The 115343-nt window shown below is 35.3% G+C and carries 125 protein-coding genes, 3 pseudogenes, 4 riboswitches and 3 other annotated features (2 of these 135 running past the window's edge); of the genes and pseudogenes, 93 read left to right on the top strand and 35 right to left on the bottom strand.

Translation table 11 applies throughout. The features are described from left to right. The 3 genes in view from dltB to ACYFX0_RS07305 are tightly spaced (at most 12 nt apart) and all read right to left on the bottom strand, a layout consistent with a single transcriptional unit that may run on beyond the window. A protein-coding gene (gene dltB / locus ACYFX0_RS07315; protein WP_000127954.1) for a D-alanyl-lipoteichoic acid biosynthesis protein DltB crosses the window boundary here: on the bottom strand, positions 1-219 show its start. 957 nt of this gene lie to the left of the window's left edge; only the first 219 of its 1176 coding nucleotides appear in the window; the start codon lies at positions 217-219; its stop codon lies off the left edge, out of view. Continuing rightward, positions 216-1730, bottom strand: a complete 1515-nt coding sequence (gene dltA, locus ACYFX0_RS07310) for a D-alanine--poly(phosphoribitol) ligase subunit DltA (RefSeq protein ID WP_000770497.1) — start codon at positions 1728-1730, stop codon at positions 216-218. Before dltA ends, dltB begins: the two co-directional genes overlap by 4 nt. A 12-nt stretch (positions 1731-1742) precedes the next feature. Continuing rightward, on the bottom strand, positions 1743-1889 hold the full coding sequence (locus ACYFX0_RS07305; protein WP_000440293.1) for a teichoic acid D-Ala incorporation-associated protein DltX: 147 nt from the start codon (positions 1887-1889) through the stop codon (positions 1743-1745). A gap of 329 nt (positions 1890-2218) precedes the next feature. On the opposite strand from ACYFX0_RS07305, the gene ACYFX0_RS07300 reads away from it, so the two are divergent. The 5 genes from ACYFX0_RS07300 (at position 2219) to ACYFX0_RS07280 (ending at position 5439) form a co-directional block, all read left to right on the top strand. After that, a complete protein-coding gene (locus ACYFX0_RS07300) occupies positions 2219-3388 on the top strand; it encodes an amidohydrolase (RefSeq protein WP_106081443.1) in 1170 nt (389 codons plus the stop codon). Positions 3389-3612: 224 nt separating this feature from the next. Continuing rightward, a complete protein-coding gene (locus ACYFX0_RS07295) occupies positions 3613-3789 on the top strand; it encodes a hypothetical protein (RefSeq protein ID WP_000929009.1) in 177 nt (58 codons plus the stop codon). Then, positions 3782-4228 carry a flavodoxin gene (locus ACYFX0_RS07290; RefSeq protein ID WP_000041154.1) on the top strand — a complete coding sequence of 149 codons (447 nt, stop codon included), beginning with the start codon at positions 3782-3784 and terminating at the stop codon, positions 4226-4228. The genes ACYFX0_RS07295 and ACYFX0_RS07290 overlap by 8 nt, the downstream gene beginning before the upstream one ends. A gap of 24 nt (positions 4229-4252) precedes the next feature. Continuing rightward, positions 4253-5026 carry a hypothetical protein gene (locus tag ACYFX0_RS07285; RefSeq protein ID WP_000544580.1) on the top strand — a complete coding sequence of 258 codons (774 nt, stop codon included), beginning with the start codon at positions 4253-4255 and terminating at the stop codon, positions 5024-5026. A gap of 251 nt (positions 5027-5277) precedes the next feature. Further along, on the top strand, positions 5278-5439 hold the full coding sequence (locus ACYFX0_RS07280) for a hypothetical protein (protein ID WP_000651086.1): 162 nt from the start codon (positions 5278-5280) through the stop codon (positions 5437-5439). A gap of 2 nt (positions 5440-5441) precedes the next feature. Here the strand turns inward: ACYFX0_RS07280 and ACYFX0_RS07275 are convergent, their stop codons facing one another. Next, complete coding sequence (locus ACYFX0_RS07275) at positions 5442-6344, bottom strand: aminoglycoside phosphotransferase family protein (RefSeq protein WP_106081442.1); 903 nt, start codon at positions 6342-6344, stop codon at positions 5442-5444. Between the two features lie 83 nt (positions 6345-6427). Between ACYFX0_RS07275 and ACYFX0_RS07270 the strand changes: the two genes are divergently transcribed. Then, complete coding sequence (locus tag ACYFX0_RS07270; protein ID WP_016097984.1) at positions 6428-6946, top strand: hypothetical protein; 519 nt, start codon at positions 6428-6430, stop codon at positions 6944-6946. Between the two features lie 81 nt (positions 6947-7027). Here ACYFX0_RS07270 and ACYFX0_RS07265 read toward each other — a convergent pair whose 3' ends face one another. From ACYFX0_RS07265 to ACYFX0_RS07255, 3 genes are all read right to left on the bottom strand, one after another. Continuing rightward, positions 7028-7177: a hypothetical protein gene (locus ACYFX0_RS07265; protein ID WP_000744623.1), complete on the bottom strand. Its 150-nt coding sequence runs from the start codon at positions 7175-7177 to the stop codon at positions 7028-7030. Between the two features lie 17 nt (positions 7178-7194). Then, complete coding sequence (locus ACYFX0_RS07260; protein ID WP_000341062.1) at positions 7195-7368, bottom strand: hypothetical protein; 174 nt, start codon at positions 7366-7368, stop codon at positions 7195-7197. Positions 7369-7444: 76 nt separating this feature from the next. Beyond that, positions 7445-8803, bottom strand: coding sequence for an MATE family efflux transporter (locus tag ACYFX0_RS07255; RefSeq protein WP_000665558.1), 1359 nt, complete (start codon positions 8801-8803; stop codon positions 7445-7447). Positions 8804-8989: 186 nt separating this feature from the next. Between ACYFX0_RS07255 and uppP the strand changes: the two genes are divergently transcribed. Then, complete coding sequence (gene uppP / locus ACYFX0_RS07250; protein ID WP_000796263.1) at positions 8990-9781, top strand: bacitracin resistance undecaprenyl-diphosphatase; 792 nt, start codon at positions 8990-8992, stop codon at positions 9779-9781. A gap of 31 nt (positions 9782-9812) precedes the next feature. Here uppP and ACYFX0_RS07245 read toward each other — a convergent pair whose 3' ends face one another. Beyond that, the gene (locus ACYFX0_RS07245; RefSeq protein WP_106081441.1) at positions 9813-10400 is read right to left on the bottom strand and encodes a thioredoxin family protein; all 588 of its coding nucleotides are present in this window, start codon (positions 10398-10400) and stop codon (positions 9813-9815) included. A gap of 33 nt (positions 10401-10433) precedes the next feature. After that, positions 10434-10864 (bottom strand): annotated as a pseudogene (locus ACYFX0_RS07240) (regulatory YrvL family protein). A 161-nt stretch (positions 10865-11025) separates the two neighbouring features. On the opposite strand from ACYFX0_RS07240, the gene ACYFX0_RS07235 reads away from it, so the two are divergent. Continuing rightward, positions 11026-11445 carry a MarR family winged helix-turn-helix transcriptional regulator gene (locus ACYFX0_RS07235; protein ID WP_000081433.1) on the top strand — a complete coding sequence of 140 codons (420 nt, stop codon included), beginning with the start codon at positions 11026-11028 and terminating at the stop codon, positions 11443-11445. A 155-nt stretch (positions 11446-11600) separates the two neighbouring features. Next, entirely contained in the window at positions 11601-11756 is a 156-nt protein-coding gene (locus ACYFX0_RS07230; RefSeq protein ID WP_000184928.1) for a hypothetical protein, read from the top strand. A 22-nt stretch (positions 11757-11778) separates the two neighbouring features. Here the strand turns inward: ACYFX0_RS07230 and ACYFX0_RS07225 are convergent, their stop codons facing one another. Next, on the bottom strand, positions 11779-13014 hold the full coding sequence (locus ACYFX0_RS07225; RefSeq protein ID WP_016097994.1) for a dicarboxylate/amino acid:cation symporter: 1236 nt from the start codon (positions 13012-13014) through the stop codon (positions 11779-11781). 974 nt (positions 13015-13988) lie between these two features. Here ACYFX0_RS07225 and ACYFX0_RS07220 point away from each other — a divergent pair. Beyond that, on the top strand, positions 13989-15332 hold the full coding sequence (locus ACYFX0_RS07220; protein ID WP_000454114.1) for a TrkH family potassium uptake protein: 1344 nt from the start codon (positions 13989-13991) through the stop codon (positions 15330-15332). Positions 15333-15367: 35 nt separating this feature from the next. Here the strand turns inward: ACYFX0_RS07220 and ACYFX0_RS07215 are convergent, their stop codons facing one another. Next, positions 15368-15733, bottom strand: a complete 366-nt coding sequence (locus tag ACYFX0_RS07215; protein ID WP_072939640.1) for an imidazole glycerol phosphate synthase — start codon at positions 15731-15733, stop codon at positions 15368-15370. A 188-nt stretch (positions 15734-15921) separates the two neighbouring features. On the opposite strand from ACYFX0_RS07215, the gene ytfJ reads away from it, so the two are divergent. Both ytfJ and ACYFX0_RS07205 read left to right on the top strand, forming a co-directional pair. Then, positions 15922-16389: a GerW family sporulation protein gene (gene ytfJ / locus ACYFX0_RS07210; protein WP_000204241.1), complete on the top strand. Its 468-nt coding sequence runs from the start codon at positions 15922-15924 to the stop codon at positions 16387-16389. Between the two features lie 108 nt (positions 16390-16497). Next, on the top strand, positions 16498-16587 hold the full coding sequence (locus ACYFX0_RS07205) for a hypothetical protein (RefSeq protein ID WP_000608225.1): 90 nt from the start codon (positions 16498-16500) through the stop codon (positions 16585-16587). Between the two features lie 352 nt (positions 16588-16939). Here the strand turns inward: ACYFX0_RS07205 and ACYFX0_RS07200 are convergent, their stop codons facing one another. Next, on the bottom strand, positions 16940-17179 hold the full coding sequence (locus ACYFX0_RS07200; RefSeq protein ID WP_000101020.1) for a YkuS family protein: 240 nt from the start codon (positions 17177-17179) through the stop codon (positions 16940-16942). Positions 17180-17265: 86 nt separating this feature from the next. After that, complete coding sequence (locus ACYFX0_RS07195) at positions 17266-17505, bottom strand: DUF3911 family protein (RefSeq protein WP_000752514.1); 240 nt, start codon at positions 17503-17505, stop codon at positions 17266-17268. A 414-nt stretch (positions 17506-17919) separates the two neighbouring features. Here ACYFX0_RS07195 and ilvE point away from each other — a divergent pair, with 414 nt between their 5' ends. From ilvE to ACYFX0_RS07095, 20 genes are all read left to right on the top strand, one after another. Then, positions 17920-18816: a branched-chain-amino-acid transaminase gene (gene ilvE, locus ACYFX0_RS07190; RefSeq protein WP_001005485.1), complete on the top strand. Its 897-nt coding sequence runs from the start codon at positions 17920-17922 to the stop codon at positions 18814-18816. A 16-nt stretch (positions 18817-18832) separates the two neighbouring features. Then, positions 18833-19060 (top strand) — a binding site (T-box leader). A gap of 73 nt (positions 19061-19133) precedes the next feature. Further along, on the top strand, positions 19134-20834 hold the full coding sequence (gene ilvB, locus ACYFX0_RS07185) for an acetolactate synthase large subunit (protein WP_106081440.1): 1701 nt from the start codon (positions 19134-19136) through the stop codon (positions 20832-20834). Beyond that, a complete protein-coding gene (gene ilvN / locus ACYFX0_RS07180) occupies positions 20831-21340 on the top strand; it encodes an acetolactate synthase small subunit (RefSeq protein WP_000822952.1) in 510 nt (169 codons plus the stop codon). Before ilvB ends, ilvN begins: the two co-directional genes overlap by 4 nt. A gap of 26 nt (positions 21341-21366) precedes the next feature. Then, positions 21367-22377, top strand: a complete 1011-nt coding sequence (ilvC, locus tag ACYFX0_RS07175; RefSeq protein ID WP_001151745.1) for a ketol-acid reductoisomerase — start codon at positions 21367-21369, stop codon at positions 22375-22377. Position 22378: 1 nt separating this feature from the next. Continuing rightward, on the top strand, positions 22379-23899 hold the full coding sequence (leuA, locus tag ACYFX0_RS07170) for a 2-isopropylmalate synthase (RefSeq protein ID WP_000809594.1): 1521 nt from the start codon (positions 22379-22381) through the stop codon (positions 23897-23899). A 77-nt stretch (positions 23900-23976) separates the two neighbouring features. Further along, positions 23977-25041: a 3-isopropylmalate dehydrogenase gene (leuB, locus tag ACYFX0_RS07165; RefSeq protein WP_106081439.1), complete on the top strand. Its 1065-nt coding sequence runs from the start codon at positions 23977-23979 to the stop codon at positions 25039-25041. After that, positions 25041-26435, top strand: a complete 1395-nt coding sequence (leuC, locus tag ACYFX0_RS07160) for a 3-isopropylmalate dehydratase large subunit (RefSeq protein ID WP_000518094.1) — start codon at positions 25041-25043, stop codon at positions 26433-26435. The genes leuB and leuC overlap by 1 nt, the downstream gene beginning before the upstream one ends. After that, a complete protein-coding gene (leuD, locus tag ACYFX0_RS07155; protein ID WP_000433191.1) occupies positions 26413-26994 on the top strand; it encodes a 3-isopropylmalate dehydratase small subunit in 582 nt (193 codons plus the stop codon). The genes leuC and leuD overlap by 23 nt, the downstream gene beginning before the upstream one ends. Before the next feature lie 309 nt (positions 26995-27303). After that, a complete protein-coding gene (locus ACYFX0_RS07150; protein ID WP_460270158.1) occupies positions 27304-28566 on the top strand; it encodes an ATP phosphoribosyltransferase regulatory subunit in 1263 nt (420 codons plus the stop codon). Beyond that, on the top strand, positions 28542-29177 hold the full coding sequence (gene hisG, locus ACYFX0_RS07145; RefSeq protein ID WP_001244492.1) for an ATP phosphoribosyltransferase: 636 nt from the start codon (positions 28542-28544) through the stop codon (positions 29175-29177). The genes ACYFX0_RS07150 and hisG overlap by 25 nt, the downstream gene beginning before the upstream one ends. Before the next feature lie 11 nt (positions 29178-29188). After that, positions 29189-30478 carry a histidinol dehydrogenase gene (gene hisD, locus ACYFX0_RS07140; RefSeq protein WP_106081438.1) on the top strand — a complete coding sequence of 430 codons (1290 nt, stop codon included), beginning with the start codon at positions 29189-29191 and terminating at the stop codon, positions 30476-30478. After that, positions 30478-31062, top strand: a complete 585-nt coding sequence (hisB, locus tag ACYFX0_RS07135; RefSeq protein ID WP_106081437.1) for an imidazoleglycerol-phosphate dehydratase HisB — start codon at positions 30478-30480, stop codon at positions 31060-31062. The genes hisD and hisB overlap by 1 nt, the downstream gene beginning before the upstream one ends. After that, complete coding sequence (hisH, locus tag ACYFX0_RS07130; RefSeq protein ID WP_000560346.1) at positions 31063-31692, top strand: imidazole glycerol phosphate synthase subunit HisH; 630 nt, start codon at positions 31063-31065, stop codon at positions 31690-31692. Next, positions 31665-32384 (top strand): 1-(5-phosphoribosyl)-5-[(5-phosphoribosylamino)methylideneamino]imidazole-4-carboxamide isomerase, encoded by a 720-nt coding sequence (gene hisA, locus ACYFX0_RS07125; RefSeq protein WP_042597451.1) that lies wholly within the window; start codon positions 31665-31667, stop codon positions 32382-32384. The genes hisH and hisA overlap by 28 nt, the downstream gene beginning before the upstream one ends. Further along, on the top strand, positions 32378-33136 hold the full coding sequence (hisF, locus tag ACYFX0_RS07120) for an imidazoleglycerol phosphate synthase cyclase subunit (protein WP_000880105.1): 759 nt from the start codon (positions 32378-32380) through the stop codon (positions 33134-33136). The genes hisA and hisF overlap by 7 nt, the downstream gene beginning before the upstream one ends. After that, the gene (hisI, locus tag ACYFX0_RS07115; protein ID WP_000803959.1) at positions 33133-33438 is read left to right on the top strand and encodes a phosphoribosyl-AMP cyclohydrolase; all 306 of its coding nucleotides are present in this window, start codon (positions 33133-33135) and stop codon (positions 33436-33438) included. The genes hisF and hisI overlap by 4 nt, the downstream gene beginning before the upstream one ends. A gap of 11 nt (positions 33439-33449) precedes the next feature. Beyond that, positions 33450-33773, top strand: coding sequence for a phosphoribosyl-ATP diphosphatase (gene hisE / locus ACYFX0_RS07110; protein ID WP_000426355.1), 324 nt, complete (start codon positions 33450-33452; stop codon positions 33771-33773). Between the two features lie 12 nt (positions 33774-33785). Beyond that, positions 33786-34802 carry a histidinol phosphate phosphatase domain-containing protein gene (locus ACYFX0_RS07105; RefSeq protein WP_106081436.1) on the top strand — a complete coding sequence of 339 codons (1017 nt, stop codon included), beginning with the start codon at positions 33786-33788 and terminating at the stop codon, positions 34800-34802. A gap of 68 nt (positions 34803-34870) precedes the next feature. Continuing rightward, the gene (locus ACYFX0_RS07100; RefSeq protein WP_106081435.1) at positions 34871-35038 is read left to right on the top strand and encodes a DUF4025 domain-containing protein; all 168 of its coding nucleotides are present in this window, start codon (positions 34871-34873) and stop codon (positions 35036-35038) included. A 144-nt stretch (positions 35039-35182) separates the two neighbouring features. Beyond that, complete coding sequence (locus tag ACYFX0_RS07095) at positions 35183-36154, top strand: NAD(P)-dependent oxidoreductase (protein ID WP_106081434.1); 972 nt, start codon at positions 35183-35185, stop codon at positions 36152-36154. Between the two features lie 29 nt (positions 36155-36183). Here the strand turns inward: ACYFX0_RS07095 and pssA are convergent, their stop codons facing one another. Further along, the gene (gene pssA, locus ACYFX0_RS07090) at positions 36184-36885 is read right to left on the bottom strand and encodes a CDP-diacylglycerol--serine O-phosphatidyltransferase (RefSeq protein ID WP_000285417.1); all 702 of its coding nucleotides are present in this window, start codon (positions 36883-36885) and stop codon (positions 36184-36186) included. A 188-nt stretch (positions 36886-37073) separates the two neighbouring features. After that, positions 37074-38960: an LTA synthase family protein gene (locus ACYFX0_RS07085; protein ID WP_106103191.1), complete on the bottom strand. Its 1887-nt coding sequence runs from the start codon at positions 38958-38960 to the stop codon at positions 37074-37076. A gap of 253 nt (positions 38961-39213) precedes the next feature. Here ACYFX0_RS07085 and ACYFX0_RS07080 point away from each other — a divergent pair, with 253 nt between their 5' ends. From ACYFX0_RS07080 to ACYFX0_RS07025, 12 genes are all read left to right on the top strand, one after another. Then, a complete protein-coding gene (locus ACYFX0_RS07080; RefSeq protein ID WP_001228823.1) occupies positions 39214-39609 on the top strand; it encodes a DUF3888 domain-containing protein in 396 nt (131 codons plus the stop codon). Between the two features lie 89 nt (positions 39610-39698). Then, a riboswitch (Lysine riboswitch) is annotated at positions 39699-39880 on the top strand. Between the two features lie 180 nt (positions 39881-40060). Continuing rightward, positions 40061-41377, top strand: a complete 1317-nt coding sequence (gene lysA, locus ACYFX0_RS07075; protein WP_000280643.1) for a diaminopimelate decarboxylase — start codon at positions 40061-40063, stop codon at positions 41375-41377. Positions 41378-41492: 115 nt separating this feature from the next. After that, positions 41493-41601, top strand: a riboswitch (SAM riboswitch). A gap of 72 nt (positions 41602-41673) precedes the next feature. Continuing rightward, entirely contained in the window at positions 41674-41817 is a 144-nt protein-coding gene (locus ACYFX0_RS07070; protein WP_000116158.1) for a YezD family protein, read from the top strand. An 87-nt stretch (positions 41818-41904) separates the two neighbouring features. Beyond that, entirely contained in the window at positions 41905-42609 is a 705-nt protein-coding gene (locus ACYFX0_RS07065) for a phosphoadenylyl-sulfate reductase (protein WP_000959017.1), read from the top strand. A 38-nt stretch (positions 42610-42647) separates the two neighbouring features. Beyond that, entirely contained in the window at positions 42648-43784 is a 1137-nt protein-coding gene (sat, locus tag ACYFX0_RS07060; protein ID WP_086398463.1) for a sulfate adenylyltransferase, read from the top strand. Between the two features lie 12 nt (positions 43785-43796). Beyond that, positions 43797-44408, top strand: a complete 612-nt coding sequence (gene cysC, locus ACYFX0_RS07055) for an adenylyl-sulfate kinase (RefSeq protein WP_042597452.1) — start codon at positions 43797-43799, stop codon at positions 44406-44408. A gap of 148 nt (positions 44409-44556) precedes the next feature. After that, a complete protein-coding gene (locus ACYFX0_RS07050) occupies positions 44557-46179 on the top strand; it encodes a nitrite/sulfite reductase (protein ID WP_042597453.1) in 1623 nt (540 codons plus the stop codon). A 10-nt stretch (positions 46180-46189) separates the two neighbouring features. Then, positions 46190-46390: a DUF3906 family protein gene (locus tag ACYFX0_RS07045; protein ID WP_000366918.1), complete on the top strand. Its 201-nt coding sequence runs from the start codon at positions 46190-46192 to the stop codon at positions 46388-46390. An 84-nt stretch (positions 46391-46474) separates the two neighbouring features. After that, on the top strand, positions 46475-47251 hold the full coding sequence (gene cobA / locus ACYFX0_RS07040) for a uroporphyrinogen-III C-methyltransferase (protein ID WP_086397268.1): 777 nt from the start codon (positions 46475-46477) through the stop codon (positions 47249-47251). A gap of 1 nt (position 47252) precedes the next feature. After that, entirely contained in the window at positions 47253-48008 is a 756-nt protein-coding gene (locus tag ACYFX0_RS07035) for a sirohydrochlorin chelatase (RefSeq protein ID WP_042597455.1), read from the top strand. After that, on the top strand, positions 47983-48597 hold the full coding sequence (locus tag ACYFX0_RS07030; RefSeq protein WP_000283361.1) for an NAD(P)-binding protein: 615 nt from the start codon (positions 47983-47985) through the stop codon (positions 48595-48597). The genes ACYFX0_RS07035 and ACYFX0_RS07030 overlap by 26 nt, the downstream gene beginning before the upstream one ends. Before the next feature lie 64 nt (positions 48598-48661). Further along, positions 48662-48910 (top strand) — a binding site (T-box leader). Positions 48911-49021: 111 nt separating this feature from the next. Continuing rightward, positions 49022-50377 (top strand): sodium-dependent transporter, encoded by a 1356-nt coding sequence (locus ACYFX0_RS07025; RefSeq protein WP_460270147.1) that lies wholly within the window; start codon positions 49022-49024, stop codon positions 50375-50377. 25 nt (positions 50378-50402) lie between these two features. On the opposite strand, the gene ACYFX0_RS07020 is transcribed toward ACYFX0_RS07025, so the two are convergent. Both ACYFX0_RS07020 and ACYFX0_RS07015 read right to left on the bottom strand, forming a co-directional pair. After that, entirely contained in the window at positions 50403-50561 is a 159-nt protein-coding gene (locus ACYFX0_RS07020) for a hypothetical protein (protein WP_001096007.1), read from the bottom strand. A gap of 101 nt (positions 50562-50662) precedes the next feature. After that, complete coding sequence (locus tag ACYFX0_RS07015) at positions 50663-51937, bottom strand: murein hydrolase activator EnvC family protein (RefSeq protein WP_106081431.1); 1275 nt, start codon at positions 51935-51937, stop codon at positions 50663-50665. A gap of 494 nt (positions 51938-52431) precedes the next feature. Between ACYFX0_RS07015 and gltP the strand changes: the two genes are divergently transcribed. The 9 genes from gltP (at position 52432) to ACYFX0_RS06970 (ending at position 60105) form a co-directional block, all read left to right on the top strand. Continuing rightward, entirely contained in the window at positions 52432-53706 is a 1275-nt protein-coding gene (gene gltP / locus ACYFX0_RS07010; RefSeq protein WP_000821134.1) for a glutamate/aspartate:proton symporter GltP, read from the top strand. A gap of 68 nt (positions 53707-53774) precedes the next feature. Further along, on the top strand, positions 53775-54293 hold the full coding sequence (locus tag ACYFX0_RS07005; protein WP_000824630.1) for a ribonuclease FAU-1 family protein: 519 nt from the start codon (positions 53775-53777) through the stop codon (positions 54291-54293). Between the two features lie 120 nt (positions 54294-54413). Then, a riboswitch (SAM riboswitch) is annotated at positions 54414-54519 on the top strand. A 94-nt stretch (positions 54520-54613) separates the two neighbouring features. Beyond that, positions 54614-55930, top strand: a complete 1317-nt coding sequence (locus ACYFX0_RS07000; protein ID WP_000665498.1) for a Na+/H+ antiporter NhaC family protein — start codon at positions 54614-54616, stop codon at positions 55928-55930. A 181-nt stretch (positions 55931-56111) separates the two neighbouring features. After that, positions 56112-56468 (top strand): lmo0954 family membrane protein, encoded by a 357-nt coding sequence (locus ACYFX0_RS06995; protein WP_000808640.1) that lies wholly within the window; start codon positions 56112-56114, stop codon positions 56466-56468. Positions 56469-56515: 47 nt separating this feature from the next. Beyond that, entirely contained in the window at positions 56516-57178 is a 663-nt protein-coding gene (locus ACYFX0_RS06990) for a PspA/IM30 family protein (RefSeq protein ID WP_000814131.1), read from the top strand. Positions 57179-57284: 106 nt separating this feature from the next. Continuing rightward, positions 57285-58025, top strand: coding sequence for a cell wall-active antibiotics response protein LiaF (gene liaF, locus ACYFX0_RS06985; RefSeq protein WP_000716094.1), 741 nt, complete (start codon positions 57285-57287; stop codon positions 58023-58025). Further along, a complete protein-coding gene (locus ACYFX0_RS06980; RefSeq protein WP_000744327.1) occupies positions 58025-59080 on the top strand; it encodes a sensor histidine kinase in 1056 nt (351 codons plus the stop codon). Before liaF ends, ACYFX0_RS06980 begins: the two co-directional genes overlap by 1 nt. Next, the gene (locus ACYFX0_RS06975) at positions 59077-59709 is read left to right on the top strand and encodes a response regulator (protein WP_000598702.1); all 633 of its coding nucleotides are present in this window, start codon (positions 59077-59079) and stop codon (positions 59707-59709) included. Before ACYFX0_RS06980 ends, ACYFX0_RS06975 begins: the two co-directional genes overlap by 4 nt. A 57-nt stretch (positions 59710-59766) precedes the next feature. Then, positions 59767-60105 (top strand): DUF3922 domain-containing protein, encoded by a 339-nt coding sequence (locus tag ACYFX0_RS06970; protein ID WP_118961699.1) that lies wholly within the window; start codon positions 59767-59769, stop codon positions 60103-60105. Between the two features lie 23 nt (positions 60106-60128). On the opposite strand, the gene brnQ3 is transcribed toward ACYFX0_RS06970, so the two are convergent. Continuing rightward, positions 60129-61475, bottom strand: a complete 1347-nt coding sequence (brnQ3, locus tag ACYFX0_RS06965; RefSeq protein ID WP_001099171.1) for a branched-chain amino acid transport system II carrier protein BrnQ3 — start codon at positions 61473-61475, stop codon at positions 60129-60131. 56 nt (positions 61476-61531) lie between these two features. Then, positions 61532-61790, bottom strand: a binding site (T-box leader). Positions 61791-62062: 272 nt separating this feature from the next. On the opposite strand from brnQ3, the gene ACYFX0_RS06960 reads away from it, so the two are divergent. Further along, positions 62063-62272, top strand: a complete 210-nt coding sequence (locus ACYFX0_RS06960) for a hypothetical protein (RefSeq protein ID WP_000880630.1) — start codon at positions 62063-62065, stop codon at positions 62270-62272. Between the two features lie 40 nt (positions 62273-62312). On the opposite strand, the pseudogene ACYFX0_RS06955 reads toward ACYFX0_RS06960, so the two are convergent. Beyond that, positions 62313-63088 (bottom strand): annotated as a pseudogene (locus ACYFX0_RS06955) (class I SAM-dependent methyltransferase). Between the two features lie 108 nt (positions 63089-63196). On the opposite strand from ACYFX0_RS06955, the gene ACYFX0_RS06950 reads away from it, so the two are divergent. Continuing rightward, positions 63197-64048, top strand: coding sequence for a hypothetical protein (locus tag ACYFX0_RS06950; RefSeq protein ID WP_000677055.1), 852 nt, complete (start codon positions 63197-63199; stop codon positions 64046-64048). A 198-nt stretch (positions 64049-64246) separates the two neighbouring features. On the opposite strand, the gene ACYFX0_RS06945 is transcribed toward ACYFX0_RS06950, so the two are convergent. Next, complete coding sequence (locus tag ACYFX0_RS06945) at positions 64247-64444, bottom strand: hypothetical protein (protein WP_001053359.1); 198 nt, start codon at positions 64442-64444, stop codon at positions 64247-64249. Between the two features lie 148 nt (positions 64445-64592). Between ACYFX0_RS06945 and ACYFX0_RS06940 the strand changes: the two genes are divergently transcribed. The 3 genes from ACYFX0_RS06940 (at position 64593) to hmpA (ending at position 67691) form a co-directional block, all read left to right on the top strand. Then, positions 64593-65690 (top strand): site-2 protease family protein, encoded by a 1098-nt coding sequence (locus ACYFX0_RS06940; RefSeq protein WP_000794496.1) that lies wholly within the window; start codon positions 64593-64595, stop codon positions 65688-65690. A gap of 114 nt (positions 65691-65804) precedes the next feature. Then, the gene (locus ACYFX0_RS06935) at positions 65805-66323 is read left to right on the top strand and encodes a hypothetical protein (RefSeq protein WP_000735433.1); all 519 of its coding nucleotides are present in this window, start codon (positions 65805-65807) and stop codon (positions 66321-66323) included. A 159-nt stretch (positions 66324-66482) separates the two neighbouring features. After that, the gene (gene hmpA, locus ACYFX0_RS06930; protein WP_000947319.1) at positions 66483-67691 is read left to right on the top strand and encodes an NO-inducible flavohemoprotein; all 1209 of its coding nucleotides are present in this window, start codon (positions 66483-66485) and stop codon (positions 67689-67691) included. Positions 67692-67723: 32 nt separating this feature from the next. Here the strand turns inward: hmpA and ACYFX0_RS06925 are convergent, their stop codons facing one another. Then, positions 67724-68236, bottom strand: coding sequence for a Crp/Fnr family transcriptional regulator (locus ACYFX0_RS06925; RefSeq protein WP_000600585.1), 513 nt, complete (start codon positions 68234-68236; stop codon positions 67724-67726). Positions 68237-68406: 170 nt separating this feature from the next. Between ACYFX0_RS06925 and ACYFX0_RS06920 the strand changes: the two genes are divergently transcribed. After that, positions 68407-68634, top strand: coding sequence for a hypothetical protein (locus ACYFX0_RS06920; protein WP_000882911.1), 228 nt, complete (start codon positions 68407-68409; stop codon positions 68632-68634). Between the two features lie 293 nt (positions 68635-68927). On the opposite strand, the gene ACYFX0_RS06915 is transcribed toward ACYFX0_RS06920, so the two are convergent. The 3 genes from ACYFX0_RS06915 to ACYFX0_RS06905 form a co-directional block, all read right to left on the bottom strand. Next, entirely contained in the window at positions 68928-69728 is an 801-nt protein-coding gene (locus ACYFX0_RS06915) for a sulfite exporter TauE/SafE family protein (protein WP_000455760.1), read from the bottom strand. A gap of 117 nt (positions 69729-69845) precedes the next feature. Next, positions 69846-70844 carry an inorganic phosphate transporter gene (locus ACYFX0_RS06910; RefSeq protein WP_000380276.1) on the bottom strand — a complete coding sequence of 333 codons (999 nt, stop codon included), beginning with the start codon at positions 70842-70844 and terminating at the stop codon, positions 69846-69848. Positions 70845-70855: 11 nt separating this feature from the next. After that, complete coding sequence (locus tag ACYFX0_RS06905) at positions 70856-71476, bottom strand: DUF47 domain-containing protein (protein ID WP_000231445.1); 621 nt, start codon at positions 71474-71476, stop codon at positions 70856-70858. A 311-nt stretch (positions 71477-71787) separates the two neighbouring features. Here ACYFX0_RS06905 and ACYFX0_RS06900 point away from each other — a divergent pair, with 311 nt between their 5' ends. Continuing rightward, positions 71788-73830, top strand: a complete 2043-nt coding sequence (locus ACYFX0_RS06900) for a transglycosylase domain-containing protein (protein WP_000769249.1) — start codon at positions 71788-71790, stop codon at positions 73828-73830. A gap of 80 nt (positions 73831-73910) precedes the next feature. Here the strand turns inward: ACYFX0_RS06900 and ACYFX0_RS06895 are convergent, their stop codons facing one another. The 3 genes and pseudogenes from ACYFX0_RS06895 to ACYFX0_RS06885 form a co-directional block, all read right to left on the bottom strand. Then, on the bottom strand, positions 73911-74339 hold the full coding sequence (locus ACYFX0_RS06895) for a hypothetical protein (RefSeq protein ID WP_001265587.1): 429 nt from the start codon (positions 74337-74339) through the stop codon (positions 73911-73913). 217 nt (positions 74340-74556) lie between these two features. Beyond that, positions 74557-75163: pseudogene (locus ACYFX0_RS06890) on the bottom strand (Gly-Xaa-Xaa repeat protein). A 206-nt stretch (positions 75164-75369) separates the two neighbouring features. Then, positions 75370-76635: an ATP-binding protein gene (locus ACYFX0_RS06885; RefSeq protein WP_000937232.1), complete on the bottom strand. Its 1266-nt coding sequence runs from the start codon at positions 76633-76635 to the stop codon at positions 75370-75372. A gap of 151 nt (positions 76636-76786) precedes the next feature. Between ACYFX0_RS06885 and ACYFX0_RS06880 the strand changes: the two genes are divergently transcribed. Continuing rightward, entirely contained in the window at positions 76787-77632 is an 846-nt protein-coding gene (locus ACYFX0_RS06880; protein WP_000897362.1) for a DUF72 domain-containing protein, read from the top strand. 214 nt (positions 77633-77846) lie between these two features. Here ACYFX0_RS06880 and ACYFX0_RS06875 read toward each other — a convergent pair whose 3' ends face one another. The 4 genes from ACYFX0_RS06875 to deoD all read right to left on the bottom strand — a co-directional run bounded on the left by ACYFX0_RS06875 (position 77847) and on the right by deoD (position 81626). Then, a complete protein-coding gene (locus tag ACYFX0_RS06875) occupies positions 77847-78041 on the bottom strand; it encodes a DUF3924 domain-containing protein (protein WP_001094856.1) in 195 nt (64 codons plus the stop codon). Between the two features lie 121 nt (positions 78042-78162). Continuing rightward, positions 78163-78693 carry a tyrosine-type recombinase/integrase gene (locus tag ACYFX0_RS06870; RefSeq protein WP_000806236.1) on the bottom strand — a complete coding sequence of 177 codons (531 nt, stop codon included), beginning with the start codon at positions 78691-78693 and terminating at the stop codon, positions 78163-78165. Between the two features lie 107 nt (positions 78694-78800). Beyond that, positions 78801-80615 carry a sensor histidine kinase gene (locus ACYFX0_RS06865; RefSeq protein ID WP_106081429.1) on the bottom strand — a complete coding sequence of 605 codons (1815 nt, stop codon included), beginning with the start codon at positions 80613-80615 and terminating at the stop codon, positions 78801-78803. Between the two features lie 303 nt (positions 80616-80918). Beyond that, positions 80919-81626 (bottom strand): purine-nucleoside phosphorylase, encoded by a 708-nt coding sequence (gene deoD / locus ACYFX0_RS06860; protein WP_000110707.1) that lies wholly within the window; start codon positions 81624-81626, stop codon positions 80919-80921. Between the two features lie 176 nt (positions 81627-81802). On the opposite strand from deoD, the gene ACYFX0_RS06855 reads away from it, so the two are divergent. After that, positions 81803-82591 (top strand): hypothetical protein, encoded by a 789-nt coding sequence (locus ACYFX0_RS06855; protein WP_000232602.1) that lies wholly within the window; start codon positions 81803-81805, stop codon positions 82589-82591. Between the two features lie 4 nt (positions 82592-82595). Here the strand turns inward: ACYFX0_RS06855 and mprF are convergent, their stop codons facing one another. Continuing rightward, a complete protein-coding gene (gene mprF / locus ACYFX0_RS06850) occupies positions 82596-85175 on the bottom strand; it encodes a bifunctional lysylphosphatidylglycerol flippase/synthetase MprF (protein WP_460270132.1) in 2580 nt (859 codons plus the stop codon). Between the two features lie 182 nt (positions 85176-85357). Between mprF and ACYFX0_RS06845 the strand changes: the two genes are divergently transcribed. From ACYFX0_RS06845 to ACYFX0_RS06780, 14 genes are all read left to right on the top strand, one after another. Next, positions 85358-85747: a hypothetical protein gene (locus ACYFX0_RS06845; protein WP_000584359.1), complete on the top strand. Its 390-nt coding sequence runs from the start codon at positions 85358-85360 to the stop codon at positions 85745-85747. A 22-nt stretch (positions 85748-85769) separates the two neighbouring features. After that, positions 85770-86261, top strand: a complete 492-nt coding sequence (locus ACYFX0_RS06840; RefSeq protein WP_000067555.1) for a YpuI family protein — start codon at positions 85770-85772, stop codon at positions 86259-86261. A 105-nt stretch (positions 86262-86366) separates the two neighbouring features. Then, positions 86367-87281 carry a superoxide dismutase gene (locus ACYFX0_RS06835; RefSeq protein ID WP_001075736.1) on the top strand — a complete coding sequence of 305 codons (915 nt, stop codon included), beginning with the start codon at positions 86367-86369 and terminating at the stop codon, positions 87279-87281. Between the two features lie 112 nt (positions 87282-87393). Beyond that, positions 87394-88518 (top strand): D-alanyl-D-alanine carboxypeptidase family protein, encoded by a 1125-nt coding sequence (locus ACYFX0_RS06830; protein ID WP_001252627.1) that lies wholly within the window; start codon positions 87394-87396, stop codon positions 88516-88518. Beyond that, positions 88511-89107 carry a spore maturation protein SpmA gene (spmA, locus tag ACYFX0_RS06825; RefSeq protein WP_000247810.1) on the top strand — a complete coding sequence of 199 codons (597 nt, stop codon included), beginning with the start codon at positions 88511-88513 and terminating at the stop codon, positions 89105-89107. Before ACYFX0_RS06830 ends, spmA begins: the two co-directional genes overlap by 8 nt. Continuing rightward, the gene (gene spmB / locus ACYFX0_RS06820) at positions 89104-89634 is read left to right on the top strand and encodes a spore maturation protein SpmB (RefSeq protein WP_000029514.1); all 531 of its coding nucleotides are present in this window, start codon (positions 89104-89106) and stop codon (positions 89632-89634) included. The genes spmA and spmB overlap by 4 nt, the downstream gene beginning before the upstream one ends. A gap of 289 nt (positions 89635-89923) precedes the next feature. Further along, entirely contained in the window at positions 89924-90652 is a 729-nt protein-coding gene (gene rluB, locus ACYFX0_RS06815; RefSeq protein WP_000440553.1) for a 23S rRNA pseudouridine(2605) synthase RluB, read from the top strand. Positions 90653-90758: 106 nt separating this feature from the next. Continuing rightward, positions 90759-91280, top strand: coding sequence for a thiol-disulfide oxidoreductase ResA (resA, locus tag ACYFX0_RS06810; RefSeq protein ID WP_000742196.1), 522 nt, complete (start codon positions 90759-90761; stop codon positions 91278-91280). A 121-nt stretch (positions 91281-91401) separates the two neighbouring features. Continuing rightward, on the top strand, positions 91402-93027 hold the full coding sequence (gene resB, locus ACYFX0_RS06805; protein WP_000910521.1) for a cytochrome c biogenesis protein ResB: 1626 nt from the start codon (positions 91402-91404) through the stop codon (positions 93025-93027). Between the two features lie 14 nt (positions 93028-93041). Continuing rightward, positions 93042-94199 carry a cytochrome c biogenesis protein ResC gene (resC, locus tag ACYFX0_RS06800; protein WP_063675150.1) on the top strand — a complete coding sequence of 386 codons (1158 nt, stop codon included), beginning with the start codon at positions 93042-93044 and terminating at the stop codon, positions 94197-94199. 302 nt (positions 94200-94501) lie between these two features. Next, positions 94502-95218, top strand: a complete 717-nt coding sequence (resD, locus tag ACYFX0_RS06795) for a DNA-binding response regulator ResD (RefSeq protein ID WP_000426861.1) — start codon at positions 94502-94504, stop codon at positions 95216-95218. Continuing rightward, complete coding sequence (resE, locus tag ACYFX0_RS06790; RefSeq protein WP_000964694.1) at positions 95218-96993, top strand: sensor histidine kinase ResE; 1776 nt, start codon at positions 95218-95220, stop codon at positions 96991-96993. The genes resD and resE overlap by 1 nt, the downstream gene beginning before the upstream one ends. Positions 96994-97129: 136 nt before the next feature. Continuing rightward, positions 97130-97711 carry a cob(I)yrinic acid a,c-diamide adenosyltransferase gene (locus tag ACYFX0_RS06785; protein WP_000781274.1) on the top strand — a complete coding sequence of 194 codons (582 nt, stop codon included), beginning with the start codon at positions 97130-97132 and terminating at the stop codon, positions 97709-97711. Positions 97712-97797: 86 nt separating this feature from the next. After that, on the top strand, positions 97798-98412 hold the full coding sequence (locus ACYFX0_RS06780; RefSeq protein ID WP_000866113.1) for a peptidoglycan DD-metalloendopeptidase family protein: 615 nt from the start codon (positions 97798-97800) through the stop codon (positions 98410-98412). A gap of 153 nt (positions 98413-98565) precedes the next feature. On the opposite strand, the gene ACYFX0_RS06775 is transcribed toward ACYFX0_RS06780, so the two are convergent. Further along, positions 98566-99252: a hypothetical protein gene (locus ACYFX0_RS06775; RefSeq protein ID WP_000711799.1), complete on the bottom strand. Its 687-nt coding sequence runs from the start codon at positions 99250-99252 to the stop codon at positions 98566-98568. A gap of 248 nt (positions 99253-99500) precedes the next feature. Beyond that, positions 99501-99640: riboswitch (FMN riboswitch) on the top strand. Between the two features lie 162 nt (positions 99641-99802). Here ACYFX0_RS06775 and ACYFX0_RS06770 point away from each other — a divergent pair. Continuing rightward, complete coding sequence (locus ACYFX0_RS06770; RefSeq protein WP_000810856.1) at positions 99803-100381, top strand: ECF transporter S component; 579 nt, start codon at positions 99803-99805, stop codon at positions 100379-100381. 119 nt (positions 100382-100500) lie between these two features. Here the strand turns inward: ACYFX0_RS06770 and ACYFX0_RS06765 are convergent, their stop codons facing one another. Further along, the gene (locus ACYFX0_RS06765) at positions 100501-100749 is read right to left on the bottom strand and encodes a ferredoxin (protein WP_001151993.1); all 249 of its coding nucleotides are present in this window, start codon (positions 100747-100749) and stop codon (positions 100501-100503) included. A gap of 299 nt (positions 100750-101048) precedes the next feature. Here ACYFX0_RS06765 and ACYFX0_RS06760 point away from each other — a divergent pair, with 299 nt between their 5' ends. The 12 genes from ACYFX0_RS06760 to ACYFX0_RS06705 all read left to right on the top strand — a co-directional run bounded on the left by ACYFX0_RS06760 (position 101049) and on the right by ACYFX0_RS06705 (position 111017). After that, entirely contained in the window at positions 101049-102110 is a 1062-nt protein-coding gene (locus ACYFX0_RS06760) for a YpbB family protein (protein WP_063675152.1), read from the top strand. Then, entirely contained in the window at positions 102100-103629 is a 1530-nt protein-coding gene (gene recQ / locus ACYFX0_RS06755; protein ID WP_000762978.1) for an ATP-dependent DNA helicase RecQ, read from the top strand. Before ACYFX0_RS06760 ends, recQ begins: the two co-directional genes overlap by 11 nt. Beyond that, positions 103629-104192, top strand: coding sequence for a CPBP family intramembrane glutamic endopeptidase (locus ACYFX0_RS06750; protein ID WP_001025781.1), 564 nt, complete (start codon positions 103629-103631; stop codon positions 104190-104192). Before recQ ends, ACYFX0_RS06750 begins: the two co-directional genes overlap by 1 nt. A gap of 22 nt (positions 104193-104214) precedes the next feature. After that, complete coding sequence (locus tag ACYFX0_RS06745; protein ID WP_001231548.1) at positions 104215-104694, top strand: LysM peptidoglycan-binding domain-containing protein; 480 nt, start codon at positions 104215-104217, stop codon at positions 104692-104694. 67 nt (positions 104695-104761) lie between these two features. After that, positions 104762-105538 carry a metallophosphoesterase gene (locus ACYFX0_RS06740; RefSeq protein WP_000637788.1) on the top strand — a complete coding sequence of 259 codons (777 nt, stop codon included), beginning with the start codon at positions 104762-104764 and terminating at the stop codon, positions 105536-105538. After that, positions 105538-106413: a MerR family transcriptional regulator gene (locus tag ACYFX0_RS06735; RefSeq protein WP_001142722.1), complete on the top strand. Its 876-nt coding sequence runs from the start codon at positions 105538-105540 to the stop codon at positions 106411-106413. The genes ACYFX0_RS06740 and ACYFX0_RS06735 overlap by 1 nt, the downstream gene beginning before the upstream one ends. 77 nt (positions 106414-106490) lie before the next feature. Continuing rightward, a complete protein-coding gene (locus ACYFX0_RS06730; RefSeq protein ID WP_001235399.1) occupies positions 106491-107099 on the top strand; it encodes a genetic competence negative regulator in 609 nt (202 codons plus the stop codon). Positions 107100-107410: 311 nt separating this feature from the next. Then, the gene (gene gudB / locus ACYFX0_RS06725) at positions 107411-108697 is read left to right on the top strand and encodes an NAD-specific glutamate dehydrogenase (RefSeq protein ID WP_000225173.1); all 1287 of its coding nucleotides are present in this window, start codon (positions 107411-107413) and stop codon (positions 108695-108697) included. Between the two features lie 80 nt (positions 108698-108777). Next, on the top strand, positions 108778-108987 hold the full coding sequence (locus ACYFX0_RS06720; protein WP_000426765.1) for a hypothetical protein: 210 nt from the start codon (positions 108778-108780) through the stop codon (positions 108985-108987). 94 nt (positions 108988-109081) lie between these two features. Then, positions 109082-109318: a DUF3961 domain-containing protein gene (locus ACYFX0_RS06715; RefSeq protein WP_002083150.1), complete on the top strand. Its 237-nt coding sequence runs from the start codon at positions 109082-109084 to the stop codon at positions 109316-109318. Between the two features lie 79 nt (positions 109319-109397). After that, on the top strand, positions 109398-109928 hold the full coding sequence (locus ACYFX0_RS06710) for a peptidoglycan recognition protein family protein (RefSeq protein WP_001240655.1): 531 nt from the start codon (positions 109398-109400) through the stop codon (positions 109926-109928). 108 nt (positions 109929-110036) lie between these two features. Then, entirely contained in the window at positions 110037-111017 is a 981-nt protein-coding gene (locus tag ACYFX0_RS06705; RefSeq protein ID WP_001168517.1) for a YpdA family putative bacillithiol disulfide reductase, read from the top strand. Positions 111018-111052: 35 nt separating this feature from the next. Here the strand turns inward: ACYFX0_RS06705 and ansA are convergent, their stop codons facing one another. Further along, positions 111053-112027 carry an asparaginase gene (gene ansA, locus ACYFX0_RS06700; RefSeq protein ID WP_000822011.1) on the bottom strand — a complete coding sequence of 325 codons (975 nt, stop codon included), beginning with the start codon at positions 112025-112027 and terminating at the stop codon, positions 111053-111055. Between the two features lie 179 nt (positions 112028-112206). Between ansA and ACYFX0_RS06695 the strand changes: the two genes are divergently transcribed. From ACYFX0_RS06695 to ACYFX0_RS06680, 4 genes are all read left to right on the top strand, one after another. Continuing rightward, positions 112207-112380, top strand: a complete 174-nt coding sequence (locus ACYFX0_RS06695; protein WP_000413849.1) for a YpfB family protein — start codon at positions 112207-112209, stop codon at positions 112378-112380. Between the two features lie 129 nt (positions 112381-112509). Continuing rightward, positions 112510-113187, top strand: coding sequence for a (d)CMP kinase (gene cmk, locus ACYFX0_RS06690; RefSeq protein WP_000361254.1), 678 nt, complete (start codon positions 112510-112512; stop codon positions 113185-113187). A gap of 332 nt (positions 113188-113519) precedes the next feature. Next, a complete protein-coding gene (gene rpsA / locus ACYFX0_RS06685) occupies positions 113520-114668 on the top strand; it encodes a 30S ribosomal protein S1 (protein WP_000229557.1) in 1149 nt (382 codons plus the stop codon). A 12-nt stretch (positions 114669-114680) separates the two neighbouring features. After that, positions 114681-115343: the 5' portion of a type 2 isopentenyl-diphosphate Delta-isomerase gene (locus tag ACYFX0_RS06680; RefSeq protein WP_000251041.1), read on the top strand. 387 nt of this gene lie beyond the right edge of the window; the window shows 663 of its 1050 coding nt (coding positions 1-663); its start codon is at positions 114681-114683; its stop codon lies beyond the right edge, outside the window.

Genomic DNA, 115343 nt, shown 5'->3' with positions numbered 1-115343 from the left:
TAAAATTAAATAGCCTTTAATAAGGGCATATTGCCAAATAATAAATGCAGCTAACATCATTGCTTGCTTTGGTTTATCTGAGAAGATAATAGCAAGCATGACTAATGTTAAAACGGCATTATATTTACGCAACATTTTACCTTTTAATCCAGCTATGATAGTAGGTATTAATAAAATGCCCACTATAGCGAAAAAATAAAATGATCCATATGCGGTCATGCTGTAACCTCACTCAATAATTTTTTGCGATCTACCTTTCCATTTGGTGTCATTGGAATAGAAGATTGATACATGAATTTACGTGGAATCATGTAGTTTGGTAATCGCTCATTGAGTTCTTTTTTGATTGCAGATGTTAATTTGAATTCTTTTTCAAACGAATGCTCTCCAGGAACAACAACCGCTAATAAATAATCGTATTTCTCACCTTTTTTAATTGGAACGATAACTGCTCCCTCAACGTAAGAACACGCACGAAGGTGATGCTCAATTTCTTCTAATTCCATTCGATAACCATGCAGCTTAATTTGGAAATCAAGACGACCATTATAGAATAGAAGACCATTTTCTACATAGCCAGCATCGCCTGTTTTATAGGCGCGCTCACCGTCAATCATAGTAAATGCTTTTTCTGTTAATTCAGGGCTTCCTAAGTATCCAACGCTTACGCTTGGACCGACAATTACGATTTCACCTTTTTCACCATCAGGTGCAATCGTGCCATCTTCTTTCATAATAAGAAGGCGACAGTCTGATTTACAATAGCCAACTGGAAGTGATTTGTATTGATCAAGTACTTCTTCTGTAACGTGAATACCTGTTACAGCGACAGTAGCTTCTGTTGGACCGTACGTATTCATAATTGTTGCATTTGGGAAACGCTCAATTAATTTTCTAGCTACTTCATTTGGTAATACTTCACCACAGAATAAGAATGTTTTCATGTTCGGTAGCATACTCTCAGAGAAGGATGCTTCCATTAAACACATTTCAGCGAAAGAAGGTGTGGAAGTCCATACTTGTATATCCGATTGCTCTAAAGAAGCAAACAAGTCTTTTGGACGCGCAATCATATCTTTATCGATTGCCCAAAGTGTACCACCTGTTACTAATGATGGGTAAATATCCATGACAGATAAATCGAATGAGAAAGGTGCTTGGTTTAAGAATACTTGCCCTGTTTGTAAGTTAAAATCTTCTACAGCCCATTTTGTAAAGCTAACAAGGCAGTTATAAGTAATCTGAACCCCTTTCGGATTACCTGTGCTTCCTGATGTGTAAATAATGTAGAAGTTCTCATCACCTTTTACCGCATGTTCAGGATTTGGAGTGTTCCCTTTATGAGTAAAGAAAATATCTTTTAAGTTGTCTTCACTTACGATGCGAACTGGTAAATCAGTTACAGTTACTGCTGCTGCCGATAAAAGTAATTTCGCACCAGAATTTTCAGCGATACGTTGTACACGATCAGCTGGGATAGATAAATCTACAGGAATATAAGCATGTCCAGCTTTTACACATCCTAAAAAGTTAATAATCATTTCAGGTTGCATATGGCCATACACCATAATTGGTGAACGATCATCTGGATACGCAGAAGAAATCCAATGTGCTAACGCATCAGAATCTTCCTTTAATTGTTTGTACGTAATTTTCGCATCTCGCCAAACAAAAGCAGTTTGATCAGGCGTTTCAATAGCCCACTTTTCAATTAGTTCTAATAACTTCATAACGTTCCCACCCTAGAATTCATTGTAAATAAATGTACTTGTGTTTGTATCATGGAATCCATACAACCAAAGTAATGCAAATAAAATTGCAAGATAATAAACCGTCTTTGCAACCCATTGTGTGAGTGGTCGAGACCATATCTCTTTTAATCTTTCCATGTCTTTCCCTCTCTTAATGAAATAATAGCTCTTTGTAGGTATCATGTCCTACATTATTGTGAAAAAAACAAAATCCCACATTTTAGGTAAAAATAAGTCAAAAGGCTCTTTTCTGATATTAGCACTAAATACTAAAAAAGAAAATCCCTAACTTAGCAATTATATTACATTCAGCATGAATTTGTAATGGGTTTGATATGTAAATAGGAAGTGGATTGTGTGAATGTATAAAATTGCCCTGAGAGAATGTATAGAAATGCAATATTTGTTTGCATTTTTTCATAGTTAATGTATGAATTCCTAAAGTTTCTTAAAAGGAGGAATCTCTAATGACGAGGGTTTGGAAGGATCTTATTTCAGAAGAAAACATTATAAAATGGAGACGACATTTCCACAAGTATCCGGAATTATCATTTCATGAAAAAGAAACTTCGCAATTTATATATGATACATTATGCTCGTTTTCTTCTTTTGAAGTAACGAGACCGACGAAGTATAGTGTACTAGCAATTAAAAGAGGCGTGAAGCAAGGGAAAGTGATTGCGATTCGAGCTGATATAGATGCTTTACCAATCCAAGAGGAGACAAGGAAATCTTATACGTCTGTAAATAAAGGAGTGATGCATGCATGTGGGCACGATGCTCATGCAGCTATTTTATTAAGTACAGCAGAGATGTTATCAAATATGAAGGAAGAGTTTGTAGGGGAAATTCGTCTATTCTTTCAGCATGCAGAAGAAGCATACCCTGGTGGTGGACAAGAAATGGTCGAGGCGGGCGTTATGGACGGTGTTGATTATGTAATAGGTTTACATGTTATGTCTGGATTGGAGAGCGGAAAGATAGGTATTGCGTATGGGCCAATGATGGCAGCTCCAGACGTATTTACAGTTGAGATCCAAGGCAAAGGAGGACATGCAGCACGTCCAGAAGAAACGATTGACCCTATTGCTATCGGAGCACAGATTATTACAAATTTACAACATATCGTATCAAGAAATACAAGTGCTTTCATGCAAAGAGTCGTTTCAGTTACGCAGTTCCATGGGGGAATGGCTGATAATATTATTCCAAGTACAGCAACTTTAATGGGAACTGTACGTTCTTTTAATCAAACATTAAGAATAGAAGCAGAAGGGAAAATCGAAAAAATTGTGAAAGGAATTACAGAAGCACATGGAGGAGATTATACATATACGTATCGATATGGATATGATCCGGTTATTAATGATGAATATATTACGAAAATAGTAGAAGAAAGTGCACTACATTTGTTTGGGAATGAGCGTGTTGTTAAGCTTGAACCTTCTATGGGTGGGGAAGATTTTTCAGCATATTTAAGAAAAGCACCCGGTTGTTTCATTAAATTAGGAACAGGTAATGAAAATATATATACTTGTTATCCACATCATCATCCGAAATTTGACGTGGATGAATCAGCATTAATTTGTGGAGTGGAGCTATTCTTAGAGACTACTATAAGATTACTAAAATCATAGAAAAACAAAAAAAGGCAACTGCGCTCTATCGCAGTTGCTTTTATTTCTTTCCGTCAGAGAGGGCTGAGAAAGAACTATGCTCATTTATAGTATATGAATAGCTAACGGACAAGCTTGTACATTTTAATCATCTTTTTAAAAATAGTTGTTGACATTGATAATCAATGTCAATTAATCTAAATATAGTTGAAATTGATAATTATTATCAATAGGATGGATGCGACATGTTAATGAGAAAAAAATTTCACCTTCTACGGAGGGGATTAAAAGATAAAAATAAAGATGTTGATCAGCATATGGAATGGCAACGAAATGTAATTCGGTCTGAATATGTAGATGAGAAGAAGAGCATTCAAACAGAAAAAGAGATACAAAGTAAAGGGAGAGGTTCAGTTGAGTAAGTTAGTAATGATTTTTGCAAGTATGAGTGGAAATACAGAGGAAATGGCTGACCATATTGCCGGCGTAATTCGTGAAACAGAAAATGAAATTGAAGTTATTGATATTATGGATTCACCAGAAGCTTCTATATTGGAACAGTATGATGGAATTATTTTAGGTGCATACACATGGGGAGATGGTGATCTTCCTGATGATTTCTTAGATTTTTATGATGCAATGGATTCTATTGATTTAACTGGGAAAAAAGCGGCCGTATTCGGATCATGTGATTCGGCTTATCCGAAATACGGAGTGGCGGTTGACATTTTAATAGAAAAGCTACAAGAGCGCGGAGCAGCAGTTGTGTTAGAAGGACTAAAAGTAGAATTAACGCCAGAAGATGAAGATGTAGAAAAATGTTTACAGTTTGGAGCTAAATTTGTAAAACACCTTTCTTAATGGCAGAAGGGAGCTGAAGAGCAAGTGCATGAGAAAATCTCAATCAAAACGATGACAGATTATCATTTGTATGATTTTATGCGGTGTCCGCATAAATTTTATTTTCGTCATATAAAAAGAAGAGAACCTTCTTCATTTGAATGGCAACAAATAGCGCAAATGATTGTGAATCAAATTATTAACGAGTATTACACGCTACCTGCGGGTCAACAAACGAAAATTGTACTTTTAATATTAATAGAAAAGTATTGGAAAAAAGTAAGGATTAATATGTTTGCTTCGAAGACGGAGTACTATATTGTATTAGCGAAGCTAACGGATCACTTATTACAGTTTGTTGAAAGGGATGATAGTCAGACACCACCATTGTTTTTATACGAGAAGTTTCAAACATATATGGAAGAGTTAGGTGTCCACATGTCATTGACATTTGAAGTTGGTGAGTGGAATGCTGAGTCGTTTGTAATTAAAAAGTATGTTGTCGATGCGGATGAGGAAATGCTTGCTCTTTGTCAGAAGCTAATGACAGTATTCAGTTATAAAGCTTTCGGCGTTCTTCCAGGAAAAATTGAAGTTATTAATTTAATAGAAGGAACTAAGTATGAGTACATTCCGAAACAGGAAGATATTATAACTGGAATGGCTGATTTATCTAGAATGAAAGAAATGTTACAGCAACCTGAGCATTATACTGAGCGTCATTTTCGTTCTGAGTGTATAAGTTGTGCGTTTCGTAGTGAATGCCAAAGGGAAGAAGTAAAGAAAGAAGCGAAACAGAAGAAAAATATAGTTCATTAAAGGATGCAACTTTGCATCCTTTTTTGTTATTGACATGAAAAGCTTTTCATCATTTACGGTATATTTGTAGCAGATTTTAATAAAGTGAAACTTTAATCAGTGGGGTTTTGTTCATCACCCACTGATTATTAGCCTTAACCAATCGGGCTTTAACGGGCAGCCCGACCCCCACCTAACTTCTTTGCTTCCGCTGAATTTTGAGGTGGGGGTCTTACTGCCCGCAAATAGCGGGATAAAGGGAGGAATAATCAATGAAAGATGAAACGAAAGTATTTCAATGGTTAAAAGAACAAAATGCTCCTTTTGAAATTCAACTGCAAATCTTACAGGCATTTCAATTGTATAAAGTTATTGTTGAAATGGATAAAAAGTTAATGATGTATGAGGAAAGAGTATACAGGGAGAGAATGTAATCTCATCCCTGTAATATCGTTTTTAGCTGTTCTGTACTTGTAATGAATTCGAGTTCATTCTCTGACTCAAAGTTATAAATAATATTATGTAGTAAAGGACTGTATTGATAAAAGGTAGTAATGCGGTGAATGAGTAATGGATCATGATGAGAAATAAGTGTACTGTACTGTTCATATACAGATGTAGTAAACTCATGTCCGAAATCATAATATAGTCCTGCAAAATCAAAAGCAGGATCGCCAATTTGCGCATCACCAAAATCGATAACACCTGAAATGCTTTTGTTCTGCTTGTTAAATAAAATGTGATGATGTGTAAAATCAGCGTGAATGATTGTGTTTTGAAAAGTGGATGTAGCTAAACATGCAAAGAAATTTTCAAATAAGCGATTTAAGGCTAGTTTCTGTAATGAAGTAAGGTTAGTAGTGAGATATTGGTTTAATTTTGTTTGTAGCTCTTTCCAGTAGGTACATGTTTTTCTAATAGGGAAACATAGCGTTGTAACTTGGTTTAAAGGAATACTATGTAGTACCGCAAGGAAAGTAGCTAATTTTGTAATAATTGCTTTCAGCTCTGTATCCTCCAGCGTGGCAATTGTTTCTGTTTTTAATGGTTCACCATGAATGAGAGTATAGTAACTACAAAGAGGAACCTCATCAGATTCATTTTTATAAATTAGGTGATATTGTGGAACTTCGATTTCTTGTAGTGATTGAGTGAGAATTGTGCATAGTTCTTTTTCTAACGGAATTCGCATTGCATATTCCTGTTTTCGCGGGAAACGAAACAGTAGCTCATCATTTACTATAACTGCTACATTATCCCATCCTCCTTCATTTTGTTTATATGAACGTATAGAAAGATTAGGCAAAGCTTCTTTTATATAATGTTTGTAAGAGTCCATAATTGTTCCTCGTTTCTGAGTTAAGTTATTCTACTTTATGATATCAGAATTTTCTTTCTATATGTTAAAATATAGCTATCATTATGAAGAAGGGCGGGAGTATTACGAAAAAAAGATTGTTAATCATTTCTCTATGTATCACTTTTGTATTGTTTTGGTCATATAAAGAGAAGGTTTTTGCTACCTTTAAACCGATTGATCAGTACGAGTTAAATAAGGAATTAAAGAACAAAAGTATAGAAAATTTAACTCATAATGAAATGAAAAAGGTAGGAGAGCATTTTGTGACCGAGCAACTATCAGTGTTTGAGTTTACTAATAAAGAAGATGTGAAACGAAAAGGTGAAGAACTATTTTTAAATAGAGGGTATGAACAATTAATGGGAAATTATTATCCAAATCGTTTTCAAGATTTAGAGTATAAATTTACAAACGAGGAGATACGTGAAGAGACCGATGAGAGTTTTCTTTATCAAGCTGTAGCGTACGTTGCGGGTACTGAAAATGGTAAGAGAAGCAAAATGAAATTGAATTATGAAGTGAAAATTGTAAAGGTTAATAATATATTTATGGTGCTAGAACAAAAGCAGCGCGTACAATAAAGGAAATTCATTGCTCAATAGAACATTTGGGGGGGTACTACTTAATGCGGAATAAAAAGGCCCTCAAGGAATCAAGGGCCTTTAAAGATTTTCATTTTGTTGACCAAGTTCTTTTTGAGCAATATATAAATTTCCTTGCTCGACTTGTTTAAGTGTATGAACAGAATCTCCTGCATATCCTTTTTGTGTTTTAACAGTTCTTTTTGAACGATTGGAATTTTGTTTCTTCATATAATAGGCACCTTTCATCAAAAATAAACGAAAATGATAAGTATGAGTAATACAGCAGCGAAAATGGTAATGCCCATTAAAAACGAAGTGTTTTTATATTTAGGTGGCTTATGTACATCTTGCCGATATCCAGGTGAAATTTCAGGGGCAAATTCTTCATCGAATGATTGCTTTTTTTCTTTGTCGTCCATATGTACCCACCTTTCTTTTTCATTATATTACACGTTACAAGAAAAAATATGCATAAAGAAAACAGCCGCTTTATTATTAGCGGCTGTTTTGTGTTGCATATTTTCGTTGTACTTGAAAGAGACGGATAAGTAGGAAGGCAGCGCCAAATGCTAGACCGATAATAAGACCGATCCAATAGCCTTTTGCGGCCCATTCTGTATACGTTGCTAGTATGTAACCTAGTGGTAGACCTATTATCCAATAAGCAATTAAAGTCATAATTAGAGCAACATTTACATCTTTATAACCACGCAGAGCTCCTTGTACAGGGGTTGCAATTGCATCTGAAATTTGAAATAAAATCGCAAAGATAAGAAATTCTTTTGCTAAATGATGAACTTTTGCATCTGTCGTATAAATAGAAGCAATTTGATTATCAAAGAAGTAGAGAAGAATCGAATATAATAAAGCAAAGGCAAGGGCTAATCCAATTCCAATCAGTCCGTATTGTTTTGCATTATCGTAACGTTTTGCTCCAACTTCGAATCCGACTGCAATAGTCATTGCCATTGCTAAACTTAGCGGAGTCATATATAACAAGGAAGCAAAGTTCATAGCTGCTTGGTGAGCTGCAATAGTTGTCGTACTAAAATTACTCATCATAAGCGTTACCGCAGCGAAAATACTTGTTTCAAAAAAGATAGCAAATCCGATAGGGACGCCAAGCTTTAAGAATGCTGTCCAACTCGAAAGAGAAGGACGATATAATTGTTTGAAAATGTTAAAAGAGGCAAAAGGCTCTTTCGTCTGAATAATAATGACTGTAATAATTAAAATGCACCAATATGTTGCAGTGGAAGCAATTGCTGCTCCGACACCACCAAGCTTTGGGAAACCGAAGTTACCAAAAATTAATAGGTAATTTAATATTACGTTAATTGGTAATGATAGTAATGTAATAATCATCGTTGTTCGAGTTTTTCCTAATGCATCAATAAATCCACGTAAAACAGTGTACGTGAATAAAGGTATAATTCCTATTGCGATAATACTTAAAAATTGAGCTGCAATTCGTTCCACAGGTTCTTCTAAGCGCATGCCGTTTAAAATAGGTGAAACGACGAAGAAACCGATGAGGATAACAACGAAGCTAGCACAAATTGCTAAATAAACTGCTTGTATGACAACGTGGGGAACGTCCTCTTTTTTCTTGGATCCAACGAGCTGTGCAACAATGGGAGTAGTAGCCATTAAAATTCCTGTTAATCCCGTACTAACTGGAAGCCATATACTTGTTCCAATTGCAACACCTGCTAAATCAGTTGGACTTGCATGTCCTGACATTGTTGTATCAAAAAAACTCATCGCAAATAATGACATTTGCGTTACGAAAATCGGAAAAAATAGTAATACAAATTGCTTTAACTTTTGTGAGAATGAAGTAGTTTCTTTCATAAAATCCCCTTTCCGTATAAAAAAACAAACTCTTACTATCATACAATTTAATCAAAGATTAGAAAAGAAATACGCGCCTACAACATATGAAACCAATAAAAAAAGGATGCACTTTGAAAAGGGATAAGGTATTATGATAAGGTGTGAAAAAATTACATATTATTTGTTATTAAGGAGGCACTACTTGTGGCTGATTGGTTAATTGGTTTAATCATGGGTGCTGTTGAAGGGTTAACAGAGTTTCTACCAGTATCATCAACAGGACATATGATTTTAACAGGACATTTAATTGGATTTGAAGATGAGAGAGCGAAAGTTTTCGAAGTTGTTATCCAATTGGGATCGATTTTAGCAGTTGTTGTTATATTCTGGAAGCGTCTATGGTCGTTAGTTGGAATAGGAAAAGTAACAGACGGACCATCGTTAAATTTATTACATATTATTATCGGGATGATTCCTGCCGGGGTACTTGGCGTATTATTCCATAGCACTATTAAAGAGGTTTTATTTGGTCCAGGACCAGTTGTTATTAGCTTAGTAGCCGGTGGTATTTTAATGATTGTTGCTGAGAAGTTTTCAAAACCAAGTACAGCAAGAACGTTAGATGAAATCACATATAAACAGGCATTTACAATTGGAATGTTCCAATGTTTAGCTCTTTGGCCAGGGTTTTCTCGTTCTGGTTCTACAATCAGTGGTGGTTTATTAGCTCGCGTGTCGCATACAGCGGCAGCTGAATATACGTTCATTTTAGCGGTACCGATGATGGTAGCTGCAAGTGGGTTAGATTTAATTAAAAGCTGGGATGTATTAAGCTCAGCAGATATAACGCTATTTGTAACAGGATTTGTAACTGCATTCGTTGTTGCGATGCTTGCAATTGTTTCATTCTTGAAATTATTATCTCGTGTAAAACTAACACCGTTCGCTTACTATCGTTTCATTTTAGCTGCGGTATTCTATTTCTTCATTATGTAATAAAAAAACCTGCCGAGCTCGGCAGGTTTTTTTATTTTACTATTTTTTCCACCATATTTTCCATTACATGCTCCCAAAGAGAAGTATCATCAGCTAATGTAGCACGGAAATTAGCATACATTTCTTTTTGTTTTTCTTCGAATGTTGGATCTTCTTTTTCAGGTAATGTAGCGCGCATTGAAGTTACTAATTCTTGTACTTTTGGAGCGCGTGGTCCAAAGACGGCTTGTTCCTTTCCATCTTTATCAATGAAAATAAAGATTGGAATCGCACGTGCTGTTCCATTTGTTAAATATTGATCCATTAATTCTAAGTTTTCATCACGAATTAATAAACTCATATCAATATTTGCAACTTCAGAAATTCGTTTCATAACAGGTACGCATAAAAGAGCATCGCCACACCAATCAGCAGTTAATACGATAACACGCCAGCCGTCATTTTGACGTTCTTCTAATACAGGAAGTAATTCATTTGGAATTAAAAAGTTATTGTAAATGTGTAGTAGCTCGTATTGGTTTACTTGCATTTCATTCACATATGTATCAAAGGACATACCTTTATCAGCCCATTGTTGTAAGTTCATAATTAACACCTCTTTAGTAAGATTTGCTTTCATTGTACCAATTTTTATATAGAAAAGCTTGTATTCTTACTCTTTCTCGTCACTTAATAATTTATTTAAGAGGAAAAAGAATAGTACGACACATAATTCAGCTGTGTTGGACATTTGTACGCTTTCTATCCAATTATCAGCAGTATGAATGACGAACCAATCTAGTGTAATTTCAATGAATGAGAAAAGAGTAATAGAAATCCAATTTGGCATGTTTTGTGTCAGTGGATATAGCAGCGCTTTGAAGAAACTGAAGATGAAAAATGTAATACTGTCTAAGAAAGTGATTAATAAAAAAAGAGAAGTAACGCAGTACGTGAACTATACTCTATACCTGTAATTTGAAAGATTCCTACATATACAAAAAATATAAATGCAAAAACGATAATGAGAAAAAGAGCAATAATACTAGTGATAATCGTTTTATCTTTTAGGCTGAGATTTGAGAATTTCTCCTCCTCATGCATTAAAATACCCCCTTTTTCTGGAAGTTAACTTCATTTTATCATGAAATACCTATTAAAAAACTACGAATTATGGGAAAATAAGGTGACAAAAAGTAAGATTTCATGTAAAATTATTAATAAGGTTTTTATTTAACTAAATGAAATAAAAGGAGCTGTCAAAGTTGTCTCAAAATCGAGAGCAATTAATGGAAGAACTATCGACAAATGTGTTTGCTATGTTTCGCACATTGCGTAATGATATCGGAAAAATATTCGGTGGTTACATACCGTGGAATGAATTCATCGTCCTGAGAATATTAAATCGTACGAATAAAGAAATGGTATCGCGTGTAGCAAATGAATTAAATGTGTCGAATAGTCATATTACAGCTGTTACAGAAAAATTAATTAATAAAGGTTTTGTAACTCGTTCACGTTCTACATCGGATCGCCGAGTTGTGTATTTAGAGATTACAGAACAAGGGAAAGATTTAGTTGCGAAAATGGAAGATGCGAAAAAACAATATTTACAAGAAAGATTCTCTGCACTTTCAGAAGATGAAATGAGTGTAATGATTTCGATTTCCAAAAAACTTATTTAAGTGATTATAAACAAGAAAACGCTTACGTGATGAAAAAGAAGATCTTCCTTATATATGGAAGGTCTTCTTTCGTGTGTAGTAGATGTTAAAAAATAAAATGTGTATGAAAAAAGATAGAGCGCCATACTACTAATACAAGGAAGGGAGGGAGAAATATGACGAATCGTAACGGTAGTAAAGGGAGCGGTAATCAAGGATCACCAAAGTCCGGCCAGTTTAATCAGGAATTTAGCACTGAATTTGAAACTGGTAATGATAATAAAGGGAAAGAATATCGTTCGAAAAAAGGAAGTAAATCAAAAAAGGAGTGAATATATTCACTCCTTTTTTGATTTAAGATGCTGCCGATTGATCAGTATTATATTTTTCTTCTGATTTTGCGACAATCATTGCACAAATTGCATCACCAGAAATGTTTACAGCTGTTCTTGACATATCTAGAATACGGTCAATACCAATAATTAAAGCGATACCTTCTACTGGTAGATTTACTTGATTTAAAACCATTGTAAGCATTACAAGTCCAACACCTGGTACACCAGCAGTACCAATACTAGCTAGTACAGCAGTTAATACGACCATAGCTAATTGCGGTAATGTAAGTTCAACTCCGTATACTTGAGCGATAAATACAGTTGCTACCCCTTGCATAATAGCGGTACCATCCATATTAATCGTTGCACCGAGTGGTTGTACAAATGAGCTGATTGCTTTTGGAACTCCAAGCTTCTCTTGTGCGGTTTTCATTGCAAATGGAAGAGATGCATTAGAGCTAGATGTACTAAAGCCAATTGCCATTACCGGTCCGAAATGCTTAAAGAACCGGACGATACTTTCTTTTGCTAATACCTTTAATAGGCCGCCATATACAAAGACCCCGTGAATAATGAGTACTAACATAACGACAATCATATACTTGAACATCGCAGCGACGCCTGCAAGACCCATTTTACCAACGGATGAAGCGAGCAAACCGAATGTTCCAATTGGGGCTAATTTCATAACGAGATTAACAAGATACATCATTAATTCGTTGCCCTGTTCAAGTAATGAATGGATACCTTGAACTCGTTTTCCTAAAATAGCTATACCGAGTCCAATCAATACGGCAAAGGCAATGATTTGTAACATGTTTCCGTCAGCCATTGCTTTTGCTGGGTTATCTGGTACGATATTTAGCAATGTTTCGACGAAAGATGTTTCAGTTTTTGTACCTTCATACTTAAGACCTTCTGTTTTAAAATTACCGCCAGCTCCTGGTTTTATAATAAGTGCAAATGTAACCGCTATAGAGATGGCAACCGCAGTTGTTACGAGAAAGAATGAAATTGATTTTAAACCGATTCTTCCAAGTTGTTTCGGATCTCCAAGGCCGGCAGCGCCAAGTACGATAGAAATGAATACAACAGGAACAACTAGCATTTTAATAAGGCGAATAAACAATTGACCAATTGGGTTGAACACATATTGATTTAGTGGCTCAAAGATAGATGGAGCGGCTAAATTTAGAGTGAGTCCAACAACTAGACCTAGAAATAATGCGATTAAGATTGCTTTTGTTTGTTTCAATAAAATCCCCCCTTTTGTTTTTGCGAAAGTTCTTTCTAAAGTAATTATACCGAAAAAATACCTAATTTAACAATATTTTCTGAATTTTTTGTTTTTATTTAAGTGTAGATAGACTGATTTTGTGTTTGGAAAATAAAATAGACCATCACATAGGATGGTCTAGGGAAGGGGACAATTTATGTCAATTTAATTAGGGATGGAAGCTGTTCAAAGACACTGGGGAATGTCTTAAAAATTAGGGAGGAACAACTTCGATATATATACTATAAAAGGTAGGTGTGACTCTCATGTGAACATAGGGTGAAAGAGAGAGGGAGTTTTAAAGAAAAGATAGAAAGACAAAAAAATAAGACCATCATTTATAAGATGGTCAAGGAAGGGGACAATTTATGTCAATTTAATTAGGGATGGAAGTTGTTCAAAGACACTGGGGAATGTCTTAAAAATTAGGGAGGAACAACTTCGATATATATACTATAAAAGGTAGATGTGACCTCTGTGTGAACATAGAGTGAAAGAGAGAGGAAGTTTTAAAGAAAAGATAGAAAGACAAAAAAATAAGACCATCATTTATAAGATGGTCAAGGAAGGGGACAATTTATGTCAATTTAATTAGGGATGGAAGCTATTCAAAGACACTGGGGAATGTCTTAAAAATTAGGGAGGAACAGCTTCGATACATATACTATAAAAGGTGGATGTGACCTCTATGTGAACATAGAGTGAAAGATATGGGGATTTGAAAAATAGTACATATGAAATTGTTATTGCTAGCAATATTGAGCTAGGATATATAGTTTTCCAGCATAAAACAAAAAGGAATCTGAATATAAATAAAAGTTGTAATCTATGAAAAAAAGGATTATGCTCAACTATATTATAAGAATATAAGGTTTGTCCCAATTGTTTAAGGGCTTTTTAAAAGCTTTTTATTTATGAGGGGAAAGCTTCACTTTAATAAGGGAGTTAGTGATATGGAAGTAACAAAAAAACAAGGGCTGTATAATCGTCTTATACGATTAAACCCACCACAAATATTAGCATTAGGTTTTTTCTGCTTAATTGTGGTGGGCGGTTTGTTATTAAAGTTACCATTCGCAACGAAAGCACATATTAGTTGGGTAGATGCTTTCTTTACAGCAACGTCAGCAGCGACCGTAACTGGTTTGGGAGTAGTGGATACAGCAAGTACATTTACGATGTTTGGCGAAATTGTTATTATGTTTTTAATTCAAACAGGTGGTCTAGGTCTTATGACAATTGCCATTTTAATTGTTTGGGTATTAGGCAAAAAAATCGGATTACGCCATCGTTTATTAATTGGAGAAGCATTTAATCAAACAAATATAGGTGGTCTTGTAAAATTAGTAAAGCGTGTCTTTATATTTTCGATTTGTATTGAGCTTATTGGGGTCATCTTTTTATCGTTTCGCTTTATTCCAGAGTTTGGTTTTGGAAAAGGTTTATACTATAGTATTTTTCATGTAATTGCATCTTATAATAATGCAGGATTTGCTTTATGGCCAGATAATTTAACAAGATATGTAGGGGATCCCATTATTAATATTGGGATTTGCTCTTTAATTGTAATAGGTGGACTCGGTTTTACCGTATTAATTGATATATGGTATAGTCGCAGTTTTCGAAAATTATCACTTCACTCAAAAATAATGATTATTGGAACAGTAGTGTTAAATGTTATAGCAATGATTGTAATTTTTGTATTGGAATATAATAATGTGAAGACGTTAGGGAATTTATCTTTAAATGAAAAACTATGGGCTTCCTTCTTTCAAGGTATTACCCCGCGGACAGCTGGATTTAATACGATTGACTATGGAGGTATGGAAGAATCATCTATATTATTTACGATGATTTTAATGTTTATTGGTGCAGGAAGTGTATCAACAGGTGGAGGAATTAAATTAACAACGTTTGTTATCTTAATTACATCTGTCCTTTCTTTCTTTAGAAAAAAGGAAGAAATTGTTTTATTTCAGCGTACAATTAAAATGTCGACAGTAACGAGGGCCTTAGCGATTGCTGTTGCCAGTCAAATACTTATTTTTACAGCGGTATTTATATTAATGCTTACAGAAAACTTCAGCTTTATTCAATTATTATTTGAGACAATATCAGCGTTTGGCACAGTCGGATTAACGATGGGAATTACTGCAAAGCTATCGGCATTCGGAAAATGTATTATTATGTTTGTTATGTTTTGCGGATTAATTGGACCGTTAACACTTGTGTTTTCTTTAGCGCGACCAGCAAAACAAAAAATAAAATATCCATCGGAAGATGTGTTTACAGGATAAGGTATCCCGCGTTAAGCGAGATACCTTTTTCTTTTTTAGAACAGGGAGAACAATAAACCAATAAGTGCTACTCGGAATAAAATTGCGATAAGTGCAGCAATCCCACCGACAACTGCAGCGATACCGCCAGTTACAGTAGCTCCGCGATTATAAGCGTAAATACCGAGTAAAACAGAAACAAGACCAAATAGTGTTGGGAATGTAAATAGCGATAAGATAGATAGCGCAAGAGCGATAAAACCAGCAGTTGATCCAGCGGCGGATGATTTTACAACATCTTTATCGTCTTTATCATCGTAATCATAATCAATGCGTTGTGGTGCAACCTCAGCGGCGTACTCTTCTTTATAGTCACTATCTATTCTATCTCTTCTTTTATAATCATCAAATTTCTCAGTCAAAGTCATGACTCCTTTCATAACAAGGTTCAATAGTAGTATGTATCTCTTTTTCTTTTTTATCCTGCTATTTGTGGGAGTCGAGCTACGTACACATCCTACTGATTAAAGTTTCACTATACCGGAGCATGTACAGGGAGTAGTATCTTTTAAAAGGAGGAAAATGTTTTCTTGAAATAGGAAAAGTTAGTATGACTTCCTCTATTTTGGAAAGTATAAAAAGGAATAATGAGGAAAGGGTGCAATACATAATGGAACATCCAATTGAAAATTTAATGAAAACGGCAATGACAAATTTAAAAGAGATGGTAGATGTAAATACAATTGTTGGGAGCCCGGTCTCAACAGCTGACGGAAATGTAGTATTAACAGTATCTCAGGTGGCTTTTGGTTTTGGAGCTGGTGGAAGTGATTTTAAAGGGGATTTCATTACTGAAAAACATAACGGTGGGCAAAATCAGCATAAAGAGAACAAGCAAGGGCATCCATTTGGAGGAGGAAGCGGGGCTGGGGTTTCTATTAGCCCAGTTGCTTTTTTAGTAGTCGGTTCTAACGGTGTGCAAGTATTACACCTCAATAGTAGTACACATTTAATTGAAAAGGCTTTAAATACGGTACCAAGCACTGTAGATAAATTTGTAAATGGTCGCCAAAAGTGAACTTGCATTTTTTAGGAATTATGATATATTAGAAAAAGTGCGCTTTAGGATGATCGGAATAATTGAACTGTAAATATATATGATGTGTGGAATAAGGGAGAGGAATTTATGATTAATATCAAAAACTTAGTAGTTGGTTTATGTATGTTAGTAAGCGGTTTTGTTGTATATGTAATAAAAGAAAAAGCTCCATTCTAAAACAGACAAACCGTTACTGTCTGTTTTTAATTTGCAAAAAATGTTGACAAGTTATTTTATTGATGTTAAAATTTTAATTCGTGTCTCGGTTACAGCTAGTATAAAGTAAATAAATCTTATAAATGTAATACGAAAAGTTTGCGAAAGATCGGGTAGTCTTACCAACAACTTTTGTGAACAAACCCTATAAATTATAAGTGTAAGCTTTATAGGTATACTAGTGAATCAAGGAGCGGTCAGTGGAACCGTAATGATGAGAGAGAGGTAGGGCTTTCATCCAGTATATGTTACTTTCCCGTTAGGTGAATATAAAAAAGAGGACTCCTTTTCAAAAGGAGTCCTCTTTCTTTTTTTAAGTGCGAATTTCAACTTGTTGACAAATTTCATCTGTTGTTAAACCGTGAGCTGTAATGACTGATCCTTTAATTGATGCATCTGCAATGCCCATCACATTAGAATCTTGCCCAGTTACAACGCAACAATCACACCCTTGTGCATCCTGTTCTGAGTTAAGTGTAACAACTTCATGACCTTGTTGCTGAAGAGCTTGTTGAACGTCTGTTAATGAGTTTTCAACGCCAATTCTAGCCATAATTCTCACCTCCTACCATCTAATTGCTAGTATGCTCAAGTTCACTGCATATATTTATGAAAAGACGGTAGGAAGTAAATCTTTGTTTAGTCGTTATATACGCCAGTAAGCATTTGACTAACGAATTGATCGTTTAATGTATCTTGTGCAGAAGAAGTATTTGAATGGATGTCGATTGAAGCAATAAAATGATTATGTTCTTGCGTGTTTGGTTCTACCTCTACGTAATTATCGAATTTACAAAAACCTTTCGTGTCCATTAGATCAAATAATTGCAACATTTCTACTACCTCTTGTCTCGTTCCTTTAATTTGTACACATGCCATATTTATTTCCTCCTTCATTTTGACAAATTGTTTTTTAAAAATAGGATTATGATTACGAAATGAAAAATATGAATGTTATTTTTAGACAGCGCTATTTTTGTTATTTTCCCCCTTTTTCAGCAAAAGTCGTTATATATTCTCGGATTTATAAAATCGGACGTCCGTTTATTGAATACAATAGATTCGTATTAATTGATGAAAATCCTTCTTTTAAACAAATATTTTTTTAGTGAAAATTGGCGAAAAAATTTTTCGGACTTTTTGTAAACGTTAACAATGTTGTTAAATCAATATAATTAAAGATGTACGTACGATTAAAAATTATAAATTTTCTAAAAATTTACTTGATTTATTTAAAAAGGAGAGTAAACTAGGAAACAATAAAAAATTCATAGAACATAGGAGGCACTTCCAGTGAATGAGCAATGGATTTTCTTAAATGGAGAATTTGTTCCGAAAGATGAAGCAAAAGTTTCGGTATATGATCATGGCTATTTATATGGCGATGGAGTATTTGAAGGAATTAGAGTTTATAGCGGTAATGTTTTCCGTTTGAGAGAGCATCTTGTCCGGTTGTATGAATCAGCAAAATCAATCCTTTTAGAAATTCCATATTCATTAGATGAAGTAACGAATATTGTTGTTGAGACGATTCGACAAAATAAATTATCTAATGGATACATTCGCCTTGTTGTATCAAGAGGAGCAGGAAATCTTGGATTGGATCCCGATTCATGTAAGAAGCCGAATGTAGTAGTAATTGCAGAACAATTATCTTTATTCCCACAAGAATATTATGAGAAAGGGATTCCAGTTGTAACAGTTGCAACGCGCCGAAATCGTCCCGATGTTTTATCCCCTCAAGTAAAATCTTTAAATTACTTAAACAATATTTTAGTTCGTATTGAAGCGAAATTAGCTGGAGTACAAGAAGCACTTATGTTAAATGATCAAGGATATGTAGCTGAAGGATCAGGAGATAACGTGTTTATTGTTAAAGGAAATAAATTAATTACACCACCAAGTTCTGCTGGAGCGTTAGAAGGTATTACACGAAACGCCATTTTAGAAATCGGCGAAAAACTTGGATATGACGTAAGAGAAGAGTTATTTACAAGACATGATGTATATGTAGCTGATGAAGTGTTTTTAACAGGAACAGCTGCTGAAGTTATTGCTGTTACGACAGTAGATGGTAGAACGATTGGTTTAGGGCAAACGGGTCCACATACGAATCGTTTATTGGAAGAATTCCGAAAGTTAGTTATAGAAGATGGAGAGAAAATTTACGAAGAAAATAAAGTTGGATAACAACTTTTTATAACATAAGAAAGCGTTGAGAGGGAGGAGTAGTTGATTGTGAAGCCTCACAGAGAGTCGGTGGTTGCTGAAAACCGATGGTTCACGTCGACGAACATCGCCCTTGAGTGCTAAGCTGAAGCATTTGTCTAGGCTTAGACGGTAGCTCCGTTATTAGCTAGATCCATTTATGGGTCACTGAGGCAAGAGTATTCTTGCAAAGAAGGGTGGTACCGCGAAATCTTTCGTCCCTTCAGCACATAGCTGGAGTGTGGACGTAGGATTTTTTTTATTGATAAAGGTTTTCAAAAAGGGGGCTTATAAGAACAATGTCTTCAAAAACGGAAGAGAAACTGGCAACTGGTGCACAGCTATTGTTAGAAGCGCTAGAAAAGGAAGGAGTAGAAGTGATTTTCGGTTATCCTGGTGGTGCTGTTTTACCTCTCTATGATGCACTGTATGATTGTGAAATTCCTCATATTTTAACAAGGCATGAGCAAGGAGCAATTCACGCTGCTGAAGGGTATGCCAGAATTACTGGTAATCCAGGGGTTGTCATTGCAACGAGTGGTCCAGGTGCTACAAATGTGATTACTGGTCTAGCAGATGCGATGATTGATTCATTACCACTTGTTGTATTTACAGGGCAAGTAGCAACAACGTTAATTGGAAGTGATGCTTTCCAAGAAGCGGATATTATGGGGCTTACAATGCCGGTGACAAAACATAACTATCAAGTGCGAAAGGCTTCAGATTTACCTCGAATTATTAAAGAAGCATTTCATATTGCTAAAACAGGAAGACCAGGCCCAGTCGTGATCGATCTTCCGAAAGATATGGTAGTAGAGCAAGGAGAACGATGTAATGATGTGCAAATGGATTTACCAGGATACAACCCAAATTATGAACCGAATTTACTCCAAATAAACAAATTATTACAAGCAATTAGTGCTGCAAACAAGCCGTTAATTTTAGCTGGAGCAGGTGTATTGCATGCGAAAGCATCAAAAGAGTTAACAAGTTTTGCGCGTAAATATGAAATTCCTGTTGTGCATACATTACTTGGTCTTGGTGGCTTTCCGCCAGATGATGAACTTTTTCTAGGGATGGGGGGAATGCATGGTTCTTACACAGCCAATATGGCGTTATATGAATGCGACTTACTCATTAATGTAGGCGCGAGATTTGATGATCGGCTTACTGGAAATTTAACTTATTTTGCTAAAGGAGCGACTGTCGCACATATCGATATCGATCCAGCAGAAATCGGAAAAAATGTGCCGACTGAAATTCCTATTGTTGCAAGTGCTAAGCGGGCATTGGAAGTATTACTTCAACCAGAAGGAAGGAAAGAAAATCATCATGAATGGATCTCTTTATTAAAGAGTAGAAAAGAACAGTATCCATTCTCTTATAAACGAAACTCTGAAAGTATTAAACCTCAATACGCGATTGATATGCTATATGAAATCACGAAAGGAGAAGCGATTGTAACAACAGACGTTGGGCAACATCAAATGTGGGCAGCGCAATATTATCCGCTGAAAAATCCAGATAAATGGGTAACTTCTGGCGGATTGGGAACGATGGGATTCGGATTTCCAGCAGCAATTGGTGCGCAAATCGCAAAGCCTGAAGAACTAGTCATTGCAATTGTTGGTGACGCTGGGTTTCAAATGACTCTACAAGAATTAAGTGTATTAAAAGAACATTCTTTACCTGTTAAAGTATTTATTTTAAATAATGAAGCTTTAGGAATGGTAAGGCAATGGCAAGACGAATTTTATAATCAAAGATATTCACATTCCTTATTGTCGTGTCAACCAGATTTCGTCGCTCTTGCGAATGCGTATGGTATAAAAGGTGTTCGTATTGATGATCCACTTCTTGCAAAGAAGCAGTTGAAGCATGCGATTGAATTAAAAGAACCAGTCTTAATTGATTGCCGTGTACTTCAATCTGAGAAAGTTATGCCGATGGTTGCGCCCGGGAAAGGCGTTCACCAAATGGAAGGAGTGGAAAAAAGGTGAAGAGAATTGTTACAGCGACAGTTCGAAATCAAAGTGGTGTGTTAAACCGAATTACAGGGGTTATGACACGAAGACATTTTAATATTGAAAGTATTTCAGTAGGTCATACGGAATCATCAGATATATCGCGAATGACGATAGTTGTGCATGTGGAAAGTGAACAGCAAGTTGAGCAGTTAATTAAACAACTTCATAAGCAAATCGATGTTCTGAAAGTATCAGATATTACAGAAGAAGCAATGATTGCTAGAGAGCTTGCTCTTATTAAAGTAGCAACTTCTGTAGCAAGGGCGGAATTATATAGTTTAATTGAACCGTTTCGAGCCGCTGTAATAGATGTTGGGAAGGATTCCATAGTTGTGCAAGTAACAGGTACGCAAGATAAAGTGGAAGCGTTAATTGAATTACTTAGACCATACGGTTTGAAAGAAATTGCGAGAACAGGTGTAACAGCATTTACACGTAGTATGAAAAAACAAGATAAGCAAGTTATGTTAATTCAATAATCATTTAAATATAGGGGGAAATGAAAATGGCAAAAGTTTATTATGAGAAAGATGTAACAGTAAATGTATTAAAGGAAAAGAAAGTAGCAATCATCGGATATGGCTCGCAAGGTCATGCGCATGCGCAAAATTTACGTGATAACGGATTTGATGTAGTAGTAGGTTTAAGAAAAGGTAAGTCTTGGGATAAAGCGAATGAAGATGGATTTTCTGTATATACAGTAGCAGAAGCAGCGGAAAAAGCTGATGTAGTAATGATTCTACTGCCTGATGAATTACAACCAGAAGTATATAAAGCTGAAATTGAACCAAATTTACAAGCCGGAAATTCTCTCGTGTTCGCACATGGATTTAATGTTCACTTTGATCAAGTAAAACCACCAGCTAATGTAGATGTATTTCTAGTAGCGCCAAAAGGACCGGGGCATCTCGTACGCCGTACGTTCGCCGAGGGCGGGGCTGTTCCTGCACTATTTGCCGTATATCAAGATGCAACAGGAGTTGCGACTGAAAAAGCACTTTCTTATGCTGACGGAATTGGAGCAACGAGAGCTGGTGTATTAGAAACGACGTTTAAAGAAGAAACAGAAACAGATTTATTTGGAGAGCAAGCTGTACTCTGCGGCGGAGTGACTGCACTTGTAAAAGCAGGGTTTGAAACGTTAGTTGATGCGGGATACCAGCCTGAACTTGCATATTTTGAATGTTTACATGAACTGAAGCTAATCGTTGACCTTATGTATGAAGGTGGACTTGAAAATATGAGATATTCAGTTTCAGATACAGCGCAGTGGGGAGACTTCGTATCAGGACCACGCGTTGTTACTGAAGATACGAAGAAAGCGATGGGGGCAGTATTAGCAGAAATTCAAGATGGTACATTTGCAAGAGGCTGGATTGCAGAGCATAAAGCAGGAAGACCAAATTTCCACGCGACAAATGAGAAAGAGAATGAACATGAAATTGAAGTAGTTGGACGTAAATTACGTGAAATGATGCCTTTCGTACAGCCGCGAGTAAAGGTAGGGATTAAATAATATGAAGCAGATTTTGTTCATGGATACAACGCTTCGTGATGGCGAACAATCACCAGGAGTAAATTTAAATGAACAAGAGAAATTACAAATTGCTAGGCAATTAGAGAGGCTTGGTATTCATGTAATGGAAGCTGGATTCGCGGCAGCTTCCGAAGGTGACTTCCAATCAGTAAAACGCATCGCGAATACAATTCAAAATGCTACGGTTATGAGTTTAGCTAGAGCGAAAGAAAGTGACATTCGAAGAGCATATGAAGCAGTGAAAGGTGCTGTATCTCCTCGTCTACACGTATTTCTAGCTACGAGTGATATTCATATGAAATATAAACTTTGTATGTCAAAAGAAGACGTGTTAAATAGTATTCATCGTTCGGTTACGCTTGGAAAATCATTATTTCCGACAGTACAATTTTCTGCAGAAGATGCGACAAGAACATCGAGAGCATTTTTAGCTGAAGCAGTAGAAACTGCGATTCGCGCAGGAGCGAATGTAATTAATATTCCGGATACAGTTGGATATACGAATCCAGAAGAATATTATTCTCTTTTCAAATACTTACAAGAATCCGTTCCATCATATGAAAAAGCGATTTTTTCTTGTCATTGTCACGATGATCTTGGTATGGCAGTAGCAAATTCGTTAGCTGCGGTTGAAGGGGGAGCATTGCAAGTAGAAGGAACGATTAATGGCATTGGAGAAAGAGCAGGGAATGCAGCGTTAGAAGAAGTTGCGGTTGCTCTTCATATTAGAAAAGATTTTTATAAAGCAGAACCTTCTATGACTTTAAAAGAGATTAAGGCGACGAGTACATTAGTAAGCAGGTTAACGGGTATGGTTGTACCGAAAAATAAAGCAATCGTTGGAGCGAATGCATTTGCTCATGAATCAGGCATCCACCAAGATGGGGTTCTAAAAGAAGTAACAACTTATGAAATTATCGAACCAGCGCTTATAGGAGAATCTCAAAATCTCTTTGTACTTGGGAAACATTCTGGCCGTCATGCGTTTACGGAAAAAATGAAAGAGCTTGGTTATGAATTTACAAATGAAGAGCGAGATGCGGTATTCGAAGCGTTTAAAAAATTGGCTGATCGTAAAAAGGAAATTACTGAGGAAGATTTACGCGCACTTATGCTTGGTGAAGCAGCATTTGCAGCCCAGCAATATAACATTACGCAATTACAAGTGCATTTCGTATCAAATAGTACACAATGCGCAACAGTTGTGCTGAAGGATGAGGAAGGAAATGTATATGAAGATGCAGCCACTGGTTCTGGTAGTATTGAAGCGATATACAATGCGATTCAAAGAATTTTAGGACTAGAGTGTGAATTGGCAGATTATCGCATACAATCTATTACACAAGGTCAAGATGCACTTGCTCACGTTCATGTTGAATTAAAAGAAGGTAGTCACCAAATATCAGGTTTCGGAGTTGCGCAAGACGTATTGGAAGCGTCGGCGAGAGCTTATGTCCATGCAGCAGGGAAATTAAAATCTCTTATAGCGCTTGTGAAATAAATATTTGATAGGTGAGAGAAGTTTTCCTCACCTATCAAATTAAAGTTCTGAAAATTCAGTTAAAAGGAGTGTTAAAAATGGAAAAACGTATCGTTTGTTTAGCTGGTGATGGTGTCGGTCCAGAAGTTATGGAAAGTGCGAAGGAAGTATTGCATATGGTAGAAAGGCTATATGGACATCATTTTCATTTGCAAGATGAGTACTTTGGTGGTGTTGCTATCGATTTAACTGGGCAACCATTACCACAGCGAACACTTGCCGCCTGTTTAGCGAGTGATGCGGTTTTACTTGGAGCAGTAGGTGGACCAAGGTGGGATAGTGCGAAAGAAAGGCCTGAGAAAGGATTATTAGCATTAAGAAAAGGACTCGGTGTATTTGCGAATGTTCGCCCTATAACGGTAGAAAGTGCAACTGCACATTTATCACCATTAAAAAATGCGGATGAAATTGATTTCGTTGTCGTTCGTGAATTAACAGGCGGAATTTATTTTTCTTATCCGAAAGAGCGAACGGAAGAAGTGGCGACAGATACACTTACGTATCATCGCCATGAAATTGAACGTATCGTTTCGTATGCTTTTCAATTAGCGAATAAGCGGAAGAAAAAAGTAACATCTATTGATAAAGCGAATGTTTTAGAGTCTAGTAAACTATGGAGAACTGTGACAGAAGAAGTAGCACTTCGCTACCCAAATGTGGAAGTAGAACACATTTTAGTAGATGCAGCGGCTATGGAATTAATTCGAAATCCAGGAAGATTTGACGTTATTGTAACGGAAAATTTATTTGGTGATATTTTAAGTGATGAGGCTTCAGTATTAGCTGGATCATTAGGAATGCTTCCATCAGCAAGTCACGCTGAAAAGGGGCCTTCATTATACGAGCCTATTCACGGATCAGCGCCGGATATTGCGGGGAAAAATAAGGCGAATCCAATTGCGATGATGCGTTCTGTTGCAATGATGCTTGGGCAATCGTTCGGATTAACGAGAGAAGGATATGCAATTGAAGAAGCAGTTTCTGCAGTCCTTAAATCAGGAAAATGTACAGCAGATATCGGGGGGACTGAAACGACAATTTCATTTACAAAGGCAGTTATTCAAGAAATGGAAGAGCAAGCGTTAGTAGGGAGAGGAAAATAATGGGGAAAAGGTTACTAGATAAGCTTTGGGAAAGACATGTAGTTGCGACTAATGAAAATGGATTGGATTTATTATATATCGATCTACATCTTGTTCATGAAGTAACGTCACCGCAAGCCTTTGAAGGCTTGCGGCTTACAAATCGAAGAGTCCGCAGACCAGATTTAACATTTGCGACGATGGATCATAATATTCCAACGAAAGATGTTTGGAATATTACCGATCGTATTGCGAAGCAGCAACTAGATACACTTCGGGAAAATTGTAAACAATTTCAGGTGCCATTAGCGGATATCGGAGATGAAGAGCAAGGGATCGTTCATGTTATAGGACCAGAACTTGGACTCACACAGCCAGGAAAAACGATTGTTTGTGGTGATAGTCATACAGCAACACACGGTGCTTTTGGTGCACTAGCGTTTGGTATTGGTACGAGTGAAGTGGAACATGTATTGGCAACGCAAACGTTATGGCAACGAAAGCCGAAAGCGATGGGCATTGAGTTAAAAGGAAAGTTACCGCAAGGTGTTTATGCGAAAGATATTATTTTACATCTCCTTTCAAAGTACGGAGTAGCAGTTGGAACAGGTTACGTAATGGAGTTTTACGGAGAGACCATTCATGCTATGGATATGGAAGAGAGGATGACGCTTTGCAATATGGCAATTGAAGGGGGAGCAAAGGCTGGTATTATTGCACCAGATGAAAAAACGGTTGCTTACGTAAAAGGGCGTAAATATGCGCCGAAAGACTATGAATCTATTAAGAAAAAATGGTCAGAACTTTATACAGATTTAGATGCAGTTTATGATTTACATATTTCAGTAGATGTTACGGATTTAGCGCCGTACGTTACGTGGGGAACAAATCCTAGTATGGGTGTTCGGATTGATGAGAAATTGCCAGAAAAGTATGATGCAAATGACGAAAGAGCGTTTTCTTATATGGGATTGAGTCCCGGACAAAGTACGTATGACATTCCAGTTCAACATGTTTTCATTGGATCTTGTACAAATTCTAGGCTTTCTGACTTAGAAATTGCTGCATCTGTCGTGAAAGGTAAGAAAGTAAAAGAAGGTGTGCGAGCACTTGTTGTACCCGGATCTCAAAGGGTAAGAGAAGCAGCGATGCATAAAGGATTACATCGCATATTTGAAGAAGCTGGATTTGAATGGAGAGAGCCCGGATGCTCAATGTGTCTAGGTATGAATCCAGATCAAGTGCCTGAAGGAGAACATTGTGCCTCTACGTCAAATCGCAATTTTGAAGGAAGACAAGGAAAGGGAGCACGAACTCATTTAGTTAGCCCGGCAATGGCGGCTGCGGCTGCGTTATATGGTCATTTTGTTGATATTAGAAAGGAGAGTTATGATGGAGCCATTTCGTATTCATAAAGGTACTGCCGCAGTACTGATGAATGATAACATTGATACAGATCAAATTATTCCGAAGCAATATTTAAAGAGAATTGAAAGAACTGGGTTTGGGAAGTTTTTATTTGATGAGTGGCGATATGATAATAATCGCCAAGAAAACCCTAATTTTCCTCTTAATGCACAAGAAAGAAAAGGAGCCAGCATATTAATTACAGGTGATAATTTTGGATGTGGCTCGTCAAGAGAACATGCTCCATGGGCGCTTGCTGATTATGGTTTCCGCGTTATTATCGCTGGAGGATTTGCCGATATCTTTTATATGAATTGTATGAAGAATGGCATGTTACCGATTGTAATGGATAAAGATATGCGTGAACAACTTGCTAAAACAGATGCGAGGGAACAAATCACAGTTGATTTAGAAAATGAAGTAATTACAACGAATACGCATAGATTCCATTTTACAATCGAGAAAATGTGGAAAGAGAAGTTATTAAATGGTTTAGATGAAATTAGTATTACAATGCAATATGAACAAGAAATAAAAGAGTATGAAAGAAAAGTGGCTTTATATTAAAAAAGTGACGGAATATTAAAAATGTATTTACATTCAAAATTAACTGTTATATACTATGTGAAAATCAGAGGAGAAAGGGAGTAAGTATTATGAATATCGTGCGATCTATTACAATGCTTACACAACTACATCATCATACATGAAACCCTTGAACCTAGCGTGAAAACGTGTAGGTACAAGGGGTATTCCCGTTGTACCTACACTCTATTGAAGAGCCTTGTAGGTATTTTGTCTACAAGGCTCTTTTTATTTTCGGCTTAGGTGAATGAAATCGGCATACATTAGAAGGGGAAAGGTGTGAAAATTTAGATGACAAAATGGAAGCGGGCAAACCCGAATGGAACGAGAGATTATTTATTCGAAGAATGTACATTAATTGAAGAAGTGGAGCAAAAATTAAGGCTTACTTTTTTAGAGAGAGGTTATGAGGAAATAAGAACACCTACAATTGAATTTTATGATGTTTTTGCATTTCAAAATAGACCGATAGATGAAGAGAAGATGTATAAATTTTTTGATGAAAAGGGAAGGATTATCGTTTTACGTCCAGATATGACAATTCCTTTAGCGAGAGTTATTGGAACACAGAGATGGGATACGCCACTTAAAGTGACGTATAGCGGGAATGTATTTCGAGCAAATGAATCCCATTCTGGAAAATATAATGAAATCGTACAAAGTGGTATTGAAGTTATCGGGATTGATAATGTAAGAGCTGAAATTGAATGCGTAATAAGTGTCATTCAAGCACTTCAAAAGTTGAATGTGCAATCTTTTACAATTGAGATTGGGCAAGTACAGTTATATAAATGTATTGTAAAAAAGCTCTCCATCCATGATGAAGAAGAAAGGGTACTTAGAACGTATATAGAAAGTAAAAATTATGCTGCCCTCTCAAATTTCATCGGAGAAAAGAAATTAGATCGATGCGATGAGACAGTAAGATTACTTGAGAAATTACCGAGGCTATTTGGAAATTTAGAAGTTATTGAGGAAGCAGAAAAGCTTGCTTCAAGTAATGAAATGAAAATGGCAATTGCAAGAGTAAAAGAAATGTATGAAACAATGGAAACGTTAGGATATGGTTCTTACATATCAATTGATTTAGGCATGATTCAACACTTAGATTACTATACGGGTGTTATTTTCAAAGGATATATATATGAAATTGGAGAAGAAATCGTTAGTGGCGGAAGATATGATGAGCTAATTGGGAATTTTGGAGAAACGCTGCCGGCTGTTGGACTCGCGGTGCAAGTAAATCAAATTGTGAAGGCGCTACAAGAGCAGCAAGAACCATATGAACGAAATCAAATTGATATTGTGATTCATTATGAGTTAAATAGATTAGCAGAAGCAGAAAGGTTACGAAATTTACTTCGAAAGGACGGGAAAAATGCCTGGTTATCTCTATTCTCTAATTTAAGCGATACCTTTCAATTTGCAAGAAAAAATAAAATAGGAACGGTCGTTGAGGCAAAGAATGAATACTTAGTGGAATATGTGTGGAATGAGAAATGGGTAGTCCAGAAAGAAGGAGAGACTTCATGCGTAACATTCAAATTGCATTAACGAAAGGAAGATTAGAAAAACATGTAATTCCACTCTTTGAGCAGATTGGAATTGATTGTTCGGAACTCAAAAATAAAGGTCGGAAGCTTGTATTTCAAAGTAAAAATACAAATGTTTCATTTATTTTAGTAAAAGCGGTTGATGTTGCTACTTATGTAGAACATGGGGTAGCTGATATTGGGATCGTTGGAAAAGATATTTTAATGGAAAACGAGAAAGATATTTATGAAATGCTGGATTTAGGAGTAGGGATTTGTAAGTTTTGTGTTGCTTCTATTCCTACGTATAATCCGAAAAGTTACCGGAAGAAAAGAATTGCTACGAAATACCCACATATTACTTCTACTTATTTTCATGATAAGGGAGAGGACGTAGAAATTATTAAAATAGAAGGTTCTGTAGAAATCGCTCCTCTTCTTGGATTGGCAGATGCAATTGTAGATATTGTTGAAACAGGAAAAACATTACAAGAGAATGGACTTATTGTATTTGAGGAAATGCACTCTATATCGGCTCGGATGATTGTAAATAAGGCGGCCTTAAAAACTAAAAAAGACGAAATATTCAGTATTGTAAATATGATGGAGCAAGAAATCTTATCAGGGAAATAGGAGGACTTAAAATGGAAATCATGTATGAAGACTTTAAGGAGGCATTATCTAAAATAAAAGTGCTAAGAGAAAACGCTAATATAATAGAAGAAACTGTTCAAAGAAGTGTAAGAGAAATCATTAGAAATGTAAGGGAAGGGAAAGATGAGGCTTTATCTTTCTATACAAAAAAGTTTGATGGTGTAGAGATGAAAGATTTTTGTGTAAGTGAAGAAGAAATACAGCAAGCGAGTATGCTTGTAGAGAATTCATTTTTAGAAGCTTTAAAAGAGGCGAAGAAAAACATTGTTTCGTATCACGAAAAGCAAAAGAAGTACTCAATATTCGATTGTGAAAGTAAAGGCATAATTAGAGGGCAGCTCATTCGGCCATTAGAAAATATAGGTGTATATGTACCGGGTGGGACAGCCTCATATCCTTCTTCAGTATTAATGAATGTATTGCCGGCGAAACTCGCAGGTGTGAAAAAGATTGTAATGGTAACACCGCCGAGGAAAGAAGGAATTGATCCTCATATATTAGCTGCTGCAAATCTTGCGGGGGTAGATGAAATTTATACGATAGGTGGCGCGCAAGCAATTGCTGCTTTAGCATACGGGACGGAATCGATTCCGAAAGTGGATAAAATAGTTGGACCGGGAAATTTGTACGTCGCTCTAGCGAAACGAGAAGTATACGGAATAGTAAATATCGATATGATTGCTGGTCCATCAGAAATTGTAGTTGTCGCGGATGAAACAGGTAATGCAAAATATATCGCAGCGGATTTATTATCGCAAGCAGAGCATGATGAGAGAGCAACGGCAATTTGTATTACAACGAATATGGAACTAGCTAAAGAAGTAGAAAAAGAGGTAGAAAGACAGTTAGGAATGTTACCAAGAAGTGAAATTGCACGTGAATCAATAAATAGAAATGGAGCCATCTTTATCGTTCCTTCTTTAGAGGAGGCACTAAAGTTATCAAATGAAATTGCTCCAGAACATTTAGAGTTACATATAAAAGAACCGATGAATGCTCTAGATTATGTGAAACATGCAGGCTCTATTTTCCTTGGGCCATATGCACCTGAACCGCTCGGGGATTATTTGGCGGGACCGAATCATGTATTACCAACGAGCGGAACGGCAAGATTTTTTTCTCCGTTATCAGTCGATGATTTCGTGAAAAAATCAAGTTTTATTTCTTATACGGAGGAAGCATTAAAAAATGTACAGCATCATATTGTAGAGCTTGCAAATAAAGAAGGGTTACATGCACATGCGAGAGCAATCCAAATAAGGTTTGAGGAGGAAAAATAATGCGTCAGTCCAGTCAAGTACGTCAGACGACAGAAACAAAAATTAAATTAAGTTTGCAGCTTGATGAAAGTACGAATGTATCTATTCAAACGGGGATTGGTTTTTTCGATCATATGATTACTTTATTTGCTAGACATGGAAGATTTGGGTTGCAAGTTGAGGCAGAAGGTGATGTATTTGTCGATGCACATCACACCGTTGAAGATGTTGGAATTGTACTCGGAAATTGCTTGAAAGAAGCATTGCAAAATAAAGAGAGAATTAATCGTTACGGTTCAGCGTATGTACCGATGGATGAATCTTTAGGATTTGTCGCAATTGATATAAGTGGACGCTCATATTGTGTATTTCAAGGGGAATTAAAAAATCCGAAGCTCGGGGATTTTGATACAGAATTGACGGAAGAATTTTTTAGAGCAGTTGCACATGCTGCCAATATTACATTACATGCGCGCGTTCTATATGGAAGTAATACACATCACAAAATTGAAGCATTATTTAAAGCTTTTGGTAGAGCGCTTAGAGAAGCGGTCGAAAAAAATGCCAACATTACTGGTGTAAATTCAACGAAAGGGATGTTGTAATTGATTGCCATTATAGATTATGGAATGGGGAATATTCGTAGTGTAGAGCAAGCATTAAAATATATTGGGGCAGAGCACATTGTAACGAGTGATAAAGAAGAGATATTGAGAAGCGATGGCGTGATTTTACCGGGAGTAGGTGCATTTCCGAAAGCGATGGAAGTATTAGAAGAAAGAGATTTAGTGTGTGTACTAAAAGAAGTTTGTGATATAGGAAAACCACTCCTCGGTATATGTTTGGGCATGCAGCTTTTATTTGAACGAAGTGAGGAACTAAAAGGTTGTAGTGGGTTAGGTTTACTACCAGGGGAAATTCGTAAGTTAAAAGTTTCGTATAAAATTCCTCATATGGGATGGAATGAATTAAGGAAGGAAAGAGAATTTCCCCTTTGGAATGGATTAGTAGATGGTTCTTTCGTGTATTATGTTCATTCATATTACGCGGATTGTCCAGATGAAATTGTATGCGGAGTAAGTGATTATGGAATGCAAGTACCAGGGTTTGTAGCGAAAGGAAATGTATTTGGTGCACAGTTTCATCCAGAAAAAAGTGGTGAAATTGGCATGCAAATATTAAAAAATTTTCAAGGGGTGGTAGAAGCATGGAAATCTTCCCGGCTATCGATTTAAAGGAAGGGCGATGCGTTAGACTTTATCAAGGAGAGTTTAGTAAAGAAACGGTGATGAATGAAGATCCGGTAGCACAGGCGATCATATTTGAAAAGCTTGGAGCGGAAATACTACACATTGTTGATTTAGACGGTGCAATTGCTGGCGAGTCGCTAAATTTTCTCGTCATTGAAAAAATCTGCAAGGCGGTACGTATTCCTGTGCAAGTGGGAGGAGGAATTCGTTCACTTAAAGCGGTGGAGAAGTTATTGTCAGTAGGTGTAGAAAAAGTGATTTTAGGAACAGCGGCTCTTTATGATAAGTCATTTTTAGAGGAAGCAGTTCATCTATATAAAGAGAAAATCATTGTTGGAATTGATGCGAAAAATGGTTTCGTAGCAACGAGAGGTTGGCTTGATTTGTCTGAAATTTCTTATATTATTTTAGCGAAACAAATGGAAAGTTTAGGTGTTCAAACGATTGTGTTTACAGACATTTCGAAAGACGGGACGCTTGCAGGGCCAAATTTTGAACAATTGACGTTACTTCAAAAAAGTGTGGGCATTCGTCTCATTGCCTCTGGAGGAGTGGCATCTATTCAAGATGTGAAAAAGTTAAATGATATGAATATATATGGTGTCATAATTGGAAAGGCGCTTTACGAGAAAAAGATTGATTTAGAAGAAGTATTACAGGTAACGAAGTTATGTTAGCGAAACGAATTATTCCATGTCTAGATGTGAAAGAAGGGCGAGTCGTAAAGGGTGTAAATTTTATAGGATTACAAGATGTCGGTGATCCGGTTGAAATAGCTGAAGCATATAACGAGGCAGGGGCAGATGAAATCGTATTTTTAGATATTACGGCGACCCATGAAGGAAGAAAAACGATTATAGATGTTGTAGAAAAAACAGCAGCAAAAGTATTTATTCCTCTTACGGTTGGCGGGGGGATTTCAAGTGTGAAAGATATGTACAATTTACTAAGAGCTGGAGCAGACAAAGTTTCAATAAACTCAGCGGCAGTGCGAAACCCGAAGCTAATCGAAGAAGGGGCAGAACACTTTGGATCACAATGTATTGTCGTCGCAATTGACGCTAGAAAAGTAGCGGAAGATAAATGGAACGTATACGTCAACGGTGGAAGAGTTGACACAGAAATGGATGCTATAGAATGGGCGAAGCGTGTTGTTAAGCTCGGGGCGGGTGAAATTTTGTTAACGAGTATGGATGCAGATGGAACGAAAAGTGGATATGATCTTCGTTTAACAGAAGAAATTTCAAAAAGTGTTTCCATTCCAGTCATCGCATCAGGGGGCTGTGGTCATACGGATCACATTATAGAAGTTTTTCAAAAGACAACGGTTGATGCAGCGTTAGCGGCATCCATATTTCATTATGGTGAGGCGACAGTGCAGAGTGTAAAGCGAAAATTAAGAGATGCAAATGTTGAGGTGCGGTTATGAAACCTAATTTTTCAAAAGGATTAATACCAGCAATTGTCATCGAAGAAGGTACGAAAGAAGTTTTAATGCTAGCTTATATGAATGAAGACGCATATGAAAAAACGTTAGAGACGAAAAGAACATGGTTTTATTCTCGTTCGAGGCAGTCGTTATGGAATAAGGGAGAAACATCAGGGAATGTTCAATATGTGCAATCTCTATACTTAGATTGTGATCAAGATTCAATTGTTGTGAATGTGAAACAAGTAGGGCCTGCTTGTCATACGGGGGAGAAGACATGCTTTCACTATCAAATTATATAGGGGGGATACATATGGAAAATGCCTTTAAGTTGCTGTATAAAACAATTGAAGAACGAAAGGAAAGCCCACTTCCTGAATCGTATACAAATTATTTATTTTCAAAAGGAGAAGATAAAATTTTAAAGAAAATTGGTGAAGAGTGCGCTGAAGTAATTATCGCATGTAAAAATAATGATAAAGAAGAAGTAGTGAAAGAAATGGTTGATGTATTTTATCACTGTTTCGTTTTATTGGCTGAAAAAAATATTGCATTGGAAGATGTCATGCGAGAGGTGAAAGAACGAAATGGAAAGCTTTCGAGAGTTGGGGATAGAAGGGAAATAGATACATTATAAGGGGGAATGTATATGAAAGTAGATTATCATCTTCACTTAGAAGAAGGACCGTATTCAATAAGATGGCTTGCTAAAATAAATGAAGCGTTGGAATGTTATGAACCGCTTCAAGAAAGGCATTCTATTGATTGGCTTATGAAAGCACAAGAGCGTTTGCAAAAGCGTGTGAAGGAAGGGCCATTTACAAAAGAATGGATGGATCTCTATTTAGAAGAAGCTGTGCGAAAAGGAATAAAAGAAGTGGGAATTGTTGATCATCTATATCGTTTTCATGAAGCGAAAGGATATTATGAAAAATATGTAGATATTAGTGATTCTAAGCTTGGTCGTATACAGAAGGAATGGTTAGATCAAGTAAGGGTAGTTTCACTGTATGATTTTACAAAGGCAATTGAAGAAGCGAAAGAACGATGGAGTAAAAGAGGTGTCACACTTAAACTTGGAATTGAAGCGGATTATTTTCTTGATTGTGAAGGAGAGTTAAAAGAATTATTAGCGCTAGGAGACTTTGATTATGTAATTGGTTCCGTTCATTTTCTAAATGGCTGGGGATTTGATAATCCGGATACGAAAGAATATTTTGAGGTGCATGACCTACGCACATTATACGATACGTTTTTTAAAACAGTTGAGAGTGCGATTCATACAGAGTTATTTGATATTATCGCTCATCTTGATAATATAAAAGTATTTAATTATCGATTGGATGAGAATGAACAGCTTTCTTATTATAAGGAAATTGCCTGTGCGTTAGTAGAAACGAATACGGCAACAGAAATAAATGCAGGACTGTACTATCGTTACCCTGTTCGTGAGATGTGCCCAAGTCCACTATATTTACAAGTATTAGCTAAGTATGGTGTTCCAATTACGATTTCTTCGGATGCCCATTATCCAAATGATTTAGGGAATTATGTACAAGAAAATGTACAAACATTACGAGCTCACGGTGTTACTCAGGTCGCAACATTTACGAAGCGAGCAAGAGTAATGAGGTTGCTTGAAGAAGAAGTAACAAATTTAAAATGAAACGCGATTTTTTGATGAAAACCGTCCTTTTTGTTCAAAATAAGAAAGAATGAAAAGGAGGGTAAGAAATGGCGAAACAAAAAAATAAACAAAATGTACAAGTTGCACAGCAACAAGCTTATACGTCTGAAACGAATGCTGCATCTCAATCGGTTATTGAAGAGCAAATTAGCGATACGGTTGCAGAAGGAACTATTGATGTGAAGCTCGGAAAAGAATCGCAGGAAAAAGCGTAAGAAGAGGGGAGAGTTGTATCTCCTCTTTTTTTATGGAAAAGTGTCGATTTTCAAAACTATAATCAAATTCCTTGGTTTTTATATGTGGATTTCTTACAATGAAATATAAGAGATATCTTATTTTCTATAGAAGAGGTGTTAGTAGTGGCAAAAATATTAGTAGCGGGAAAAATCCCAGGAATTGGATTAGAACTATTAAAAGATCATGATGTAGAAATGTACGATAAAGAGGAGTTAATTTCTATAGATGAATTAACAGAGCGTGTAAAAGATAAAGATGCATTGTTAAGTTTACTTTCAACAAAGGTGCCAAAAGAAGTTATTGATGCAGCGCCTCATTTAAAGATTGTTGCAAACTATGGTGCTGGTTACGACAATATTGATTACACGTATGCTGGCGAAAAAGGAATTGCAGTAACGAATACACCGAAAGTATCAACGGAAGCGACTGCAGAATTAACATTTGCACTTCTTTTAGCAGCGGCGCGTAGAATTCCTGAAGGGGATACGTTATGTCGTACGACTGGATTTAACGGATGGGCACCGTTATTTTTCTTAGGACGAGAAGTCCACGGTAAGACAATTGGAATTATTGGTCTTGGAGAAATCGGGAAGGCTGTTGCAAAACGTGCGAGAGCATTTGGAATGGGTGTTTTATATACAGGGCCAAATCGTAAGCTTGAAGCTGAAAGTGAACTGGGAGCAACGTATGTGACGTTGGAAGAATTATTACAAACAGCAGATTTTATTACAATTAACTGTGCTTATAATCCAAAATTACATCATATGATTGATGAAGAGCAGTTTAAAACGATGAAGAAAACAGCGTATATTGTAAATGCTTCACGTGGACCAATTATGAATGAAGCGGCACTTGCTCATGCATTAAAAACGAATGAAATTGAAGGGGCAGCTCTTGATGTGTTTGAATTTGAACCGAAAATTACAGAAGAGCTAAAAGAATTAAAGAATGTAGTGCTTGCTCCACACGTAGGGAATGCAACGTTTGAAACTCGTGATGCGATGGCTGAAATGGCTGTCAGAAATATTTTAGCTGTATTAAACGGCGAAGAGCCAGTAACACCTGTAAATCAAAAGGTATTAGTCACAAAATAAAAAGAAACCTTCCGGACTCGGAAGGTTTCTTATTTTTCTTTATTCGCTTTTTTAGACGGTCTTTGTCTAATGAATTGAGATAACATGTACAAAATATATAGTGGAATGGCAATGAATAAGAAAACAGAAAAATTGCCAAATCCTGTTTGATACATTGTAATAATGATTCCAACTAAAAATAGTGTAATAATGATGCTATATCGTGGAATTGGTACATCTTTTAAACTTGGGATACGAATGCGGCTCACCATTAAAAATGCGAACGTTACAAATACGGTAATAAGAACGATTTTTGGAATGGTATGTGAAAATAATGTTAAGAAAGCAACAAGCCCTCCCGCTGCTGTAATCGGTACTCCAGTGAAATATTTCATTGAAGTAGAAGATGGTGTTACATTAAATCGTGCTAAACGATATGCCCCGAAAAGAGGGAATAATCCCGCTATGTATAATCCGATGATTCCGTAGTTTGAGAAAGATGTGTAATACATTAAAACAGCAGGTGCTGCACCAAATGTTACGACATCTGCAAGCGAGTCGAGCTCTTTTCCCATTTGTGAATCAACACGTAATAAACGAGCAACACGACCATCAAGACTATCTAACATCATCCCGATAAGTACTAAAATAGCAGCTGATTTATAATATCCTAAAGATGCATAGCCGATTGATAAAAATCCGCTATATAAATTTCCGAGCGTAAATAAGTTTGGAATAGCTGCTCTATACAAAATCTGATCCCTTGCTTTCTGTAATAAATTCTTAATTAGTGTATGAAAGTTTACTTATTTTATCATACCATAAATTTATTCCTCATACGAAAGAAATTACCAATTTGTGAAAGATTTCATAGAAGGATGAGGAATAAATTAAGTGAAAATAAAAAGAGGAAGCAACTTGTATAAAGTTGCTTCCTTTACTATTCAAATTTCGTTGTCATCGTTCCGGTTTTATATCGATTATTAGGATCGAAACGTAATAAATCTCCATAAATTAATTTATCGGAGAGTTTTAATTCTGTTTTTGCTTTTTCAACATACGGCTGACATAGCGTCATGTCAGCTTCTTCACCCGTACTTCTTTTGTAGCACATATTTTTTGTATAAACATACTCTTCAGAAACAAAGCTACCATCACGCATTACCATAAGCGGGTCTTTTTCTTTAATAAATAAGTCAGTTCCAAATTCAACGGATTTATTTGTTTTAATACCAAGTAAATGAAGGAGCGTTGGTTTAATATCAATTTGACCAGATACTTTAGAAACAACTTTTCCTTCTTGACCAGGCACATGAATAATAAGAGGAACGCGTTGTAATTGCATAGAATCGAATGGTGTAATAGTATCTTTTCCTAGGAACTGTGCCATAGCTGCGTTATGGTTTTCGGAAATACCATAATGATCACCATAAATGACAATAACGGAATTATCATACAGTCCTTCTTCTTTTAATTGTTTAATAAATAATTTAAGAGCTTCATCTGTGTAACGAACAGTTGGGAAGTAGCGGTTTACAACACCACTTTCTGAGTTGAATTCATCAACATATTGGTCTTCCGGATTTAGAAGAAACGGAAAATGATTTGTTAATGTAATAAATTTTGTATAGAACGGTTGCGGTAAAGATTTTAACTTTGGAATAGATTGTTCAAAGAACTCTTTATCTTTTAATCCCCAACCGACAGACATTTGTTCCGTTCCTACGTAATCATTTAAATTAAAGTAACGATCATATCCAAGTGTAGGATACATTACATCCCGATTCCAAAACGTTTTATCGTTTGAATGGAAGACGGCAGAAGAATATCCGTATTTCTTTAATTGTTCTGGTGTAGCTGTGTATTCATTTGTTGCATGAGTAAAGAATACAGAACCACGATCTAGTGGGTAAAGTGAGTTTTCAACGATAAATTCAGCATCAGAAGTTTTACCTTGTCCAGTTTGATGATAGAAGTTATCGAAATAGAAGCTATCCTTAATAAATTCATTTAAAAATGGTGTAATTTCTTTTCCATTTATTTTTTTATTAATAACAAAGCTTTGTGTAGATTCCATTGAAATTAAAATTACATTTTTACCTTTTGCAGCTCCAAATAAGTTTTTATCAACTTGCTTGTCTTTTGAGTCTGTATAGTTCTTAATTTCAGAAAATCCATCGCCACTTGCAAATACACGCTCAGCTGAAGACTTGGATTGAAGTGTAATATCAAATAGATGATATGTGTATAAACCTAAATTTTTCACAACAGTTTGACGGTCAAATGAGCGTGAGAACATTTGTGGTTTATAAATAACTGATACAACAATTTGTAGTGCTAATAAAGCTGCTACACCGCTAAAGAAAGTTCGCTTCTCTGAGCGGGAAAGTGGTGTTTTGTCGCCAAATGATGGGAATTTACGCGAAATAAACATTAAAATAATTGCATCTGCAAATAAAAGTAATGTTTTGTACGTAAAGAGTTCTTTTATACTTGTCCCTAAATCAGCCATATTGTTTGTTTGGAATAAAACCGGGAAAGTAACGAAATCGTTATAGAACCCATAAAACATTGCGTTTCCAAATAAAATAAATGACAGTATAAAACTGATTCCAATTATAATTCGGTTTCGGTGCTTAGATGCAAGTAAAGCTAAGCCGAAAAATAAAAGTAACGCAGCTAGTGGATTAATAAAAAGCATGAATTCTTCAAAGAAATTATCAATTTTAATATCAAATGCTAGCTTGTACACAATATATGTTTTAATCCATAGTAAAACGACTGCAACGAGTGCAAATCGCAGTTTTGGAAACAGATGTTGTAGCATAATATACTCCTCTCCTAAAAAGCATGACAGTTCTTGTGAGTCAGTTTGCTTAACGACTCCTTTTATATATACGAACAGTCCTTTGTTATTATGATTATTATACTATGAGTATCATTATACGAAAATAAAAGGGGGTTGTGGGCTTTTTTATAATAATCGAGTAGAAAAAGATTGGTGGGAGACAATAAAACAGAATTTCTATGTATGATAATTATCGTACGTAGAAAGAATCGCGTGATATACGGAGGTTATAATGCGAAAATTATTATATTTTATAGCATGCAGTAGTGTTATACTTTTTACTTCACCGAGTGTGTCGGTAGCTCAATATGATGCACCTCTTATGGAAGATGCACTTTATTCTGTTTTATTTCCAAAAATAAATAAAGCAATTGAAAAACAATATGGAAGTTTGAAACCTTATCAATGTCCTAAAATTATTAGTTTAAAAAAAGTGTATAGCGGTACATATTTATTTCAAGCAAGTATTGAAGTGACAAAGTATGAACGTGTTGCTGGGAAAATTGCTCCACCATTTGAGAAGGTAACGATTACATTTAATAACGAAGAAGGCGAATGGGAAGTGACAAAGATTTCAGTAAAGCGCTTACCAAACGATACAAAATTAAACTGTAAAAAAACAATATAAAAAATTGTTTGACAAATAAAATGGTCCTTTGGTATTGTTAATAGCAACAATTAGATGTTTGAAAATTAAATAGACTTACCTCATCTACTCTCAAAGGTAGAGGCCGCGATAGGAAAGAGTAAGCTATGGGAGATTTAATGGAATCTGTGATCATAGGTTGAAAGGGACTATTGCCGAAATATAAGAATAACCATCTTATTCATATATTGGGACTACATTGAATAAATGTAGTACTGTCATAAGATTTATTTTATGGAGAGCTATTTGGAGATGTTGATGCGGTTTCTTATTTTGAGGAGATAACAACTCGTTTATTTTTTCAATATATATTTTTCCTAATAAGAAACGCGTGTGAACATTGTTCCGCGCGTTTTTTGTCTATCTAAAAGCGTGCTGCAATGAATAGAAGATTGGGGTTATGAGTTTTAGAGGAAATAAGGGAGGAATTTAAATGTATTTACACGGCACAAGCCGAATTAATGGGCAAGGACACTTAGAAATTGGAGGGTGCGATACGACGCAGCTAGCAAAGCAATACGGAACACCACTTTATGTATACGATGAAGAGTCTATTCGAGGAAAATGCCGAGCGTTTCATCGTGCTTTTAAAGAAAGTGGTTTCTCTTATCAAGTAGCATATGCAAGCAAGGCGTTCTTGTGCATGGAGATGTGCCGAGTAGCTCGTGAAGAGAATATGTCATTAGACGTTGTTTCTGGGGGAGAATTATATACTGCGCTCCAAGCAGGATTTCCAGCATCACGTATTCATTTTCATGGAAATAATAAAACAGAAGAAGAGATAGTGATGGCTCTTCAGGCGAATATTGGTTGTTTTGTCGTAGATAATTTCTTTGAATTAGAAGTTTTACACGATTTAGCGATGCAACATGGAAAATTTGTGAACATATTAATTCGTGTAACGCCTGGAGTAGAGGCGCACACACATGAATATATTACAACAGGCCAAGATGATTCGAAATTTGGATTTGGCGTTTCAAACGGTCAAGCGATGCAGGCAATTGGATTTGCTTTACAAAAATCAAATTATAATGTGCTAGGGATTCATTCACATATCGGATCGCAAATATTTGAAACAGCTGGTTTTGTTCGAGCAATTGAAGTTCTTCGCCAATTTTTAGAAGAAGTGAGAGAGCAAACAAACTATGTAGTAAAAGTATTAAATGTAGGCGGGGGATTTGGAATACGCTACACAGAGTCGGATACACCATTAACTCTTGAGACATATGTGCGAGCTGTAACAAGTGCAGTGAGAGAACAATTTACTGTATGTGAATATCCATTGCCAGAAATATGGATTGAACCAGGCCGTAGCATTGTAGGTGATGCTGGGACAACAATTTATACAGTTGGATCTGTGAAAGATATTCCTGGTATTCGGAAATATGTATCAGTCGATGGTGGAATGACAGATAATTTAAGACCTGCTTTATATAGTGCGCGTTATGAAGCAATGTTAGCGAATCGAGGGAATGATGAGAATGAGGAACTCGTTTCGATTGCTGGGAAATGCTGTGAGAGTGGAGATATGTTGATTTGGGATATTCATTTACCAAAAGTCGCTTCTGCTGATTTACTAGCAGTTTCCTGTACAGGAGCCTACGGGTATTCGATGGCGAATAATTACAATCGGATTCGAAGACCAGCCGTGGTCTTTGCAAAAGGCGGAACATCGCAAGTAGTTGTGGAACGCGAAACATATGAAAATATTATTGGGAACGATCGCATACGTATTAAAGAGCTTGTCTAAATAGAAAAAGGAGTTGTTCGGATGGGCAATTCCTTTTTTGTAAAATAAAATAATTAAAATATATCGGAAAACTAGGATTGAAAAAAATCAGAATTGTGATAAAATACAAATACAAAGCTTATCAAGAGAAGCGGAGGGAACTGGCCCGAAGAAGCTCGGCAACCTGCTTATAGAAAGCAAGGTGCTAAATCCAGCAAAATGGAATCCATTTTGAAAGATAAGGTAAAATATATTACCGAACAGTCTTTTCGAAATGGGAAAGATTTTTTTTATGAATAAAAAGGGGGGCTGTTCGCGTGAGTGTGCGGGAACATTTTGATGAAGTATCCGAGAAGATTGAAGCGATGCTTGCTGATATGAAATATGGTTCAATTACAATTGTTGTACAAGATGGAAAAGTAATTCAGTTAGAGAAAAGTGAAAAAGTACGTTTAAAGTGAAAAGCGCTGACTAGAAAAACTAGAGGCGGTTTTAACCTATTTTCATTAGGTTAAAACCGTCTTTTTGCTTTTACAGGGGGAAAAAACATGTTGACGTATGAAACGTGGGAAGAAAATGTTGTTTCATTTTCGGAAGAAGATGAAACAAAAGGCGCGTTATCAGTATTAAATTGGGCTTATGAAGAGTATAAAGATGAAATCGTCTATGCATGTAGCTTTGGGGTGGAAGGTATGGTATTGCTGCACCTTATAAACCAAGTAAATCCATCTGCTAAAGTTGTATTTTTAGATACAAATGTTCATTTTCAAGAAACGTATGAATTAATTCAAAGAGTGAGGGAACGATTTCCTTCATTGAATATTATAGAAAAACAGCCAGAACTTACACTTGATGAACAGGCGAAGTTGCATGGTGAAAAACTGTGGGAGAGCAATCCGAATCTTTGTTGTAAGATTAGAAAAATTTTACCTTTAGAAAAATCATTAGTCGTGGAAAAAGCATGGATATCGGGCTTAAGAAGGGAACAATCAGAAACACGTAAGCATACAAAGTTTATAAATCAAGATCATCGTTTTCAATCTATTAAAGTTTGTCCACTCATTCATTGGACGTGGAAAGAAGTTTGGCGATATGTATACAAACATAGCTTGCCGTATAACCCGTTGCATGATGTTGGCTATCCAAGTATTGGGTGTGAGAAATGTACTTTACCTGTAGGGGATGGTGGCGATTCAAGAGATGGTAGATGGGCTGGGAAAATGAAAACCGAATGTGGTCTTCATTATCAATAAGATGAATCTTGAAATAAAGCTAAGAGGGGATATAGAAAATGAGCACAGTAAACGAATTAGTAAACCGTATAGATGAGACATATGATGTATCACAAATTGAAAAAGAAATTAAATTAGACAATATTGCTTTAAGTGATTTAGAACTATTGGCGACAGGTGGATATAGCCCGCTTACTGGTTTTTTAGGGAAGGAAGATTATGATTCAGTCGTAGAAACGCTTCGTTTAGCAAATGGTAGTGTGTGGAGTATACCGATTACATTACCGGTAACAGAAGAAGTCGCAGAAAGCCTGAAGACTGGAGAGGAAGTAAAGCTTGTCAACAATGGAAATATATATGGTGTTATTCAAATAGAAGATATTTTCGTACCAGATAAAGAAAAAGAAGCGTTACTTGTATATAAAACAACGGATGAGGTTCATCCAGGAGTGAAAAAGTTATATGAACGGCCAAACGTTTACGTTGGAGGAACTATTATTCTAACAAAACGCTTTGAAAATAATCAATTTCCTTCTTATCGTTTAGACCCAATTGAAACGAGAGAAGAATTTAAAAAACGTGGGTGGAAAACAGTAGTCGGATTTCAAACGAGAAACCCGGTACATCGTGCCCATGAGTATATTCAAAAATCTGCTCTTGAAATTGTAGATGGTCTCTTTTTAAATCCACTCGTTGGAGAAACGAAATCGGATGATATTCCTGCTGATGTAAGAATGGAAAGCTATGAAGTACTCCTTCAAAACTATTATCCGAAAAATCGTGTCTTTTTAAGTGTATTTCCTGCTGCAATGCGTTACGCAGGACCAAGGGAAGCTATATTTCATGCGTTAGTAAGAAAGAATTTTGGATGTACACACTTTATTGTAGGGCGTGATCATGCCGGAGTAGGAGATTATTACGGAACATACGAAGCGCAAGAAATCTTCACGAATTTTACGATAGAAGAGTTAGGCATTACACCACTATTCTTTGAACATAGTTTTTACTGCACGAAATGTGAAGCGATGGCTTCAACGAAAACATGTCCGCACGGAAAAGAAGATCATGTTATTTTATCGGGTACGAAAGTAAGAGAATTATTAAGAAACGGTGAGATTCCGCCAAGTACATTTAGTCGTAAAGAAGTAGTAGAAGTGCTAATTAAAGGTTTAAAAAAAGAAGTAGTAACAGAATAGGGAGAGAACGAGATGGATACGAATATTACTTGGCATATAGCTTCGGTTTCAAAAGATGATAGAAGAGTGAAGAATGGACATCACAGTTTTGTAATTTGGTTTACTGGTTTATCAGCTTCGGGTAAATCTACAGTAGCGAATGCGGTCGCTCGTAAACTGTTTGAAAAGAATATTGGAAATTATGTGCTGGATGGGGATAACATTCGCCACGGTTTAAATAAAGACTTAGGATTTTCTGAAAGTGATCGCATGGAAAATATAAGACGTATTGGCGAAGTGGCAAAGTTATTTGTAGATCAAGGAACAGTTGTCCTTACAGCATTTATTTCACCATTTCGAGTAGATCGCAAACAAGTAAGAGATTTATTAGCGGCAGATGAATTTATTGAAATTTTTGTGAAGTGTCCGATTGAAGAGTGTGAGAAACGTGATCCGAAAGGGCTTTATAAAAAGGCAAGAAAAGGTGATATTAAGGATTTCACAGGTATTGATTCGCCTTATGAAGAGCCAGAACAAGCAGAATTAATTGTAGAAACGCACAAATATTCTATTGAAGAATGTGCAGAACAAATCGTGAAGTACTTACAAGAGCGTAGTTTTATCCCGCTATTTGCCGGGAAGTAAAATTCCCACCTCAAAACTCGGTTGGGGCAAAGAAGTTAGGTGGGAGTCGGGTTGCCCGTAAATACCCGATTGGTTAAGGCTAATAATCAGCGTGGGATGAACAAAACTCTACTGATTAAAGTTTCACTTTATATAGGGGGATTTAAAAATGAGTTATGAAAAAGTATGGGCTAACAATGAAAAATTAAATCAGACGGAGAAAAATAAATTAGAAAAAGATGGTTTAGAAATTTTTAATGATATTCCTTACTATGCGGAAAATGGATTTGAATCTATTCCGAAAGAAGAGTGGGATGCCTTTAAATGGGCAGGATTGTATTTACAACGTCCAAAAGAAGCTGGTTATTTTATGATGCGGGTAAATATTCCGTCAGGGATTATTACAAATGCGCAGGCAGAAGTACTTGCTTCTATCGCTGAGGATTATGGACGTGATGTAATAGATATTACTACGAGACAGGCGATTCAGTTTCACTGGTTAGAAATTCAGCAAATTCCAGATATTTTTAAAAGATTAGCAAGAGTTGGATTATCTTCAGCGGGGGCTTGTGGTGATATTACGCGGAATATTACAGGTAATCCGCTTGCTGGAATTGATGCAAATGAACTATTTGATACGACACATATTGTGAAAGAAGTATATGACTACTTCCAACATAATGAAGAGTTTTCTAACTTGCCACGTAAATTTAAAATGTCTATTAGTTCTAATATTTATAACTCAGCAAACGCAGAGATTAACTGTGTTGCATTTACACCTGCTACGAAAGAAATAGATGGTGAGAAAAAAGTTGGTTTTCATATAAAAGTAGGCGGAGGGTTATCAGCCCGTCCATATTTAGCTGATGAATTAGATGTGTTTGTTTTACCAGAAGAAGTGAAGGAAGTGGCGATTGCGATTGCTACTATATTCCGTGATTTTGGATATCGTGAGAAACGTCATTTAGCCCGTTTGAAATTTCTTGTTGCGGACTGGGGAGCAGAGAAGTTTAAAGAGAAACTAATAGAGTATACAGGGCCTTTACAAAGTAAAGGGGAAAGTGCACTCAAAGGATGGAATGCAGGCTATTTTTATGGTGTTCAAGACCAAAAACAAGAGGGATTAAAATATGTAGGTTTTAATGTACCAGTAGGTCGTTTACATGCAGAAGAAATGTTTGAGATTGCAAGAATCGCAAAGCAATATGGAAATGGACAAATTCGTACATGTAATTCACAAAATTTTATTATTCCGAACGTTCCGCCGGAAAATGTAAAAGGATTACTTAGTGAACCGTTGTTTGAAGCGATATCTGCAAGCCCGAAATCATTTATTGGTCATGCGGTTTCATGTACTGGTATTGAATATTGTAATCTTGCACTAGTAGAAACGAAAGAAAGATTACGAAAAATTGCAGAATACTTAGATACACAAATTGCACTTGATGTTCCAGTTCGAATTCATATGGTAGGATGCCCGAATTCATGTGGTCAACGTCAAATTGCTGACATTGGATTACAAGGGGTGAAAATGAAAACGAAGGAAAAGGGAATTGTTGAAGCGTTTGAAATATACGTAGGTGGAACGTTGTTAGATGGCGGTGCCTACAATCAAAAGTTAAAAGGAAAAATAGATGGCGAGGATTTACCTGATGTACTCGCATCATTTATAAGTTATTTCAAAGAGAATAAATTACCAGCCGAAACATTTTATGATTTTGTAGGTCGTGTTGGTGTAGATACATTACAAATAGCGTTAAATAACGTGTTAGAAGATGTCATAGCGTCTTAGGGAGGACAATATGGATTTATATCGATTTGAAGCTGTATTAGTGAGTGATATTGTTCCGATTGTTGTTGTTGCTCAAAGTGAAGAACAGGCATTTAAGCTTGCGGAGATTGAGCTTGAAAAGCATTTTTTACCGTTGCCAGAGGTAAAAGAGATTTCTTTGTTTGAAAAAAAGAAGATTCGAAAAGGTGCGGCATTTGTTATTCATGAGTAGAGATCAGTAATACGAAAAAATAAAAACTTCCATTCTTATATACGAATGGAAGTTTCATTTTAATAGAAGAAATGAGGAGAGATGATGGGAAAGGTTTATATTGTTGGAGCGGGTCCTGGCGATCCAGATTTAATTACTGTTAAAGGATTGAAATGTATTGAGAAGGCAGATGTTATTTTATACGATCGCCTTGTGAATAAAGAGCTGCTTTCACACGCAAAGCCTGATGCGGATTTAATTTATTGCGGGAAACTCCCGAATTATCACACGATGAAGCAAGAAACAATTAATACATTTCTTATTAAGTATGCGAAAAAAGGAAAAGTTGTAACGAGGCTTAAGGGCGGTGATCCATTTGTATTTGGTAGAGGAGGAGAAGAAGCGGAAGCATTAGCAAAGCAAGGTGTACCATTTGAAATCGTCCCAGGTATTTCGTCTGGAATAGCTGCACCTGCTTATGCTGGTATTCCAGTGACGCACCGTGATGCAAGTGCAAGTTTTGCTATTGTGACTGGGCATAGGAAAGAAGGTGCTAAAGAAGAAGTGAAATGGGAAAATTTAGCGAAAGGTGTAGAGACGTTAGCTGTATATATGGGGGTTAGTAATTTATCCTACATATGCGAACAACTGATGAAGCATGGAAAAGATAAAAGTACGCCAGCTGCTATTATTGAGCAGGGGACGACGTCTATGCAGCGCACAGTTGTTGGAACGTTAGGGACAATTGTAGATGTTGCGAAAAAAGAGCAAATTCAAAATCCGAGCATGATTGTAATTGGAGAAGTTGTCCGTTTTAGAGAAAAAATTCATTGGTTTGAGAAGCAAACGGAAAATGCTTATCAAGTAAGTGGAGTGTTGTAAAATGAAAGCCGTCTTATATATATGTCATGGAAGTCGTTTGAAGACAGCGAAAGAAGAGGCGATTCAATTTATTACATCGTGTATGAGTCGTATAGAAGCGAATATTCAAGAAGTTTGTTTTTTAGAGTTAGCGAATCCAAATATTGATGAAGGGTTCCGTATATGTTTGAAGCGTGGTGCTACAGAGGTTATTGTTATTCCAGTTTTTTTATTAGCGGCAGGTCATGTAAAAAAAGATATCCCGTTTGAATTGGTAAAGCTCAAGAATCAATATCCGAATGTTAAAGTGACTTATGGTAATCCGTTTGGTGTGTCAGAAACACTTGTTAAATCGGTGTATAGCGGAAGTGGCATCGAACAGGAAGATAAAAATGAAGTGACGTTACTTCTCGTTGCAAGAGGGAGCAGTGATCCTGAAGTATTAAGAGATATAAACTGGATTGCTTCTTTATTTCAAACGGAAGAGAAGGTTAAAAAAGTAGAAGTTTGTTATTTAGCGGCTGCAGAGCCAAAATTTGAGGAGAAGTTAAAGGAAGTTGTAGAACGAAAAGAAAAGAACATCGTTGTACTGCCTTACTTGTTATTTACAGGTTTACTTATGAAACATATTGAGAAAGAAGTGCGCCAATATGAATTGGAAGAGATAAAAATCAGTCCATATTTAGGGAAGAATGAAGCGTTTCAAGATATGTTAATTCAGAAAACGACGGAGTTATTGAAGGGAGATCAGTATGTATCCACTTACAGTGCGAGTTAATGAGAAACGTGTTGTTGTTATTGGTGGGGGAAAAGTTGCAGGATTTAAAATTATTCCTTTACTCAAACAAGGTGCAGATATAGTTGTAATCAGTCCAGAATTAGATGCGAATTTAGTAAAACTTGTGGAAGAAAAGAAAATTCGTTGGTATCAAAGAGAATATGAAAAAAGTGATATTAAAAGTGCTTTTTTAGTTGTTGCAGCGAGTAGTGATTCAATATTAAATGAACAAGTTGCTGAAGATGCCGCGGAGAATCAATTAGTAAATGTTATTACAAATCCGGAAAGTGGTAATGTTCATTTTCCGGCAGCGATTCATCGTGGTTTGCTTAATATAGCAGTTTCTACTGGGGGAGCGAGCCCGAAGCTCGCAAAAAAAATTCGAGATGAGATTGCAAATAAATATGATGAGACATATGAATCGTATTTAGATTTTTTATATGAAGTAAGGGTGAAGTTAAAAGATTTACAGTTAGAAAAGAGGGAACGAAATATATTGCTCCAGGAAGTGTTGAAATCAGTATATATGCAAAACGAGGGGAAAAGAGAAAGTTTTTTGCGAGAATTAGAGGAAAAGGTTTTAAAATAATAAAAGATAAAGTGCGCTTTACAAATATAAAAATATAATTTATAATCACAAGTAACTTCAATAGATGAAATCGATGAGCAAGAAGAGTACGTATATTTGATGCGTTCAGAGAGCTGGGGTTAGGTGGGAGCCCGGTACGATAAATTATACAGAATGGGCTTGCGAGAGGTATGTTGAACATTGTAGTAGGCAACCCGGGTTCCGCCGTTAAAAGGATAGAGTATCGGAATTATTCCTGTACTTGAACAAGTGGGATTTATCAATCCAATTGAGGTGGTACCACGGTATTTACATTACATATATCGTCCTCTACATGCATATTTGCGTGTAGGGGACTTTTTTATTTTCTAAAGGAGGTGTGCGAGTATGAAATGAAAGTGTATAATTAACAAAAGTTTAAATATTCAGAAAAGGAGAATTTATGATGAAAGAAACACAGCAATGGACGTCGAAAATAGGCTTTGTACTCGCAGCAGCCGGAGCCGCAGTAGGTCTTGGTGCGATATGGAAATTTCCATATGTTGCAGGTAATGGCGGGGGAGGAGCATTCTTCCTTGTATTTTTACTATTAACTTTATTTATAGGTATGCCTCTTCTAATAGCGGAGTTTGCTATTGGACGTAGCACGCAAAAAGAGGCGGTTACAGCTTATAAAGTATTAGTGCCAAATAGCAAATTATATCCTTGGATTGGTCGTATGGGAGTTGTTACTTGTTTTAGTGTACTATCTTTTTATAGTGTTGTAGGTGGATGGATTTTACTTTATTTATATTATAGTGTGACAGGCAGTTTCTGGAATGGAGTAGCTGATTATGGACAATTGTTTGGTGAAACGATTTCAAATCCGTTAAGTGCGATTGGAGCACAATTTATCTTTATGCTTTGTACAATTTTTGTCGTAAGTAAAGGTGTAGAGAAAGGTATAGAAAAGGCAAGTAAGTACATGATGCCGCTATTATTTATTTTATTTATAGCGATTATTGTTCGTGCGTTAACACTCGATGGTGCTTTTGCTGGAGTAGAGTTCTTCTTAAAGCCAGATTTTTCAAAGCTTACAGCAGATACGATTTTATATGCGATGGGACAATCTTTCTTCTCGCTAACTGTAGGTGCCTCGGTAATGGTAACGTATAGTTCGTATTTAAAGAAAGAAGAACATTTAGCGAAATCAGCAACATCTATTGTAAGTTTAACTGTTTTTGTTACAGTACTTGCAGGATTAGCAATTTTCCCAGCGATTTTCGCATTAGGAGTTAAACCGACTGAAGGACCGGGATTACTGTTTATCGTCCTTCCAGCAGTATTTGCAAAAATACCATTTGGTCAATTTTTCTTTATTATGTTTTTAATTTTATTCTTCTTTGCGACTTTAACATCAGCAATTTCAATGCTTGAAATTGTAGTAGCATCTGTTGCGAAAGGTAATGAGAAGAAGCGTCCGTCAGCATCATTATTAATTGGTATTCTTATTTTTGCAGTCGGTATTCCATCAGCGTTATCATTTGGAATAATGAGTGACGTGAAAATATTCGGGAAAACATTTTTTGATTTAGTCGACTTTTCAGTAAGTAACGTATTGCTGCCGTTAGGAGTACTAGCTATTTCATTATTTGTACCAAATAAAATGAGTAAAGAATTGTTGATGAAAGAATTAGAAGTGACGGAAACGAAAGGGAAAACGTTATTTAACATTTGGTTCTTCTTACTTCGTTATGTCATTCCGGTAACTGTAATAATTGTATTTTTAAATGCGATAGGTATATTTAAAATGTTTGCATAAAAAAGACGGGGATCTACCGTCTTTTTTATGTTGATGAATGTAATAGCCGATTATACGCTTTATAGGCTGTGGTGACTGCGAGGAATGAACCGATTAAAAATAAAACTGAGCCGCCAAATGTAAATATCCGGCCGATATATGTCGTTCTAGCTTCTTCTATTTTTTGTTGTAATTGCGTATTCATATGGATCACCTCGTAAACTATAGGCATTTAGTTATAGTTTATGTAGAATGCCTATATTGTGTGAAGTGTAAATAAAAAACCTCGGTAGGCACCGAGGTTTTTTATAATCCGATATAAGGAGATGGGTCAACTGCGTTTGTCTTGCCGACATTCCATTCTCCAAGATGAAGTTCGAAGTGTAAATGTTGTCCGTATGATTGGCCCGTATTCCCCATAAATCCAAGCTGATCGCCTTGTTTTACAGTTTGTCCATTCGATACGGAACGGCTATTCATATGAGCATATACTGTCGTATATGTTTTTCCGTTTATACGGTGAGATAAGTACACTACGTTTCCGTAACTAGATGATAATTCTGAGCGAATAACAACGCCATCTGCAGCAGCGATAATTGGAACCGTTCCCGAAGCAGCGATGTCAATTCCTTTATGGTTATCTAAAGAACGTACACCGAATCCGGATGTTTTTGATCCAGCTGCTGGTTTGATAAAGCCACCGATATTTGTATCATGTGGTGTTGGAGCTGCTTGATTTGCTTGAGCAGATTTAGTAGCTTGTTGTTTGCGAGCCTCTTCTGCCTGGCGAGCTTCTTCCGCTTTACGAGCTTCTTCGGCACGTTTTTCTTCTTCAATTGCTTTTTGAACAGCTTGACGTTGATTTTCTAAAATACCTTTGGATTCTTCTAATCCTTCAATCTCTGAATCTACTTTTGCTACTTTCGTATGTAGATCGTTAATAAGAGTTTGTTGCTGTTGTTGGTTATTTTGTAATTCTTGCTGTTTTTGTTCTAGTTTTTGCTCAGATTCTTTCAGTTGTTGTTCTTTTTTCTCAACAGCTTCTTTTTCTGTAGTTACAGCATTTTGATCAGATGTTTGTTTTTTTACAATATCTGTATCGTTGTTTAATATTAAACTTACGGAGTACATATTATCAACAAGATCAGCAATGTTTGTAGAGTTTGTTAATACTTCTGTAATGATATTTGTACGCGGTTTTTCTTGCATAGATTGTAATCGTTGTTTAATAACTTCCTGACGTGTATCTATGTTTGTTTGTAATTGTTCTATATGTTTCTTTTTGTCAGTAATTACTTGTTGTGTTTTGCTAATTTCTTTTTTTGTATCGTTTAATTCAGCCTCGTTTTTATTAATAGAAGTAGTTAATTCATCGATTTTCTTCTGTAATTCTTGAATTTCTTTTTCTATTTGTTCTTTCTCGACTGATTTATTTTGTAAGTCACTTTGTTTGCCTTCTAATTCAGATTGAATGTTAGTTAATTTATCTTGATTCGTTTCAGCGTATACGGGTGAAAGTAACGGGGAAGCAAAAATCGTTCCTGCTGCTAAAACACTAAACGCTGCAAATTTCTTTTTCATTGTTGTCTGACTCCTTTCCCTATGAATGTTATATATCATAAGAAGAAGGGTGTCTATCGTTGTAATCATAATGTAAAGAAAACTTTATAAAATTGCTAAGTTTTGTCGGAATTTATCATTTTTCAACTTTAATTGTCATAGTACTTACATTTTATTTATATGTGTAACAAAGGTAAATTTTTGATTTATTTGTAAAATGCAGGAGGGAAGTAAGAGTTTTTATGGGGTGAAATATTACTTAGAAAGCCAATGAAATACTAGTAAGGAATCGTTCTCATGTGAGGTTTTCTGACATGAGTTTATTTTTTGTCAAGAAAATTATTTGTGTTCGAGCAAAGTTATTTTGTTGTCAGATTTTAAATTTTGATTTATGATTTTTAACAGGGACAAAATGTAGTGAATTGTCGAATAATATGTAATACTCTTAATTTCTTAGTTTTATAGAGATAGAATGAGAGATAGAGTGACACATCGAAGAGGGGGTTACAACAAATATGAAAAGAATAGGACTTGCATGGCAAATATTAATAGGACTTGCACTTGGTATTGCAGTTGGGGCGATTTTCTTTGGCAATCCGGCTGTAGTGAGTTATTTACAACCAATTGGTGATATTTTCATCCGATTAATTAAAATGATCGTTGTACCGATTGTTGTAGCAAGTATTGTTGTTGGGGTTGCTGGTGTTGGCGATGTTAAAAAACTAGGTCGACTAGGCGGAAAAACAATTATTTACTTTGAAATTATTACAACAATTGCAATTATTGTTGGTCTATTAATAGCGAATATTTTCCAACCAGGAAAAGGCGTGAATATGGAGCAGTTAACAAAGACAGATATTTCAAAATATACACATACAACAGAGCAAGTACAAAGTCATTCATTTGCAGATACATTTGTAAATATTGTTCCAACGAACATTATGAAGTCATTAGCTGACGGAGATATGCTTGCTATTATATTCTTCTCTGTACTATTTGGTTTAGGTGTAGCAGCAATTGGTGAAAGAGGAAGACCAGTTCTTCAATTTTTCCAAGGTGTAGCTGACGCAATGTTTTATGTAACAAACCAAGTTATGAAATTTGCACCATTTGGTGTGTTTGCACTAATTGGTGTTACAGTTTCTACATTTGGTCTTGCTTCATTAATTCCATTAGGGAAATTACTAATTGTCGTATATGGAGCAATGATCTTCTTCGTCGTAGTTGTCTTAGGACTTACAGCGAAAATATTTGGAATTAACATTTTCCAATTCTTTAAGATTTTAAAAGACGAGCTGATCTTAGCGTATTCTACAGCAAGCTCAGAAACAGTTTTACCGAAAATCATGGAGAAAATGGAGAAATTCGGTTGTCCGAAAGCAATTACATCTTTCGTTATTCCGACAGGTTATTCATTTAACTTAGATGGATCAACTTTATATCAAGCAATTGCGGCGATTTTCTTGGCGCAAATGTACGGTATTGATTTATCTATTACACAACAAATTACATTATTACTTGTATTAATGGTTACATCAAAAGGTATCGCAGGTGTACCGGGCGTATCATTCGTTGTATTATTAGCGACACTTGGTACAGTAGGTATTCCACCTGAAGGTTTAGCGTTCATTGCTGGTATTGACCGTATTTTAGATATGGCTCGTACAGCAGTTAACGTTGTAGGAAACTCTTTAGCAGCTGTAGTTATGTCTAAGTGGGAAGGTCAATATGACGCTGAAAAAGGACAAGCTTATTTAAAAGAGATTTCTGAAAAGGGTCAAGCTGCTTAATTATAATATGAACAAGCTCTCACATAATATGTGGGAGCTTTTCTGTATATAGAAGAGGAGCAGACATAATGAAACGTAAATATGGTGACGGTGCTTCGTGGAAGAGACTAATAGAAAAGAGTTATACGGTTAAGCAAGTGGAAGAGGGAATGCTCGGAATACTGGATATAAAAAAAGTGAGAGAGCCTAGTTGTAAAGAATATGATGGTAAAGAAATTTGTATTGCAAGTGATGGGTATACGTGGGTTCAATATTTCATTAATGGAAAGAACTTTGCGATTACAGCTATGTTAGATGATAGGCACAATTTAGTGCAATATTATATTGATGTGACGAAAGAATATGAAATAGACGATCGTGGTTTACCGTATTTTGATGATTTATATTTAGATGTAGTATTATTACCCAGCGGTAAGGTGTATATATTAGATGAAGAAGAGCTAGAGGATGCTTATAAAAGTGGCGATGTCACGAAGGAAGAGTATGAGTTAGCTTGGTACACTACGAAATGGATATTAGCAGCAATAAAAAATAGTGAATTTTATTGGATTTCAATATTGGAAGAAGAAATCGAAAAGTTAAAATGATTGTTGTATTCAAATTTTTGTATAATTACCAAAAAAATCTATACAAAAAATAATTGACTTTTGTTTTGTAAGCGAGTAAAGTTAGGGAAGAAATTATTATTAAAAAATAAATATGAAACCTTCTTATAAAGAGAGGCGGAGGGACTGGCCCTACGATGCCTCGGCAGCGGACTCGATTTCAGAGTGCTGTGCCAAATCCAGCAAGCGTGTGCTTGAAAGATGAGAAGAGTGTTTCTTATAGATGTATAAGACCTCTTCTCATCGGAAGAGGTCTTTTGTTATTCATTAGAAAAAGGTTGAAACTAGGGAGAGATGGTACTTTGAAAGAAACGAGAGGAAATGGTTTAGCTTTATTACCACTTGGGATATTTTTGGCGCTATTTATTGGTTCTGGAATTATTACAGGTGATTTCTATAAATTGCCGATACTTGTAGCGATTTCAATTGCTGTAGGAGTTGCTTTAGTGATGAATCGTAAAGAAAGTTTTAATGTGAAAGTAGAGCGGTTCGCTAAAGGTGCAGGAAATCCAGATATTATGATTATGGTATTAATTTTTGTGCTTGCTGGTGCATTTTCTGAAACTGCTAAAGGAATGGGCGGGGTAGATTCAACTGTTAATTTAGCGTTAACTATTTTACCGCCAGGATTTATCGTAGCTGGAATCTTTGTTATTGGTGCATTTATTTCATTAGCTATGGGGACTTCAATGGGAACAATTGCAGCGTTAGCACCAATTGCTGTAGGTATTAGTGGTCAAACTGATATCTCAATTGCGCTTACGATGGCTACTGTTGTTGGCGGAGCGATGTTTGGTGATAATTTATCATTTATTTCAGATACAACAATCGCAGCTGTTCGTTCACAAGGAACAGAAATGAAAGATAAGTTTAAAACGAACTTTTTAATTGTATTACCAGCGGCTATTATTACAATTGTACTATTAGTAATAGTTACTTCAGGAAGTGATACGCAGGTTAAAGCGCATAGCTTTGATTGGATAAAGATTTTACCGTACGCAGGAGTACTTATTACAGCTCTACTTGGCTGGAATGTACTTATCGTATTAACTGGTGGAACTGTACTATCTGGTGTTATCGGTCTTATAGATGGAAGTTACACGTTAGAAAGTTTCTTTAAAAGTGTAACGACTGGAATGGGCGGTATGATGGAGTTAGTATTACTTGCTATATTAATTGGCGGTATGGTTGAATTAATCCAATATAATGGTGGTATTCAATATTTAATGAATGTATTAACACGTAATATTCGTTCGAAAAAAGGAGCGGAATTTGGTATTGCTGGTTTAGTGAGTATGACGAATATGTGTACAGCAAATAATACGATTTCGATTATTTTTACAGGCCCGCTTGCAAAAAATATTGCGGATCAATATGAAATAGATCCTCGTAAATCAGCGAGTGTATTAGATCTTTTCTCATGTTGTGTGCAAGGGTTGATCCCGTACGGTGCCCAAATGTTAACGGCAGCAGGATTTGCAGCGTTATCTCCGGTTGAATTGTTACCATATGCATTTTATCCAATTTTAGTTGGAGTATGTGGGATTGTTTCTATTTTAATTGGGTTTCCAAGGTTTTCGAAAGTAGCTGAGAAAAAAAAGTATCATAAAACAGCTTAATCTAATATGAACGTTAGTAATTAAAAAACGTGCAGAGAATAGACTCTGCACGTTTTTTTGCGTAAAGGGCTGAATATGACTCGGTCTTAAGTCTGAGTTAAAAACGGTTCTTAAGCTCGTTATGGAAAGATGAAAAAATAGTTAAGATAAGAGTATCAAATCGAAGGGAGGCAAGCACAAGATGAAACAATTTCTAGCGTTTATCGCAGCCGGTATTTTGGCTTTAATTGCTCTTGGTAGTCTTGCTGGTATTGTAGGATTCGCAATCGGAGCAGGAGTTGTATATTGGAGCTATAAATCATTTGTGCGAGCTAAATCATTTTTTGGAAAGTTAGCTTGGGGTATTGTTGGTTTAATCGGTTTATCCATTGCACTTTCTCATTCACCAGCATTAATCGGTATCGCTGCTTTAGTGGTTTTATACTACGGATACCGTGAGTGGAAAAAAGAAAAAGATGTAGTTGTTGAATCTGCTCCAGAAAGTTCTAAACCATATAGCAACTTTGAAGATGAGTGGAACAAATTAATGAAAAACTAAAACAATAAATCAAATTATAATTAAAGTAGAAGAGAGGAAGATTTATAATGAAACAATCTTTATTCGGACGTGTACGCGATGCAATTTTAGCTGATTTTCATAACGTGTTAGATGAGAAGGAAAGAAAAAATCCAATTGCGATGTTAAACCAATATTTACGTGATAGTGAGCGTGAAATAACAAAAATTGAGAAGTTAATTGAGCGTCATAAAACATTAAAATCTAACTTCGCTCGTGAGCTTGAGCAAGCACGTTATTTCGTTAATAAAAGATCAAAGCAAGCTATCGTTGCTCAAGAAGCAGGCGAATTACAATTGCACGAACGTGCGTTAGAAGAGGTAGCTTATTATGAAGGGCAAGTAACTCGATTAGAAGAAATGTATGCAGGTGTTGTAGAGCAAATTGATGAGTTAGAGCGTCGTCTTTCCGAAATGAAAAATAAATTAAAAGAAATGCACGCAAAGCGTATGGAACTAATGGCACGTGAAAATATGGCACATGCAAATCGTCGGATGAATACTGCGATGCATAAAATGGATGAAAATAATCCGTTCTTACGATTTGAAGAAATTGAAGATCACATTCGTGACTTAGAAACTCGTATGAATGAAGGGCATGAGCGTGACACATTTGATATGAAAATTGCAAAACTTGAGCGTGAAATGAAAGAAAAGAATGATGTATCGTTAACGAAAGAGTTAACAAAATAATAGTAGTATATTATAAAACAGGCTTATGATATAGTGATAGGAGAAAAGGTGTTGGAAAGCAATGCCTTTTCTTCTATGTATATGTGACAAGAAGGGGGGAGCTGAAGTGAAGAAACATTTTTCAAAGACACAATTAATGGGGATGCTCCTCATCATATTTGGGTTCGGTCTTTTTCTTGATATGATACTTGGACATTTTGAACCAGGTGGTCTCATTTTTGCATTTATTATGCTTATGTTTGGAAGGCATTATCGTAAAAAGAATCGTTATGTACGGGGGAATGTATTTTTATTTGTTGGTGGTATCGTATTTTTATTTTTCTTATTTTCATCAGCAGCATTTGTTCTTGTCGTATTTGCTTGTTTAGCTTTAATTGGTTATCAATTGATTCAACAAGGACATCAGCAAAAAGCAATGAAGGTTGAAATTAAAGAAAAAGGGATTATAGACGAAGAGAAGCAAATATATCGTACAGAACCATATTTGAAAAATATGTTTGTAGGCAATGTACGAATGATGGATCATATTTATGAACTTGAGGATATTAATGTTCAATATGGTGCTTGTGATGTGGAAATAGATTTAACAACTGCTATGATTCCAGAAGGAGAAACAGTAATTGTTATTCGAGGTGTCGTTGGTAATATTCGTTTATATGTGCCATATGATATTGAACTTTCTTTAAATCACTCTGTTATTGTCGGCCGTGTGCTCTTGCCAGGTCATGAAGAGACAGGGTTTAACCGCAATGTTACATTTAGAACAGAGCAGTATAAAGAGGCTCCTCGTCGTATTAAAATTATTTCTTCGCTTGTCGTAGGCGACACGGAAGTGAGGAAAGTATAATGAAGAAACAAAAAAATATTTCGTGGATGTATATTCGTTATTCTATGTTGTCCTCTGTTAGTATCGCACTCATTTGTACAATTGTATATGTATGGAAAAGCGAGCAACAAGTGTATGATTTATTATGGAAGGAATCCATCGCTTCTGTTCCAATTGGCTTGTTTATTATGACTACAAGTTTACTTATCGGGGGAATTGTAGGATATGCAATCGGTTACTATATAGAGCAGCGTATACAAGGATTAAATACTTTTCTATTTGAAGTAGAGCGAGGGAATTTTCCGAGTGATGTTTCGTTTACTGCGGATGATGAATTTCATGAAGTGGAGCGAAAAGTAATCGTTCTGGCTCGTCGATTAGAGGAGCAAGCTGGACTCTTTCAAAAAGTAACGAATGAACGAGCTCATTGGAATGAAGAGATGAGACAAGAAGCGATTTCTCAAGAAAGGCATCGCTTAGCAAGGGAGTTGCATGATTCAGTAAGTCAGCAGCTTTTCGCAATGTCGATGATGATGTCAGCGATTAATGAACAAATAACTGAATTTCCAGATGTGACAAAAAAACAATTACAACTTGTTGAAAATATGGTTGTAAATGCTCAATCAGAAATGAGAGCATTGCTCCTTCATTTACGTCCTGTACAATTGGAAGGTAAGAAACTGACAGAAGGTATAGAGGAATTATTAACGGAATTATCGCGAAAACAACATATGAAAATTGAATGGCTTATTGAGCCAATAGAATTAAAAAAAGGTGTAGAAGATCATTTATTCCGTATTGTGCAAGAAGCGCTATCAAATACGTTGCGACACGCGAAGGCAAAGAAAACAGAAGTGCGCCTTCGAAAAATTGATCAATATGCGATTTTAAAAATCATTGATGACGGTGTTGGGTTTGAAGTAGGCGTTAATAAAGCCGGTTCCTATGGCTTAAGATCGATGCAAGAGCGTGTTCATGAAATTGGTGGGACACTCAAGGTACTGAGTTTCCCGGCCAAAGGTACACAAATAGAAGTGAAAGTACCAATTATGCTTGAGAGAGGGGGAGAAGTATGATAAAAGTATTGCTTGTCGATGATCATGAAATGGTTCGTATGGGTGTATCGGCATATTTATCTACACAACCAGATATTGAAGTGGTCGGGGAAGCTGAAAATGGAAAAAAAGGATCAGAATTAGCACTGCAATTAAGACCGGATATTATTTTAATGGACCTTGTTATGGATGAGATGGATGGTGTCGAAGCAACACGTGCTATTATTCAAGAATGGCCAGAAGCAAAAATTGTAGTTGTAACAAGCTTTTTAGATGACGAAAAATTGTATCCTGTTATTGAGGCTGGGGCGACTAGTTATTTATTAAAAACATCAAGAGCAAGTGATATAGCGGACGCTGTACGAGCTACTTATGATGGAGAAACGGTATTAGAGCCGAAAGTTACCGGGAAAATGATGTCCCGTATGCGTCAAAAGAAAGAGCAACCTTTGCATGAGGAGTTAACAGAAAGAGAGTCTGAAATTTTGTTATTAATTGCAGAGGGGAAAAGTAATCAAGAGATTGCAGATGAATTGTTTATTGCCCTCAAAACAGTAAAGACACATGTGAGTAATATATTAAATAAACTAAATGTAAGTGACCGGACACAGGCGGTTATTTATGCATTTAGACATCAATTAACGAAATGATAAAGTGCAACTTTAATCAGTGGGGGACTATCCCCATTGATTATTAGTTTGCATCAAATCTTTTTATTGACGCTAATAAATGTAAGCGTTATCATTAAGTTGTTAACAGTACATACAAAGGGGAGAATGTATATGTTAGTTCAAACTATATTCGGAATGGATAAGTCTAAAAAATTAGGGGATTATGTGAACGCATTACAAGCGCTTTGTGAACAATATAATGTTGAAACAGATAAAATTGCGATTATTGAGGCAACAGAGGAATACTATTTATTTTTAGTAAAGCAAGAAGACTGCTATGATGTTGTTAAGGTAGAAACAGTTGATACGAATATTGAATATTATACGAAAGCGTATAAAATAAGTAGTTTTAATCATACTGCTTATCAAATGTAAAAAAACTCCCTTTCGGGAGTTTTTTAGGATGCTTTTGCGTCGGTTATTAAGGGAACTTTTTTAGCACCGCTTAGTTTAGCGATAGTAAATCCGATAAGTGCTCCGGCTAATGCTGGTAATAGCCAGCCTATTCCTTCATTATATAAAGGAATAAATTCAAAGTTGGACGTGATAAACGAGACTGGAATACCGCCTTGTTTTAATCCATCAAATACGCTCACAACTGCTGCTCCGATTAAAGCACCTACATAAACAGAGCGATATCCACCGAAGTATTTATGAAGTAACGATAGTAGTACGAGTACAATCGCAATTGGATATACAACAAGTAGAATTGGAACAGAGATTGCGATAATTTTTGTTAAACCTAAGTTGGCAACTAATAATCCTAATGCGCAAATGATACTCGCGAACGTTTTGTATGAAAATGTAGTCAATAATGTTGAAAAATATTGGCTGCACGCAGATACGAGTCCAACGCATGTCGTTAAACAAGCGAGTGTAACGATAAGAGATAATAGGAGCAAACCGTATGGGCCGAATAATTGTTGTACGATAACAGTAAGTAGCTGTCCACCATTTTTTGCATATCCGAGAGAGACACTAGTTGTCCCAAGCCAGCCGAGTGCACCATATACAAGTACGAGTCCTGTAGCGGCAATAAGCCCTGCTTTTGCTGTGGCGATGGCAATGGACTTACGATCATTCACACCTTTAGAGCGAATTGCATTTACAACGATAATTCCAAATGCAAGTGCTGAAATGGTGTCCATTGTTAAGTACCCTTCCATAAAGCCTTTGAAGATTGGAGAAGTTTGATACTCTTGCATAGCTGGTCCTGATTGTCCAAGTGGTGTAAAGACACTTTTAACAAACAATAAGAAAATTGAGAGTAATAAAATAGGTGTTAATATATTTCCAATACGATCGACAAGTTTAGATGGATTTAAACTCAGCCAAAATACGATAGTAAAGAATATGATTGTATATACAAATAGCACTAGGCTGCTAGAGCGGATTGTTTCTGGTAAGAAAGAACTAACACCCATTTCATAAGCAACATTTGCAACACGTGGGATGCCCATGGATGGACCGATGGCAATGTATACAACTACCGTAAAGAAAATTCCGAATAATGGATGAACATGACTTGCAAGTTGCTGCATTCCATTTCCTGATAGAGAAATTGCGATAACAGTAAGTAGTGGTAAGCCAACTCCTGTTAGTAAAAATCCAATCATTGCGGGCCAAAAGTTTTCACCTGCGTTTTGGCCAAGCATGGGAGGGAAAATTAAATTACCTGCCCCAAAAAATAAAGAAAATAGCATAAGACCCGTGAAAAAAATATGTTTTTTTGATACAGTGTTCATTGTTTTTCCTCCTTTTTTAAATTCATTTGTAAGAACACAAAAAACTCGTCCCTAAAGAAAGGGACGAGTTATATTTACCCGCGATACCACCCTAATTTACACATGTAGAAATAAATCTATATGTATACGGCTTTGCAACGTACAACATGATACGTGTTCCTTGTAACGGGGGACGGCCGGTAAGAACTTACTGTAACATTCGGTTCTACTTCTCGGAGATGATTTTCGGTTACGCACTGAACGTTGGCTTTCAGCAAATCGCCAACTCTCTGGGGAACAGTTCTATAACGTACTCGTTCTCGTCAATGAATTTTTATTCAAGTATTCTGACAGTATTGTTGCATGTTTTTTTTAGAAAGTCAATATGTTTTTTGAAAGATATATTTATATACGGAAATATCGAAAGTAATATTCGTTGTTGCAAAAGGAATAATGAATTGTAAAATGGGAGTAAAAATTTGTGGAGAATTGTAAAATTTATAGAGAAAGTTGATATTTATAGGAGTAAAGAAGGGATTATTTGAATTTACAGAGAATATTACAACAATCCACTTGCTGGAAAGAACAAACCAAAAGAGGTGAATGAAATGCTTGCGATGGGAGTATTATTTGGCATTATTGCTATAATTGGTTTTATGTGGTTATATTATTCGCGTTCGTTTAAACAAGCAGAAGTTTTACTCTTTCAAAAAGGTAGTTTGTTGACAAATCAGTCTAGATATTTAGTATGTCCGAAGTGTGGAAGTGCACAGGCCAGAAGTGGAGGATATCAAGAGTGTTGCAAAATTAGATTATGAAAGAAAGGAAGCCTCACATTATTTTGTGAGGCTTCCTTCCTTACAACTTCATGGCGCTCCAAATTGTCCATCGATCTCTTTCAATAATAGGAGAGACGTTTTGTAATGTGGTCTGTATATGTTGTAGAAGTTGAGAAAGTTCATCATCTGTTAACTCATATAGAATGGATCGACCTGTTCGAGGAGATAAATCTTGTAGCAATGCTTCTACAGAATCATGTATTTTTCGTACTTCCCATTGTGTTTGTGTGGGAAGCACGTGAAGAGAATGTTTTTGTAATTCTTTCTGTATCGTGTTGGTTTTTGGACGTCTTTTTGACTCTATTTCAATGAGTTTTGGAAATATAGAGAAAAAATATCCACGAATGTGTTCGAGACTTCCTGGAACTGTACAATCTTCAATCGTTCGATCTTGTAAAATAAGTACACCGTTTTATTTAATATACGAGAAGCTTCACATAAAAATGTAGGAATGTCTTGTAAATGATGAATAACTGCGCGCGAAATAACTATGTCGAATGTTTCGTTAGGGTATGGGATATTATGTGCATCACCGTGGATGAAAGAAATATTTGGGAAATTGTTGCAATTTTCTTTTGCAGCTTGTAATATTTCTTTTGAAAAATCAAGTCCCACAACATTTTTGGCTCCCATAAGAGCGAGTTCTTTCGTATAAATCCCGCCACCGCAGCCAATATCAATTATTTGCTTGTTTTGTATGTCTGTAATGTTTTTTACCATTTCAGCCCAAGAAATATGAGCGTTTCTTGTTGCGTATGTGTATTTATTATTTGCTTCATGAAAATTAATGGACATGATAAAGACCTCCTTTCAATGATTAGTATAACTTATTTAATAGGATGTCACGTTTTTGTTTTATGTATGAAGATTATAAGAATTTCTTATCGTAAAAGGAGGATTAATTTGAAAGGGAAATATGTATTGTTGTTATTTGTTATGTTACTAGCAGCTTGTGGTCAAGCTGAGCAAAAACAAGAAACAAAAAAAGTAGAAGAGACGGTGAATGAAGTGAAAGAAACAATAGGGGTAACCGTTATACAAAAAAAACATAAAGAGAAAAAGTTGCAGGAATCAGAAGCGAAGTTAGTAATAGACATTTTGGATAAAGCTGAGAAACAAGAAATAACCGGAAGCTTCGGTGAACCTGAATATGAAATACAAATTAGTAGAGAGGGGAAAAAAGAAACTTATTATGCATGGTTAAGGGGAGAAGATAGACGAGGATGGGTGCAATATAAGAAAGTTATGTATATGTTGAATGAAAAAGATACGGAAAAGCTTTTGGCTATATTTCCAAATGTTTCAGAACAAAAAGAAGAAGAGATGCAGGTAGGTCCTTTAACGGAGGTAACAAAAAAAGATTTGCAGATTACCGCGTTTCATATTAAAGCAGGCGATCAAAACGTGAATTATATGGTACGGTATACGATTTCACAATCACTATACAACAAGTTAGTGAAGGAACAAGAATATTATTTGCAACTCACTTTCCCAGAAAAAGTTCAAAAATTAATTGGAGCAAAAGAGAGTGAAATGATTTTAGGTGAAAAAGTAAAGGAAGGGTATAAGCAATATGAATTGCATGCTACTGTGCAGGTAAAAGGCGCTTCAGAATCACAATTAAAATCATTAGAAACATATTACGAAAAGTATGATTTAAAAATATTAAACAGTGAAAAAGAAAAAATAGGTGTGTTTCAAAATATAATTCAAATCGTTAAAGAGTATGGTGAAAAAATGAATTTCCAAAGATAAAGTGAGAATTTAATCGGCGGAGGCTGCTCATTTCTCATTGATTAATAGTCTTTGCCAATTCGGCGTTGACTCTCACTTAACTTCTTTGTTTCAACTGAATTTTGGGGTAAGGCCCTTATTGGCTGTAACTGAATTGTAAATTCTATATAGCCTTTCCTAGGAAATGATAATAGAGAGGGGAGAAGAACACCCTCTCTATTATTTTGCTTTTGCAGATGGCTCATTCATTGATTTTCGTGTAATAAGAAATGAAATCATAAGAGCGGAAAGAATGATAAGAGTGATAAGTAAGTGATTTGGCAACCAATCTAATAATAATACATAGCTCACTGTATAAAAAATAAGAGTTGAAGCTAAAAATGATAAAACACTTATTATGAGAGATTGTAAATTCATTCGTATATACCTCCTTTATTTATATTTTTGGCTAAAAATGGATTAAATAAACATTATTTCTAACAATAGAAAAAAATATGTCATAATAAAGAGGAGAATAATTTTTGATGAGCTTGTATGACTCGTTACAGGGGGTTAAAGGAGAGAGATGAAAAATAATAAAAAAGGATTATGGGGAATTATTGTTGCCATAGGATTATTTTTACTGTCTAAGTTAAAGTGGGTATTTGCAATTTTTAAATTAGCAAAGTTTTCAACGGTATTTAGTATGTTTCTATCGCTTGGCGCATACGCAGTTCTATATGGTTGGAAATTTGGGGTGGCGCTCATTTATTTGTTGTTTGTTCATGAAATGGGCCATTTATGGGCTGCGAAAAGAAAAGGGATTCCAACATCGCCAGCAATCTTTATCCCATTTATGGGCGCTCTTATTGGAATGAAAGAGATGCCGAAAAATGCAAAAGATGAAGCTTACATTGCCTATATGGGTCCGCTTTTCGGGCTTCTGTCATATTTACCTGCGATACCGCTTTACATAATGACGAAAGAACCATTTTGGGCGCTTGTTATTTTGCTTGGAAGTATGATTAATTTCTTTAATTTAATTCCCGTTTCGCCGCTAGATGGTGGGCGAATTATTTCAGTTGTCAGCACTAAAATTTGGGGAGCAGGCCTTATTTTATTACTTGGCTATTCAATTTACTTTAAAAGTATTTTGGGAGGATTTATTGTTATTATCGGTTGTATGGAATTATATAGAGTGATAAAGAGAGATGAGCCGATTAAGGAATTAGGGCATAAAATTGATGGGATGAAAGAATATGTTGCTAGGATTGAAGAGGAATTAAAAGAAACGGGTGCTGTACATCGGACTATATACATGATGCATCATGAGATGAATGCATTAAGACAAAGAGAACGGGAAAAAGAGTTACAAATAGGTGAACTTCAAAAAATGGAAGTGTTAGAGTATCTTTTACCGAAGTTCGAACCGTTAGATTATGTTCCATATGAAGATGAAAAAGATGAGTATACAATTCACATAAGGGAAGCATTTGAAGCGTCAGAAAGAAAATTAAATAAATGGAAAATAGAAAAAGAACAACAAGAAAACTATTATAAAGTGGATGCGAAAACGAAATGGACAGTATTTGCTTGTTATATCGGATTAATGGCTATACTCGGTTACACAGCTTATGAAGGATATATTGTTTTACAAGAACATTTGCCAACGAGAAATGTATAGAAAAATATTGTCGAAATGATAGGAAGAATTTATACAGGAAGTATATTTCTACGAGAGAATGTTACAAGTATAGCCATACATTATAATATCTTTAGTAGAGAAGGAGTTCTGTATATGAAGAAATTGCTACGTGTATTCGGGATTATTATCGTAATGATCATCGCGAGTTATAGTCTTATGAAAGTGCTGTTACATTATGCGAATAAGCCTGCTGAGGTAAATACAATAGCTCAAGTAGAAGATGTGCAAGAAGAGACAAAAGTGCTAGATTTTATTCGAATGACACATGAAAGCTATAATAATTTCTTAAATTACGGTAAAGCAGAGAATTATACAGACGGGGATTGGAATCAATTTAAGCAATGGTTTCAACAACAAGAACCATCTTTAAAAAATATACATACGGAAATAAAGAATGAAAAAATAAAACGCGATGTAAATAGAAGCTATGAAATTGTAAAAAAAGGTGTGGAACTTCAAAATATTGAGTATGTAGTGTATGCCCACCGTGTATATCATGACTTGGATATTATCGTAAATAAATATAGGGGGGAAACGAATATCTGGGGGTATACAGAGTTTGGCGAGGGGAAAGATATAAAAGTAATTGAACAAGCTATACAAACAAAATAATAAGCTAGCTAGAATTCTAGTTAGCTTATTTTCTTTTGTAAGTACAATGTTCATATATTATTCACAAAAACAACGTGTTAATAGTGATTAAAATCACAATCTGCATTATAAGATTCAGTTAAACTAAAAACAGTTAAGGAAATAGAGGAGTGGGATACAATGTTAAGTGCAAAAACAATTGAAATCGTAAAGTCAACAGTACCATTATTACAAGAAAAAGGCGTTGAAATTACAACGAGATTTTATGAAATTTTATTTTCAGAACATCCGGAGTTATTGAATATTTTCAACCATACGAATCAGAAAAAGGGAAGACAACAACAAGCGTTAGCGAATGCTGTTTATGCAGCTGCAACGTACATTGATAATTTAGAAGCAATTATTCCAGTTGTAAAACAAATTGGTCATAAGCATAGAAGTTTAGGTATTAAAGCTGAGCATTATCCGATTGTAGGTACATGTTTACTACGTGCCATTAAAGAGGTCGCAGGTGCACCTGATGAAGTTTTAAATGCATGGGGAGAAGCATATGGTGTCATTGCTGATGCATTTATTAGCATTGAAGCAGAGATGTATGAAGAAGCTGCACATAAAGAAGGTGGATGGAAAGACTTCCGTAACTTTGTGATTGTTAAAAAAGTGAAGGAAAGCGATGTTATTACGTCATTTTATTTGAAACCTGAAGATGGAGGGAAAGTTTCTTCATTCATCCCAGGTCAATATGTAACGGTTCAAATCAATATTGAAGGTGAGACATATACACATAATCGTCAATACAGTTTATCCGATGCACCTGGGAAAGAATATTATCGTATTAGTGTAAAGAAAGAAAAAGGTGTAGATACACCAGACGGTAAAGTGTCTAATTACTTACATGAACATGTAAAAGAAGGAGATGTTTTACCAGTAAGTGCACCAGCGGGAGATTTCGTGTTAAATATGGATTCAACATTACCAGTTGTACTAATTAGTGGTGGAGTAGGGATTACACCGATGATGAGTATGTTAAATACGTTAATTGAACAAGATTCAAAACGTAATGTATATTTTATTCATGCAGCAATAAATAGTAATACACATGCAATGAAAGAACACGTTAAGGCAGTAGAAAATGAATATGAACAAGTTAAAGCATATACTTGTTATTCTGCACCGACTGAAAAAGATTTAGAAATGAAGAACTTTGATAAAGAAGGTTTCGTTGAAAGCGAATGGTTAAAAACTATTATTCAGACAACTGAAGCAGAATTTTATTTCTGTGGTCCAGTAGCATTTATGAAGCATATAAATGCTGCACTAACTGATTTAGGTGTGAAACAAGAGCATATTCATTATGAATTTTTCGGCCCAGCAACAAGCTTACAATAAGACAGATGAGAATAAACAAAAAAACGAGGTATTTATTTTACCTCGTTTTTTATTTGTTCTCGTAATAAACGGTTAACTGTTTCACGGCGTATGCCTATCAGTTGACCAATTTCAGTTTGTGTTAATATTTCATATATAGGAATGTCACCTAAATATAATGTGAACCATTCTTGTAAACGATGAAGACGTTCTTTCGGAGAGACAGTTGTCAATTGATCAATTCGTTGTTGCATCATTCTTAATTTAGATTGCAATTGCATAGCGATGTTGGCATACGATTCGGGATTTGCTTGAAGTCTCTCGTACCATTCACTACTAGTGATCGGTTCCACTTCTGTCTTTATTAAAGCGATAGCTGTACCGTGATATTCTTTCGGTGAAATTAAAGAATGATGAGGTATCGTTTCACCTGGAACGATAATGTTGAATAAAAATGGTGTTCCGTCTTCTTCTAGCCGAACTACTTTTAATAAGCCTGTTTTTATAAAGTATAAAGGACCGTCCTCGCCTTGACGGAATAGTACATCTCCTTTGTGTAGAATCAATGTTAGCCCCCCATTAATATGTTTCTATTTCTTCTATTTTAGCGTATATGTATATAGACAATATGCTATTTCAACAGCAATTTCATTGACGAAATGTATGCTATTACAGTAGTATACTATTTAGTGTGTAATAGTACTAGCAATGAATACGCTGTAGGGGGTTTAGTATATTGTTAGATGCGATAAGAATGACGGATATGAGAATTCCGGCGAATGCTATCATTCATGTAGAAGAGATGAAAGGTGGAGTCGTTTTATCCGTTGAAGTAGACGGCCAAATTATTTATACGATGGCTTATGATGAAGAAACAGATAGTTATGCTGAATTATATGATCGAAACGATAAGAGGGCGTGCCAAGTACATGAAGACTTTATGGGATGGTCACTTCTTCACTAAAAAAGATGTCAATATGACATCTTTTTTTATTAAATCGATAGAATATACAAAGAAATGAAATATAAGGATAAAATTTGTAATAATTGATTTTGCATTGTTAGCACTCTGTAACTGCAAGTGAACTATTTTTTCGCTATCATAAAGATAACAGTCGCAGTTATAGGAGTGGTCAACTTGAAGAAAGTACATATTTCAAATTATATGTTATTAAGTGCTTGTTTAATTTTATTTGTTCTCCTCGGAGGATTTTTATATTCATGTGTATAAGAAAAACGCATTCTAAAAAGAATACGTTATAAAAGGGAAATAATGATTAATCTAGTTCCAAGAATAATTAACGTAATACGTAATAAATTAATTACGGCGTTACCACTCAGTTTTGTATTAATGTAAGCCCCGATTTTTCCGCCGATCCATGCACCAGGAATAAGGATTAATGCATAAATCCAGCTGACATTTCCAAGTGAGATGTGAGTTGCAGAACTTACAATTGCTGATAGAAATACGATGAACATTGAAGTTGCTACTGCAATATGTGCTGGGAATGCAAAAAGAAGCATCATTGCTGGAACAAGTAAGGCACCGCCACCAATTCCAAATAACCCAGATATAAACCCAACTATAAAGGCGATAAAGATAGCAAGAAACGGTGGGAATTGGTAGTGTACAGCATTTCCATCATTATCTGTAAAAGAACGCTTAATTACAGACGTATTTGAGAGGGAAAGAGGTTTTAATTTGTCTCGAAGCATAAGTAGAATTGAGACGAATATAAGGAAAATCCCAAAGTATAAAGAAAATGTGTCTTGGTTTAAAAATTTATTTGCCCATGATCCGATAATACCACCAGGACCGCTTCCGATAAATAAAATAAGTCCACTTTTATAATCCACTCGCTTATGCTTCATGTAAGTAAGGGTAGAAGATAGTCCTGTGAAAACGACTGTTACCATAGAAGTCCCTACTGCAAGTTGTGGTGATAAACTGTGTAATCCAATTAATAACGGAACAATAATAATTCCGCCTCCAAGCCCAACTAGGCTGCCGACTGTCCCGGCGATTAGTCCGATGAAAAGTAACATGATGTATTCCAAAATTGCCAACTCCTCTAAATAACTTATCCACCAATTATTATACACGCTTTTTAATGAGAAATAGGCTTGTTCACAAAAAAGTCGTCTTCCTAGAAAAATAAGGAAGACGACTTTTGATTAGAAAACAAAATGTAATAGGTAGTAAAACAGAGCAGCTAAAGAAGCTGAAATAGGAAGTGTAATAACCCATGTAATTAACATACGTTTTGCAGTTCCCCATTTTACCCCCTTCACACGGTGAGAAGCACCAACCCCTAAAATAGAAGAAGAGATAACGTGCGTCGTACTAACCGGTAAGTGAATGAATGTTGCACCGAAAATAACAAGTGATGATGATAAATCGGCAGCTACACCATTTACAGGACGAATTTTCATAATTTGTCCACCGACAGTTTTAATAATTTTCCATCCACCGACAGAAGTACCAAGTCCCATTGCGATAGCACAAGATAATTGTACCCAGAACGGGATATCGCTAGAAGTATGATAGTTATTAGCCATAAGAGCCATCGTAATGATTCCCATTGCTTTTTGTGCATCATTCGTACCGTGTGTATAGGCTTGTAATGCTGCAGTGAAAATCTGGAATATACGGAAGTTTTTATTCGTTTTCGTTAAGTTAAAGTTTTTAAAGACCACTTTAAAAATACTGTAAACGATATAACCAATAACGAAAGCGATAATTGGTGAAATGATTAAAGCTTCAAGAATTTTAATGAATCCTTTAAGGTTTAATGAGCTAATACCAGCAGCAGCAATGGCTGCACCTGCGATGGAGCCAATAATTGCATGCGAAGAACTACTTGGGATACCGTAGTACCAAGTAATTAAGTTCCATGCTATCGCCGCAAGCAAAGCAGCTAAAATTACAAGAGAACCATTTTGTAAAGCAAATGGGTCAACGATATCTTTTGTAATCGTTTTTGCTACACCTGTAAATGTCATTGCACCTAAAAAGTTCATAATAGCTGCCATAATAATTGCATGTCTAGGCTTTAGAGCTTTCGTTGAAACAGCCGTTGCAATAGCGTTTGCTGTATCGTGAAATCCATTGATAAAGTCAAAAGCTAAAGCGCAAATGACTACTAAAACGGTCAGTATCAAGAGTGTATCCATGATCAAACTCCTTACGCGTTCTTCATAATAATTGTTTCTAATACGTTTGCAACGCTTTGACAGCTATCAGCTACTTCTTCAAGCTCTTCGTAAATCTCTTTAAATTGAATAATCTTAATCGGATCTTTTTCACGAGAGAATAAGTGCTTAATCGCATGACGACGAATATCATCGCATTGTGATTCGTAATCCTTAATCTTAATCGCGTTCGTACGAATGTCGACTAACTTCTTTTTAGACAGTAGTTCAACAGAGTTTGCAATCTCAATCGCACATTGATTAATTGCTTCCACGAATTTAATCATGTATTCATCAGCTTCTGTAATAGAATACATTTCGAACAGACCAGCACTGTGATCTAATCCGTCTAATACATCATCCATACTCATTGCAAGTTGTAGGATGTCCTCACGTTCAATTGGAGTAATAAACGCTTTGTTTAGCTCCATAATGATTTCGTGAATAAATGAGTCACCTTTTGACTCATACTCTTTCATGCGCATAGAAAACTCTTTTAAATCGCTAGCATTTTTAATTTTATACTCCACGAAAAACTGCGCGCCTTCTTTTAAATTTTCGGAAACATTCATTAACATTTCAGAAAATTTATCTTTTTTTGATTTAAAGACCATTATTGTTACCCCCACAAAAGTAATATATGTAAAATATATTGGCTAATCAATTCTAACAAAAAACTGTCGTTTTTTAAAACATTTTATCGAAAAGTTTACAAAAACTTAACATAACTCTCGTTGTTCTATTAATAATATTAATATCCAATAGTGAATATCTTACTTGTAGAATGTCCTTTTCTTGCAAAAAGTATGAATGTAAAAGAAAAGCTTTACACTATAGGAATGACTACGTTATTATAGTAAATTTAAAAGGCGGTATATTCTTCCTTTTAAAAAGAAGAGTGTAAATAAATGAAGGAAGTGAACGAATGAAATTGAAGAACACTCATTTTAAAAAAATGCTTGAGTGGTTCAATAAGAGGAAGAAACTTCGTAATTCATTAATTGTATTGGGAAGTGTACTCATTACTCTATTTATTGCTATAAATATAATAATATCCATTCAAGACATATCTGAATTAAAACAAGCTGTTCCACAACCGACTTTAATTTATGATGCAAATAATGAGGTCGCAACTAAATTAGCTTCTTCGAAAACAGAAGGTGTTAAAAGAAAAGATATTCCTGATATTATGGTTCAGGCAATTGTTGCAGTAGAAGATAAGGGTTTTTTTAACCATCATGGTATTTATTATAGTGGAATTATAAGTGCAGTTTTTAAAAATATTACAGCAGGAGAAGTTGTAGCAGGGGGAAGTACAATTACACAACAGCTTGCAAAGAATGTATTTTTGACACAAGATCGTACATTTTCTCGTAAAATAAAGGAATACTTTTTAACCAAAAAAATAGAACGTACTTATACAAAAGATGAAATTATTGAAATGTATATGAATCAAATTTATTTTGGGGAAGGTGCTTGGGGAATAAAGAGGGCAGCTAAATCTTATTTTGATAAAGAGGTAAAAGATTTATCAATTTCAGAAGCTGCAACGATTGCAGGTTTAATTAAAGCGCCGTCTGCGTATTCTCCTTATAAAAACTTTAATAAATCAATTGAACGACGTAATGTCGTATTAAGTTTAATGAAGGAACAAGGATATATTTCTGAAGAGCAATACAATAAAGAAAAAGAGTCAGGCCTTGTATTAAAACGTGGGGTTGATGATAAATACAAAGGTAAATACTCCCAATATGTAGACTATATAGTTAGAGAAGCGATGGATAAGTATGAATTAACACAAAATGAAATTTTAGCAGGTGGTTATCGTATTTATACAGAGCTTGATCCGAAAAAACAACAAGCTGTAGAAGATGTTGTGAATAATGATAGTTATTTCAAAGATAGTGGCTCAGATCAACTTATGCAAACGGGTGTAGTCCTTATAAATCCAAAAACAGGCGGTGTTCCAGCTTTAGTTGGAGGTAGAGGACCATATCAGTTTTTACAATTTAATCATGCTACGCAATTAAAAAGACAGCCAGGTTCAACATTAAAGCCTCTAGCTGTATATGTACCCGCTTTAGAACAAGGGTATGAAGTATACGATATATTAAAAGATGAACCATTTCATATTAAAGAATATGAACCGAAAAATAGTGATCAGGCCTTTCATGGTAATGTGACAATGTATGAAGCGGTAGCAAAGTCGTATAATGTTTCCGCTGTGTGGCTATTAGAACAAATAGGATTAGATAAAGGATTGAAATCTTTAGAGCGATTTGGTATTCCGTTAGTACCAGAAGACCGTACGTATCCAATTGCTTTAGGTGGGATGCATGTAGGGACATCACCATTTGTAATGGCCCAAGCATATAGTACATTTGCTAATGATGGGGTTCAAGTAGAGGCTCATGCAATTAGAGAAGTTCAAAATGCTGAAGGGGAAATAATAGGGAAATGGTATAAGAAAGAGACACGAGTGACGAGTGAGAAAATTGCTCAAAAGATGACGTATTTATTAAAAGGTGTTGTAGAAAAGGGAACAGGTGGAAAAGCGAAAGTTACTAATGTTGATACAGCAGGGAAGACAGGGACTACTCAACTTGTAAATGGCCCGAGCGTAGGGGCAAAGGACTCGTGGTTTGTAGGATACACACCAGATTTAGTAGGTGCAGTTTGGGTAGGATATGACAAAACAGATAGCGAGCATTATGTTCCAGGTGGTAGTCAAATTACAACGACGATGTTCCGGGATATCATGAAAAAAGCAAATGCAAACCCAGCCCAAAAAGCGTTCCAATTGTCGTTAATATCTGAGGCGGACTATAAAAAACAATTGCAAACAATTGAAGAAGAAAAGCGAAGAAAAGAAGAAGAAAAGAAAAGGCAAGAAGAAGAACAAAAAAGGAAAAAAGAACAGCAAGAGTGGTTTAATAAAGTGAAAGAGTGGATTCCATCGTTATGGTAAAAGAAAGAGGCGAATTTCGTTATTCGCCTCTTTCTCATGTGAAAAATGAAGTGAGCTCATAATTAGTGGGGTAAATGCTACTATTCATTAAGAGTAATGTTGGTACTGCCAAAGGATTGAGAATCGTATGTGATGATTATTGTTCCTTTACTAATCGGTTCGTATGGTAATTCTTCTTCATAACTACCATTATTTTCATTATGGATAGTCAGCGTGATTTCATCAATTCCTTTATTTGTATACTGATCTTTAATCGTTTCAGTAATTTGAAGTAGAGTTTCGTAACTAGAAGCTTTCGTAATAAGCATTCCTTTTATAACTTTTTTTTCATTATTTGTGGAATTGGAATAAAGGATGTTGTTTTGTTTCGTATACAAAAGTGTGTATGGAACTGTTTTTCTCTCTGCTTTTGAAATAGTAGAATATTTTAGAGTTAAAAAAAACCCTACACATAAAATAATGCATATCATAAGAGCAATCCAAATGCGTATCGGTGACATAACTCTCATTTTTCATCCCTCTTTCATATCTTTGACTTCATTATTTATCATACAAAATGAGGATTAAGATAGAGTAAATTTGAGGTAAAGAAACGTAAAGAAGGAGCACTTATCCTCCCAAATAAGTGCTCCTTTTTATTAAAAGAGAGATTTAATAGACAATCAAAATCACACCTATTACTTATAAATGTGTTTAGTCCTCCCAAAATATTATCGGAAATTGTGGTTAGTAAATTCGGAGTACAGATAGTGTCGCAGTTGTATCGCCCATGTTAGGAATAGAAATAGTATTTGCTGTAGGTTGTACAGAAATCGTTGTACCAGCTTGTAAAGTAACAATTGTAGAGAAAGAAACAGCACTACCGATAACATTAGTTGAAAAATTACGAGTAGGTGGTTGGCCATTGAATGAAATACCGAATCCAAACGGTGAAGAGCCTGGGAAAGTTGTAGATGCCGAGAAACTAATATCATATACGCCTGTAAAGTATGTGTAGTGTCATTAAAGTTAATATTATCTATTTCAAAAACTTGATTTAATTGAATATTAATTCCAGTTGATATTGTTTGAGCATTGGAGTTTCCTATTGCAGCTATAGTTACCCGAATCGGAGTACCCGCTGGTCCAGTAGCGCCTCCACCTAGGAACCAGATCCATATTGAACTAAGACAGCTTGAATAGCTTGGCCGAGAGCTTGAAGAAGTCTAACAAATTATTTAAGTTCGGACTTAGAGATGTTGATATAACTACAAGCTCTTACTTCGCAACAATCATTACCATAAAATACTTTCCCTTTATTTTTGTTGTTTATCTTTGCATTCCTTTCTTTCATAGAATAATAGTCGTTACTATATATTATAATGAAATTTAAATTAAATTCGTGATGGACAAACTACTATTTCTCAAAAAATAAGAAGTTTACCTACCTAACACGAACAATAAAGAAGTAGAGAAAAATCTATATGTTTTAAAAAACTCCCTTTAATTGTTAGAGTGTGCTTAACAATTAAAGGGAGTTAATAGAACAGCATTCTCATTTTATAAGTTAATTGCTTCACGATTTACTTTAGGTAAAATCGGAATAGAAATAGTGAAGGTTGTACCGTCTGGATCACTAGTCATTTTGAGCGTACCGTTATGATTTTGGATGATTTTTTTTGTTACTGATAAGCCTAGTCCTGTCCCCGAATCCTTCGTTGAGAAGAATGGATCAAAGATATATTCTTGAATAGCTAGAGGAATACCAATTCCATTGTCTGTGAAAGTAATCCGAACGAAGTTATCTAGGCGATAACTAGTGATTTGAATAGAAAGAGGCTTTTCGCCTTGAGCATCGACGGCATTTTGAAATAGGTTTAAAAATACTTGAACAAGTTCATGTCGATCAATATTGACTAAAATATCATCTAATTCATTAGAAAAGTTATAATCAATTGAAATGTTATGCAAGAAGACTTCACTAGCTAGTAACTGTTGAATATAGTCGCATAAAAATGTATTAATAGGAAACGGTTCTCTTGTAAATTCACGTGTTTTTGAAATGGCTAAAAATTTTGTAATAATACTATTTGCACGATCTAATTCAGGGATAAGTAAGCTTTTAAATAACTCTTTATTTGATGGAGAAACACTTTCTTGTAAAAATTGTAAGTATCCTCGTACTGTCGTAAGAGGGTTTCGTACCTCGTGTGCAATTCCGGCTGCGATTCGTCCTGCTAACGAAAACTTCTCTGCATCACGCTCTGTGTTTAAATAATGAAAGACACTAATAACCCTAAAAATCTCCCCGTTATAATCGCGAATAATTCGGTTGTTTATAATGCCATAGTTTTTGTCTAAAACTTCTTCATTATATATTTCTGTTCCCGTTCTTAATGTTTCAATCGCTTTAATTTTTTCTTCCGGCAAGTTTAGTAATTGTTGAATCGGTTTTCCGATAATATCATTTCGTATTACACCGAAATCATCTGCGGCAACTTGATTACATAAAGTAATATTCCCTTTACTATCGACAAAGGTTACATGATGTGAAAAGGCATCAAAAATATGTACAAAGTGTTTTTCAAGTTGTTCAAATAAGAATAATGAATCACAAGTAAGTTGAAAATGAGCCTCTTTATTCTCTTTTGGTATTTCTTGAATGGAATGAGTTGCTCTAGTTTTCTTTATTTGTAAACCAATATGTGGATTTTTGTATGTGAAATGATGTGGTAATTGATTCACAAGTTCTTCATAAAAACGCACTTTATTTTCTAGTTCTTCAATTCGTTTTTCATGAGATACAGTAGCATCGTTTGGAAGCATAAATAAATAACCCCTCATTTTAAAAATTCTTCCATATAGTATATCATATTTTAATAAGGATACTCTTAAAGAAAGGGCCACTTAATGAAATTGATTAGCAAAAGTGTTTGGGGAGTGAATAGAAGATAAAGTTAAAAAGGGAGGAATATATGTGCTGTTCATTGGAGTGACAGGATGGGGAGATCATGATTCTTTATACGTAGATTCCTATGAAAATAGAAATAAATTACGAACATATAGTGAGTATTTTCCTATTGTGGAAGTGGATAGTTCATTTTACGCGATGCAACCTGCACGAAATTATATAAAATGGGCAATGGAAACGCCGAAAGATTTTTCTTTTGTCGTAAAAGCGTATCAAGGAATGACAGGACATATGAAAGGGGAATTTCCTTTTTCTACGTTTGATGAGATGTTTGATGTGTATAAGCAGTCCATTCTTCCTTTAATAGAAGCTAATAAATTAAAAACAATTTTATTTCAATATCCACCATGGTTTGATTGCAAAAAGAAAAATGTAGATTTTCTTCGATATACGAAAGAAAAAATGGAAGGTTTACCATGTGCAATAGAATTTCGAAATCAAACATGGTTTTATCCAGAAATGAGAGATAAGACGTTACAGTTTCTAGAACAGGAGAAATGGGTTCATACAATTTGTGATGAACCACAGGCTGGGATAGGTTCTGTGCCACTCGTATTAGAGGTTACGAATTCAAACATGGCATTAATACGTTTTCACGGTCGAAATGTTCATGGTTGGCTTGATAAAGGGGAAAATTGGAGAGCGGTTCGTTGTTTATATCGCTACAACAATAAAGAACTGGAAGAATGGGTGGAACGACTAGAGCAATTAAAAAAGAAAACAAAGGATATATACGTACTGTTTAACAACAATTCAGGTGGGGATGCAGCAGATAATGCGAAACAGCTTATGAAAATGATGAACATTACATATGGTGAGCCGAAGCCGGAGCAATTAAATTTTTTTGAATGATAATAAACAAGAAAGGCACTGTACAAACAGGGGGAATGTACAGTGCCTTTCTATATGAAAAAGAGGGGTAACAATGTTACTGAGCGTTTGGTTGATTCATCAATTGTTGGCTTCACAATAAATGATAATGGTTATCATTATCATTGTCAATGGTTTTTCTAAAAATATATAAAAAACTTTGTATATTTTAAATAGAGATAAAAAAAGAACAGCATTAATGCTGTTCTTTTCCGTTGATGAATTGTTGTAAATCAAAAGGAGTTATCGCCTGGATAAATTCTTTTGAGATAAGTGTTTGCACGAGAGTGCTCTCAGAGATAGAAGCACCTGTTTTCTTTTCGTAAGCTTGTTTTAATAAATCAAGTTTTTCAGCCGTTTCTTTTGGTAATTCAATTGTAAGTGTGTTCATAATTTCTCCCCCTTATTATTAGAGTACCACTACAGTATAGGAGAGACAAGAAAAGAGAATATGAAATATAAAAAAGGTTACCAAATTTTCAAATGGTAACCTTTTTTATGTATAAGAGTTATTAAGCAATACCGATATACTTTAAAGTTTTTGATGGAGTACTGTGATCAAAGAAGTGTTGTAAAAATGCAATATCAACACCTGATTTGTATGCACAATAACCCCAAGTTTTTCGAAGTGTATGTGAGCTAATCCCTTCTAATCCAACTTCTTTTGCAGCTTTGTTTAAAATGTACCATGCATGTTGTCTCGTAATAGATTTTGTTCCTTTTTGAGATTTTAACAATGGTTCATTACGTTTCCAAGTTTTACGTTCTTTCATGTAGTCTTCGATTGCGTGCTGTAAGTCTTCATTTACAGCAAACCATTTATGTTTCTTCACTTTTTCATTGTAAAATAAAATGGAATGGCGAACATTTTCATTTTCATCGATTACATCACTAACTTTTAATTGTAAGATTTCACTTACTTTTAAGCCAGAATTTACAGCTAATACGAATAATAAGCCATCACGTTTCGAAGATTGTAAAAGTATATTTTTGATAGTTTCTAATTGTTTTTCATTTTGAATAGGTTGTCCTGCTTGTTTCATTTCACGCACTCTCCTCTTTTATATGTGTAAAGGAAAGGATTAACTTGTTTCTTACTATAAAGGGAGAGTGTGAATTTCATGTGAACTCCTAGTGAAATTAAGACAAATTATTTGACTTCTTTTACTTTTTGTAAATTGAAATAGAATACAACACTGTTAGTCGTATTATACACACCGTACTCGGCATGATGGAGGTCTAAAATGTTTTTTACAATAGATAATCCGAGACCGGTACCTCCGGTGTGACGGCTACGTGATGCATCTAGGCGATAGAAGCGATCCCAAATTTTTTCAAGACTTTCTTCAGGGATAGGGTTTCCTGTATTTTCGATTTCGATTTTTACGGTATCTTCTGCTTCTATAATGGAGACTTGTATTTTTTCTCCATCCGGCGTATAGCGGATTGCATTACTTAGTAAGTTCACAACTACTTGCTCAATACGGCTACGATTTGCTTTAACAAGTATAGAAGGGTCTGCATCGACGTTCACTTGTAGATGCTTTTCTTCCATGCTAAATAATAATTTTGTATAGACTTGTTGCGTTAATTCACCAATTGAGAACGTCGTCATATCTAGTTTGTAAGTACCAGATTCTAACTTTGCTAATTCTAACATTTCAACAATCAGCCTGTTCATATTTTCTGTTTCTTCTAAAATAACATCAGTATAATACGAAGTATCCTTACTAACACCATCTTTAATACCTTCTGCAAAACTTCTAATTACACTCAGTGGTGTTTTTAATTCGTGTGATACGCCAGAAATGAATTCTTTTCTTGTTTTCTCTAATTGACGTTCACGTTCAATGTCTTGTTGTAACTTTGTATTGGCAACATTTAATCGATCGATTCGATCTTTTAAATTTACAGATAATGTATTGATACTGCCGGAAAGCCCACCAATTTCATCGTCGGCTGTAATAGGTAATTTCTCGCTGAAATCAAAATTAGCCATTTTTTTTGTAACACGATTCATTTTAATTAATGGCTTAACAATGATTTTTGAGTAGTAGAAGGATAACAAAATAATAACGAGAAACACGATGATTAAGGCATAAACATAATAGTCTTTTAAAACTAGCATCGCTTCATTAACGGGTTGTAAAGACGCTATCGCAAAAGCATATTCTGTAATCTTTCCGTTTTCTATAATCGGCTTTACAAAGATACTATTTTTTATATTTTCGCCGCCATCTAATATGAAAGTGTTTAATTGGTTCGAGTTAGAAGTGCCATCTCTAATAATATCTGCAAAATATTGAACGGCTTGTAATGTTTCAATATCATTTGCAAGACGAACCTCAGCTTTTGATGGGAGCTGTAACTTAGTTATAACACCTGTAAAGACGATACGAGTTGTAGATTTGTATCGGCTTGCAAGTCTATTCTTAGAAGGATTACCATTAATTGACTGGAAATCCGAATAGAAATGTTCGTTTTGCCATTGATTATAATTCGTTCCTAATTTTTGTGGTGTAATAATATTATTCTCTTGTACGACTCCATCAACATTAATTATTACATCTTTTTTTAAACCTAAATTTTCGAATTTATTATATTCTTCTGGTGTTAAAAGGTTATTGAGTGGAATGGAATACTGTTTATTATTGTTGGGATTAAATACATCGATATAGTAATTGTTATCACTTTTAATAATACCGTTAGAATCCAAAAACTGCATATCGGCATTTGTTTTATCATGAAATTCTTGTTTTAGTTTTCTAACTTTCTCATAACTTTTATCACTTTTGTCATAATTATCTACGAATTTTTCAAAAGCAGTTTGAACTGTTTTTACTTTTTTATTAATATAAAATTTCTCTAAAAATAGAGATTGTCCTAGGAAAAAAAGTAGGAATATTATTGTAAATAAAGTTGATGTTAATAAAAATAGTTTAAAGACGATACTTCTGTTTTTCACTGCGTCACCTCTTATGAGAAATACTGTAAATGATTTCTTTATCCCGCTCGGGCAATAAGACTTCCACTTCAAAATTCGGCGAATACAAGGGAGTTAGGTGGGAGATCAACTGTCCGTAAAAGCCTGATTGGTTCAACTAATAATCAGTGGGGGATGGAAAAAAACCACTGATTAAAGTTTCACTTTATTATAACAAACGTTACAATAAAGTAGAGGGGAGAAATCTGTCTCTTTATAAAATAGTTATTTATAAAAAGTCACATAAAAAGAACTCGCCAGACGTATGACAAGTTCTTTAGTGTATTATTGTTGAATTGCTGCATCTAAAGCGATTTCAATCATTTCGTTAAATGTAGTTTGACGCTCTTCAGATGTTGTTTCTTCGCCAGTGAAGATGTGATCGCTAACTGTTAATACAGATAATGCATTTACGCCGTATTTCGCTGCTAATGTATAAAGAGCAGTTGTTTCCATTTCTACTGCTAATACACCGTAATCTCCAAGTTTTTTAACCATGTCCATGCTTTCGCGATAAAACACATCTGCTGTTAAGACGTTACCGACACGAACGTGTAATCCTTTTTCAGTTCCAGCATCGTAAGCTTTCTTTAAAAGATCAAAGTTTGCAGCTGGTGCGAAATCAAATCCTGGGAATGTTAAACGGTTCATATTAGAATCAGTACAAGCCGTCATTGCGATAATAACATCACGAACTTTTACATCTTTTTGAATTGCACCGCAAGTGCCAACGCGAATTAAATTTTTAACTCCGTAGCTTTGGATTAATTCGTTTACATAAATAGAAATAGAAGGAACACCCATACCTGTACCTTGAACAGATACACGTTTTCCTTTATAAGTTCCAGTAAAACCTAACATACCACGTACGTTATTATAGCAAGTAACATCCTCTAGAAATGTTTCAGCGATATATTTTGCACGTAATGGATCACCTGGTAATAGAATAGATTCAGCGATTTCGCCTTGTTTTGCTTCGATATGTACACTCATGAAAAGTCCTCCTTATAATGTATTGATAGAAATCAATATCATTTGCATTATACACTACGAATCCTTTCAATTAAAATCTTTTTATTATTTGTAATATGTGCAAAATAGGAGGATTTCATAAATCATAATCTAGAATATATAGCTTAAGAAGTTTTATGTGAACAGAGACAATAAAAATGGTAGGTGATGTTTTGAAAAATCTTGTCATTGGGCTTATTGCGTTAGTACTTATTGTGGCAGGAGGATTTTACATAAAAAAATATCAAGAAAACGAAGAGACTGTAGGAGATGTTCAGGAAGTAAAGTGGGATGTGTCAAATGGAAAGGGAAATGAGAAAGTAGATATTGTATTTCAGTTGTTAAACAAAAAGAATAATGAAATTCGTGGTGTAAATGATCAAATACGGGCAGTGATTGTAGATGGACAGTTAAAACACATACAACAAATTAAACCTACATTTGCAGGGAACGGGTCATATAAGTTATCTTCCAAAATAGCGAAAGATGAAGAATATACGATATTTTTATACGAAGATAAAAATAAGTCCGTAGAGTCATTCGCTAGGAAAGATTTTGGTAGAACGAAAGAGGAGAACAATAAGAAAAAAGTGAAATTTCCAATCGACAGTGTACTTACAAAAAAAATAGGGGAGTATGAAGTTTCTCTTTTATTTGGCGCATTACATCCGAATGAACCAGTTACGTTAACATTTCAGTTTCAAGCGAAAAAGGGTGAAAAATTGAAATTACATTCAGAGAGAGGAGAAGTAGAGTCACTCTATATCGTGGATGAAACGAAGGAGAACTTTTTATACGCTATGCCTGTGGATACGGATGAACAATTACAATACCGTATTACATTTCCTGCCGAGGGTACGTATAAAATGTGGGGGAATTTCTATATAAATGGTAAGAAATATGAAAAAGAATTTATTGTACAAGTTCAAAAAAGAAAAAACAGCTAAGAATTTAGCTGTTTTTTCTTTTTCCTATTAATTTTGTTACAGAGAGCATTGTAATTGGTAAAGAATGATTCTTCCTAAATGCTAAATATTTACCGCTCCATGCTGGTTTATATTTTTCTTTAAAATGTCGTAATCCGCTGAAACTATACGTATAACGAACGTTATTAAAGATTGCAGCAGCCACTCGTTCAGACCAGAAAGACTGTGTGGATAAACCAACATTTGAAAGTGGTGCCATACCAATATTAAAGGAGTGGTATTCATTTTCTTTTGCCCATTGGAATAAGTGGATGAAAATTGCGTCCATAATGCCGCTAGGCGCATCTGGATAATATCGCATTAAATCGACAGATAATGATCCGTTTTGATATACGGGCATGAATGTTGTGAATGCAATAATTTTTCCATCCGCATCAGATAATGTTGCAATGGGAGCGCGACTAATATATTCACGATCGAAGTATCCGAGTGAAAAACCTTTCTCTTTTTTTCCACCAAGCCATGCATCTGAAACTTTTCTTAACTCTTCATATAATTCGTCTGAGAAAGGTGGCTCATGAATAGAGAATGTATAGCCTTCTCTTTCAAAACGGTTGAAAGTAGCTCGCATGCCAGCGCGTTTCTTTCCTGTTATTGTAAATGTATTTAAATCAACAACAGCTTCTTCACCGAGCTTAAAGAAGTTATAACCAAAATCGTGATATAAACTCATCCATTTACTTTCAATTTGGTAGAATACACAAATGTATCCAAATCGATCAGCCTCAGCTAAAAACTCTTGCAATACAGTACGATAGGAGGAAGGGTCCCCGATTGGATCACCTAGTACAATAAGTCGTTTTCCAGTTATTGAGAAGAGAATGAGTGCTTTTCCATCACTACTGAAAAAGAACTGTTTATCTCCTAAAAAACCTAAATGACTAAGTACATTTCCACCATATTCATCTAAGAAGTTTTGTAATCTTTTATCATTAGCTGGTTGCCCGGGAAATTCATTTCGATAACGATTTGCAATGAGTGAACCAATTAGTAAAAAAGTAGGAACAAAAAAGGCAGCTGCTAATGCACTTCGTTTCACTTGTGTAATATTACGAACGACAAAATCAGGTTGGAAAGCTTCTTTTGCACTTGCAAATAAAATACCTAAGTTTTTATATAAATATAACGTTACAAGTAGGAATATAAAAACTTTTACGATATCAGAAAGTGAGACTTCCATTTTCTCACGTACAAACCTTTTACGAAGCATATACAATACAGCGAGTACGATTAATAAAATAAAAGTTTCTTCAACATCAATTCCTTTTAGTGTATTAAAAATAGCCGCTCCAATTAAAGAAACAATCGTCATATAATAAGAACGTTTTGTTCCGTAATATATCCCTCGTGAAAGAATGAGGAGGAGAATACCGAATGTTAGCGATAAGCTAAAAGAAAATTGAATAAGATGTTTTGGAGCTAGAATATGTAAGGCGTGTGCCCGATTTATACTTGTCGGTAGAATAGTTGATAAAATAACCATTAAGCCAGCAAATACTGTTAAAGCAGCAGATGCCCAAGAACCTAACTTTCCTAGAAAGTCACGCTGCAAAGTCCATATAACACCAGTTGTCTCTAATGCAGGCGCAATAAAGGGTTTATCTTCAAACTTTTTAATGGCTACTCCTGTCATTTCAAAAGCTGCAAAAATGAGACCAAGGCAGAATGGTAATATGTAATAGACGAGACGATATAATAACATAGCAGGAAGCAAAACACCTGTATCGATGCCGTATTGCCCAAGCCCAGTTAAGAAGACAAGATCAAATGATCCAAGACCACCAGGAACAAGACTAACGACACCAGCTAAAGCAGCAATGACATATACGCCTAAAAACTTTTGGAATTCGATTTCAATGCCAAATAATAGTAATATGACGTACATAACAATACCAGCAGATACCCATTCGACTAATGAAACTAATGAGTATAAAACAGTTGGGTTTTTCTCCTCTTCTTCTTGTCCCTCTGTTTGCATCGCTTTTCTATTTTTTAATTTAGAAAATCCGATATATATAGGGACGAAAAGAGCAAAGAAGATAAGAACAGGCCATAGCCATGGTTTTTCATGCAAAATAAATCTCGTGTCTAATATTCCGATAAGACCAAGAAATGAAAGAATGGCTAATCCATTAATAAAGGCAGTTGTCATCCAAGCGATACTTTTAATAAGTTTTCCATTTTCTTTTATGTATGGACGATAAAGCATTGTGCGTACGCCGGCTCCAACTAGACCACCAAACCCGATAAATCCATTTAAAGTATTAGCAATCCACGAGATACGGAAAATCTTTTGGACAGGGATATCAGCTTTTAAGTAACGAAGCATAACATAGTCATAAAAGAACATTGTTGATACAGCGAATGCACCAAGTGTAATTGCTAAAAAGACTCCTCCAGTTGGAATGTTTTTAATTGTATCAATCGCTTCTAAAAAAGAAATGCCCGCTAATTCTTTTTTTGCTTGAAAGAATACAATTGTTAATACAACAAATGGGAAGATAATTTTCCCGATTTGTAAGAAACGTTTCCATGAAAACGACATAAATACAACTCTCCTTGTATAAGAAAACTGAGACAATAATATTATTATGACAAACTTCAAGAAAAATAAAAAGGTAAATTCCTGTATAGGGGAGCTATTTTTTATATAGGTATATTTAAAAGAATATTTTGTTTATCAGAAAATTAAGTTAGAATAAGATGAAAGAAGGTGGAGGGGAGTATATGATTATAAAAGGTTATGTAGGATATGAGTTAGAAAAGGCGAAACCTAATACATCAGAAGATTTTTTTAACAGATCTGAAGTGACATATATATTAAATGATAAAGAGAAAACTTTTTCGGTTTTATACGTTCGATATTTTGAAGAAGTTTTACAAGAAATTACTCCTTTTGAAGGAAATCCAGTGTATAAAGTAGAAGAACAAAACATATATTTGCGCGATATTGTAGCGATATGTTGTTTAGTGAAGGATAGGGAACTTCGTGCGCAAAAACGTTTGTATTTAAATAATCTGGAAGAATTTCAACAATATTTTGATGAGGGAACGGTGTCGAAAGTACAAGAAATATTGGCTGAATTACATAAAAATAAAAGAGTAGAAATAGCGTGAAATGGCAAAGGAGAGAGAAAAAATGTCTAATTTGATGGTTGAAAATCAAACAGAACAAGTTTCTATATTTTTAGAAGATGCTATTAATTTGATAACCAATTATGTAAATTATCATACGTTGCCTTCTTTATTAGAGGAAACACCAGCAGGGAATGAGCAATATTATAAAGGGTTATTAGCATCAATGAGACGACTTCTCGTTTTTTGCGAAGAAGGACATGATGCATGTTTTGTTTTGTTGAATAGTCAGCCATTTCGAAAAACAGCAGCTGAAAAAATTTTATATAAGATTTACCATCAAGTAATTGCAGAGTTTTTTTCACCAAAGAGTGATTATTGGTATGAAAATAGTCGGTCTGCATATACAGGAAAAAATTCTATCGTTTTTCAACAAACACCACCTGCATCTTTGGGGCAAGTGATGAAGAGTTTAGAAGGTAAATTTCAATTGATGCGTGAAGAACTAGAATATTATGAGACGGATTATCAGACAAAGATGTTACACAAATATTGATTGCGGAAAAGAAGCTAAGGTGACTTAGCTTCTTTTCCTTTTGTACAGTTATATAAGGGATTTTCATTGAATATAGTTAAGTGGATAGCATTAGGGAGGTGCAACATGAATCAGCAAGGTGTATTTACAGATTACTTTCATGAAGTAGAAAATTGGTGTGAAAGTGTTCTTCACGTATTAGATAGCCGCGCAATGGAAGTGTATGATGTCCATATGCTTGCTTATAAAATTCAGGCGTTGTTAGAGCGTATGAAAGAGCATGAGTATGAAACAGATGCAGAGTTTATGTATGAAATAAGTGATGATGTAGAACATATTCAGCATCACTTGCAGGAAGTATTTATGCAAGAAGAAGAGGAATATGAATTATATGAAAGAGGGGATAGCGAACGAGCTGTTCCAATTGGAGGACATACACTCCCGCCATTACCTTATCCGTATAATGCGTTAGAACCTTATATTTCTAAAGAAATTATGATGTTACACCATGATAAACATCATCGGAGTTACGTGGAAGGGTTAAATAAAGCAGAGAAGATGATGGAAGAAGCGAGAAAAACAAATCAATTTGATTTAATTAAGCATTGGGAAAGAGAAGCGGCTTTTCATGGGTCAGGTCATTACTTACACACGATATTTTGGAATAACATGAAAAAAGACGGTGGTGGGAGTCCAAGAGGTGCTTTTTCACAACAAATCGAACAAGATTTTGGGAGCTTTTTACGTTTCCAAAAACATTTTACAGAAGCGGCCTCTAAAGTAGAAGGTTCAGGCTGGGCAATTCTCGTTTGGGTGCCCCGGTCTGGAAGGTTAGAAATTTTGCAAAGTACACTTCATCAATTATTTACACAATGGGATACGATACCACTCCTTGTACTAGATGTCTGGGAACATGCGTATTATTTACAATACCAAAATCGAAAAGATGAATATATTAAAAACTGGTGGAATGTTGTAAATTGGCCTGATGTAGAAAAAAGGTTTGAAACTGCGAAACAAATTGAATGGACACCATATTAGACGCAAATTCTCTGCGTCTTTTTTAATGGAAGCAGAAGGAAGATTTCGTTCATATTTTAAAAGGCCAAGCATACACTTGTACAAAAAGTGCCAAAAGGACGTGGGGGGAAATATGAGACGAATTTGTGTAATCATTACGCTTCTTATTATGTACGCAAGCGTTATGCCGATTCCTACATATGCAAAGATGAACAGCAATGTCAGTGCTCGAAATGCTGTATTAATGGAGCAACAGTCTGGTCGTGTATTATACGGAAAAGCAGAACATGAACCTCAAAAAATTGCTAGTATAACAAAAATTATGACTGCCTTGTTAGCTGCTGAATCAGGGAAGATGAAAGAAATGGTGTCAGTTAGCAATGAAGCGGTGAGGGTGGAAGGATCAGCAATCTATTTAAAGCCTGGACAAAAAGTGAAGTTAGAAGATTTAGTATACGGACTCATGCTTAGATCTGGTAATGACGCAGCGCAAGTAATTGCTGAAAGTGTGGGTGGGAGTATAGATGGATTCGTATATTTAATGAATGAAAAGGCGAAAGAAATTGGAATGAAAGATACTCACTTCTCAAACCCTCATGGTTTAGATGGAGATGGATCACATTATTCGTCGGCTTACGATATGGCGTTATTAACGAAGTATGCAATGGGAAACGAGTCATTTAAAAAAATCTTTGGAACAAAAACGTATAAATCCGATTCTTGGGATTACCCGTGGAAAAATAAACATAAGTTGGTAACGTCTTATTATGAATTTGCAACAGGAGGAAAAACAGGCTTTACGAAGAAAGCAGGAAGAACGCTTGTTACAACGGCATCAAAAGATGGACTAGATTTAATTGTCGTAACTTTGAGTGCTTCTAGTGATTGGGATGATCATATGAATCTATTTGATAAAGGATTTGAACGTTTCAAGCAAACGAAAGTTTTAGGACAAGGAGCAATTGCTGAAATAAATGAAAAGAAGTATGCCAACCATGTTTATACGAAAAATAGTTTTTCCGTGCCGTTAACTGAAGAGGAAAGAAAGAACGTGTTATTAAAAGTTGAACTGGATAAAAGTATAACGCTTGAGGATGGAGTAAAGGTTGGAAAGACAGATGTTTATGTTGGCAATGAGAAAGTTGGAGAACGGAATTTATTTTATAGTAAACGGAAGTTAGTAGCTACAACGGGACTTTACTGGAATAATGTGAAAGAAATTTTTTCTTACATGATAGGTGTTGGGAACAATGGTTAATCTCGTATGGGTAGCGATGGCTGTCATTGGGATTGTATACGCCATGATAAATGGAACGATGGAGGAAGTGAATAAGGCTGTATTTGACGGAGCAAAAGATGCAGTAACGATTTGTATAGGACTTATTAGTGTTTTAGTATTTTGGCTTGGTTTAATGAAAATTGCAGAGGAAGCCGGATTGTTAAAAAAATTAGTTTCACTTTTTATGCCGATAGTAAAAAGGTTGTTTCCAGAAATACCAAAGGATCATCCGTCCATGGGATTTATTCTATCAAATATGATGGCAAACTTTTTTGGTCTAGGTAATGCAGCAACCCCTCTTGGTATTAAAGCGATGGAACAACTAAAAGAGTTAAATGGAGGAAAGGATTCGGCGAGCCGTTCTATGGTGACGTTTCTAGCATTAAATACATCAGCTATTACATTAATTCCTACGACAGTTATTTCAATTCGAATGACGTATGAATCAGCCAATCCTACTGAAATTGTTGGGGTAACATTTATTGCACAAGTACTTTCTATGATTGGAGCAATTTGGATTGACCGCTATTTTTACCGAAGAAGGAGTAGAAAGGGGCGGAAAAAATGAGTATTGTAAATACAATTTCCTTATGGGTAATCCCTTGTGTAATTGGTTTTATCCTTTTATATGGCACGATAAAGAAAGTGCCGACGTATGAATCGTTCGTTGAGGGAGGAAAAGAAGGGATTCAAATTGCAATTTCCATTTTACCGTTTATGGTTGGAATGCTTGTGTCTATTTCTATATTCCGATCGTCAGGTGCGCTAGATGCAATGATATCAGTAATGAAGCCAATGCTAGATTTAATTCACGTTCCAGCAGAAATCGTTCCATTAGCACTAATACGTCCTATTTCAGGTTCTGCTGGTCTAAGTATTACGACTGATTTAATTGCCACATATGGGCCAGACTCATTCATTGGGAGATTAGCTTCTACGATGCAAGGGAGTACAGATACGACTTTTTATATTTTAACAGTATACTTCGGAGCTGTTGGTATTAGAAAAATGGGAGATGCATTAAAAGTAGGTCTTTTTGCAGATTTAATCGGAATTATTTGCTCGATTGTCTTTGTTTCCCTATTGTTTCAGTAAAGCTATTCATTTTTTATGCTATTTCGCGTATAATACGTATACGACCACTATTAAGGTGTAGCTTAATAGTGGTTTTTTTATGCAGTATTTTTGACAAAATGATGAACTTTTATTGTGAGAAATATGAAAAATATGGACAATAATAAAGGATAAAAACATGATTTGACCTTTATATGTTTAATATCATCGCTATGTTGTTTAAGGGAGATGGAGCGAATAACCGTAAAGTGTATGCGGTTGCCAAGTCTTTCTAATGTAAGGTAAGATAAATTCGAGGTGAAAAAAAGAAATGGAACGATTACAAAAAGTGATTGCGCAAGCAGGTATTGCATCGAGAAGAAAGGCTGAGGAATTAATTCAGCAAGGAAAAGTGAAAGTTAACGGAAAAATAGTGAAAGAGTTAGGAACAAAAGTAACTCCTCAAGATAAAGTAGAAGTAAATAACATCCCTCTTGAAAAAGAAGAACCTGTTTATTTTTTACTATATAAACCAACTGGTGTAATTTCAAGTGTATCAGATGATAAAGGTAGAAGTGTTGTAACAGACTTTTTCCCTGAAATTACACAACGTTTATTCCCAATCGGACGTCTAGATTATGATACGTCAGGAGTATTATTAATGACAAACGACGGGGACTTCGCAAATATATTAATGCATCCTAAATATAAAGTTGAAAAAACGTATGTTGCAAAAATAAAAGGCCCATTAACAGGTGAGAAAATTCGCATGTTAGAACGCGGTGTTGCATTAGAAGATGGTAAAACAGCACCAGCACATGTGAAAATTATTTCTTGGGACAAGCGTAAAGAGATGGCTATTGTACAATTAACAATTCATGAAGGACGTAATCGTCAAGTGCGTCGTATGTTTGAAGCGTTAGACTGTAAAGTAGTGAAATTAAAACGTGAACGTTATGCTTTCTTAGAAGTAGGAAGCCTGCGACCTGGTGATGCGAGAGAATTGACACCACATGAGGTGAAACAATTACGCGCGCTTGCTTCTACAAAGCCAAGATAAGCTATAGAGTTAAAAATTCACCAGTGGAGTGCTCTGCTGGTGATTTATTCAATACAACATTTACAGAAGATAATACATAACATTTACCGAGGAGAGGAGAGGTAATATGAAGAAAAATCGCTTATTATTTCGCGTTATTATTCTACTCATTTTATGTGGTGCTGTAGGATTTACCCTTTATCAAGGATTGTTTGCTAATAAAGAGAAAATGCAAATCGGAAAAGAAGCACCTAACTTTGTTGTGACAGATTTAGAAGGGAAGAAAATTGAACTAAAAGATTTAAAGGGAAAAGGTGTATTTTTAAACTTTTGGGGTACGTGGTGTAAACCTTGTGAAAAAGAAATGCCTTATATGAATGAATTATATCCAAAGTATAAAGAAAAAGGCGTTGAAATCATAGCGTTAGATGCAGATGAAACGGATATTGCAGTAAAGAACTTTGTGAACCAATATGGTTTGAAATTCCCAGTTGCTATTGATAAAGGACAAAAGATTATAGGAACATATGGAGTAGGTCCATTACCGACAAGCTTTTTGATTGATAAAGATGGAAAAGTAGTGGAGCAAATTATAGGTGAACAAACGAAAGAACAGTTAGAAGGGTATTTAAAGAAAATTACTCCGTAATAAAGAAAGCCTTTACATAAGAGGTGCGTGTCTATAGTGCCTCTGATTTAAAAATTCTGAGTATTGCGGTAACTCAAGGTTAGAATATACAATAGTACATATAGATACAGGGGCGGTGAGAGTGTTGAAAGAAATTAAATGTGAATGTGGACATGTTAATCCGATAGGAACCGTTTTTTGTGAAGCTTGCGGGAAACCATTTGAAAGCAATGAAAATGCAAAACTATTGGATATGCGCTATGAGGGGAGTGCACGGAGATCTCTCACGCAAACAAAAACGATAGTCGATAAAATTTGGAGCTTTTTCTCTTCTGTAAAAGTCGGTGTATGGCTAATCGTAATAACTTTAGCTGCATCAGCGATAGGAACTATTTTTCCGCAAGAAATGTACATAACTCCAGGGATTGCACCAGCTGAATATTATAAGCAAGAATACGGATTTTTAGGGCAATTATACTATCAATTAGGATTTAATAATTTATACGGTTCATGGTGGTATATGATTTTGATTGCTTCTATCGGTATTTCACTTGTGATATGTAGTTTAGACCGCGTTATTCCACTTTATAAAGCTTTAAAAAAGCAAGGCGTAAAAAGACATCCTAGCTTTTTAAAGAGACAGAGATTATATGGGACTGGTACACCGCAAGATGGTGACCTGGAAAGAGTGCAAAAGAATTTAAAGAAAAGAAACTATAACGTGAAAGTGGAAGACGGAAACGTTTTAGCCGAAAAGGGACGCTTCTCGCGTTGGGGTCCATATGTAAATCATATCGGTCTTATTATCTTTTTATTCGGTGCGATGCTTCGTTTTTTACCGAGTATGTACGTAGACGAAGCACTTTGGTTACGTGATGGTGAAACGAAAGAAATACCAGGGACGGATGGACAATACTACTTAAAAAACGAGAAATTTATAAAAGAAGTTTATGATAAAAGTAAGGACAAGGAAGTTTTTGAGGAAGCGATTGATCGTGTAGGCGATAAAATGATTGCGAAAAACTTCCAAACGAATGCTGTATTATATAAAGCTGTGGGCGAAAATATAGCAGGGCAAAAACCAAAGTTGGAAAAAGTAAAAGAAGCGGAAATTCGAGTAAATGAACCACTGAAATTTGATCAATTTGCAGTGTATCAAGTGGATTATAAAGAAAGTGAATTTAAAAGTATGTCCTTCAACTTGCAAAATAAAGAAAATAATCAAAAATGGGGACCGATTAAAGTAGATTTAACGAATCCTAAGGAAAAATATGATTTAGGAAATGGTTATTCTCTAGAACTATTAAGCTATTTTCCTGATTTTTATTTTGATGAGAATGGAAAACCGAATACAAAAACGAAATTACCGAACAATCCTGCATTTGTATTTAAAATGTTTACACCTGAAACACCAGATGGTGAAGTGAGTTTTGTTGGTATTCAGCAAAATATAGAACCTGATGGAAACAACAAATATAAAATGTCGTTTGCGGGTGTTGAAATGCAAAATGCAACAGCACTTACTGTAAGAAAAGATTTAACGCTTTGGATTCTCGGTATTGGAGGATTTATATTTATGGTTGGTGTCATTCAAGGTATGTATTGGAATCATCGCCGTATTTGGATACAACGTGTTAATGATGAATGGTGGATTGCAGGGCATACGAATAAAAATTGGTTCGGTTTAAAGAAAGATATTGAAAGAGTAATAGAAGGTACAGCAATTCCACAGCCAAATGATAAAGTAATCGATAAAAAAATTAGTTAAGGTGGGGAAACTATATGGTGCAAATAAGTAGTAACTTTCTCTTTACCGCATTTATTTTATATTTAATTGCGACTCTATTTTTTGGTGGAGCCATTAAAGAAAAGGGTCATAAATGGGCAAATGTAGGAATAACGATTACAATTTTAGGGTTTATTGCACAAACAGTATATTTTGTTACAAGATGGATTGCATCAGGACATGCACCAGTTAGTAACTTTTTTGAATTCGGTACATTTTTCGGCATGATGCTTGTCGGAGCATTTATTGTCATGTATTTTATGTATCGCGTAAGTATAATCGGACTCTTTGCATTACCGGTTGCGCTTTTATTAATTGCCTATGCAAGTATGTTTCCGAGGGAAATATCTCCGCTTATTCCATCTTTAAAAAGTAATTGGTTACATATTCATGTGACAACTGCAGCAGCAGGACAAGCAATTTTAGCAATTAGTTTTATTACGGGCGTTATGTATCTATTGAAGAATGTAGATCAATCAACGAGAAGCAAACGTACATTTTGGCTAGAAACGGTTGTATTCACACTTGTTTGTACAGTTGGGTTTATTGGAGTGACAACGGTATTTTCTAGTATGAAATATGAAGCAAAGTTTCAATGGATTGATAAAAATGAACAACAAGTGGAAATGAAGTACAATCTTCCGGCTTTAGTGGGACCGCACGAAGGGAAGTTATTGACGGAAAATAAATTAGAGCCGACAGTTGAAGTTCCAGCGATTGTAAATGCAAAGAAATTAAATACTGTAATTTGGTCTGTGTTAGTCGGAACATTGCTTTATATCGTATTAAGGCTTACTTTACGTAAACGAGTATCAGCGGCGCTCCAGCCGTTAGTAAGGAATACGAATAGTGATTTACTAGATGAAATCGGATATCGATCTATTGCAATTGGATTCCCTGTTTTCACATTAGGTGCATTGATTTTTGCGATGATTTGGGCTCAAATAGCGTGGACACGTTTTTGGGGCTGGGATCCAAAAGAGGTTTGGGCGCTTATTACTTGGCTCTTTTATGCGGCGGTATTACATTTACGCTTATCGAAAGGGTGGCATGGGGAGAAGTCGGCATGGTTAGCGGTAATTGGTTTTGCAATCATTATGTTTAACTTTATTGTAGTAAACTTAATTATCGCGGGTTTACATTCATATGCATAGAGAAATAAAATAGGAGAGTGTATGTCACTTTCCTATTTTATTTTTGTCAACTTTTCTTCTTTTTTGAGAAAAACATGACAAAGTAGCGGTTGATTTTGTAAAATGATGTCGAGGACATTATATACTGTTCAAAAAAAATACATAGTTTTGGAAAAAAATTGAACAAACTTTATTATTCTTGTGAAGCATAATATGGGAAGTGAAACATTTAGAAGATTGCTTAAATAAACGAGAATAGCGCAACATACTAGTGTAGAAGGGTAGGTGTAAACCGTTGTGGTAAAAGTACGCAACGGGTAGAGATGGAAAATGAATCAAGAATTTTAATTGTAGATGATGAGGATCGTATTCGTCGTTTATTGAAAATGTACTTAGAAAGAGAACAATACACAATTGAAGAAGCAGATAATGGTGATACAGCTTTAGAAATGGCGTTGCAAAATGATTACGATTTAATCTTATTAGATCTTATGATGCCTGGTAAAGATGGCATTGAAGTATGTAAAGGGGTTCGTGAGAAGAAAGCGACACCAATTATTATGCTGACAGCAAAAGGTGAAGAAGTAAATAGAGTACAAGGATTTGAAGTTGGAACAGATGATTATATTGTAAAGCCATTTAGTCCACGTGAGGTCGTACTACGTGTGAAAGCGGTATTACGTCGTGCTGTACCAACAACATTCTTTACACAAGATACAACGACAAAAGATGTTACTGTATTCCCGCACTTAACAATTGATAACGATGCACACCGTGTTACTGCAGATGGTAATGAAGTAAACTTAACGCCGAAAGAATATGAGTTACTATTATTTTTAGCGAAAGCTCCTGATAAAGTATTCGATCGTGAGCAACTGTTAAAAGAAGTATGGCAATATGAATTCTTCGGAGATTTACGTACAGTTGATACGCATGTAAAACGTTTACGTGAGAAGTTAAGTAAAAAATCACCAGATGCTGCGAAGATGATTGTTACCGTTTGGGGCGTAGGTTATAAATTTGAGGTTGTGAACGACTGATGCTTTGGAGAAGTGTAGTAGGGAAGTTATGGATGACTATATTACTTCTCGTTTCGTTTGTGCTTGGATTTGTTGCGATTTTACTTTCACAGTTTTTTAGAACATATTATGTTGATATGAGTGAAGATAGGCTTCAAAAAGTTGCAACAAGTGTTTCAGAGTTAATTGAAGAAGGTGCCGATGTAAAAACGATTGAGAATATCGCGTACAAATTCTCTGATTCACTTTCAAGGATCATTATTGTAGAAGATGGTAAAGAAATATCATCTTCGCCGAAACAAGAAGGGTTAGTCACTCTTACAATGGATGATTTGAAAGAAGATAAAGAATTAGCGGCTGTTTTCACAGACAAAAAAGAAATTAAGAATAACATTAGAAAAGCCTCTAATAGTAGAAAGAATAAAAACACTGAAAATGATATTATGATTGTCGGAAAACCAGTGCAGTCAAAAAATCAAAGTGCAGTGTTCGTATACGAATCTTTACAAGTACCGATACAAGGCATGGAGAGAACGACTGATTTTATATTCTTATCAGCAGGGATTGCGATTATATTAACAACGTTCTTTGCATTCTTCTTGTCTACTCGAATTACAGCACCACTCCGTAAAATGCGTGAAGTTGCTTTTGAGGTGGCGCGTGGGAAGTTTGATGCGAAAGCTCCTATGGTGTCTCAGGACGAGATTGGTGAGCTTGCAACGGCCTTAAATCAAATGGGGAAACAGTTGAAGTTTAATATGAATGCACTGCAGCAAGAAAAAGAACAGTTAGCTAGTATTTTAAGTAGTATGGCAGATGGGGTTATTACGTTAAATCAAGAAGGTGAAGTCGTTGTAATTAATCCGCCGGCCGAACATTTCTTACAAGTTTGGCAAGAAGAAAAAGAGATAGAGCTAAGTAAAAAACTACCTTCTGAACTTGTGGAACTATTCCATCTTGTTGTAGAAAGTGAACAACAACAAGTTGTTGAAATTAATTTACAAAAAGGGAACTATGTAGTTCTTATGACGCCGCTTTACAATCAAACGAAAATTCGTGGAGCTGTAGCGGTACTGCGAGATATGACGGAAGAACGCCGTCTTGAAAAGATGCGTCAAGACTTTATTGCGAATGTATCGCATGAACTTCGTACACCAATGGTAATGCTGCAAGGGTATAGTGAAGCGATTTTAGATGATATTGTGCAAACGAAAGAAGAAATTGATGAGTTTGTTCAAATCATTTATGATGAATCCGTTCGTTTAGGTAAACTTGTAAATGAATTATTAGATTTAGCACGCATGGAAAGTGGTAATGTAGAGTTACATATAGGTGAAGTTGATATTCATCCTTTCGTTGAAAAAATAGGTCGTAAATTCCAAGGGATTGCAAAGGATAAAGAGGTCGCGTTAACGGTTGATTTCAAAGATTCAATTGAACAATACCCGTTTGATGCAGATCGTATGGAGCAAGTATTGACGAATTTAATTGATAACGCAATACGTCATACAAACGCAGGCGGACATGTAACGCTTGTAATTGATTCGAAAAATAATGGCCTCATTTTTGAAGTACAAGATTCGGGTGCAGGCATTCCAGAAGAGGATATTCCATTTTTATTTGATCGTTTCTATAAAGCTGATAAAGCAAGAACACGTGGGAAAAAGGGTGGAACAGGACTCGGGCTTGCGATTGCGAAAAATATTGTTCAAGGTCATGATGGTAAAATTTCTGTTTCAAGTGTTGTTGGAGAAGGAACTACATTCTCTGTATATTTACCGAATCGTATAATTTAGATATGTGTTTTTAAAGTTGATAATGAATAAAGTTCTGCTGTTTTTTATTTTTTTGTAAACTCAATTAAATAAAGAATGGTAGAACTTTTTTCTATGTTGCTCGAATAAAGAATAACAAGAGAGGTGCTGTGAAGAAATGAAATTATATACAAAAACAGGAGATAAAGGAACGACAAGTGTAATAGGCGGTAGGGTTGATAAAGATGATATCCGTGTGGAAGCGTATGGAACAATAGACGAGGCGAATTCTCATATCGGATATGCAATGACTAAGCTTCAAGGCGGGACTTATAGAGATATTTACAATGAGCTCGAAAATATTCAACATGAGCTATTTGATTGCGGAGGAGACTTGGCAATAGTGGAACAAAAAATTCCTTATAAGGTGACAATTGAGATGGTTGAAAGCTTAGAAAGAAAGATTGATTTGTATATAGAAGAAGCACCGCCGCTAGAGCGCTTTATTTTACCAGGTGGAAGCGAGTCGGCAGCTGCTATTCATATTGCACGTACAGTTGTAAGGCGAGCAGAACGATGTATCGTGTCCTTACAAAAAGAAGGAGAAATAAATGAAGTTGTTCTAAAGTATGTAAATAGATTATCTGACTATTTATTTGCAGTAGCTAGAGTAATAAATGCCCGATTACAAGTGAAAGATGTGGAGTATAACCGTAGTGCATTAGTTTTTCGTGATAAGAAAGAGAAGGAAGTGGAGTAATTCACTTTCTTTTTTTTTGTATACTTTTTTCTGTAATATACCAAAATAGAGAAGGTATGTTGGTAATTAGAAAACGGAGGATGTATATGAAAGTTTTAAAATGCGGAGTCATGTTATTGAGTATACTGTTTGTATCTCAATTACATGTTTATGCAGAAGAAAATCGATGGACATGGCCTGTTGAAGGTCAGATAAGTGATTATTTTGGGACAAGGCATGGAAAACACTATGGTATTGATGTAGCTGCACCGATTGGAACGCCTGTGGCAGCTATCCAAGATGGTAAGGTAACGAAGTCTTATTATTCAAGTAGTTATGGAAATGTTGTATTTATTAAACACGGAGAATATGAGGCTGTATATGCACATTTAAATAAGAGATATGTGGGTCAAGGAGATTATATTTCAAAAGGTGAAAAAATTGGAGAAGTAGGGAACACGGGAGAATCGCGAGGTGCACACTTACATCTAGAACTTCATCAAGGAAGATGGACGATGGCGAAAAAGAATGCGATGAACCCATTGCTTGTTTTAAGTGAACAAAGAAATGAAGTTGTTTCTTCATCATTATATGTCGTACAAAAAGGGGATACTTTAGTTAGTATTGCACGGAAATTTAGTATGACACTTAAGGAAATTAAAGAAAAAAATGGATTGCAGCAAGAGCTAATTTATCCTAATCAACAATTATATGTTAAGTAAAGGCAACGTCTCAAAAATTAAACTTTGAATATTCTTAAATAAGGTTCAATGTAAATGAAATTATATGGGCGCTTCTGCTAGAAGTATTGAGTGAATTAGAGTATTTATATCTAAAAGAAAACCGTCCCAAAATTTATTTTGGGACGGCTTCTTTTACCAAAAAATAAAGACACATATAAATCCAGAAATAGCTAAATAGCTATATAAGTAAAAAACTTTTGTTCTTGTTTTCTCTTTTGTTCGAAACAGTACGATAGTCGGTTCAATTAAACCGATTGTCAAACAAAGTAGGCCAAGAAGCATACAACCAATCGAAATAGAATACAGGGCGATTTGTGGTGCTTGAAATGGAATCATCCATTTTAATAAAAATGCAATAAGTGCAGTGTAACAAATGCTACCGATGTATTTATTCAGTGGTGTATTAGAACGAAAACCAGGAAGTTTTTTTAAGAAAGAGCGGGAAACAACTTCTGTTTGTAAAGATGTATGCTCTTCAATAATTCTTTGAGCTTCTTTTCCTTTTTGAAAAAGGGATAAGATCCAATTTCGCTCACCCTGAAAAATAAATTGAGAAGTTGTCAAATAGTGATCAATCTTCACTTTACTCCAACTTTTCCACGGATGACGCTCACACAATTTTAATTTACTTTCTGTTTTTTTATCATACTGATAAATACTGATGCCATCTTCATCGAAAGTAGCATAGTATGTCTCGTTTGAGAATGTGCCTAAATCAATTGGGCAGTAGAAAAGTAATTCTTTTTTTAAGTAAAAGTATTCTTTTCTTAAGTTTTTTTTCATTGCTTCTCGAATAGAATGTCTCTTTTCTTTTTTCATGACATTTCCTCCATAACTCAGAAAATGTTCTTATCTTAACAATTCAATATCTTATCACTTTTAATTATATATGACTAGGTAATTCAAAAGAGAAATGCCGAATAATAAAAAATATGGATTGTATTGTAAAATATCTCGCAATTTATTTATTGTTACGAAAAATAAATAACTAATTTTAAATAAGTTACAATTTTTTTGTTCACAATGTTATGAGGTTGTTGTATAATGAAGGGGAAAATAGAATATCGGTCTATCTTCGGGGCAGGGTGAAAATCCCGACCGGCGGTGATGAACTATTTATGATTTTGTTCTAAGCCCGCGAGCCGTTAAGGCAGGATTTGGTGTGATTCCAAAGCCGACAGTACAGTCTGGATGGGAGAAGATGGAGGTTCAAGCGTTCAAAAAAGATATGGATTTGAACGTCTGTTTGATGTGCCTTAAATTCTCCCTTTGTGTAAAACACAAAGGGTTTTTTCGTTCTATGAAAAAATAGGCATAGCAGAACCTTTCCACTTTCCATGAGAAGATCGATGGAAAAGGAGAGAGAAAGATGAAACAAAAAAACAGTGTGGTGCAGATGGTGAGTGTAGCGATGCTAAGTAGTATTGCATATTTACTAATGATGTTAGATTTCCCGTTCCCAGGGCTTCCGCCATTTTTGAAAATTGATTTTAGTGATGTACCAGCTCTAATTGCAGCAATTATCTTTGGACCAGTAGCTGGAGTGATTGTAGAGGCAATAAAGAACATTTTACATTACGGGATTCAAGGAAGTTTAACGGGAGTACCAGTTGGAGAAATTGCAAACTTTATTGCAGGATGTTTATTTATTGGACCAGCAGCTTTCTTATTTAGAAAGTATCGTACTGTGAAGAGTTTAACGACAGGGTTAATGCTAGGGACAATTACAATGGCACTTATTATGAGTGTATTAAACTACATCATCATATTCCCGGCGTACACTTGGTTTTTAAATTCACCAGCTATGTCTAGCGAAGCTATAAGAACAACGGTTGTAACGGCAATCTTACCATTTAATTTAATTAAAGGAATTGTTGTAACAATTGTATTTGTGGCATTATTCTCACGCCTGAAAGTATGGGTGTTTGCAAAAATGAAAAATGCATAATATATATAAACCATTAGTAGTGTGGAACTACTAATGGTTTTTTATTAAGGAAAATAAAATTTAGATACAAAAAATGCCCCTCATCAATATGAGGGGCATTTTTTGAAGTTAATAAAAGACTATTCAAATTTTAAAGCGTCTCCGTCGAATGATTCGTCAGCAACTTTAATTGAGTCAGTTGGACAGCCTTCGAATGCATCCATCATATCTTCAATTAATACATCTGGAATTTCAACGATACCTTGGTTATCGTCTAATGTTACAAATGCAATACCTTCATCATCATAGTCATAAATGTCTGGTGCAGCAGCGCCACAAGCACCACATGCAATACAAGTATCTTTATCAACGATTGTATATTTTGCCATCTTTTTTCCCTCCTGATAATATGTATGTGAAAAGCTTGCCATAAAAATTATAACCTTATTGTAAAACGGTTTGTAAAACTTTTCAACATAAAATTATAATGATAATGCTTATCAATTAGAGTGTCAACTTATTTTTGAATTATGTCATAAGATTTTCAAAATACGTAAATATGATTTCGTTTGATACAATAGAATATATACAAGTATATAGTTCTTATTATGATAAGTTTAATGAGCGACAGTAGATAGTGTAATTGTACTGAAAAGAATGAAGTTAAGATTGGAAGGTGGAAGCGGTCATGCAAATACAATATACTTTGTTGCATTGTTTAAAACAATTGAATGGTGAAAGAACCGTTTCATCTATTTATTATTTACTAAAGGGCAAACGTTCTTCGCAAACTTTACAAGATGGAAATATGTTTAGAATTTCTTTTTTGTTCGGAATATATAAATCATTAAATAGAAATGACTATGATGGTGAAGTTGTAAAGTTGTTGCAAGCAGATTTTATTCAAGAAATACATGAAAATACATATGTGTTAACACCTAAGGGTAAAACGCAGTTACATAAATGGGAGGAAGTTTATGCTTTTCCAGCGCATTTGCATGGTTTACATTATGGAGAATTAGGTGAAACATTTTGGAAAAGATTTTCATTGATTATTCAAACTATATCAAATTTACAACAGAATAATACTAAGTTTATCCCGATTCAACAAGATACAGAAATAATGATGTGGGTGAAACGTTTTCTAACAGGAAGGCCATATAAGAGAAGTGAATTGGCGAGAAAACTGTGGACGGAAGTACATAATCTTTTAGAAAAAAGTAATGCGATAGAAGCGACGATTGTAACATATCGACTAACGGGTTATGAACGGATTGGTTGTACATTGCAACAATTAGCAGAAATTACGAAACAAGATATGTTCAGGGTGTATTTTTTATTTTGGGGTACGATGCATTTCTTTATACAAGAAGTTCGTGATAAAGAAAATGAATTTCCGCTATTAGCTGAAATTATATCTTATCCAAATGAGAGAGCTGAACTATTTAGTTTATCCACGAAAAAAACATATAATTTTTGGAGACAAGGGCGTTCTTTAGAAGAAATAGCAACGATTCGGAATTTGAAGGTTGCAACGATAGAAGATCATTTTGTTGAAATTGCTTTGCGAGAAAAAGATTTTTCTATTGAAATGTTTATGGAAAAAGAAAAGATAGACAAAGTAATAAAAGTAATTGAAGCATTGCAAACGCGGAAGTTACGTGTTTTGAAACAAGCGATTGGAGAAGATATCTCTTATTTTGAAGTTCGTCTTGTATTAGCGCGGATGGAGGGTGTAAATGAAACTTGAAGAATATTTATATAAGTGGTTTGGATATTCTGAATTTCGTCCAGGTCAAAAAGGAGTTATTACAGATTTATTAGAAGGAAAAGATGTGATAGCAATGCTTCCGACTGGAAGAGGAAAGTCTATGTGCTATCAGTTTCCGGGGCTTATGCGAGAAGGAACAGTGCTTGTTGTATCGCCGTTATTATCTTTAATGGAAGATCAAGTGACACAATTAAAGTATGTTGTGAAAAACCGAGTGATAGCATTTAATAGTTTTCGGACATTAAATGAAAAAAGAGAAGCGATGAAAAAATTATCTTCATATAAATTTATTTTTGTTTCACCAGAGATGTTACAGTCGGAGTTATTAATTAGGGAATTGAAGAAAATTCATATTTCATTATTTGTTGTTGATGAGGCTCATTGTATTTCTCAATGGGGTTATGATTTTAGACCGGACTATAAGAAACTAAATGTAGTTATTGAAAATATTGGTTCTCCTACAGTGTTAGCATTGACAGCCACAGCGACAAAAGGGGTACTGCAAGATATCGCAGACAGTTTAAATTTAAAGGGTGCCGCGGAACATGTATACTCTATTGACCGTCCTAATATTGCAATGGAGGTGCAATTTGTAGAGACGATAGAAGAAAAGAAAGAGGCGCTTTTGGAGCAGGTGATGTATTTACAAGGGCCGGGGATTGTATATTGTTCAAGTAGAGCGTGGACAGAAAGGTTAACGGAATACTTGAGAGGGAAAGGTGTTACTGGTGTAGCTTTTTATCATGGTGGTATGGAACATGAAGAGCGTATGTTAATTCAACAGCAGTTTATGAACGATCAATTGCAGCTTGTAATATGTACAAGTGCATTTGGTATGGGGGTAAATAAGGCGAATACGCAATATATTATTCATTTTCATTATCCAACTAATATAGCTTCTTACTTACAAGAAATCGGAAGAGCTGGAAGAGATGGCAAACCGAGTATAGCTATTTTATTGTGTAGTCCGTTGGATCATGATTTACCACTTTCAATCATTGAGGATGAATTGCCAAGTAAGTCGCAAATACAATTTTTATTTTCTTTACTACAAGAAAGAATGTTTCAAACGAAAGAATTACCAATAGAAGATGTAGAAGAAATTTGTTATAATGCAGCAAGATTTAATGAGCAATATTGGCGTTTCGTTCGTTATCATCTCGAACAGGTTGGAATTATACAACAACGAAGATTATTATTAGAGGGTTTGTCAGATGAAATTATGAACCGATTAATAGCTGAAGTAGAAATAAGGTTGCGTAATAAATATAGTGAATTAGAAAATATGAAGTCATGGATACGAGTTAAAGGATGTAGACGTGAATATGTGCTGCAACAGTTCGGTTATAGGAAAGAGAAAGAGTTAAATAATTGCTGCGATTATTGCGGTATTACAAAAGAAGATTATAAAAAAAGACGAGCGCAACAATCGGATTTCGACTATAATTGGGAAACAGAGTTACAAAAGCTTTTCGGCCTAGAAAAGATGGAGGAATGATGAACATTCAAAGGCATAATGTTGAAGATATGAGTCCGCAGGAAATAAGGCTGAATCTATATATAACACAGTTAATTATTATCGGTATTGGCTGTTTACTAGCATATATATTATTTCAAGATGTAAAAGAAGTGTTTAATTTATGGAAATGGGAACCAGTATCTATACTTATTATAGGTGGTTTGTTAGCGATTGGTATTGTGTTATTAGATTATGTTGCAATGCGAGTGTTTCCAGAGTCTTGGTTTGATGATGGTGGTATTAACGATAAGATGTTTCGAGGAATGTCGGTTCTACATTTACTCGTTATTACGTTCGTAATCGGTTTTGCAGAAGAATTTTTATTTAGAGGTGTAGTGCAGACTCATTTTGGAATTGTAATTGCGAGTTTAGTATTTGCAGTGTTACATATTCGTTATATAACAAAGCCATTTTTGTTTTGTTTCGTCTGTTTCATTAGTTTTGTCTTTGGTTATGTATTTGAATGGACAGGGAATTTGTTTATAACAATCTTTGCACACTTTCTTGTTGATTTTATAATGGGACTCCAATTAAGAAAATAAATGGAAGGTGGTGGTGAACAACATGAGGAAACGAATTCCTGATTTTGAAGAGGAATTAGAAGTTGAGCGAGTGGAAGAAAAAGAAAGTTTACCGCCGCGTAGTGAAATTCATAGAAATAAAGAGAAAAAACAAAAGTTTAAAATAAATCACATTTTCGTCCGGGTTTTAACATTTCTATTCATTCTGCTGCCAATTAGTATTTTGTGGTATACGGATAAATATATTCAGGTGAAGGGCGATAGTAATAATGCCGGGAAAAGTGCGTTTGAAGTAATCTTCTTTGATTCAGCTAAATCTGATTCACAGAAACAGTCTGAAAAAGCGATAACGCATACTGTGAAAGAGGGAGAAACTTTAGAAAGTATAGCGAAGCAATATTTTTCGGATGAAAATGGGATTGAAGTCATTAAAAAGTATAATAACTTGCAAGAAGATGAAGTGAGTGCAGGGCAAGAATTAAAAATTCCGATAAAAGATAAATCCACAAAGCAAGAGAGCTAGTGAATTAAGCGATCACAATTTGTTATAAAAGCCTAGGATTATCTTTATGAGGAGGGGAGTAAAAAATATGATATGGATTATATTATTCAGTACTCTCATAGGCATTGGGATTTTATTACTTCTTGTGATGTATAAAGAAGCGACGCGTAATACGGTGTTGGAACATACTTTAGTATTTAAAGAATTTCCGAAAAGTTTTCAAAAAGTAAATGTGTTTTTTATTTCTGATATTCATAGAAGAGTTATTTCGAATTTGTTAATTGAACAAGTAAAAGGAAAAGTAGATCTAGTAATTATCGGAGGAGATTTAGCAGAGAAAGGTGTCTCTTTATCAAAAATCTCTGCGAATATTCAAAAGTTAAGAGAGATAGCTCCTGTATATTTTGTGTGGGGAAACAATGATTATGAGATAGAATATCATGAATTAGATGCGTTATTATTAGAAAATAACGTAAAAGTTTTAGATAATACAAGAGTGGTATTTGAGTCTGAATTAGGAGAGAAAATTTGTTTGCTCGGTATAGATGATGTTGGATTGCACCGTGATCGTCTAGATTTGGCATTGGCGGATTGTAAAGAAGAAGGTTTTCGTATCTTAGTTAGTCACAACCCTGATATAATAAAAAAGATGTCTGGAAATGAGCAGATTTCACTTGTATTAAGTGGACATACGCATGGGGGACAAATCCGATTATTCCCATCTAAAAAATATTTAAAAGGTGGCGTATATAACCATTTGAATACCATTCTCTTTGTTAGTAATGGGTACGGAACAACATTGATACCACTTCGTTTCCGAGCACCTGCTCAAACACATATTATTACATTGTGCGGAGGGAAATGATGCCAACTCTTAGTGGAAAATATAATATAAAAGCTGTTTCGAATATAATTGGAGTTCAGCCGAGTACGCTTCGTGCATGGGAAAGACGATATCAAATTATTGCCCCAAAGCGGAATCAAGCTGGGCATCGTTTATATACAGAAGAACATATTCAAATTTTAAAATGGTTAATGGAAAAAGTTTCTTCCGGTATGATGATTGGACAAGCAGTTCAGTTATTAGAAGAGAATCGTTTGCAGAGTACAGTTCAAAAAGAGATACCTTTCGATAAAGAAGTTGTTTTAGTGGACGATTTGCTACAAGCTTTGTTAAAATTTGATGAAATTACAATTACTGCATTATTAAACGAAGCTTTTAGTATATATTCAACAGAGAAGGTTGTTGCCAGTATCGTTCTTCGAGTGACAGACAATTTATTAATGTCAAAAAATAATAATGAGATTTCAATGGCGCAATTCCAATATGCACTATCATTTTTACAAACGCGTCTAGGAATGGTGTATCACAATGCCTCAATGTTTTCCTCTTTACACAAAGTTATTGTGTTAGAAAAGAATGCATTGCAAGGATTTATTTTTTCAACGTATTTACGCTTAAAAGGATATGAGGCGATATATATTAGGACAAGCTTAGCTGAAGATGGTATGTTGTCAGCGGTAGAAGAAATACAGCCGAAATATGTATTTGTATCTTTTGCTGACGAACAAGAAATGAAAAAGACGATGAACTTTATAAATTTATTACAAGAAAAAAGGGAATCTCTTTCTGTTGGCTTTATCGGAAAGCTAGGCGTTCTAAACCAGTTGGACATTGAAACAACCTTAATTGGTGATACAAAAGAAGAATGGGATGAATGGTTAAAAATGTCGGAATAGTTGTTCGAAAAGAACCATCTATTTTCTATTTCATATAATAAAAATTAGATGCATTGGTTACGTAGGGAGGGTATGAGATGAGGCTGGAACGATTAAATTACAATAAGATAAAAATTTTTCTAACATTTGATGATTTATCTGAACGAGGATTAACGAAAGAAGATTTATGGAGAAATGCGCCGAAAGTACAGCAATTATTTCGTGATATGATGCAAGAAGCAAATAAGGAATTAGGATTTGAAGCAGATGGTCCGATTGCAGTTGAAGTATTTTCTCTACAAGCACAAGGGATGGTTGTAATTGTAACGAAAGAAAATCAAGAAATGGATACAGATGATGAGTTTCGTGACGAGTTTATTGAAATGCAAGTGACTCTAGATGAAAGTGAGCATATATTATATGAGTTTGCTACGCTAGATGACATAATTAACCTGTCGAATCGCTTATATAACCTTGGTGTAACTGGCGGAAAGCTATATACGTGGGATAAGCGCTTCTATCTTTGGATGGAAGAAGAGGAACAAATTCAATTGTTAAAGGCGGATTTTATAGCTATTTTAGCGGAATACGGTAATCCGTCTACCGCAACTATTTATCGCATCATGGAGTACGGTAAAGAATTAATGGATTTTAATGCGATAGAACAAATACACAATTACTTTGTGAAAAAACAAAACCTCAGCTAATACAACATAGCTGAGGTTTTGTTTTTATTTGGATAAGGGAAGGGATGATTGTAAATACTCCAACATACTTTTTTAAAATAAAATATGCAGTTTTATGGGAGTATGTTTGAGTAAAATAAAAAATATTTAAATATTTAAGTATTTTACTTTTCTAAAAGTAATAAAAGGACTATAATAATAGTGAAAACGCTTGCAACAGAAAATAGTTTGTATATATTTGTTAGCGTTTTCTATTGCATTCCAAATTTAAGGGTGTATACTAGGCAATGAAGGTTTACTAAACAAGTGAAATTACAGGGGGTTTACTTACTATGGTAGCCGAAAAGGGAACTCAAACAAAAACACAACAACAAAGGGAACAACATTTTGAACTATTGAATTCAACACAAATTGTTATTAGTGAAGCGTTAGAAAAATTGGGTTATCCAAACGAAGTATATGAATTATTAAAAGAACCAATTCGTATGATGACAGTGAAAATACCAGTTCGTATGGATGACGGGACTGTTAAAATATTTACAGGGTATCGTGCACAACATAATGATGCTGTTGGTCCAACGAAAGGTGGAATTCGCTTCCATCCGAATGTAACAGAAAATGAAGTGAAAGCACTTTCAATCTGGATGAGTTTAAAATGTGGTATTGTTGATTTACCATATGGTGGAGGTAAGGGTGGAATTATCTGTGATCCACGTGAAATGTCATTCCGTGAGTTAGAAAGATTAAGCCGCGGTTATGTACGAGCAATTAGCCAAATCGTAGGTCCGACGAAAGATATTCCAGCTCCAGATGTATTCACAAACTCTCAAATTATGGCATGGATGATGGATGAGTATAGCCGTATTGATGAATTTAATTCACCAGGATTTATTACAGGTAAACCGCTTGTATTAGGTGGATCACATGGCCGTGAAACAGCAACAGCGAAAGGTGTAACAATTTGTATTCGTGAAGCTGCGAAAAAACGTGGCATTGATATTAAGGGTGCACGCGTTGTTGTCCAAGGGTTCGGTAATGCTGGTAGCTTCTTAGCTAAATTTATGCATGATGCAGGTGCGAAAGTTATTGCAATCTCAGATGCTTACGGTGCGTTACATGATCCAAACGGATTAGATATTGATTATTTATTAGACCGTCGTGATAGCTTCGGTACAGTAACAAAGCTATTTAACAATACAATTTCAAATAAAGAATTGTTAGAACTTGATTGCGATATTTTAGTTCCAGCTGCAATTGAGAACCAAATTACAGAAGAAAATGCTAATGATATTAAAGCGAAAATCGTTGTTGAAGCTGCAAATGGTCCAACAACATTAGAAGCGACTAAAATTTTAACAGATCGCGGAATTTTACTTGTTCCAGACGTGTTAGCAAGTGCTGGTGGTGTAACAGTATCTTACTTTGAGTGGGTACAAAATAACCAAGGATACTACTGGACTGAAGAAGAAGTAGAACAACGTTTAGAAAAAGTAATGGTAAGATCATTTGATTCTATTTATGAAACAGCACAAGTTCGTAAAGTGAACATGCGCTTAGCGGCGTACATGGTTGGTGTTCGTAAAATGGCTGAAGCAAGCCGCTTCAGAGGTTGGGTATAAAATATTATATCTTGAGAAAACGTGATTTCCTTTCGAGGGAATCACGTTTTTTTGTTGAAGTATTAAATGAGGTGTTATATATGGAGAATGAAATGCTGGAACGAGTAGAACAATTAGAAGAAAAGGTTAAGAGGTTAGAGGGAGAACTTGCAAGAACGATGAAAGCTCGAAAAGTAAGTACCGTTAGAATGTTCGGGGAAGGGCTACTGTTTTTGATATTTGGTGTGGTTGTAGTAGGGCCGATTATTGCCGTTGTAATCTCAATTTTTACTTGGCTTGCTGAAAAATAAAATAAAAATAAAAAAAGAACGCTTGTTCTATACGAACAAACGTGCTATACTCTCCTTAGATAAACAAAACGGAAATGATTTTAAGGAGAGATAAATGATGAAAATGACAGTAGACCAAAGATTTATGATGCCAGCAGATGTTGTAGAGCGAGTGGAAGTATTACGAAACAAACAAAGCAAGCGTGGCACATTATTACAATCGGTAAATAAATTTTTCGGTTTAGATACGAAAGAAGATTGTGTTTGGTTTTACGGTTTTTATGGAGTGGCTGTAAGTATCTTGTTGTTTATGGTGTTCACTTCAAATATTTTCGATTTTCTCTTCGTGTAAGAAATATGCGATAAGGACGTTGCTACCGAATACATATATAAGGAAGTAAGGTAATCTTCTAGAGCGGGAGTTGGTAGCAATGGCGATGTTTCCTATAGAACGCAACTATATTGGATATGGAAGTTCACGGCCGGGGATTCCTCTGACTAAAGTGAGATTTATTGTAAGCCATGATACGGGGAATCCAGGAAGCAATGCGATAGGAAATCGAGATTACTTTAATGAATTACAACCGAAAGCTTCGGCGCATACATTTATAGATGATAAAACAATATTGGAGATTATTCCTATAAATGAAGTTGCGTATCATGTTCGATATGGTGTGCCGACGGATAATGACTTATACGGCTATGACGCGAATAAGGCGGCCATTGGAGTGGAACTTTGTTATGGCGGTGATGTTAACTTTTGGGAAGCATATAATCGTTTTACATGGTATCATGCGTATTTATGCCAAAACTTTGGCTTAAATCCGAAAAAAGATATCGTGTCACATAAAACGCTTGATCCAGCTAGAAAGATTGATCCTGAGAATGTATTAGGGAAACAAGGTATTAAATTTCAGCAGTTTTTAGCAGATGTCTATCGGATGTACGTTTCGTTTAGATGACAAATATATGAAAAATGAATACAATAAAGATAGGTACCTACTGCTGTAAGTAGGTTTTTTCTTGTTTTTATAAATAGTGTATTGGTAGAAGACTAGGAGTGGACGAGTATGCAGAAAGAAACAGTTATTATAATCGGAGGCGGTCCGTGCGGATTAGCGGCAGCGATTTCGTTGCAAAAGGTAGGGATAAATCCGTTAGTAATTGAAAAAGGAAACATTGTAAATGCCATTTATAATTATCCAACTCATCAAACATTTTTCTCTTCTAGTGAAAAATTAGAAATTGGTGATGTAGCTTTTATTACAGAAAATCGTAAGCCAGTTCGAAATCAAGCGCTTGCGTATTATCGTGAAGTAGTAAAACGTAAATCTGTACGTGTAAATGCTTTTGAGCGAGTGGAGAAAGTTCAAAAAGATGGAGGAGTTTTTCAAGTTGAGACGACAAAGTGTGACGGAAGTAAAGAAACATATATAGCGAAATATATTGTTGTAGCAACTGGATATTATGATAATCCAAATTATATGAATGTTCCAGGTGAGGGATTGAAGAAAGTAGCTCACTATTTTAAAGAGGGGCATCCTTATTTTGATCGAGACGTAGTAGTTATAGGTGGGAAAAATTCGAGTGTAGATGCCGCATTAGAACTTGTTAAAGCTGGTGCGCGTGTAACGGTACTGTATCGTGGAATTGAGTATTCGCCAAGCATAAAGCCTTGGATTTTGCCGGAATTTGAGGCGTTAGTACGAAACGGTACAATTCAAATGCATTTCGGGGCTCATGTGAAAGAAATTACTGAGCATACATTAACGTTTACAGTTGATGGTGAAGTTTATACAATCCAAAACGATTTTGTATTTGCGATGACTGGTTATCATCCTGATCATAGCTTCTTAACGAAGATGGGTGTTCAGATTGATGAAGAAACAGGACGTCCAATTTATACAGAGGATAGAATGGAAACGAATGCTGAAAATATTTTCATTGCAGGTGTCATTGCTGCTGGAAATAATGCAAATGAAATATTTATCGAGAACGGTAGATTTCATGGAGATGCGATTGCGCAAACCATTGCATCAAGAGAAAAATAAAAAGGAGTTGTCGAGAAAATCTCGACAACTCCTTTTTATTCGTGCATAAACATATTTTGAATGGATTCATGAGAATTTGTATTCTCTAATGCGACAAGTAATTTAATACGTGCTTTTTGTGCATTTAAGCCGTATGTGAATACAACGCCCATATCTTTTAAGTGTTTACCGCCACCTTCATACGAATATACGTCTTGAACGATACCGTTGAAACAGCGAGAAACTAATACGACAGGAATACCTTTATTTAATAATCGTTCTAGACTAGGAAGTGTTCTTGGAGGTAGATTACCTTGTCCGAGCGCTTCGATAACAATACCGTCTACAGGAAGATTTTCGATTGCTGCTAATAATGTATCATCCATGCCAGCATATGCTTTTAGAACAACTACATTTTTAGACACTGTGTTTATCGTATATGTTTCATGATGTACTAAAGCGTGATGGAAGACAACGCCGCGTTTTGTTACCATTCCAATTGGTCCGTATTGTGGGCTTTGGAATGTTGCGACATTACTTGTATGTGTTTTCGTTACATTTGTAGCGCAATGAATTTCGTCATTTAATACGACTAAAACACCTTTTTCTGCAGCTTCATCACAACTAGCAACCTTTACAGCTGATAAGAAGTTATATAGGCCGTCAGCACCTAATTCATTGCTAGAGCGCATTGCACCTGTCACAACGATCGGAATAGTTGCTTGTACTGTTAAATCTAAGAAATAGGCTGTTTCTTCTAATGTATCAGTACCATGCGTAATGACTACGCCATGAATGTTGTCTTGTTTTACTCTTTCATCAATGATGACTTGTAATTGTAACATTTCGCTCGGTGTCATATGGGGAGATGGTAAATGGAACACATCTTCAACGATTAAATCAACATCGCCTTCTAAATCAGGAATGAATTTTAAAAGAGGATTTTTTTCACCTGGTTGTACGACTCCAGTTTCTTTATCCTCCTCCATTGCAATTGTTCCACCTGTGTGTAAAACTAGGATTCTTTTCAATTCTTATACCCCTTTCAAGTAAAAAATACATTTAGAACATAACATGTTTTTAGTAAATTCGACAATGGAAATGTATAAAAGTATGCCTCGCAAATGACAATAAAATTAACTGCTATATGTACGATGTATAAAATTACGAAACGAGATGTGTAAATATAGTATAGGAGGGAGCAATTACGGTGGAAAAGATGGAGAGAATTTTTATTCGTATATTAATAATACAATTTATTTGTCTTTCTGTTGTGCAATTGTTATTTATACATAAGTCATCAGTGAAATATTTATCTAAAATTGTTTATTATGAAGGTGTCATGGTAAAAGACAAAGCGGAAATCTTACAGGTGAATAGGTAGTTTTCATTTTCTTCTATGAAGGATTATGCTACAATAATTGAGGATTTAATGACGTGAAGCAAATGAGAAGAAGCAGGGTGAACACCTGCTTTTCGTTTTGTTTTATAAGTGAAAAAATGAGGTGTTACAATGGATAAACGAATTTCAATTGCTATAGATGGTCCAGCAGCTGCTGGTAAAAGTACAGTGGCAAAAGTTGTTGCGAAGGAACTTTCTTACGTTTATATTGATACAGGCGCAATGTACCGTACGCTTACATATGCAGCCCTTGAACAAAAAGTAGATATTGAAAATGAAGAGCAGTTAATGGAAGTTGTAAGGAATGTAAATATTGAATTTCAGCAAGGAGAAAATACACAGCTTGTATTTTTAAATGGACAAGATGTTTCTGAAGTAATTCGTACACCTGATGTGACGAATCGAGTATCTATTGTAGCAAAGCATCGCCTTGTTCGTGAAGAAATGGTACGCCGTCAGCAAGATTTAGCGAAAAAAGGCGGCGTTGTAATGGACGGCCGTGATATTGGTACACATGTATTACCGGATGCTGAAGTGAAAATCTTTATGCTTGCTTCTGTTGAAGAAAGAGCGGAAAGAAGACATTTAGAAAATTTAAATAAAGGTTTCGATTCTAATTTAGAGCAGCTAAAAGAAGAAATTGCTCAGCGTGATAAATTAGATTCAGAACGCGAAGTTTCTCCACTAAAAAAGGCTGATGATGCATTGGAATTAGATACGACTTCTTTATCAATTGAAGAAGTTGTCCAAAAAATTATGAGTATTGTTTCAGGAGTGTTTGCGAAATAAAGAAAGGGGATGATCCCCTTTCTTTTTTGTTTAAATAGAAATGTAAAGGATACGTGAATTGTGAGTCTCTTTCCTTGACAAATGAGCTGATTTGTAAGAAGTTAGTTAAAGAGGAATAAAACTGTCAGAATATATTCGCTATTATATTTCAAAACATACTTTTTTCAAGCTGGTTTTGCTGTATACTATTTATATAGGTTTAATATATTTTCTTATGAATGGTATTGAAAAAAGTATGTGATGAGAAATTCTTAAACATGCAAATGAAAACTTTGTTTTCATTTCGTATATACATAAAAAATGCTTTGTCAATTCTGTAGGGAGGTATTTCCATGGTAGAGAAAATGAATGAAGAAGTTATGGATTCAAAAGAATTACAAGTTGGTGACGTTGTTACAGGTTCTGTAACGAAAGTTGAAGAGAAACAAGTGCTTGTAAATGTTGGATACAAAACAGATGGCGTAATTCCAATTAGTGAATTAGCTAACGTTCATATTGAAAAAGCAAGCGATGTTGTAGAATTAGATCAAACACTAGAGTTGAAAATTATTAAATTAGAAGAAGATGATCTTGTCTTGTCTAAACGTGCCGTTGATGCAGAAAAAGCATGGGTAGAATTACAAGAGAAATTTACTTCTGGTCATGTGTTTGATGTTACTGTAAAAGATATTGTGAATGGCGGATTAGTTGTGGATCTTGGGGTTCGCGGTTTTATCCCAGCTTCACTTGTAGAAGTACATTATGTAGAAGACTTTACTGACTATAAAGGTAAAACGTTAGCGGTGAAAATTGTTGAATTAGACCGTGAAAAAAATCGTGTAATCCTTTCGCATAAAGCGGTAGTAGAATTAGAACTAGATTCTAAGAAAAAAGAAGCAATTTCTTCATTAAAAGAAGGGGACGTTGTTGAAGGAACAGTGCAACGATTAACTGACTTTGGTGCTTTCGTTAACGTTGGTGGCGTGGACGGTTTAGTTCACATTTCACAAATTTCACACGAACGTGTAGAGCAACCTTCTGAAGTTTTAGAGCAAGGTCAAAAGGTTAAGGTAAAGGTGTTATCTGTTGATGCTGATACACAACGTATTTCTTTATCGATTAAAGCAGCTCAACCAGGACCTTGGGAAAACGTTGCTGGCGAAATAAAAGCTGGAGATATTCGTGAGGGCGTAGTAAAACGCCTTGTTACATTTGGTGCATTCGTTGAGATTTTACCTGGCGTTGAAGGACTTGTACACGTATCTCAAATTGCAAATCGTCACGTGAAAAATCCGAATGAAGTATTGGAAATGGGACAAGAAGTAAAAGTGAAAGTACTTGAAGTTCACGCAGCAGAGAAACGTATTTCTTTAAGTATAAAAGAAGCGCTTGAGGAAAATAATGTAATTGAAGATTATAGTCAGTATGAGCCAAATGCTGATTCTGCTACTTTCCAATTAAGTGATATTATTGGTGAACAACTGAAAAAATTAAAGAAATAATGAGGGGTACAAGTGGTAAGGGCAAAACGTAAATTAGATCATATTGAATACGCTCTTTCTACTGGTCAGTCTCGTACGCATGGCTTTCATGATATTGATTTTGTGCATCAAAGCTTGCCAAATTCAAATTATGACACAATAACATGTGAAACAAAAATCGGCGAACTTTCACTAAGTTCGCCGATTTTTATCAATGCGATGACTGGTGGTGGAGGAGAGAAAACGTTACATATCAATGAGCAATTAGCATATGTAGCGAAACAACATAACCTTGCTATGGCTGTAGGTTCGCAAATGGCGGCGTTAAAAGATGAAAGTGAGGCTGCTTCTTATAAGGTGATCAGAAAGGTAAACCCAAATGGTATTTTCTTTGCTAATTTAGGTAGTGAGGCAACTATCGAGCAGGCAGAGCGTGCCGTTGATATGATTGAAGCGAATGCATTGCAAATTCATTTAAATGTCATACAAGAGTTAACGATGCCAGAAGGAGACCGTGATTTTACTGGCGTACTTCAGCGTATTGAGAAAATTGTTTTAAATAGTAAAGTTCCTGTCATTGTAAAAGAAGTTGGATTTGGGATGAGTAAGGAAACAATGCAACAGTTAGCGAACGTAGGTGTAACGGCAATTGATATTGGTGGGCAAGGTGGTACGAATTTTGCTGCTGTTGAAAAT

The sequence above is a fragment of the Bacillus sp. NEAU-Y102 genome (assembly GCF_054788175.1).
This window is presented reverse-complemented; position numbering and strand designations above follow the sequence as displayed.

Excerpts from the sequence above, each read along its gene's own strand:
- dltA (WP_000770497.1), bottom strand. The coding sequence starts at position 1,730 with ATGAAGTTATTAGAACTAATTGAAAAGTGGGCTATTGAAACGCCTGAT.
- ACYFX0_RS07305 (WP_000440293.1), bottom strand. The coding sequence starts at position 1,889 with ATGGAAAGATTAAAAGAGATATGGTCTCGACCACTCACACAATGGGTT.
- ACYFX0_RS07300 (WP_106081443.1), top strand. The coding sequence starts at position 2,219 with ATGACGAGGGTTTGGAAGGATCTTATTTCAGAAGAAAACATTATAAAA.
- ACYFX0_RS07295 (WP_000929009.1), top strand. The coding sequence starts at position 3,613 with ATGTTAATGAGAAAAAAATTTCACCTTCTACGGAGGGGATTAAAAGAT.
- ACYFX0_RS07280 (WP_000651086.1), top strand. The coding sequence starts at position 5,278 with ATGAAAGATGAAACGAAAGTATTTCAATGGTTAAAAGAACAAAATGCT.
- ACYFX0_RS07275 (WP_106081442.1), bottom strand. The coding sequence starts at position 6,344 with ATGGACTCTTACAAACATTATATAAAAGAAGCTTTGCCTAATCTTTCT.
- ACYFX0_RS07270 (WP_016097984.1), top strand. The coding sequence starts at position 6,428 with ATGAAGAAGGGCGGGAGTATTACGAAAAAAAGATTGTTAATCATTTCT.
- ACYFX0_RS07265 (WP_000744623.1), bottom strand. The coding sequence starts at position 7,177 with ATGAAGAAACAAAATTCCAATCGTTCAAAAAGAACTGTTAAAACACAA.
- ACYFX0_RS07260 (WP_000341062.1), bottom strand. The coding sequence starts at position 7,368 with ATGGACGACAAAGAAAAAAAGCAATCATTCGATGAAGAATTTGCCCCT.
- ACYFX0_RS07255 (WP_000665558.1), bottom strand. The coding sequence starts at position 8,803 with ATGAAAGAAACTACTTCATTCTCACAAAAGTTAAAGCAATTTGTATTA.
- ACYFX0_RS07245 (WP_106081441.1), bottom strand. The coding sequence starts at position 10,400 with ATGAAAGCAAATCTTACTAAAGAGGTGTTAATTATGAACTTACAACAA.
- ACYFX0_RS07230 (WP_000184928.1), top strand. The coding sequence starts at position 11,601 with ATGACGAATCGTAACGGTAGTAAAGGGAGCGGTAATCAAGGATCACCA.
- ACYFX0_RS07220 (WP_000454114.1), top strand. The coding sequence starts at position 13,989 with ATGGAAGTAACAAAAAAACAAGGGCTGTATAATCGTCTTATACGATTA.
- ytfJ (WP_000204241.1), top strand. The coding sequence starts at position 15,922 with ATGACTTCCTCTATTTTGGAAAGTATAAAAAGGAATAATGAGGAAAGG.
- ACYFX0_RS07205 (WP_000608225.1), top strand. The coding sequence starts at position 16,498 with ATGATTAATATCAAAAACTTAGTAGTTGGTTTATGTATGTTAGTAAGC.
- ACYFX0_RS07200 (WP_000101020.1), bottom strand. The coding sequence starts at position 17,179 with ATGGCTAGAATTGGCGTTGAAAACTCATTAACAGACGTTCAACAAGCT.
- ACYFX0_RS07195 (WP_000752514.1), bottom strand. The coding sequence starts at position 17,505 with ATGGCATGTGTACAAATTAAAGGAACGAGACAAGAGGTAGTAGAAATG.
- ilvB (WP_106081440.1), top strand. The coding sequence starts at position 19,134 with ATGTCTTCAAAAACGGAAGAGAAACTGGCAACTGGTGCACAGCTATTG.
- ilvC (WP_001151745.1), top strand. The coding sequence starts at position 21,367 with ATGGCAAAAGTTTATTATGAGAAAGATGTAACAGTAAATGTATTAAAG.
- leuA (WP_000809594.1), top strand. The coding sequence starts at position 22,379 with ATGAAGCAGATTTTGTTCATGGATACAACGCTTCGTGATGGCGAACAA.
- leuB (WP_106081439.1), top strand. The coding sequence starts at position 23,977 with ATGGAAAAACGTATCGTTTGTTTAGCTGGTGATGGTGTCGGTCCAGAA.
- leuC (WP_000518094.1), top strand. The coding sequence starts at position 25,041 with ATGGGGAAAAGGTTACTAGATAAGCTTTGGGAAAGACATGTAGTTGCG.
- leuD (WP_000433191.1), top strand. The coding sequence starts at position 26,413 with ATGGAGCCATTTCGTATTCATAAAGGTACTGCCGCAGTACTGATGAAT.
- ACYFX0_RS07150 (WP_460270158.1), top strand. The coding sequence starts at position 27,304 with ATGACAAAATGGAAGCGGGCAAACCCGAATGGAACGAGAGATTATTTA.
- hisG (WP_001244492.1), top strand. The coding sequence starts at position 28,542 with ATGCGTAACATTCAAATTGCATTAACGAAAGGAAGATTAGAAAAACAT.
- hisD (WP_106081438.1), top strand. The coding sequence starts at position 29,189 with ATGGAAATCATGTATGAAGACTTTAAGGAGGCATTATCTAAAATAAAA.
- hisB (WP_106081437.1), top strand. The coding sequence starts at position 30,478 with ATGCGTCAGTCCAGTCAAGTACGTCAGACGACAGAAACAAAAATTAAA.
- hisA (WP_042597451.1), top strand. The coding sequence starts at position 31,665 with ATGGAAATCTTCCCGGCTATCGATTTAAAGGAAGGGCGATGCGTTAGA.
- hisF (WP_000880105.1), top strand. The coding sequence starts at position 32,378 with ATGTTAGCGAAACGAATTATTCCATGTCTAGATGTGAAAGAAGGGCGA.
- hisI (WP_000803959.1), top strand. The coding sequence starts at position 33,133 with ATGAAACCTAATTTTTCAAAAGGATTAATACCAGCAATTGTCATCGAA.
- hisE (WP_000426355.1), top strand. The coding sequence starts at position 33,450 with ATGGAAAATGCCTTTAAGTTGCTGTATAAAACAATTGAAGAACGAAAG.
- ACYFX0_RS07105 (WP_106081436.1), top strand. The coding sequence starts at position 33,786 with ATGAAAGTAGATTATCATCTTCACTTAGAAGAAGGACCGTATTCAATA.
- ACYFX0_RS07100 (WP_106081435.1), top strand. The coding sequence starts at position 34,871 with ATGGCGAAACAAAAAAATAAACAAAATGTACAAGTTGCACAGCAACAA.
- ACYFX0_RS07085 (WP_106103191.1), bottom strand. The coding sequence starts at position 38,960 with ATGCTACAACATCTGTTTCCAAAACTGCGATTTGCACTCGTTGCAGTC.
- ACYFX0_RS07080 (WP_001228823.1), top strand. The coding sequence starts at position 39,214 with ATGCGAAAATTATTATATTTTATAGCATGCAGTAGTGTTATACTTTTT.
- lysA (WP_000280643.1), top strand. The coding sequence starts at position 40,061 with ATGTATTTACACGGCACAAGCCGAATTAATGGGCAAGGACACTTAGAA.
- ACYFX0_RS07065 (WP_000959017.1), top strand. The coding sequence starts at position 41,905 with ATGTTGACGTATGAAACGTGGGAAGAAAATGTTGTTTCATTTTCGGAA.
- sat (WP_086398463.1), top strand. The coding sequence starts at position 42,648 with ATGAGCACAGTAAACGAATTAGTAAACCGTATAGATGAGACATATGAT.
- cysC (WP_042597452.1), top strand. The coding sequence starts at position 43,797 with ATGGATACGAATATTACTTGGCATATAGCTTCGGTTTCAAAAGATGAT.
- ACYFX0_RS07050 (WP_042597453.1), top strand. The coding sequence starts at position 44,557 with ATGAGTTATGAAAAAGTATGGGCTAACAATGAAAAATTAAATCAGACG.
- ACYFX0_RS07045 (WP_000366918.1), top strand. The coding sequence starts at position 46,190 with ATGGATTTATATCGATTTGAAGCTGTATTAGTGAGTGATATTGTTCCG.
- cobA (WP_086397268.1), top strand. The coding sequence starts at position 46,475 with ATGGGAAAGGTTTATATTGTTGGAGCGGGTCCTGGCGATCCAGATTTA.
- ACYFX0_RS07035 (WP_042597455.1), top strand. The coding sequence starts at position 47,253 with ATGAAAGCCGTCTTATATATATGTCATGGAAGTCGTTTGAAGACAGCG.
- ACYFX0_RS07030 (WP_000283361.1), top strand. The coding sequence starts at position 47,983 with ATGTATCCACTTACAGTGCGAGTTAATGAGAAACGTGTTGTTGTTATT.
- ACYFX0_RS07025 (WP_460270147.1), top strand. The coding sequence starts at position 49,022 with ATGAAAGAAACACAGCAATGGACGTCGAAAATAGGCTTTGTACTCGCA.
- ACYFX0_RS07020 (WP_001096007.1), bottom strand. The coding sequence starts at position 50,561 with ATGAATACGCAATTACAACAAAAAATAGAAGAAGCTAGAACGACATAT.
- ACYFX0_RS07015 (WP_106081431.1), bottom strand. The coding sequence starts at position 51,937 with ATGAAAAAGAAATTTGCAGCGTTTAGTGTTTTAGCAGCAGGAACGATT.
- gltP (WP_000821134.1), top strand. The coding sequence starts at position 52,432 with ATGAAAAGAATAGGACTTGCATGGCAAATATTAATAGGACTTGCACTT.
- ACYFX0_RS07005 (WP_000824630.1), top strand. The coding sequence starts at position 53,775 with ATGAAACGTAAATATGGTGACGGTGCTTCGTGGAAGAGACTAATAGAA.
- ACYFX0_RS06995 (WP_000808640.1), top strand. The coding sequence starts at position 56,112 with ATGAAACAATTTCTAGCGTTTATCGCAGCCGGTATTTTGGCTTTAATT.
- ACYFX0_RS06990 (WP_000814131.1), top strand. The coding sequence starts at position 56,516 with ATGAAACAATCTTTATTCGGACGTGTACGCGATGCAATTTTAGCTGAT.
- ACYFX0_RS06980 (WP_000744327.1), top strand. The coding sequence starts at position 58,025 with ATGAAGAAACAAAAAAATATTTCGTGGATGTATATTCGTTATTCTATG.
- ACYFX0_RS06975 (WP_000598702.1), top strand. The coding sequence starts at position 59,077 with ATGATAAAAGTATTGCTTGTCGATGATCATGAAATGGTTCGTATGGGT.
- brnQ3 (WP_001099171.1), bottom strand. The coding sequence starts at position 61,475 with ATGAACACTGTATCAAAAAAACATATTTTTTTCACGGGTCTTATGCTA.
- ACYFX0_RS06960 (WP_000880630.1), top strand. The coding sequence starts at position 62,063 with ATGCTTGCGATGGGAGTATTATTTGGCATTATTGCTATAATTGGTTTT.
- ACYFX0_RS06945 (WP_001053359.1), bottom strand. The coding sequence starts at position 64,444 with ATGAATTTACAATCTCTCATAATAAGTGTTTTATCATTTTTAGCTTCA.
- ACYFX0_RS06940 (WP_000794496.1), top strand. The coding sequence starts at position 64,593 with ATGAAAAATAATAAAAAAGGATTATGGGGAATTATTGTTGCCATAGGA.
- ACYFX0_RS06935 (WP_000735433.1), top strand. The coding sequence starts at position 65,805 with ATGAAGAAATTGCTACGTGTATTCGGGATTATTATCGTAATGATCATC.
- hmpA (WP_000947319.1), top strand. The coding sequence starts at position 66,483 with ATGTTAAGTGCAAAAACAATTGAAATCGTAAAGTCAACAGTACCATTA.
- ACYFX0_RS06910 (WP_000380276.1), bottom strand. The coding sequence starts at position 70,844 with ATGGATACACTCTTGATACTGACCGTTTTAGTAGTCATTTGCGCTTTA.
- ACYFX0_RS06905 (WP_000231445.1), bottom strand. The coding sequence starts at position 71,476 with ATGGTCTTTAAATCAAAAAAAGATAAATTTTCTGAAATGTTAATGAAT.
- ACYFX0_RS06900 (WP_000769249.1), top strand. The coding sequence starts at position 71,788 with ATGAAATTGAAGAACACTCATTTTAAAAAAATGCTTGAGTGGTTCAAT.
- ACYFX0_RS06895 (WP_001265587.1), bottom strand. The coding sequence starts at position 74,339 with ATGAGAGTTATGTCACCGATACGCATTTGGATTGCTCTTATGATATGC.
- ACYFX0_RS06885 (WP_000937232.1), bottom strand. The coding sequence starts at position 76,635 with ATGCTTCCAAACGATGCTACTGTATCTCATGAAAAACGAATTGAAGAA.
- ACYFX0_RS06875 (WP_001094856.1), bottom strand. The coding sequence starts at position 78,041 with ATGAACACACTTACAATTGAATTACCAAAAGAAACGGCTGAAAAACTT.
- ACYFX0_RS06870 (WP_000806236.1), bottom strand. The coding sequence starts at position 78,693 with ATGAAACAAGCAGGACAACCTATTCAAAATGAAAAACAATTAGAAACT.
- deoD (WP_000110707.1), bottom strand. The coding sequence starts at position 81,626 with ATGAGTGTACATATCGAAGCAAAACAAGGCGAAATCGCTGAATCTATT.
- ACYFX0_RS06855 (WP_000232602.1), top strand. The coding sequence starts at position 81,803 with ATGGTAGGTGATGTTTTGAAAAATCTTGTCATTGGGCTTATTGCGTTA.
- mprF (WP_460270132.1), bottom strand. The coding sequence starts at position 85,175 with ATGTCGTTTTCATGGAAACGTTTCTTACAAATCGGGAAAATTATCTTC.
- ACYFX0_RS06845 (WP_000584359.1), top strand. The coding sequence starts at position 85,358 with ATGATTATAAAAGGTTATGTAGGATATGAGTTAGAAAAGGCGAAACCT.
- ACYFX0_RS06840 (WP_000067555.1), top strand. The coding sequence starts at position 85,770 with ATGTCTAATTTGATGGTTGAAAATCAAACAGAACAAGTTTCTATATTT.
- ACYFX0_RS06835 (WP_001075736.1), top strand. The coding sequence starts at position 86,367 with ATGAATCAGCAAGGTGTATTTACAGATTACTTTCATGAAGTAGAAAAT.
- ACYFX0_RS06830 (WP_001252627.1), top strand. The coding sequence starts at position 87,394 with ATGAGACGAATTTGTGTAATCATTACGCTTCTTATTATGTACGCAAGC.
- spmA (WP_000247810.1), top strand. The coding sequence starts at position 88,511 with ATGGTTAATCTCGTATGGGTAGCGATGGCTGTCATTGGGATTGTATAC.
- spmB (WP_000029514.1), top strand. The coding sequence starts at position 89,104 with ATGAGTATTGTAAATACAATTTCCTTATGGGTAATCCCTTGTGTAATT.
- rluB (WP_000440553.1), top strand. The coding sequence starts at position 89,924 with ATGGAACGATTACAAAAAGTGATTGCGCAAGCAGGTATTGCATCGAGA.
- resA (WP_000742196.1), top strand. The coding sequence starts at position 90,759 with ATGAAGAAAAATCGCTTATTATTTCGCGTTATTATTCTACTCATTTTA.
- resC (WP_063675150.1), top strand. The coding sequence starts at position 93,042 with ATGGTGCAAATAAGTAGTAACTTTCTCTTTACCGCATTTATTTTATAT.
- resD (WP_000426861.1), top strand. The coding sequence starts at position 94,502 with ATGGAAAATGAATCAAGAATTTTAATTGTAGATGATGAGGATCGTATT.
- resE (WP_000964694.1), top strand. The coding sequence starts at position 95,218 with ATGCTTTGGAGAAGTGTAGTAGGGAAGTTATGGATGACTATATTACTT.
- ACYFX0_RS06785 (WP_000781274.1), top strand. The coding sequence starts at position 97,130 with ATGAAATTATATACAAAAACAGGAGATAAAGGAACGACAAGTGTAATA.
- ACYFX0_RS06780 (WP_000866113.1), top strand. The coding sequence starts at position 97,798 with ATGAAAGTTTTAAAATGCGGAGTCATGTTATTGAGTATACTGTTTGTA.
- ACYFX0_RS06775 (WP_000711799.1), bottom strand. The coding sequence starts at position 99,252 with ATGAAAAAAGAAAAGAGACATTCTATTCGAGAAGCAATGAAAAAAAAC.
- ACYFX0_RS06770 (WP_000810856.1), top strand. The coding sequence starts at position 99,803 with ATGAAACAAAAAAACAGTGTGGTGCAGATGGTGAGTGTAGCGATGCTA.
- ACYFX0_RS06765 (WP_001151993.1), bottom strand. The coding sequence starts at position 100,749 with ATGGCAAAATATACAATCGTTGATAAAGATACTTGTATTGCATGTGGT.
- ACYFX0_RS06760 (WP_063675152.1), top strand. The coding sequence starts at position 101,049 with ATGCAAATACAATATACTTTGTTGCATTGTTTAAAACAATTGAATGGT.
- recQ (WP_000762978.1), top strand. The coding sequence starts at position 102,100 with ATGAAACTTGAAGAATATTTATATAAGTGGTTTGGATATTCTGAATTT.
- ACYFX0_RS06750 (WP_001025781.1), top strand. The coding sequence starts at position 103,629 with ATGAACATTCAAAGGCATAATGTTGAAGATATGAGTCCGCAGGAAATA.
- ACYFX0_RS06745 (WP_001231548.1), top strand. The coding sequence starts at position 104,215 with ATGAGGAAACGAATTCCTGATTTTGAAGAGGAATTAGAAGTTGAGCGA.
- ACYFX0_RS06740 (WP_000637788.1), top strand. The coding sequence starts at position 104,762 with ATGATATGGATTATATTATTCAGTACTCTCATAGGCATTGGGATTTTA.
- ACYFX0_RS06735 (WP_001142722.1), top strand. The coding sequence starts at position 105,538 with ATGCCAACTCTTAGTGGAAAATATAATATAAAAGCTGTTTCGAATATA.
- ACYFX0_RS06730 (WP_001235399.1), top strand. The coding sequence starts at position 106,491 with ATGAGGCTGGAACGATTAAATTACAATAAGATAAAAATTTTTCTAACA.
- gudB (WP_000225173.1), top strand. The coding sequence starts at position 107,411 with ATGGTAGCCGAAAAGGGAACTCAAACAAAAACACAACAACAAAGGGAA.
- ACYFX0_RS06720 (WP_000426765.1), top strand. The coding sequence starts at position 108,778 with ATGGAGAATGAAATGCTGGAACGAGTAGAACAATTAGAAGAAAAGGTT.
- ACYFX0_RS06715 (WP_002083150.1), top strand. The coding sequence starts at position 109,082 with ATGATGAAAATGACAGTAGACCAAAGATTTATGATGCCAGCAGATGTT.
- ACYFX0_RS06710 (WP_001240655.1), top strand. The coding sequence starts at position 109,398 with ATGGCGATGTTTCCTATAGAACGCAACTATATTGGATATGGAAGTTCA.
- ACYFX0_RS06705 (WP_001168517.1), top strand. The coding sequence starts at position 110,037 with ATGCAGAAAGAAACAGTTATTATAATCGGAGGCGGTCCGTGCGGATTA.
- cmk (WP_000361254.1), top strand. The coding sequence starts at position 112,510 with ATGGATAAACGAATTTCAATTGCTATAGATGGTCCAGCAGCTGCTGGT.
- rpsA (WP_000229557.1), top strand. The coding sequence starts at position 113,520 with ATGGTAGAGAAAATGAATGAAGAAGTTATGGATTCAAAAGAATTACAA.